Genomic DNA, 89,098 nt, shown 5'->3' on the forward strand with positions numbered 1-89,098 from the left:
GCGAAATCCTTGGTCTTGAACATGGTCTATTCCTCGTTCGGCGCCGGCAATCGCTGCTGTTGGCCTGCTTCCGTGATCGGGATATTCTGTGACTGCATTCTGGGAACGTCTCCGCCCTCGACCTTCTCCAGATTCTCCAGAGCGCGGACTTCGTTGATGGTCATCGCGCCGATCTGCGTCATGGTCTGGTAGAACGCCGCCCTGCCGGCACTGTCGCCACGAAGGAGACCTTCAAGGTTGAACTCGATCGTCAGGCCGGCGGCGCGGTCCTCGGCGCGAAGAAGCTGTTTCTCCAGCGCCTGCTCAATGCGCTTCAGGCGGCGGCGGAGCGTGAACTTCTGGAAACCGAGCGTCTGCTGCTCCAGGCCAGTGCCCCAGCTCGTCGTCTTTTCCGTGTGGCCAATCATGAACGGCGGGACACCGAAGAACCGGCAGATGTCCTCGACGGAGAACCCGCGGGACTCCAGCATCTGGGCGTCTTCAGGGTTGATCGAGATTGCCTTTATCTCTGCTCCGCCCTCAGCGATGAAGGGGCGCCCGGCATTCACGGCCCCGACGTACTTCTCGGCCAGCTTCGTCTCTGCGACTTGCCGCTGCTCTGGTGTCAGCCATTTGTCAAACGAGATCTGCACGGATGGGCGCATACCGTTGCGGAATGTGCTGCCCGCCGCCTTCTCGATCGCTCGGGCGTTCCCAAACGTGTTGCGGGCGTAGTGCAGCGTGGACATGCCGCCGAGTGGATTTCCGCCAAATCCGCGGATATGCAGCATCGTGGCGTCCGTCTCGACGTAGGACTTGCCCTCGTCCGTCCAGCGGTATTCGATCGTGCCGTTCTGCAGGCGGCGAACCGAAACAAGATTGGGCGCGACGGGATGCAGGCCGGTGACTTCCTTGCCCGTGCGCTCGATCCGGGCATAGGCGTTGCCCCAAAGTTCAAGCGAGGCGCTGACGAACTCCCAGAAATCGACCGCCGTCTGGTCATAGTTCGGGCTGTCGTGCAGCACCCGATACAGCCGGTGATCGCGTGCGACCGTCCGGCGTCCTTGCGGGTCCGTGCGATAGACCATCAGCGGCAGGCTGGCGATCGTGCCGGCGAGCAGGTTCGTGCAAGCCCACACAGCCGACAGGGAGAGCGCCGTGTCGTCGGAGACAATCTCCCCGGCATCGCCCCGCACGGCGTCCGGATACCAGCCGTCAGGCTCGCGAACCGTCAGCCGGCGCACGATGGCGCTCTTGATCTTGGCTACAACGCTCACGCCGCACCTGCCAGGCTCTTGAAGTAGTCGTCCATGCCGCCACCTTGCGCCTCGGGATTCTGGAACATCAGCATCGCTGCGTTGAAGGTCGCCATCAGGGGGTCGATCTTCGACGCGCCCGCCGCCTGCTTTGTCACGATGTAGTTCGAGCCGCGTAGCTCCGTCTTTGCATTCCCGACCGCCCAGGCCATCAGCGGCTGACCGCAGTGGATCATGGTGAGGTCCTTCAGCTTGCGCGGCAGCGTCGTGATCGCGGACTGAAGTTTCCAGCCCTGCCCGACTGCCTGCAAGAGCTCGCCTTCCATGCCGCGCTCAGCGAGAATGTCGAGCAGGGTCGCGACGCCGTACGCATCGAGGCCGATTCCAGCCCGGGCCGGCAGCAATCCCAGCGAGAAAAGCTGCTCGCATCGATCCGCAATCTCGGTCACGTCCTGGTCCGTCTCACTGCAGACGATGAGGTCACCATCTCGCTCGAAGTCACGAAGGCGCGGGGCGATTTCCTTGCGACGCTCGAAGACGTCCTCGTGCGCCCAGGCGCGCGCCCAGTGCCACCAGTTTCGCGTTTCGCGGTGGCGGCCGATCACGGCCATCGCCATCAGGTCGTCGAGGCCGCCGCCATCGATCCCGACCACGCAGACGTCGCACTCCTCGAGGATGCGTTCGAACGTGATCGACTCGCCGGCCGCCGCTTCCCAATAGAGCGCTCCAGGCCAGCGATCGGCATGCAGCCCAAGACCAATCTCCACGTTGAAGTGCTGCGAGGCGATAAGCGCGAGCTTCTCCGGCCCCTCACGCTCGGCGGTCGCTATCTCGCCCGCCAGGTAATCCGCATTCACCGACCGGTTCAGGTTCGGGTTAACCAGTCCCCACGTCTCGCGCCGCATCCACCCGCCGTCGACGGCATCTTCGGTCGGCAGCTCGTAGAGAACGGCCAGCATGGGGAAACTGAACAGCCCGTCGCGGACATCCCTCGCCTTCTGCAGCTCGGCCTTGAAGACGCCTGACGGAGGCGTTTTCGACTGCGTGGTGATCTGCAGCAGGAAGCCATCCGGTCGGGCCGCGAGTGATCCGCGGATCTCGACGAAGATGTCTGCGGCCTTCGCCATCGTCGAAAAGACGTGTGTCTCGTCGATCAGGATGTAGGTCGCCTTCGATCCGGTAATGACGTCCGCAGCGGCGGCCTTGATGATGATCGTCGCCAGGGTGTTGAAGTGCGTGATCGTCTTCAGGTGATCCCTGATGTGGAAGAGCTTCGACAGCTCCTCGTCCAGCCGGATGATCCCCGCCGCCTGCTTGAAGGAGATGTTGGCGATCTCCTTGGTCGGCGCAATGAGCAGCAGCTCCGCCTCCGGCCGCTCATTCAGGATCGCGGCGGTAACGATGATGGCAGCGGCGATCGACGACTTGCCGTTCTTCTTCGGGACCAGCAGGAAGAATTCCCGCAGCGCCCGCCGCTTTGTCTCCGGATCGTAGGATCCAAAGATGACCCTGACGAAATCGATGACCCAGTCGCCGCAGACTTCCCCGTAGGTGGGGTTGCCGACGATGTCCGGCACTCGCAGGCGCTTGAAGATCCTGACGGCCTTATCGGCAACGGCGTCGAAAAGGGGAAGCTCCGGGACCAGGCTCGACCCGCTGCGGATCCTCTCCTTCCAGTCCGGAACCGCCGTCGACCAGGCCGACGCCGGCACCCATGCCGTATCCATCAGTGGGTCACTCCGGGCAGCAGGTCATTGCCCCATTCGCTCCCCTTGCCGGCGGTCGCGGCCGCCTTTTTCGCGGCATCCTTCTTACCGAGCTTTTCCTGCTTCTCGGGTGCAGGTGCCTGATGGCCCTGGCGAAGCCTCGCCTCGATCAGCATCGTGTCGGAGCGCTCGATCATCTTGCCCAGTTCCTTCAGTGCGGCGACGTTGCCTGCGTTCGCCTGCTCCATGGCGATCTCGAAGCGGCGTCCGTCGAGCCGGTCGCGCATGGCATCGCGATCCTTCAGCTCGGCTCTAAAATACCTCTTTACCGTCGCGGCAGAGCGGCCGATCGCGTTGCCGATCCGCTCGTTGGTCCACCCAAGCGCCAGCAACAGCTTGACTTTATTGCGATCTTTTTCGTTCGGTTCGTAGGGCGGGCGTCCGCGCTTCCCCTTCCACTCCGGGATAGGGTGGCCGAACAGGTCGAAATCATCGCTCATCCGAAAAAAATCCGTACGTGAGGGGGGCGCGGGTGCGGAAGGAAGGGACCTTCCAGACTTTCGACCCGCCCCCCCTGCGGGTCACCGCCTCGCGATTGAGCCCTGATCGGCCAGCACCTTGGCGATCAATGCATCAACGTCGCCTTGCCAGCCGTTTTCGATCTGCTGCTTCACCCGATCGTGGATGATCTTCGCGAGGGTCTGCACGTTGTTGATGTCCCAGAAGAAACGCTCATCACCGTTGTGTTTGATGATGTGGTCAGCAACCGGGCTGTTCCAATCGGGATACTTTCCGATGCAGAGGACGCCTGACATTCGGCAGGTGTAGCTGTCACGCCTCCAGACCTCCCGACGAAGCTTGCGCCATCGTTCGGTGTAGTACCAACCGTGCCATGGCACATTGGTATCTCGCTCCCGAAGCCTCGCCTTCTCATCACCAGGCGCTCTGCCTATGCGTGGAGCAAGCGTGCCGATCCTCGGCTGCAGCGTCTTGAGGCGTCCCATACCCCTTGATGCAACGAAGGCGCCCCGAAGGACGCCTCATCATTCATCTGGTCATAGCTTGCGCACTGGCCCTGAATCGGTGGCTCGCTCGTGAGCCTGTCAGGGTCGGGGCCGGGGGAGAACATCAACTCCGCTTGGAGGCATCAGACGCCCCGGTCATCCCTGCCGATGGAATCGCCACCGGCTGGATGGAATCGTTAGGAGCATGCCTCGACAGAGTCAATATCAAGCTCCAGTGCCGTCATGCGCCCGAACATCTCGGCTTCCGCCATCACCTTCCAGCGATCCCCGATCACCCGCCGTATAGTGGCTTGGAAGTCGGAGAATGGCCCGGAACGGATGACCACACGCTGCCCTTCCCGCACAGGGAGAACACGATCATCATCCTGATCACGCTTGCTTTTCCGCGATCCAAGCATCAGCGCATCCATCAGCCTATCCGGCATTAGGAAAGGTCTGCCGTCGCGTCCCATCAGCCCCTTCAGGCGCGATGCAGACAGCAATCCAACGAAGGCTTCATTGTCGGGAACGACCCTCACGAAGAGGTATCCCTTAAAGTATGGGCGATAGATATCCACAGCCTTGAGGCTCCGGCGTGGTCTGATCCTGAACTTCTCCAACGGACACCAGACGCTGATTCCCTGCTCACGCAGTTCGTCGTGTACCGCCTGCTCACTGCCAGACTTGCAAGTTGCCACCACCCATCGAGCCAGCCGGTCGAAGCCCGGACGATCATCGCGAGCCATGGAGATCAGACGAGAGCGCGAACTGATCTCCTTGCGCGCCCGATCCTGCTCAGCGTAAGCGCGCCGCCGCTCACTTTCTTGAAGCTCGGCTTCCGTCATGGGACGATATCCGAGCCTCTGTCCGTCCATCGTCCTATGCTGCATCATTCTCGTCCCTTCCCTCGATAAGCTTCCGCTGGAACCGCCTCAGTGCCTCGCGCACCGCCTCGTCCGGATCGTTGAGCTCCTCCGGCAGAGCGGGGAACTGCACCCAGTCCAGACCATGCGGTTCCGGCAGCCATGGCCAGCATCGTTCATGGTGCAGACGCTTCCAGGCATCCCAGATCGGTCCGCCCACCTGCACCTTGTCGAAGCCCTGCGCGATCTCGACGATATGAGCCGGTACGGTCACCCGCTTGCGGGCATTCGCGGCCTCGTGCAGCCTCACGGCCTCAGGCCAACCCGCCTTCTCGCGCTTGTCGCGCCAGATCAGGTCTTCCTTCTCGGGCTTCGCGTCGATGATGCTCTGCTCCAGAGGTGTGAGGCGAAGAGGAACCGGAGACTGAGAGAGCGCCGCAAGACGCAATGCGCTCCATGGCCGTGAATAGGCGGTATAGGTTTCGGCGACAGCAGCTGGACCAGCCGGAATATCCCCAAGCCTCTCCCATGCCCTTTCGCCCAAATAGGTCGCAGCAGCCTTGGAGAACTTGCGCCCGCTGGCCTTCGCCGCGGCGAGGTAATCTGGTGTCCGTTCCTCGCAGGCCTTCCTCTGCTCCGGCGTCAGGTCCAGCCAGGCGCGGCGCGTCGGGGCTTCCGCATCCACGGCATAGGTGGGCCATTGGCTCCACCACTTGCGGAACCGTCGCTCCAGCGCCTTGGGATTATCTTCCCCTTCCCCATCTTCGCGCTCGCGCTCTCTCTCTTCCCGTTCAGCAGGAGGAGTTAAACGAGAGGTATTTAACATAGGTGCCGATCCTGGACCGGCAGGGGGTGCCGACTCTGGACCGGCAGGGGGTGCCGGTATACCGGCAGGGGGTACGTCGTTATCGGCCTCTGCAGTAGGATCAAATTCCTCGCCTTCCGCCTCGTCCCATGCATGGAATGCATCGCTTGAAACCTCGCGATCGTAGATCACGCGATACCAGTGCGCACTGTCACGCCCGTTGGCGGAAACCACCTCGCGCCGCTCCACGGCGCCGATCTCGACCAGCCGCGTCACGGAAGCCTGCACGGTAGAACGAGCGCATCCAAGCTCCTCGGCAAGCTTCACCTGGCTGCGGCGGCACCAGCCGTGCTGCCGGCTGGCATTGCGCCCCAGCATACACAGCACCTGCAGGTCCTTGCCCTTCAGGTCTGGATGGGTGACCACCCATCCGGGAATGATGGAAAGTCTGGCCTCGTTGCTCATGCCGCCACCGCCTGCACCGCCAGGTGCCCGCAATTGGCCGCGACCAGCGCCGCATAGGGCTGCGGAGAAACCGAGTTGCCCACGCAGGAGACCTGCACCGACTTCGGAAACGCCACCCACCGCGGCTCGCCACCGCCCTCAGGCTCCACCCATGCACCGTCGATCACATAGTCCGGCGGGAAGCCTTGCGCGTTGTAAAGCTCCCGCGGCGTCAGCATGCGCATGCCGATATCGACGATGACGAAGGTCTCGCCGTTGATGCCGAGCGTCACGATCTCCCGCTCGTCCCAGAAGCCATGCGACCGCAGGAAATCCGCTACCTGCCGAGCCCGCGCCATCTGGTCGGGCGTGAACGGCGGGACCTCGACCGACGCCTCCACATGGCCGAAGCGGTCGGCGACAGTCACGGTGTGGCAGGGCTCATCATGTCGCGAGCCGTCACCCGTCCCGTAGTATTTCTGCATGTAAGGAGCGACGAGAGCCGACTTGCCGCCACCACCCGCCGTTGCGGTGTGGCTTGGCTCCTCGACCCCATGTCCGACGCTCTCGCCGAACTGCCGCGAAATGAAGGCGCTGATCACGCCCTGCTGCGCACCGGATGCGGTGACGGTCGAGATCGGCTCGTCGGCGGATCGGCCGGGATTGACGCCACCGTCGCGGCGGCTGTCGTTGTTGTGCTGCGCCACGAAGGCGACGGCAGCAGCATGTTTCACTCCGCCCGCGACCACAGTGCCCAGCGGCTTGTTCGGGTCCAGCGCGCGCGGCTCCTGCCCCTTACGCTCGCCATAGCCTGTCTGCACCAGTGTCGGGATGATGACCGAGTTCTGGTCCTTGCTGCTAGCGGTAATCGTGTGGTGCGGCTGCTCGACGCTGCGCACCGCCCCGCCTTGCTGCGCATGGGTGAGGACGGGTGCCACGACAGAGAGGCCAGCCCCGCCAGCCGTGATCGTATGCGTCGGCTCGTCCGCTCCATTGAACGGCTTCCCCGAGTTGCGCATGGTCATCAGGTGCGGCGCGATGATGCCGAGGGGGGCAGCGCCACCCGGTTTCTTGATGTAGCTGTTCGCGGTGATGGTCGGCGCTGGCTCGCGAGGATCCGAACCGGTTGCCCCGGTGTTGAATCGTGTTAGCGACGGTGAGACGACCGCCTTCTCGCCTCGATGCGCCGCAGTGATGGTGTTGAACGGTTCGGCAAGGTCCTCGCACCGCGCCCCATGGGTAAGGTTGACCAGGAACGGCCGCTCCGCATCCAACACGTAGCGCTTCATGCCGCGCGCCACCCGAGCCATCGTATTGTCCGCCAGCGGACGGACGGACCTCAGGCCGTGCTTTTCCATGATCTCTTCGCTCGTGTCGAAGATGGACGGGCAAGGCAGCGACCAGTCGATCACTTCCGAAGCCGTCCGCCAGGGAAGTCTGCGTCCTGCGATCACGTCCGGATCGTTCGGCGCGCCATGCGTCGGCTCCGGCCATACGATCGGCAGGCCGTCGAACCGGATCACCATGAACAGCCGCTTGCGGATCGTCGGTGCGCCGTAGTCGCATGCCCGCAGTTCGCGATAGGCGATCTTGCCGCCCAGCCGGCGCAGCTGCTTGCACCACTTCTGGAAGGTCTCCCCCTTGCGCGCCGGGTCGGGCATCAGACCCTTTTCTGTCTCGATGAGAGGCCCATAGTCCTTGAATTCCTCGACGTTCTCCATAGTGATGACGTCGATCCGCCCGCCGCTCTTCTGGATCCGCTCCACCCAGCCGGGAATGATCCAGGCGAGGTCGCGGATGTTGCGCTCCACCGGCTTTCCGCCCTTCGCCTTGCTGAAGTGCTTGCAGTCCGGCGAGAAGTGCATCAGCCCGATATGCCGTCCCGCCAGATGGTCGAGCGGATCGACCTTCCAGACGTTTTCAGAAAGATGAACAGTGTCAGGATGATTGGCCGCATGCAGCGCCAGTGCCGCCGGGTTGTGGTTGATGGCGATGTCTGGCGAGCGGCCGAGCGCCATCTCGATCCCGGTCGAGGCACCGCCGCCCCCGGCAAAGCTGTCGACGATCATGGGAGGCGCGCCGCCGAACCGCTCCAGCAGGCTTGCCGTACTTGTCGCTCCGAAGAGCGTGGCCTGGTGCATGTTCATGGGCTATTCCCCCTCGCCACGGCAGGCGTCCATCATCGCCCCGCGCGCTGCTTCTTCGGTTAGTTTGACAGTCTGCGTATGCCGCCCGTCAGCGAGCCGCCGTGCATTGATCCTGGCGACGAGCGCCGACAGGTAGACTTCCGCCTCCGGGAAGCCGTCCCGCTTCAGGAGAGCGCGGATCTTCAGGTGCTCCCGCAGGATCACCCCTTCCGGCACGGTGCAGAGCCATTCGGCCCGCTGGCGCCGGGTAACTGCATCGCGCAGTTCTTCGGTGATGGGCAGGAGCTTCGACGTCATGGCCGCGCCCTCCCCTCGCGTTTCACGGTGGTTCTGGTGAAACAGACTGTTTCCGCTGGCTTTTCCGGCGGCAGGTAAAAGCGCTCCACGGGCACGTCGAGCCACTGGCAGAGCGCGATCACCTTGCCGACGCTCACCATCTGGCCACCCATGGCGCGGGAGAAATCAGAAAGCGTCACGCCGATCTCGTCGGCAATGTCGCGCATGCCGCGCGGGTCAACCGCCCGCTTGCCCCTCAGCGCACGTGCGAAGGCGCGAAGGTCATAGTCGGCATAGGAGGGGTTGGAGCCGTTCTGCAGCCCTGTCACCGCACCACCTCCTGCCCGCCGGTCCCGACAAGCACGATCCCGAACCGCGCCGGGTCGGCATCCAATGCCTTCCACAGCCGCACCCGCGCCGATGTCTCGATCCCACGGCCGGAAAGCACCAGGTCCAGCTGCTCTGTCGTGATGCCTGCCCGCTTGATGATCCGCTCCCGTTCCGCCGCGCAGGCGGCGTCGAAGCTCATCCCCGCCCGCCTCGTGCTCTTGCGCTCGTCGGGGAACACCGTGCGATAGCCAGCCATCGAGATCCGGGCATGCACGAAGCCGCGCAGCATCTTGGGTGAGAAGTCGGGCATCATGCCGCCACCGCCTTCCCGGCCCGCCAGGCGGCAACCGCTTCGGCGGCATTGGCGGTTGCCGTCAGGCTGATGCCCTCGCCTGTCGGCATCCACAGGCCATCATCGCCCTGAGCAATCAGTCCGTTCGCCGCCAAGGCATCGATCAGCGCCACAGCCACGCTGTCGCGCACGCCGATCCCGCGTCTCAGAATGCCGCTGTCGAAGGGTTGCATGTTCTTCAGCCAGAGAATGGCGCGGCTGATCTCCTCATTGACACGCTGCTCCACCGTCTTGCGCGGCGTCTCGCGAGCAAACTCGTCAGGTGCGGCCAAGAAACCGACTGGCTTGACATGACCGCCCGCACCGGGCGCCAGCGATGCAGCATTCTCGAATGCCTTCCAGTCCACGCGGATCAGCTGCGTCACGCCATTGCCGTAGCTGCCGTCCTCGTTACGCTCCCAGATGAACCAGGCCGTGTTCATCTGGCTGGAGGCCTTGTTGCCGTCCCAGCCGTCGCGGTGCATCATCGGCAGGCGCCGGGTGAAGACGTAGACGCGGGAGGGTGGGCACTCGTCCATCACGAAGCAGCGGTCCCGGTCCTCGAACCCGCACATGAAGTTGAGGTTCAGCAGCAGCGCCATCTTGCGCGGCTTGTGCTCGCGAAGCGCATGCGCCGCATAGGCGTTGGCCAGGCCATAGGGCGGATTTGTCACGATATCCCAGCCGCCGCCCTCTGCGATCGAGCGCAGGAAGTCACCGACGCCCTGGCACTCGCCGTGCTTCGTCGTGATGCCGCGATCGACGAGGTCGGAGATCGTGACCTCGTAGCCGGCATCCTCAAGAGGCCGCAGGATCGCCCCCTTGCCCACGCTCGGCTCCAGCACGTTAAGCCCGAAGCTCTCCAGCGCCAGAAGCGTCCGCATCGCCTCGATCGGCGTCTCGTAGAGATCGTCTCCGCGCTCGTCCTTCGTCGCGGTCTTCGTGCCGACGGCATGCCCCGCGGCCTTCTTCAGCGCCGCCCGGCTTGGCTCCAGCCCTTCCGAAAGCCGCGCCTCGACGATCCGCTCGACAAACTCAGGCTCGGCCCGCACGGCGTTGCGCAGCTTGCGCGCCTCGTGCAGCCGCCGCTTGTCGACACCGACATCCTCCAAAGTGAAATGGTCCTCACTTTGGACCTTTTCCGGACGCCCTCTCGAAAGTTCACCCTTCGCCTGCGCCTCGTCCACGGCGTCCGCCATGGCCACGTAGCACATGCTCTCGATCTTCAAGGCGTCCGCCTGCATGCGCCGCGCCTTGTCGATCAGGTCGCGCGAAGCCTTCACCCGTTCGGCAGAACCGGCCGCAGCCTTCGCATGGTCATAGGCGACAGCGGAAAGCTTCAGCGCCCGTTCCACGTCGCCTGCATCCAGCAGCGCCCGTGCGCGCTCGACGACCGCGACTAGGTCGGCAACATCCTTCTGCAACGCCGGCAGCTTGCCCGCCTTGGCGTCCTTGCCGAGCTGCTGGATGGCGCCAATGGTCGTGTCGAAGCTCTGACCGCCGGCGGAAATGGTGACGCGGATGTCCTCGCTCATTGCCATTCCCCCGCAACCGGCTTCTCGCCCTCTTCGATCAGCCGGCAGACTTCCGCCTCGGAAAGCTCCAGCCGCGCTGCGATGCTGTGGGTGGAAAGCTGCTCGACATGCCAAAGCTCAAGAACCCGCGCGAAGCGGGCCTGTTTGACGAGCAAGGGGCGATGGCATTCCTCGTGCAGCCTCATCATCCCGCCGCCCTCCTGTAATCCCGCCAGGCGTCGAGGATCCGCGACACCGTCGCCTCCGGCACGCCGAGCCCCATGGCGATCGACGCCGTGTCCCAGTCGCCCCGATTCCAGAGCAGGAAGGTCGCGCCCACGATCGCGTCCAGGTCCCTGTCGGTGATCGGCATGCTCTTTTCGCGGGCGCAGACGGCGGCAAAGCCTATGTCGAACACCTGCCCCGCCCAGAGAGACGTCGCGCAGCCCCGTTCCCGCGCCTGCCGGTCAAGCGTCAGCTTCGCCTTTTCCGGCACGTTGACGGTGATGCCGATCATCTTCTGGTGCGCGGCCATCAGTGCGACCTCCGCCCAGCACCGCGCTTGCGCAGCGAGGAAAGTGCGGCCCGAAGACCTTGCACCGCCTGCTCGTCGTCAAGGCCGGCATCGATGCATGTCGCGGCGCAGGTCGCTGTCGAAACGCCAACCGCTTCCCCCGGCTGTTTCGGGAGAAGCGCAAGGATCGCGTCGACGGATTGCTGGCCGGCCTTCGAATTCTTGTCAGCCATTGTCGAGACCCGACATCATGGCATCGAGGCGCGCCAGGTATTGCTTGGCGGCGACGATCCTGTTGCGGATCGCCAGCTTCTCACCGGCGTCAATGTGCCCGTCCTCGATCGCCAGCGCGACCTCCCGCACAACGTCGTCAAGAACACCATCGAGCCGGAGAATGGCCGAAGCGGTCACCGCGCCAAAGCTGGACACTCTCTCGTCGTTGACGACCCGCGTCATGGCGGTGAGCATGAAGGGATGGTCGGTCCGCCGGTCCAGCTCGGCCGCAAGGTCCAGACGGATCACGTTCTGGCTCCACTCCTCCCCGGTCGAGGCATACTTCGTCAGGGTGGAGGAGCGGACACCCAGCGCGTCAGCCGCGCGGCAAACCCCGCCCATGGCCTCGTAGGATGCGGCGGTAGCGGCCTTGATGATGCCTATTGTTTCAAATGATGAACGCACGAAAGCACCCCTGAGTCTGGTCAAGGAAAAATCGGTGTGAAAGGATTCCGTGAAGGCCGCGCGATAGCCGCCTATTGCTGCCTCGTCACATCACGGAGGCCCGCATGACTGGAACGCAAAGAAGAGCCCGCCGGAGCCGAGAGGTCCGCCGCTCCGGCGGTAGTCGGCGCGAGACGATGAAGGTGTCTCACGCGGGGGAACTGCCGACCGGGACGGTACGCACGACCGAACCCGCCCCGGTCGAGAGCCTGACAGCCAACGGGAGGAGGAGGAGTGGCTGGCAAGGCACGGCTGTCCGGGAGGAGGTTGAACAGCCGATTGAAATGGAAAATGGAGGCGCATCATTCGGCTGCCTCCGGGAGCTCTTCATACAGGTCAGGCCGGAGGATCTGGCGCGGAATGCCTGTGAGGCGCGAGACCTCGACAACCCGTTCGGCAGGAACGCGATCCCATTGAGCCAGGGCACCGCGAGTGACACCGAGATCGCGAGCGAGAGCCGCAAGCGACTTCACCTTATCTCTGACGGCATCCATTCCGGTCTTGGTCTCAGCGTTCAAAACGGCACCCGTTCGTTGGGGATGAACCGCTATGTACAGTTTAACTAAACCTGCGTCAAGCCAGACTAGCCACGACCTGTGGTCGAGCGACAGTTATAATCTACCTATGGAACTACGAGAGCGAATATTCCGAGCCAGAGAAGACGCGAATCTTACCCAAGAGCAGCTCGCCGCTGCGACCGGCAAGACGCGAGGCGCAGTCTCCCAATGGGAGGCTGGCGATGTTCGGCCACGTCATTCCACCCTGGTCGCCATTGCCAAGGCAACAGGAAAAGATCTACGCTGGCTCGAAAGCGGGCTCGCGCCCGATGTAGTAGGCATGCGCGTAATCGGAGAAGTCGCTGCAGGCCTGTGGAAGGAGGGCAGCGTGGAGTTCAAACCGTACGGTCAGCCGGTCGCTCCTCACCCTGATTACCCGGCGCAGATGCAGCGGCTCTATAAAGTCTCTGGTAATTCCGTGAACAAGGTCGTTGCTGACGGCGAATACATACACTGCGTGAGCGTGATCGACGGCGGGATATCTCCGATCCATGGAGACCTGGTCGTGGTGCGCCGAAGTGAACACGGCCTCTCCGAGTATACCGCCAAACGCCTGATCATCGAAGGCAAGAAGATGATCTTGCGGCCAGAGAGCCACGACGAGCAGTGGCAGACGGATATTGAAATCAACGGCGACGAAGAGACTGCGATCGTAATCACTGACGTAGTCATTGCCAAATGGTCCCCGCTTAAGCGCGGCCTTTAGCCGAAAATATCCCGCGAATCACCGACCGCTTTTAGATCGCACCACCTGCGACCGATCGTCGTCGTCGTCAGATCGCAGATGCGCTGTATAGTTCAGCTAAACTTTTTCTACCTGCACCCATTGCCGTTGTGTTAGTTTAACTGTACATTCCTCCTCGTCCGGTCATCCCCGTGACCGAACGCCCCCGCCCCCAAGGCCCGATGCGATCCGCAACCTGTCGCATCGGGCCGAGGCCGGCCAACCGGATGAGGAACGACAATGCGCTTCGAGAACCACAACGCCTACCACCTTTGCCGCAACCGCCGGGAGCGGGTCGCCTGCGTCGGCGAAGCCATGCGCCGCCTTGGAGAAGGCTGCACCGCTGATGACCTGAAGATCAGCCTCGGAATCAACCAGGCACAGCTTGAAGACGTTGCCGACGACGCCCGCGCCTACGCGGTTGCCGCCAGCACGGTCCAAACCCGCGCCACCGTGCCGGCCAACCGCGCGGCTGCTTGATCCGCTTCGGTGTCCGCATCCCATGCTCACCAAATCGCTTGAAACTCTGACAGACGCGGATCTGGACGCCGAGCGCGCCTACTGGTCTGGCGAGATCGCCAGCCGCAGCCGCTGGGGCGACGATATCGACATTGCCCGCGACGCCCGGGATGCAGTGGAGCGCGAGCAGCGCCGCCGCCGCATCCAGGCCGCGCGCGTCGGTCATCTGCATGTCCGTCCCATCGTCGTCGACGATCCGGGGGTCAGACCCGCCGTTCATTCGGCACCCGTCATCGCCGGCACGGCCAAGGCGCGCAACGAGCACCGCCCCGCCCGCTTCGGGTTGACAGCCGCTCTCTGCTTCATTCTGGTCTGCCTCGCCTTCTCTGCCGCCCTCGCCGGTCAGCGCCTGCTGGAGATCGAAAGCCGCTTCGCCGCCATGGAGCGCGTGTGATGACGGCAGCCATGAACGCCCGCGAGAAATTCACCGCCGACCTCGCTGCGGTGAACGTCGCCCTGCCGCTGCGCTACGACGAGAGCAACGACACGATCTTCGACGCGGCCGGCAAGCGCGTGTGCACCATCGACGTCAACCGCGAGCGCCCGGACATCGAGGTCCACAAGATCGCCATGTGGATCACCCTCGCCGTCAACACCTGCGGCGGCTTCAAGCTGGAGAAGTCGCAATGAGCGCCGATGTCATCGCGTTCCCACGCCGCGCCCCGCAGCAGCCGACCCTCGGCCAGCTTCTGCAGCGCCGCAACGATCCGTCCCTCTCCCATTACGAGCGCGAGCAGCTCGCCGTGGTGATCGATATGCACCGCGCCGCCGGCCACTTCCTCACCCTGCCGGCAGATCCGGACAGGCGCGAAACCGGCATCACCGCAGGCAGCGAAGCACTGGAAGGCGCGCTCTTCCACGCGCTCAGCCTCAAGGGCTGCCTTAACGGAGACCTTGAACTGCGTCGCCTGCTGGCCGCGCGGCTCCAGGAGCGAGAAACGCTGGAGAGGAACAGCCGATGAGTGCCCTCGTCGACAGTGACGTCCCGAAGATCCGCCAGATGCTCTCCAGCCATATGCTGGTGACGGAGATCGCGCAGTCGCTCGAAGTGTCCGTGAACGTGCTGGCTGCCTTCATGCGCCGGCGCAACATCAGCGTGGCCGCAGACGGCAACGTGCCGCCGCCCGACCTGACGAGGCCAGACCGCACCGTCGTCTGGTCCAGGCGCATCGATCCGGTCTCCGGCTCCCCGCGCATCGTCAAGGTCTCCCTGCCCGCCATCACGGCGCATCGTCGGTCGCTCTCCGAACAGTGGAGGATCACCCCATGACCACCCGCCAGCCGACACCAGGCGTGCATGAGAATTTCGCAAGCGAGATCTCGTCGTCGCCAGATCCTCAGTCGCAGAAATGGTGCCCATGGAATGGCGGAGATATGCCGGTGCCGCAGGGCACTGCGGTGGAAGTCATCCTGAGATATGGGAAGCAGGTGGTTGAACAGGCGGGAGGCGGCTATGCCACGCGCTGGTCTCATGATGGCCCCATGGGCGGTCATGACGACATCGTCTTCTATCGCCTCTACATCCCATCGCCCCAGTCACATGTGCTTCCCCCTGTCGTAACTGGACAGATGGAGATTCAGCCGGACGTGGCGGCAGCCGATCTAGGGGCAAACGCCGAACCAGACGACGACGATGCTTGCCCGGTTTGTGGTGGCAGTGGCCGCGTCGGGCCGTTCTTCCCGAGTGGCCGATCAACCGTCTGCGGCAACTGCTCCGACCAAGCTGCCCAAGCAATGATTCGTACAGGGGGCGTGCAATGAGCTTAGTCCAACAACGAAAGGAACTCGTCAGACAGGTCTCTTCGGCAGATCTCTACGGTCTCCATCCGCTTAACATCAACCGGCCACCAAACCACCGCACCCGTGGCGCCGCACATGCCGCGCGGCACGATGTAGGATCCATCGTTCGCGTAAGGTCGCGGGTCTCTCTCGCCACCGACCACGTCGAGAATAATTTCTGGACTACCGGATCGCACAGCCTGAATTTCCGCCTTGGCGATTGCCATCCGCACAAGCCCGAAACGGTGCTTAAGGGCGTTCAGCTTAAGATTTGTCTCACCGCGTGCTCTCGACTGCTGAGCCGAGGCTCGTATCACTTCATAGCATCGCAAAACCCATGTCTCGGCCATTGCGACCAGGATGTCACCCGACATACCGTCTGCATCACTCACCGCCTGACTTTGAATCTGCTCAAGCTGTTCCCGCTCAAGAAGCCTCAGCAAGAGATCTATCCGACTAGTGGACGCGAGCGCGAGTGTGTGGGCGACACCCCACCTACTTCCGACCCGGTGCATCAGGTTGATCCAGCGGCGGTGAAGGTCTGGGTGCTCGGCCATACCTTTGTAAAAAGCAATTTGCAGGTGCTCCGTCGCGCGCATCGGCATCTCCTTTTTCTGCACTGCACATCTAAAGCCGAAATCCCTGGGAACGGCCACCCCGCACCCGAGCCGAAAGCGGAGGGGATCGAGTGACGCTCATCCGCCACGAAGGCCAGCTGCAGGTCACCTGCGATGCTTGCCCCCTCACCTATCGCCGGACCTATGCGGAGGAGGATCTGAAAATCCTCGTCGAGGACATCAAGGCGGAAGGCTGGAAGATCGAGCGCCAGGGCGCCGAGTGGCGCCACACCTGCTCCGACTGCGCGAAGTGGGGAGCACGGAGGCTGATATGAACCTTACCGAGGCCAGGGCCCTGTATCCGGAAGCACGCGAGCTCGCCGGCCTCGTCAGCGACGAATGGGCCGAATCCTACAACATCACCGAAAGGCGCGCCGAGGTCTGCATCCGTGACGGATTGACCGGCGAGATCGTGCCGATCGCGCAGCTGCTGCCCGAATGCAGTTTTGACGACCGCCGGCTGATGTTCGCCGCGCCGCGGCTGCTGCGCGCCCTGCTACTTCTCCTGGAGGCGGCTTTTGACGAGATCCGCAAGCTGAAGCCGAAGGAAGAGCAGAAGGATTTTGCGGCCGAGGTTTCGATGAAGTGCAAAGACGATCGCGCCTTCGCCAGATATCTCGAGGAGCGTCATGAACTTCAGGACGCATCCAACAGCGAGCGCATCAAGACGCGCGTCCGCTCCATTCTCGCCGTCCAGTCGCTCGCTGAACTCAATTCCGATCCGCAAGCCGCAGAGCGCTGGAAGGCGCTGCGCAGCGACTTCAAGACATGGCTGAGGATGAGCCGATGACCAGCCCCGCCCTGGTAAGAGCCGCGGACCTGAAACGCATGGCGGATGTTGCCAAGGCGAAGAACGTCACCGTCTGGATCGAGATCAACGGGCGAAGGATCGGCGTGTCGCCAGAATTGCCGCCGATTGACACCGGAGCCAAGGCGAATCAGAAGTATGAGGACTTCGACCTCTGATGAGCGATATGCCGCGCAAACCCTACCTCTCTCGCGAGAAGACCCGCCACGACAAGTATGTCTGGTATTTCAAGCGCAATGGGAAGCGCATCCGGCTGCCAGAGCCCTACGGCAGTGACGCCTTCAACGAAGCCTATGAGAAGGCTCTATCAGGCCATAGCGGCATAATCGAAAAGGAAAAGTCCAGAAGCGGTTCGCTGAAATGGCTCATAAACCAGTATAAGCGCAGCGCCGCCTTCGCCGATCTGGCCGCAGCGACCCGCCGCGCGCGAGATAACATCCTGAAGCAGGTCATCTCTGACCCCAAGAATGCCGATGGACCATTCGCCGCGGTAACGAAGGCGACCATCAAGCGGGGTATGGACAAGCGTGCGGCGACACCACATGCCGCGAACAACTTCCTGAAGACGATGAGCCACCTGTTCAAGTGGGCCGTTGAGGCGGAACACGTCGAGGTCAATCCGTGCCTCGGCGTCTCGAAGCTCAATGCGAAATCGGACGGCTTCCACACATGGAGCGTCGACCAGGTCGAGCGTTATCGCGACTTCCACAAGCTCGGAACGAAACCGCGCCTGGCGATCGACATCCTGCTCTTCCTCGGCCTCAGGCGCTCTGACGCTGTCGTCGTGGGTCGTCAGCACATGAAGGACGGGATGATCTCTCTGCGAACGCAAAAGACCGGCCAGTGGGTCTATCTGCCGGTCTTCAAGCACCTGCAGGAATCAATCGACGCAACGCCGACAGGCGATCTGGCCTTCCTGACGACCGAGAAGGGCAAGCCGTTCAGTTCGGGTGCCTCGTTCGGGAACTGGTTCGCGAAGCAGTGCAGAGCGGCCGGACTTCCGGATGAGTGCCGCGCCCATGGCCTTCGCAAGGCCGGCGCCACGATCGCGGCCGACGAGGGCGCTACCGCTCACGAGCTCATGGCGATGTTCGGCTGGTCGCGGCTTTCGATGGCAGAGATCTACACGAAGGAAGCAGACAAAAAGCGCCTCGCGAGGAGCGCATCAGAACGTCTGTCGAACAGAATGTAAGTCGCACCCTCAACCCTGAGCAGTCGCACCTTCAACAGAAACAACAGGTTAGGTATAGTTTTGGCGACCCCTACAGGACTCGAACCTGCGACCTACTGCTTAGAAGGCAGTTGCTCTATCCAGTTGAGCTAAGGGGCCGGCTGCGCCGGCGGACGGCTCAGTGCGTCCAGGGCTGGATGCGGTTATAGCGGAAATTGTCGGTATAGGAGACGATCTGGCGCGCCACTTCCTTCGGCGGAATGACGCGGTACTGGATGCCTTCCCGCTTTGCATAGGCTTCCGCCTGTTCCTGGCTCTCGAAGGTCAGCCGCACCTGCTGGCGCATGTCCGACGAGGAGGTGTAGCCCAGGATCGGATCAATCCGCCGAGGCGCTTCCTGGTCGAATTCCAGGACCCAGAGGTGGGTCTTGGCCGTTCCCGACTGCATGGCGGTCTTTGAAGGGCGATAGATCTTGGCGGACATTCCGACGATGCTCCCTGAATGCCGGACTGCTGGCTTCATCCGGCCGTGGTCGGAGTGGAGAGATTCGAACTCCCGACCCTCTGGTCCCAAACCAGATGCGCTACCAGACTGCGCTACACTCCGTTTCCACGTTGCCCAGCGGATTACACGCTTCGATGCTGGGCCGCAACAGCAAATTCCAACGAAAAACCGAAGCGGGTGTTCCCGCTCACTTGCGCCCGTCGATCCGCTTGCTCATCACCCGGTCGCCCACGTCGATCCCGAGCGCGGCAGCGCGTCCGCCGTTCAGTTCCAGCACGTAATTCACCGGCCCGCGCGAATCGATGATCGCCTCGGAGAACGGAACCGCCTTGCGGTGGATATGGGAAATGGTGCCGTCACGCTGGATGAACAGCATGTCGAGTGGCAGCGGCGTGTTGCGCATCCACATGGAGACCGGCCGCGTCTCGCCGAAATCGAACAGCATGCCGTGGTCCTGGGGCATGCTTTCCCGGTGCATCAGCCCCTGCGACCGCTGCTCGGTGGTGAGCGCCAGCTCGACGTCGAAACGGTGCACCTTGCCGGACCGCGTCTGGATCAGCAGGTCTTCCCGTTCGAAGGTCGTCTGCGCCATCGCCTGGCCGAGGAAAAGCAGAACAAGCGCCGCGAGGGCGCTTGCGATCAATCCTCCCGACCGGCGGCCCATCAGTGGGCCCGGCCTATCGGATTGGGATTGTCCGGATGGATTTCGGCGGCCATCAGCCCCTTGTCTCCCGGTCCGTAGCGGACGAGGACGACCTGGCCCGGCCGCAATTCCGTCAGCCCGAAGCGGCGAAGCGTCTCCATGTGGACGAAGATGTCCTCCGTCCCCTCCCCGCGGGTGAGGAAACCGAAGCCCTTGGTGCGGTTGAACCACTTGACCAGCGCCCGCTCGAGCCCGCTTGTCGCCGTGACCTGCACATGGGTGCGCACCGGCGGCATCTGGTGCGGGTGCACCGCCGTCGACTGGTCCATGGAAAGGATGCGGAAGGCCTGGTAGCCGCGTTCGCGCTTGTGAATGAGCGCGACGATTCGGGTGCCCTCGAGGATCGTCTGATAGCCGTCGCGCCGCAGACAGGTGACGTGCAGCAGCACGTCCTGCATACCGTTGTCAGGCACGATGAATCCGAAGCCCTTGGCCACGTCGAACCACTTGACGACACCTGTGATCTCGATCAGGTCGACAGCCTCGCCGGCGAGGTCCTCGATCCCGGCCATGTCCTTCGCTGACATTCGGTCTGCCATCTGTGTCGGCCCCTCGATTACGCGCTACAGCCCCGGTAGACTGATTCTGGAGGTGAGATTAACATCCCGTTAACCCTCCAGCGCAAGTCCCCGCCTAGGAATTATCTGGCCCATTCCTATCTCAGCAGGCTTGTCCGTAGCTGACGCGCGGGATCATAAGAACCGACACACACAAAGCGGAGAATATTGCCCATGCGCTACCTTCACACCATGGTTCGGATCAGGGACCTCGAGGCCTCGATGCGATTCTATACCGATCTCCTCGGCCTGCAGGAGGTCCGACGCATAGAGAACGAGAAGGGCCGTTTCACCCTGATCTTCCTGGCGGCGCCGGAAGACGCCGAGGCGGCCCGCGCGACAAAGGCGCCCTGCCTCGAACTCACCTATAACTGGGATGCGGAGGACTATGCGGGAGGCCGCAATTTCGGGCACCTCGCCTACGAGGTCGACGACATTCATGCCTTCTGCCGCAGGATGATGGAGAACGGCGTCACCATCAACCGCCCGCCTCGCGACGGCTACATGGCATTTATCCGCTCGCCGGACGGCATCTCGATCGAGATCCTCCAGAAGGGCGAGCCGCTGCCGCCGACGGATCCCTGGGCATCGATGGAGAATACCGGCTCCTGGTAAGCCAGGGCCAAGACTTGCTCCCGGGTTGTCACCGGGAGCAGGCTGTCGGGGAATGATTCGAGCAGGAAGTGGACGGGCAATGCGGGGAATATCCACGGTACGGCGCAGGTGCGGGCCGCTGCTTTTCGCGGCACTCGTCATACCGCTTGCCCTTTCCGGCTGCACCACGGGAGGAAAGGCCGGAGAAACGGGCGAAGCCGAGACGGGGGCAGCCGCACAGTCGGACGAGCGCAGCGCGAAGGCCGGCGACACCTCGTCGGGCTACACCGATCCCGCCCTCGTATCCGCATCCTCCTCCGGCTACGGATCGGACGGAATGAACGCCGACGGTGCCCCGGGCATGACGGGATCCGACCCCTATCAGGCCGATACCCTGGCGCCGGGCGTCGTCACCCAGCCGACCGGGATTCGCGCCGGCAGCAACAGCATCTTTTCCGGTGGCGCGCCCGCCGCCGCCCCGCCCTCACCGGGCGCAGCACCCGCTGTTTATCCGGCCGGCCGCATCGATGCCCGTAGCGGCAGCGTCTTCAGCGCGCCGGCGCCCGCACCTGCCGGGACCTGCGGGACCGACGTTGACGGCTATCCGCTAAGTTGCTGATGTCACAAGGATATCGCGGGCATTCCGGACGGATCCAACGCCTGTCATATTTTTTGCGCGGAAGCGAAATTCGCGCTTGCGAGATGAAAATCACCCCTCTATAAGGTCGCTCACCGCACGCGCCCTTCGTCTATCGGTTAGGACGCCAGATTTTCATTCTGGAAAGAGGGGTTCGACTCCCCTAGGGCGTGCCACTTCTCCCTGTTCCCCCCCTTTCCCCGCATTGAAACCGCCCGTCGCGGCACCCGATATTGCGCCGCGTCTGGCTCGTCTCTTTTTTGCTGTTTTCCCTGCGAAATTCAAAATTGATGCTTGCGGCCTCCGGGGTCGCTGACTATAAGGGCGCCACACCGCGCACGCGCCCTTCGTCTATCGGTTAGGACGCCAGATTTTCATTCTGGAAAGAGGGGTTCGACTCCCCTAGGGCGTGCCACTTCACCTTCATAAATCGAGTCAGTTCGCCGGCGCAGCGTCCAGGATTCGCAGCTGAATCCGCCTGTTGCCCTGCCAGTGGTCGCCGCTGAGGCAGCCCGCTACATGAAGCTGGTTTCCGCGGGAATTCAAGAGAAGCTGGCCGAGCGGGGTATCGGCGGCACGGAACGCGATCGCGTCCAGGCAGGTGCCGTCGGCCGCCTGCAACTGGACCTTCACGTGAGCCGTCCCCACCAGCCGCGCATCCCTCACCCGATGGGCCGGCATGGCGAAGACCGGCTGAGGGTGGCCGGAACCGTAGGGTCCCGCCTTTTCGAGCTGGTCCAGCATGTCGAGCGTCGCCCCGGAGGCCGACAGCGCGCCATCGATCTTCAGCACGTGATTGGCGACGAGCGAGGGTACGGTCACCTGTGCCCGCTCCTCGAAGAAGGCACGCAGCCGTCCGAGATTCTGGCGTTCGACGGTCAGTCCTGCGGCCATGGCATGACCGCCGCCCTTCACGAGCAGTCCGTCGTCCACCGCCGCGCGCACCATGCGCCCGAGGTCGAATCCGTTGATCGAGCGGCCGGAGCCGGTGCCCTTGCCGGATGGGTCGAAGGCGATCGCGAAGGCCGGCCTCCGGAACTTCTCCTTCAGCCGAGCGGCGAGCAGGCCGACAATGCCGGGATGCCAGTTTTCCCGGGCGGTCACCAGCACCGTCGCCGCCTCCCCGTCTCCGTATTCGGCGATGACCTCCGCCTCGGCCTCCGCGAGCATCGCCGCCTCCATGGCCTGCCGCTCGCGGTTGAGCTCGTCGAGTCGCCCGGCGATTTCTTCCGCGGCGGCCGCGTCGTCGAGGGTCAGCAGCCGGCTGCCGAGGCCCGCGTCGCTGATGCGCCCGCCGGCATTGATGCGCGGACCCACCAGGAACCCGAGATGATAGGGCGTGACCGGCCCGCCGAGCCCGGCCTTGCGCAGCAGAGCCGCGAGCCCGGCATTGTTCATGTGACGGGCCGCCATCAGCCCCTTCACCACGAATGCGCGGTTGAGGCCCTTGAGCGGCACGACATCGCAAACCGTTGCGAGCGCGACGAGATCCAGCCAGGCAAGCAGGTCCAGCCCCGCCGAACCGGGGTTCCCCCGTTCCCGAAGCAACCGCGCGGTCGCCACCAGCACCATGAAGACCACGCCGGCGGCGCAGAGATGCCCCTGCCCGGAAAGGTCATCCTCGCGGTTGGGGTTCACCAGCGCCAGGCAATGGGGAAGTTCGTGGCCAAGCTGGTGGTGGTCGATCACCACGACGTCGCAGTCCTTCTCGCGCGCCGCGTCGAGCGCCTCGTGGCTCGTCGATCCACAGTCGACGGTGACGATCAGCTGGGCGCCGTTTTCGATCAGCTGGCGGATCGCCGCCGGATTGGGCCCGTAGCCCTCGAAGATCCGGTCCGGGATATAGATCTCCGCAGGAACCCCAAAATGCGCGAGAAACCGGTAGAGGAGCGCCGAAGAGGCCGCGCCGTCGACGTCGTAGTCGCCGAAGATCGCGACCTTCTCGCGACGCTCTATCGCCAGCGCGATCCGCTGTGCGGCCTTCTCGCAGTCCGTGAGCCTGTAGGGCTCGGGCATCAGCGAGCGGATGGTCGGATCGAGAAAGGCCGGCGCCTCGTCGACGCCGACACCCCGGCCGGCGAGCACGCGCGCGACGATATCGGCAATGCCGTGAACCTGTGCGATCGCCAGCGCCCGGTTCTCCGCTGCCTGATCGAGCCGAGAGACCCATCGCTGCCCGCAGGCCGAGCGCTCGACACCGAGGAAGGCCCTCGGCACCGGATCGACCGGCGTGTCGTTGGAGATCGTGATCGGAAGATGCTTGGCTGTCATTCCAGACCTAATAGCCGATCGGAACTTCGGACGGAATCACTTAAATCCCGCTCCCCGCGACCGCTGCTCCAAGAGCACGGGCCTTTACCAGATTGCGGCGAGCGCCGTCAGGGTCGCAGCCGGAGGAACCAGCAGCACGAGCAGGACTGTCCAGTTCCGGCTTGCTTCGCGGTCCTCGTAGATTGCGTCATTGGCGTGGGCATGCACCCGTCTCGGGATGCCTCTCCCCGCCAGTGCGGCATGCGCACCATCGCAGGCCAGCCGAAACGGCGCCCTGCCGGACATTTTCCAGACCACTCCGACGCCCTCCCCGCGCAAGGTGATTTTCAGGCAGCCTAACGCGATTCCGCACCACTGCGCCAGCAGATTCCATCGCAAGCCACAGGTTCGTCGCGTCGCGCTCTCAGAACGCCTTCGGGCGCTCGATGCGGATGACCTGCGGTTCGCCCACGAGGTAGTCTTCCGCCTTGATCGCGGCGACGGCATTGCGCACCGATTCCTCCGTCGTCGCATGGGTGACGAGGATGATGGTCTTGGCGTCCGACACCGGCGCCATGGCACTTGCCCGCTGCACGATCGATTCCAGCGAGATGCTGTTCTCCGCCATCCGGGTGGCGACGCTGGCGAAGACGCCGGTCCTGTCGGCCACCGTGAGCCGGATGAAATATCCGCCCTCGTGACTGCGCATGCGGGCCCGCCGGTAAGGCTCGAGAGCGTCGGCGGGTGTGCCGAGCACGGGGACCCGCTGCTCGCCCGGGCGGCTCTTGGCGATGTCTGCGATGTCGCCGAGGACTGCGGACGCAGTCGCGTCTCCGCCGGCGCCGGGCCCGACCATCAGCAGTTCGCCAAGGATGTCGGACTCGATCGCGACCGCATTGGTCACCCCGTCCACCTGGGCGATGACGGAATCGCGCGGCACCATGGTCGGATGCACCCGCTGCTCGATCCCGGACTCCGTCTGCTGGGCCACACCCAGGAGCTTGATGCGATAGCCGAGATCGGCGGCCGCCTCGATGTCCTCGATGGAGATGTTGCTGATGCCTTCCAGATAGATCTCGTCGGCGGCGATCCGCGTGCCGAAGGCAAGCGTCGTCAGGATGGCGAGCTTGTGGGCGGTATCGTTGCCTTCGATGTCGAAGGTCGGATCGGCCTCCGCATAGCCGAGGCGCTGGGCTTCCCGCAGGCAATCCTCGAAGGCGAGCCCTTCCTTCTCCATCCGGGTCAGGATGTAGTTGCAGGTCCCGTTCATGATGCCGTAGACGCGCGAGATGCGGTTGCCGGTCAGGCTTTCCCGCAGCGCCTTGATGACCGGGATGCCACCCGCCACGGCCGCCTCGAAATTGAGGAGGACGCCCTTCTTCTCCGCAAGCGCCGCGAGTTCGACGCCATGGCGGGCAAGAAGCGCCTTGTTGGCCGTCACGACGTGAAGACCGCGTTCCAGCGCTGCCCGGACCGCCTGTTCGGCGGCACCCTCGGCGCCACCCACCAGTTCGACGAGCACGTCGATGTCAGCGCGGGCCGCCATCTCAGCCGGCGTATCGAACCACGCGGTGCCGGAGAGGTCGACGCCGCGGTCCCTTCCCCGGTCTCTGGCGCTGACCGCCGTAATCTCGATGGCACGGCCGCACGTCACCGACAGTTCGCTTGCGCGCTCCCTGATGATCCTCGCCAGCGAGGCGCCAACCGTACCGAGACCCGCAATGCCGACTTTCAGGGCATCTGCCATGCTTGTTATCCTAGATTTGCGAGGGGGGGTCGGCGGCCCGCGGGAGCCGCCTGAACTTCCGGGCGTGACCGCCCGTCAGCGGCGGGCGTTGAGCGAGATCACGTTGTGCATGGTCTCGTCAGCGCTCGACAGGAACTTCTTGATGTTCCGTGCGGCCTGGCGGATGCGATGCTCGTTCTCGACGAGTGCCAGTCGAACGTAGTCATCCCCCATCTCGCCGAAGCCGACGCCCGGCGCGACCGCCACGTCGGCCTTTTCAACCAGGAGCTTGGAAAATTCCAGCGAACCGAGATGTCGGAACTTCTCGGGGATCTTGGCCCAGGCGAACATCGTCGCTGCCGGCGGGGGAACCTCGAACCCTGCCTTGCCGAAGCTCTCCACCATCACGTCGCGGCGACGCTTGTAGACAGAGCGGACTTCCGCGATGTCGGATCCGTCGCCGTTCAGCGCATGGGTCGCGGCAACCTGGATCGGCGTGAAGGCGCCGTAGTCGAGGTAGGATTTCACGCGGGTCAGCGCCGAGATCAGTCGCTCGTTGCCGACCGCAAAGCCCATGCGCCAGCCCGGCATGGAGAAGGTCTTCGACATCGAGGTGAACTCGACGGCGACATCCATCGCGCCGGGAACCTCGAGGACCGACGGCGGCGGATTGTTGTCGTCGAAGTAGATTTCCGAATAGGCGAGGTCGGAAAGCACGATGATGTCGTGCTTTCGCGCGAAATCGATCACGTCCTTGTAGAAGTCGAGCGATGCCACATGCGCCGTCGGGTTCGACGGGTAGTTGATGATCAGCGCCAGCGGCTTCGGGATGGAGTGGCGGACCGCACGCTCCAGCGGCGGAAAGAAGCTTTCGTCCGGCTCGACCGACATCGACCGGATCACGCCGCCCGCCATCAGGAAGCCGAAGGCATGGATGGGATAGGTCGGGTTGGGGCAGAGGATGACATCGCCCGGCGCGGTGATCGCCTGCGCCATGTTGGCGAAGCCTTCCTTCGAACCCAGCGTCGCGACGACCTGCGTCTCGGGGTTGAGCTTCACGCCGAAGCGACGGGCGTAGTAGGCCGCCTGCGCCCGGCGCAGGCCCGGAATGCCCTTTGACGACGAATAGCGGTGGGTGCGCGGGTCCTGAACGACCTCGCACAGCTTGTCGACGATGTTCTTCGGGGTCGGAAGGTCGGGGTTGCCCATGCCGAGGTCGATGATATCGGCCCCCGCCGCTCGCGCGCTTGCCTTCAAACGGTTGACCTGTTCGAACACGTAGGGCGGCAATCTGCGAACTTTATGGAACTCTTCCATGACCTTCCTCGTGAAAGCAGGCGCCGTCGACGGACGGCGCCGGGATTTGCCTTGCGGCAATGTGCTGATTTGCTGCCAAACCGGCCCGAACGCAAGCGCTAATTGGCGATCGCCGCCTCGGCGTCGCGCGCATGTTCCGCCGCCAGGCGACGCAGTTCCGCAAGGCGGCGCTGGTACTCGGCCTCGGTAACGGTTCCGTTGGCACGGGCCGTTGCGAGCGCGGAGAGCTGCGCTTCCGATCCCGCCGCCTCCTCGTCGCCGATCTGCACGTTTGCCGCCCTCAGCGTCTGGCCGAACGTCGGATAGGTGCCGCTGTCGCGCTTGACGATCGGTCCCTGCGGCGGTGGCGGCGCGTTGACGACCACGGTCGCGGCGGGAGCAGTGTTCGGTATCCCGTCATCGAGCGCGAAGCTGTTGCATCCCGCGGCGAGAATCGGCAGTGCGCCGATCACCAGCAAGCGCGGCACGCCTGCCGCCCGAAACCTGTTCTTTTCCATCTCTTCCGCCTTACCGGGCCGGTTTTGCCGTAACGCATTTTGCCGTGGCTCGCTGGCACTTGTATTCGTTTTGAGGCACAATGTACAAAAGAAATCAAATAGCAAGATCGGGCCTTCGGAGGAGCAGTTGGACAAGAAGTGGGAGGGAGAGGAAGCCGGCCCCGGCCAGTTTTCCGCATTCGACCCGAAGTCCGTCGAACCCTATGTGGTCAAGGATCCCCACGCGCTCGCCGTCAACCTCGCCCGGGCCCTCGAACACCTCGGACGGGCCGCTGGTGCGTGGCTCACGTCCCATGACAAGGCCGAGGTCCAGGACCATTCCGCCGATCCCGTGACCGAGCTCGTCCGGACGCTCTCGGACGTCGTCCGGTACTGGATGTCCGACCCCAAGCGGACGCTGGAGGCGCAGACCCTCCTCCTCTCCAGCTACATGGAGATCTGGACGCGAACCATCTCGCAGATGGCCGGACAGCCGGTTGCACCGCCCGAGACACCGTCCGGTGACAAGCGCTTCGCCGACGAGGACTGGACCAGGAACCCGTTCTTCGCCTTCCTCCGGCAGGTCTATCAGGTGACCGCCTCCTTCGCCGAAAAGCTGGTCCTGGAAGCGGAAGGCCTCGACGACCACACGCGGATGAAGGCGATTTTCTACGCCCGCCAGCTGACGGCGGCGCTCTCGCCCGCCAATTTCGCCCTCACCAATCCCGAGGTCTACCGCCACACGGTCGCGACGAGCGGCGCGAACCTCGTCGACGGCATGCGGATGCTGGCGGAGGACGTGGCGGCCGGCGGTGGCCAGCTGCGCCTTCGCCACACCGATCACAGCCAGTTCCAGGTCGGCGAGAACCTCGCCATGACGCCCGGGAAGGTGATCGCCCAGAGCGAACTCTGCGAGGTGATCCAGTACGACGCGTCCACCGAAACCGTTCTCAAGCGGCCGCTTTTGATCGTGCCGCCATGGATCAACAAGTTCTACATCCTCGACCTGACGCCGCAGAAGAGCTTCATCAAATGGTGCGTCGACCAGGGCCATACCGTCTTCGTCATCTCCTGGGTCAATCCCGACGAGCGACATGCCCGAAAGGACTGGGAGGCCTATATTGGCGAAGGCGTGGAATTCGCGCTCGATGCCGTCGAGAAGGCGACCGGCGAGCGGCAGGTGAATGCCATCGGCTATTGCGTCGGCGGCACGCTGCTGGCGGCGACGCTTGCTCTCCATGCGCAGAAGAAGGACCGCCGCATCGCCTCCGCCACCTTCCTCACCACCCAGGTGGACTTCACCCTCGCAGGCGACCTGAAGGTCTTCGTCGACGAGGAGCAACTGGGGTCGCTCGAAAAGCAGATGGAGAAGTCGGGCTACCTGGAGGGGTCGCGCATGGCGAACGCCTTCAACATGCTGCGCGCCTCGGAGCTGATCTGGCCCTATGTCGTCAGCAACTACCTGATGGGCAAGGAGCCGCTCCCCTTCGACCTTCTCTATTGGAACGCCGATTCGACCCGGATGGCCGCCGCAAACCACGCCTACTATCTGCGCAACTGCTATCTGGAGAATACGCTGAGCCGGGGCGAGATGAAGCTTGGCGGACGGGTGATCTCGCTCAAGGACGTCAAGGTGCCGGTCTACAACCTCGCCACTCGCGAAGACCACATCGCCCCGCCCCGTTCGGTGTTCAGGGGCTCGGCGCTTTTCGGGGGACCGGTGGAATTCGTCCTCAGCGGCTCCGGGCACATCGCGGGCGTCGTCAATCCTCCCGCCAAGCAGAAATACCAGTACTGGACGAACGGCAAGCCGCAGGGCCAGTTCGAGGACTGGGTCGCGAAGGCCAGGGAGACCACGGGATCCTGGTGGCCGCACTGGCATGCGTGGATCGAAAAGCGCAGCAAGGACCGCGTCGATGCGCGCGCTCCCGGCGGAACGGCACTCAATGCGATTGCCGATGCGCCGGGCACCTACGTCCTCGAACGCGTCTGACCGATATCCGATGATCTTCGATCCCCCGCTGGTCCGCGCGACCCTGGTGCAGCGCTACAAGCGTTTCCTGTTCGACGCCGTGCTGGAGGACGGAACGCCGATTACCGGATCATGCCCGAACACGGGCTCCATGCGCGGCCTGACGACACCGGGCTCGACCATATGGATGTCGCTGCATGACAGCCCGACCCGCAAGCACCGGCACATGTTCGAGATGGTGGAGGCCGACGGGACGCTTGTCGGCGTCAACGCCGCGCTGGCGAACCGGATCGCAGAGGAAGCGCTGGTCGCAGGCCTCGTGCCTGCCCTCGCCGGCTATCGGAGCCTTCGTCGCGAGCAGCGCTACGGCGCAAGATCGCGCATCGATTTCCTCCTCGGTGAACCCGGCCGCCCCGATTGCTATATAGAGGTGAAGAACGTGCACTTCATGCGGCAGCGGGGCCTCGCGGAATTTCCGGATACCGTGACGACGCGCGGCGCGAGGCATCTGGAGGAACTCGGCGACATGGTCGAGGCAGGTCACCGGGCGGTGATGCTCTATGTCGTGCAGAGACAGGATTGTGATCACCTGAGGCTTTGCAGCGATCTCGATCCGCGATATGCCGCAGCCTTTCGGCGGGCCGCCGCGCGCGGCGTCGAGGCTTACGTGCTGCGATGCCGGGTCACACCTGCGGAAATCGTCGCCACGGACCTGATCGGCATGGACGAAGCCTGCCTGCCTGCATTATGAACGTAGAGATTATGAGAGCAACCGGATGGTGAACTATATCGATGCGGTCGACGCCCCCCTGAAGAACACGGGCGCGATCCGGCTTTATGGCGCGGACGATTTCGCCGGCATGCACAAGGCCGGCCTCCTGACGGCCCGCTGCCTGGACGAGCTTGCGGCCATCGTCAAGCCGGGCGTCACGACGAGCGCCATCGATCGTTTCGTGTTCGAATTCGGCATGGATCACGGCGCCCTGCCCGCGACGCTGAACTATCGCGGCTACAAGTATTCCGTATGCACCTCCATCAACCACGTCGTCTGCCACGGCATGCCCGATGACAAGCCGCTGAAGGAAGGCGACATCGTCAATATCGACGTCACCTATGTCCTCGATGGCTGGCACGGCGATTCGAGCCGTATGTATCCGGTCGGGCAGATCAAGCGCGCTGCCGAACGGCTTCTCGAGGTTACCTACGAATGCCTGATGCGCGGCATCGAGGTGGTGCGCCCGGGAGTCCGTACGGGGGCGATCGGTCAGGCCATCCAGACCTATGCCGAAGCGGAGCGCTGCTCGGTGGTCCGCGATTTCTGCGGCCACGGCGTCGGGCGGCTTTTCCACGACACGCCGAACATCCTGCACTATGGCCGCGCCGACGAAGGACCGGAACTGCGCGAAGGCATGATCTTCACCATCGAGCCGATGATCAATCTCGGCAAGCCGCATGTGAAGGTTCTGTCGGACGGCTGGACCGCGGTGACCCGCGATCGCTCCCTCTCGGCACAGTACGAGCACGCCGTCGGCGTCACCGCGACCGGCTGCGAGATCTTCACCCTCTCCCCCGCAGGTCTCGACCGACCGGGCCTGCCGCCGCTCAAGAGGTAGCGCATGACGAACCGCCCCTCCCCTCCACATGACGGCGAAGTGCCAGCCATGGACGAGGAGGCGGACGAGCGCGGTTTCTTCGCCGAACAGGCTCCGAAGGCAGCGGCCCTGAAGAAGAGCGGCCTCCTGCCCCGGGATGAAAAGCAGGCGCATTATCACGGCCATCGCGACCGCCTTCGCGCCCGTTACCGCGAGCACGGCGACGCAGCCCTCGCCGATTACGAGATCCTCGAGCTGCTGCTCTTCCGGCTCATTCCACGCCGCGACACCAAGCCGATCGCCAAGGCGCTGATCGAACGCTTCGGCAACCTTGCGGGAGTGTTCGGTGCACCCGCCTTCCTCCTTCAGGAAGTGAGCGGCGTCGGCGAGACTGTCGCACACGACCTGAAGCTCGTGGCGACCGCCGCCCATCGGATGCTGAAGAGCGAACTGCGGGGCAAGCAGGTGCTCTCCTCCTGGTCCTCGGTCATCGACTATTGCCACGCGGCCATGGCCTACGAGGCGCGCGAGCAGTTCCGCATCCTCTTCCTCGACAAGCGCAATGCCCTCATCGCCGACGAGGTGCAGGGGCGCGGCACGGTCGACCATACGCCGGTCTATCCGCGCGAGGTGGTGCGCCGGGCCCTGGAACTGTCGGCCACGGCGATCATCCTCGTCCACAACCACCCGAGCGGCGACCCGACGCCTTCCCGCGCCGACATCGACATGACGAAGACCATCGTCGATACCGCAAGGCCGCTCGGCATTACCGTCCACGACCACATCATTATCGGCAAGGAAGGCCATGCGAGCCTGCGCGGACTGCGGCTGATCTGATCGGCCTCGCCGGTCGCGGCGAACATAAAATCGCCGTTCAATCAAACCGTAAGACAAACTTGCTACACAGCGCTCGGCGCATGCCGCTCGGCAAGATCAATCGGAGCAATCCATGACCCATTACGACCTCATCGTCGTCGGCAGCGGACCGGCCGGACGCCGCGCCGCGATCCAGGCGGCCAAGCTGGACAAGAGCGTGCTCGTCATCGAGCGCGGCCGGCGCGTCGGAGGCGTTTCCGTCCATACCGGCACCATCCCTTCGAAGACGCTGCGGGAGACGGCGCTCAACCTCACCGGCTGGCGCGAACGCGGCTTCTACGGCCAGTCCTACCGGGTCAAGCAGGACATCGGCGCATCCGACCTGCGTCGTCGCCTCCTCATCACGCTTGACCACGAAGTCCAGGTCCTGGAGCACCAGTTCGCCCGCAACCGCGTCCAGCAGATGCATGGCGTCGCCCGCTTCATCGATCCCCATACGCTCGAAGTCACGCGCGAGGACTGCGAGACGCAACGGGTGTCCGCGTCGGCGATCCTTCTGGCGGTCGGCACGAAACCCTATCGTCCCTCCCATATTCCCTTCGACGGCAAGGCCATCCTGGACAGCGACGAGCTCCTCGACATCGAAACTGTGCCGCGTTCGCTGGTCGTCATCGGCGCGGGCGTCATCGGCATCGAATACGCCTCGATCTTCAGCGCCCTCGATACGCAGGTCTCGGTCGTCGAACCGCGCTCGACCATGCTCGAGTTCATCGACCGCGAGATCGTCGAGGACTTCACCTACCAGCTCCGCGACCGCAACATGAAGCTGATCTTCGGCCAGACGGCGGAGAAGGTGGAACGGGAACCTGGCGGCAAGTGTCGCGTCGAACTGAACAACGGCCGGGCCCTCAACGCCGACATGGTGCTCTTCGCCGCCGGACGCGTCGGCGCCACCGGCGACCTCAACCTGGAAGCCTGCGGACTGGAGGCCGACAGCCGCGGACGCCTCAAGGTCGATCCGGAAACCTTCCAGACCGCCGTCCCGCACATCTACGCCGCCGGCGACATCGTCGGCTTCCCGAGCCTTGCCTCCACCTCGATGGAACAGGGCCGCATCGCGGCCCGCCACGCGGTCGGCGCGCCGGCGAGCGAACCGCCGCAATATTTCCCCTACGGCATATACGCCGTACCGGAGATCTCCACCTGCGGGCTTACCGAGGAAGAGGTCATCGCCCGCAAGATCCCCTACGAAACCGGGGTGGCGCATTTCCGCGAGACCTCGCGCGGCCACATCATGGGCCTGCAGACCGGCCTCCTGAAGATGATCTTCTCGCGCAAGACGCGCCGCCTGCTCGGCGTCCACATCATCGGCGAAGGTGCGACCGAACTCGTGCATATCGGCCAGGCGGTGCTGAACCTGAAAGGCACCGTCGACTACTTCGTCGAGAATACGTTCAACTACCCGACGCTTGCGGAAGCCTACAAGATCGCCGGCCTCGACGCCTGGAACCGCATGGACCAGGGCCCGCGCGAGGCACCGGTCGCCACCGCGCAGTCGCTCGACACATACCGCCAGTCATGAACCCCCAGTCATGAAAAAAGCCGCGTCGGGGTGACGCGGCTTTCGAAATTGAAGGCAGGGCCCGCGTCGCGGGCTCTTCCATTAACGCGAATAGAATTCGACGACCAGGTTCGGTTCCATGATGACCGGGTACGGTACATCCGAGAGGCTCGGAACGCGGACGAAGGTGGCGACCATCTTGTTGTGGTCGGCATCGATGTAGTCCGGAACGTCGCGCTCTGCGAGCTGGACCGATTCCAGAACCGTAACCAGCTGCTTCGACTTCTGGCGCACTTCGATCACGTCGCCGGGCTTGCAGCGGTACGAACCGATGTTGACGCGAACGCCGTTGACGGCAACATGGCCGTGGTTGACGAACTGGCGTGCAGCGAAGATCGTCGGAACGAACTTTGCGCGGTAGACGATCGCGTCGAGACGCGACTCGAGCAGGCCGATCAGGTTTTCACCGGTATCGCCCTTGCGACGGTTGGCTTCGTCGTAGATGGCGCGGAACTGCTTCTCGCGGACATCGCCGTAGTAGCCCTTCAGCTTCTGCTTGGCGCGCAGCTGCACGCCGAAGTCGGAAAGCTTGCCCTTGCGGCGCTGGCCGTGCTGGCCCGGGCCATATTCGCGACGGTTGACCGGGGACTTCGGACGACCCCAGATGTTTTCGCCCATACGGCGATCGATTTTGTACTTGGACGACGCGCGCTTGCTCATCGTATTTCCTTCTTAACAGGTTGCACCGGTTTGTTGCCAAAGCGGATCAAGGAAACACGCCCTCCTCTGAACTCCGATTTAGGAGCCCTGACAGGTTTCTCACGAAAGCGTCCGGAGAACACCACGGGACATGTCAAATGAAACACCGGGCGTTGCCACCCGGTGCTGGCGGGTCTTTAGGAGGAAGTTGCGGGATTGTCAACAGCAAGGGCCGAAAGATGGGCCCACGGAGGCATGAAGATCACCGTCCGGCAGGCCACCGCCGAAAGAGTGGCCGCCCCTATTCCGCCGCGTGCCTCGCGAGCGGCTCCTCGTCCGGTGCGTCGGGAGCGCCGGGGCAGGTCTGCACGTCGAGATCGGGGAAGGCCACGATGCGTTTCCCGCCGAAGTCGGTATGGACCACGATCAGCCCCTGCTCCTCGAAATAGCCGAGCAGGCGGCGGGCCCGGCGGGCCGAATGGGTGCCGTAGGCCTTGGCGATGCGCAGGTCCGACGGGCACGGTTCGGCAAGGAGCGCCGCCTTGGCGAGCATCAGGAAAACCGCCTGCAGGTCGTCGGAGACGCGGGCGGAGAGTTCCAGTGCCGTGCGCCATCCGTCGGTTTCGGCCGTTTCCTTGTCGACCCCTGCCCGCGAGATCGCCACGCGTCGGCGGAACTCGCTCATGCCCATGGGCGGTCCTGGCAGCCGGCGCATCCGCGCCCGGACGAGGAAATCCTGGTAGAGAACCGAATCGGTCCGGTAGGCCGCCTGCGGATCGTCGATGATTTCGGAAAGCACGGCATTCAGCCGCTCCTCCCGCTCCTCCGGCGAGAGTTCCGGCTGGGCGGGCCGGCCGGCGTCCTGCGGCATGGGCCCGGCTGCCGGCGTCGAGCGCGAAAGCTCCGCCAGGATGTCCGTGGTCGGCCGTGGCGCGGGCGGCGTGCGCCGGACGATCGGGCGGGTGAATTCTTCCGGGTCCGGCGTGAAGATCAGGTCCTCGACGTCCTCCGGCGCATCGGGGAGCGGCATCAGCTTCGGGCTCGAGGATCGCGCCGAGGTCTCGACCGGACCGATCACGATCGGCAGCGGACGGCGGGAGAGCGCCGGACCGAGCGCGACGAAATTGCCGCGCTTGAGGTCGCGGAACATCTCCGCCTGGCGGCGGTCCATGCCGAGGAGATCGGCGGCGCGTGCCATGTCGATGTCGAGGAAGGTGCGCCCCATCAGGAAGTTGGAGGCTTCCGCGGCGACGTTCTTTGCAAGCTTGGCGAGGCGCTGCGTGGCGATGACGCCCGCCAGCCCGCGCTTTCGGCCGCGGCACATCAGGTTGGTCATCGCCCCGAGCGACATCTTCCGGGCCTCTTCCGAGACGTCTCCGCCGACCGAGGGCGCGAACATCTGGGCTTCGTCGACCACGACCAGGACCGGATACCAGTATTCGCGATCGGCATCGAAAAGGCCGTTCAGGAAGGTTCCGGCGGCCCGCATCTGCTCCTCGATATCGAGCCCTTCCAGGGTCAGGACGCAGGATACTCGGTGCTGGCGAATGCGCGTCGCGATGCCGATGAGTTCGGCCTCGGTGCGGTCGCCGTCGACGACGATATGCCCGTACTTGTCGCCCAGGGTGACGAAATCGCCTTCGGGATCGATGATGACCTGCTGGACCCAGGGCGCCGACTGTTCCAGCAGCCGACGCAGAAGGTGCGACTTGCCGGAACCGGAATTGCCCTGCACGAGCAGACGCGTCGCCAGAAGCTCCTCGATATCGAGCTTGGCCGGAGCGCCCCCGGACACGGTCCCCATATCGATGCCGACCTGCAATGCACTGACCTCGTATGCTTGAGTCTCTGGAATTTGGCGCCTTGGAGCGCGAGGATGAACTGACTATCACGCCCGCGCCGGATTTTCGCGGGCCTCGGTGACTTTTTTCACAGGCGATTGCGCCTCAGGCGGCCACGGCCCTCTTCCAGCCGAGCGTGAGGAGGCCGGCACCAATCATCAGCGTACCACCGGTGCGGTTGACGATCTGCTGGACGCGGGCCTTGCGGATGGTGCTGCGGGCCATCGACGCGAGAAGCGCATAGAGCGTCGCATTCAGCGTTGCGAGCACCAGGAACGTCGTCTCGAAGACCGCCATCTGCGCAAGGAGCGGCTGCGAAAGGTCGAGGAACTGCGGCAGGAAGGCGACGAAGAACATGATGCTCTTCGGGTTGAGGGCGGTCACCGCGTAGGTGTGGAGGAAGATCCGGAACGGCCTTTCCGCGGGCTCCTCGTCTTCCCCGCCCGCCATCCGGCTCGATGCCGGCGCCCGCCACAGCTTGATGCCGAGATAGATGAGATAGGCCGCGCCGACCCATTTCAGCACCGTGAACAGCGCGGCGGATGTAGCAAGCAGGGCGCCGAGCCCGAGCATCGAGGCGGTCATCGCCGTGAAATCCCCGAGCGCAACGCCCGCCACGGTGGCCGACGCCACCTTCCGGCCGTGTCCGAGCGCATAGGAAATCACCAGGAGGATCGTCGGTCCCGGAATGGCGAGCAGGACCGCGGAGGCGGCGACGAAGGCGAGCCAGGTTTCGATCGACATGGCGATTCCTTTGGGTGATTCCTTTCAACGACGTGTGGCAGCAAGCCACCGATCCGGCCCGTTGGCAAGGAGGCTGCCGCGGTCCTCAGGCCCGCAGTCCGAACCCGTGCATCAGCCGCCGGATCGCCGGGTCGGGATTGCCGGAACTGAAGACGGCTATATCGGGGTCGGAGGGGATCGTGTCCTGGAACCGGCGCTCCGCGGGCAACAGCGACAGCGCCCGCCGCGCAATCGCCTCGGCAGGGTCGATCCAGTCGACCGGCCAGGGTGCGGTCTTGCGCATCCGGTTCACGAGGAAGGGAAAGTGGGTGCAGGCCAGCACGACGACATCGGTCCGGCGACCGTCCTGCTCGATGAAACAGGGGGCGATCTCATCGCGCACCGCCGCCTCATCCACGAAACCTTCGCGCACATAGGCTTCCGCAAGTCCCGCGAGCTTCTCGCTCCCGACGAGGCGCACATGCACCTTCGAGGCCCATTCGCCGATCAGGTCCCGCGTATACTGGCGCTTCACCGTCCCCGGCGTCGCCAGCACGGAAATCAGGCCGGACCGGGTCCGCTCGGCGGCCGGCTTTATGGCGGGCACTGTGCCCACGAATGGCGTCTTCGGAAAAGCCGCCCGCAGATCGCCCAGCACGAGGGTGGAGGCGGTATTGCAGGCGATGACCGCGATCTCCGGGTCGTATTTCTTGATAAGGTCACCGAACAGGCTGACGATGCGCTCGCGAAGCCCCGCTTCGTCCCAATTGCCGTAGGGAAAGCCCGCATCGTCGGCGACGTAGACGAAGCGACGCTCCGGCATCAGCACGCGCGCCTCGCGCAGGACCGTGAGGCCGCCGGCACCCGAATCGAACATCAGGACGGGTCTCACGTCAGGCGTCTTCATTCTCCGGCGCCTCCCCGACGCGCCCCGTCTTCTTCGGCCACCGCCGCGGGAAGCGGTCGAGGGACGAGATCACGCCGCGAAACACGCTGATTTCCTGTTCCGAGAACCCGCGGCGTGAAATGACGGCGCGGAGATTGTCGATCATCTTCGGCTTTTTCGCCGGCGGATGGAAATAGCCGCGGGCATCCAGCGCCTCTTCCAGGTGCTCGAACAGGCCCAGCACCTGTTCCTTCGTGGAAGGTCGCTGCTCGACCGGCTGGAAAGGCGTCGCCGCCACGTCGTCGAGCCCGGTCTTCATCCACTCGTAGGACATCAGAAGTACCGCCTGGGCGATGTTCAGCGAGGCGAAGGCCGGATTGACGGGAAAGGTGACGATCTCGTCCGCCAGCGCAACTTCCTCGTTGGTGAGGCCCCAGCGCTCGCGACCGAAGAGGACGCCCGTCTTCTCCCCCGAGCGGAACTTCTCGCGCAGGGTCGTGGCCGCGACCACCGGCGAACGGACCGGCTTGAAGCCGTAGCGTTCCCGGGCGGTGGTGGCGTAGACGAAGTTGAGGTCCTCGATCGCCGCTTCCAGCGTGTCGAAGACCCGTGTCGCGTCGATCACGTGATCCGCCTTGGAGGCGGCCGACCGTGCCTTCTCGTTCGGCCAGCCGTCGCGCGGGTTGACGAGGCGCAGTTCCGCCAGGCCGAAATTGGCCATGGCGCGCGCCACCATGCCGATGTTCTCGCCAAGCTGCGGCTCGACCAGGATGATGGCCGGACCTTCGGCAATGAGTTGGCGCTCGCTGTTCGTTCCTGACATTCTTCAATCCCGATCCTTCGGGCGCCGCAATAGCGGCCCCTGCCCTGATCGGCAAGACCTCTCGCGCGAACTCAACGCTCGGCAAGCGCCAGCCTGGCGCCCATGGCGACGAAGGCGGCCGCGAAGGTGCGACGCATCCAGGTCACCACCGAGGGTCGCGATATGACGTGGCGGCGCATCGCCGCGGAGCACAGGCCGTAGCCTGCGAACACGACGAAGGTTAGCCCCATGAACGCCCCGCTCAACAGCAGCATCGTCGGCAGCGGGCTCGCCTCGTGAGGGCCGACGAACTGGGGCAGGAAGGCGACGAAGAAGATCGAGAGCTTGGGATTGAGGATATTGAGGAGGATTCCGTCGACGATCGTCTGGCGCACGGTACGCGGCGCGCGATCCTCGTCCACGCTGAGCGTCCCCCGGTCCATGATCGTCCGCCATGCCATGTAGAGCAGGTAGGCGACGCCGAGATAGCGGATGATCTCGAAGGCGAGCGCGCTGGCGTGAAGCAGTGCCGCAAGCCCGGTCACGGCGGCGGCGATATGCGGCAGGATCCCCAGCGTGCAGGCAAATGCCGCGACCAGGCTTGCGCCGGCGCCGCGGGATAGCCCGGCCGCCAACGTGTAGAGGACCCCGGTCCCGGGCGAAACGATGATGACGAGCGACGTAAGGAGGAATTCGATGCTCATGCGCGTTCCCCATCGTATATGCGGCCCGGTTTACGGACGCGGCTGGTTCTGGTCGCATTCCGGCTTGTCGAGGACATCCAGCCTCGAAAGGCTTCCGCTCAGCACGAAGTCGCCGTAGTCCATGGTGAGGTCGCGGGTGATGCCGTTATCGTAGAGCTTGAACGCCATGGTATAGACGGGGGTCGTATCTCCCGATGCGCCGTCGCTGAAATAGGCGATCGAGACCGGCCAGTAGGCGACGTCGGCGAACTCGCCCGCGCGCGCGGCGTCCGGATCGCCCGTCTCCGGCTGCTGCTTGGGCCCGATCACCGTATTGGTGATCATGCTCTGGTCGCCGTTCTCCGACCCGTCGAAGATCCGGGTTTCGAAGAACCGGTTGCCCTCGCGCGCATTGCGGATGACCTCCAGCATGTGTTCGGTCGGAAAGACGCTGGCCGTGAGCTCGACTTCCTTGGGATCGGGCAGTTCTATCGCCACCTTCACCTTCGCGTCCGCCTCGGTCGCGGCCCCGCTCACTTCCTTTTCCAGCTGCTCGTCCGTGAACGACTTCGTCTCAAAGCGGAACTCGCCCTTCTCGGTATCTTCGAAGGTCGTCGTCTGCTGGTCGGTGAGGCGGGTATCCTCGCCGGTATTGATACGGGTGACGAAACGGAAATTGGTGGTGAAGCCGGTGCAGACGGAGCCGGTGAACTCGTAGACCATCCGCCCGTTCAGGCCCTCGATGCCGGAACGGTCCGACGCGTCCTTGAGCTTCAGGTCATAGACGGCCCGATGCGGCAGGAGCCCCGCGGCTCCCTCGACGCCGGCGAGTGCCGGCACGGGCGCACCCGCGGCAAGTCCAGCTGCGAAGATCGCCGCACGTCCCAGATAGCTCATTCAATATCTCCTGTCGGACTCACAACGAGTGTTATATGAACGCCATCCAGCAAGGTTATTGCCTTGAATGCCGGATTTTCGAGACGTTTACAACAGAACTGGAGCAGCCCGTGTCCGAAGCCATAGAAAGCCGCCTCAAGGAGAAGGGAATCATCCTTCCGGAAGCGGCCGCCCCAGCAGCCAACTACGTCCCCTTCACCATCAGCGGCAACATGCTTTATCTCTCCGGACAGTTGCCGGTGGAAAACGGCAAAGTTGCGGTCACCGGCCTCGTCGGCCGCGACGTCGATGTCGCGACTGCGCAGCGGGCCGCCGAACTCTGCGCCATCAACATCCTCGCCCAGGCGAAGGCGGCGCTCGGCGGCGATCTCGGACGCATCAGGCGCATCCTCAAGCTGAACGGCTTCGTCGCCTCCATGCCGGATTTCACCGAGCAGCACCTGGTGATCAACGGCGCGTCGAACCTGATCGCCGAAGTCTTGGGCGAACCCGGCAGGCACGCCCGTGCCGCCGTCGGCATGGCGGCGCTGCCGCTCAACGCCTCCGTGGAAATCGACGCCATCATCGAGATCGAAGCATGACCGACGCCGCATGGATCAGGGACGTGCCCGTCGCCCACCGCGGCTATCACGACATGAACCGGGACGTGTGGGAAAACACGCTCACCGCCTTCTCCCGCGCCGCCGAGGCCGGTTTTGCGATCGAGTGCGATCTGCAACTGGCCGCCGACAGCGTGCCGGTCGTCTTTCACGATCACGATCTTGAGCGGCTGTGCGGCATCAAGGGCGATGTCCGCGAGCGCACGTCCGGCGAACTCGGTCTGCTGGCCGTCGGAGGAACGGCCGACAGGATCCCGACCCTCTCAAAGATGCTGAAGCTCGTGGCGGGCCGGGTGCCCCTGGTCATCGAGATCAAGGGTCGCGCCGGCGAGGACGACGGCTTCGCCGAGGCTGTGCTGGAGGCCCTGGAAGGCTATCAGGGCAAGGTCGCGCTGATGAGCTTCGACCACCATATCCTCAGGGACCTCAAGGAGGCGGGCGCGCCCTACCCCCTCGGCCTGACGGCGGAAGGCGTGAACCCGGAGGATCTCGCCCGCCACGAAGAGGCCATGCGTCTCGGCCTGGATTTCATCTCCTATTTCCATGGCCACCTGCCCAACAGCTTCGTCACCGCGCAGCGACAGGCAGGCCTTCCGGTAATTACCTGGACCGTCAGGGATGAAAACGCACGCGTCCATACCTATACTCAAGCGGACCAGATGACGTTCGAGGGCTTCGACCCACGGGAGACCGCCTCCGCATAGGATGACAGAACCGCTCTCCATCCGCATCGAGAAAAGCTTTCCGGCTATCCCGCCGGAGGCCTGGTCGCGGCTTTCGGGAGCGTCGAAGTCCGGTCCCGGCGTCTACAATCCTTTCCTCTCGCACGCCTACCTCTCGGCCATGGAGGATTCCGGTTCGGCCACCGCCAGGACCGGCTGGCTCGGGCACCATGTCCTGCTCGAGGACGCGGCAGGAACGCTGCTCGGCGCCATCCCCGGCTACCTCAAGAGCCACAGCCAGGGGGAATATGTCTTCGATCATGGCTGGGCCGACGCCTTCGAGCGTGCCGGCGGGCGCTATTACCCGAAGATCCAGTGCAGCATCCCCTTCACCCCGGCGAGCGGACCTCGCCTGCTTGTCGCCGACGGACAGGATCCCGGGGCGGTCCGCGCGACGCTTGCGGCGGGTCTCCAGCAGGTGACACGCCAGCTCGGCGTCTCCTCGGCCCACGTCACCTTCCTTCCGGAAGACGAACTGCCCTTCTTCGAGGAGGCGGGCTACCTGCATCGCACGGACCAGCAGTTCCATTTCATCAACGAAGGCTATGCCAGCCACGACGCCTTCCTCGACACGCTTGCCTCGCGCAAGCGCAAGGCACTGAAGAAGGAACGGCGGGCGGCGGTGGAGAACGGCATCACCATCGACTGGCTGACGGGCAGCGACCTCACCGAGGATATCTGGGACCAGTTCTTCGCCTTCTACATGGATACCGGCAGCCGCAAATGGGGTCGCCCCTACCTCACCCGCCGCTTCTACTTGCTGATCGGCGAGCGCATGGCCGACGACATCCTGCTCGTCATGGCGAAGCGCTCCGGCCGCTATGTCGCAGGCGCCATCAACTTCATCGGCGGCGACGCGCTCTACGGCCGCCACTGGGGCTGCATCGAGGATCACCCCTTCCTGCATTTCGAACTCTGCTATCATCAGGCGATCGATTTCGCCCTTTCCCGCGGGCTGAAGCGGGTAGAGGCCGGGGCGCAGGGCGAGCACAAGCTCGCGCGCGGCTATCTTCCCGTTACGACCCATTCGGCGCACTATATCGCCCATCCGGGGCTGAGGCGCGCCGTTGCCGATTACCTCGAGCGGGAGCGCCTGAACGTGGCGCATGCCGGCGAATACCTGGAAGCCCACAGCCCCTTCCGCAAGGGCGAACGACAGCAACGAGAACCGAGAGACGAAGGAGAGGAATGCCAATGAACGGCCCGGCCTATGACGACGACAACATCTTCGCCAGAATCCTGCGCGGTGATATCCCGTGCCACAAGGTCTACGAGGACGACGATACCCTCGCCTTCATGGACGTGATGCCCCAGGCGCCCGGCCACCTTCTGGTCGTGCCGAAAGCACCCTCCCGCAACCTTCTCGATGCCGACCCGGCGGTGCTCGCCAGGACCATTCCGGTGGTGCAGAAACTCGCGCGCGCCGCCAGGCAGGCGTTCGATGCCGACGGCATCACCATTGCCCAGTTCAATGAGGCGGCGTCCGGACAGACCGTCTTCCACCTGCATTTTCATGTCATCCCGCGCCGCGAAGGCGAGCCGTTGAAGCCCCATTCGGGAAAGATGGAAGACGGGGGAATCCTCAAGGCCCATGCCGAGAAGGTCAGGGCCGCCCTCTAGACATGTCCGCGGACCGGAAAGGGAGGCACCGGCGCCTCCCTTTCTTTATTGCCCCGAACCGTCAGGCCGGGCTCCCATAAGCGTTGCGATCCGGGAACGGCCAGCCCGACAGGAGATCCATGTCCGGCCGGAAAACCTCGATCTTCAGGGGATGGCAGGCGGCGACATCGCTTGAATGCGAACTGCCGCAATCGCCGCCCGGGCAGGCGGAGAGCGCGCCGAGCAGGTCGATCTCGGCGAAGAATTCCAGGTAGTCGCCCGGTCTCACCGGGCTCGCCTTCATGAAATACTGGTGCGTATCCTTCGTGAAGCCGGTGCACATGAAGACGTTGAGGACGTCGTGGACATGCGGCTCGGCCTCGCCGAAGAACATCCCCCGTGCCGACGATAGCCCGGCAGAGGTTGGAATGGCAGCAATTGTGGTAGTCGTCACCGCTCAGCAGCCGGTTCGTATAGGGATCGCAGCGCGTGCCGATGACGTCGTGCACGCCGGCCCCGTCCTCGTCCCAGCCATACCAGCCGAGCGTGTCGTGGGTGATCGTCGCCATCGGCCGCAGCGACGGCAACGTGCTCCACAGCCGGTCGCCGACCGACACATGCGTCGCATGCAGCGCTCTCGTCTTGCCACTAAAGAACCTCTCGGCGAGGTCGTTGGCGTTCCACAGGTTGAGATCGCCGACCTGCGGTCCCTCCACGCTGACGATCCGGAAGAAATGACCTCTCGGCACCGTGAAGGCTCTCCCGTCACGCGGCGGCACGATCACCTCGTCGATCTTCTCTAACGTTCCCCTCGCCCGTTCCAGCCGCTCCATGTCGGGGGAAACGAGCGTCCCGTTCGGATAGACGACGACGGGCTTCCTCGACCGACGCGCGGCCGCATCTACGGGTTCCGGTGAAAGGGCTCTTCTGTCTGTCATGGGAAAATGCCGGTTGGGTGAGGTATGCCGCGGATGGGGAGGCTCGGTAGCGCTAGAAGCCGAGCCAGTAAAGCCCGAGCCCGAGGAGCACGGTTGAGGTGACGACCGCGACGCCGATGCGCTGTCCCGCAAGCAGGAATGCGGCAAAGCCGACCCCCGCCGCGCCGAGACGCAGCCAGAGCGGCGCTTCGGCAAGCGTGCCCGTCGGAAAGACGATGAGCTTGGCGGTCACCGCCATGACCAGCGCGGTGGCGACCGCGCGCACCCAGTGCAGCGCCTCGGAATCCTCGTCCAACCGGTTCCCAGCCAATACGCCGAGCCAGCGCCAGATATCGGTCGCGAGCCAGCCGGCGACCGCGATCACCACGAAGGGCCACCATTCACTGCCCATGCTGCTTCTCCACCTGCACGCTGCCTTTTCGCCCCCGGATCCAGAAACGGTCGATGAGATAGGCGAGCGTCCCACCGCCTATTCCCGCATAGAGCACGTCGAACCCCGGTGACACCAGCGCCAGCAAGGGGCCGGAGACAACGCCGATCACGAAGGCGATCCTCACCACCGCATGCCGCGCCGTCGCCCAGATCGAGGCGAGGAAATAGACCGGCGTCAGCATGAACAGCGCACCGGAAATGACCGGCGGGAAACCTTCCACGATCCCGTAGCAGACGGCGACAATCAGGGTGTTGGTCAGCGTCAGCGTGATCCCGAAGCCGGCGAAGAAGGTCGCGCGGTATTCCCGCGGCACGTCCCGCAGCCGCTCGGTCGCGAAGACCCAGGCGGTGATGGCGACGAAGTGCGAGAGCAAGAGAAGCAACCAGGTCGGCGTCCGCGCGGTCCGCATCTCCGGAATGAGCGACGCCACCATCGGCATCATCCGGATCGACGAGAGCGTCACGGCGACGAAGCAGGCGGCGATATGGGCTCCGCTCGCCATCATCCCCACCAGGATCATCTTGGCCGGCAGGGCCCAGATGGAGAGCGTCATGAAGATCGCCTCGGCGCGGGTGATGCCCGATTCGAAGGCGAAGGCGCTGAACCCGACGAACGATGTCATCAGGATGATTGCCGGCAGCGAAGTGATGCCCCGCATCCCGGCCAGGAACCAGAAGGAAGCGGACTGCGTATCACTGCTTGGCGACATGAGGAAACCGGAGGCAAGGCGGACTGGCCGCAGGAAAAGGCAATGCCGGGCTTACACCCGGCATTGCTGTTCTGGTAGGTCGGTTACTTCGACTTCGGTACGCGCGGCACCATGCTGCTGCCCTTGCGCGGGGTAGCGGGCGGCGCCGCGTCGGAGGTCGTCGCGACCGCCTCGGCCATCGGGCGACCCTTGTCGCCGCCGTCCTTGCCGGAAGTCTTCTTGGCCTTGCGGGGCTTCCTCGGTTTTGCGCCCGCCTCGTCCAGGGACCCTTCGACCTCGGCTTCGGGCTTGGGCTTCACCGGGGCGGCCTCCGGGACGCATTCCAGCACGAGGCCGTCCTTGCCGTCCTCCTGCTTGCCCACGGAAACATGGACGACACCGCCCTTGCGCAGCTTGCCGAACAGGATCTCGTTGGCGAGCGGCTTCTTGATATGCTCCTGGATGACCCGCGCCAGTGGCCGGGCCCCCATCCGCTCGTCATAGCCCTTGTCCGCAAGCCAGGCGATGGCGTCCGGCTGCAGGTCGAAGGTCACGTTGCGTTCGGAAAGCTGCGTCTCCAGCTGCATGACGAACTTCTGGACGACCTGGTGGATGACCTCCGTCGGCAGCGGCGCAAACGGGATCGTCGCGTCGAGCCGGTTGCGGAACTCCGGCGTGAACAGGCGGTTCAGCGCCTCCTCGTCCTCGCCGGTGCGCCTGGACGAACCGAAGCCGATCGCCGCCTTCGCCATTTCCGATGCGCCCGCATTGGTCGTCATGATCAGGATGACGTTGCGGAAGTCGATCTTCTTGCCGTTGTGATCGGTCAGCGACCCGTGGTCCATGACCTGCAACAGGATGTTGAAGATGTCCGGATGCGCCTTCTCGATCTCGTCGAGCAGGACGACGGAATGCGGATGCTGGTCGACGCTGTCGGTAAGCAGGCCGCCCTGGTCGAAGCCGACATAGCCGGGAGGTGCGCCAAGCAGACGCGAGACCGTGTGCCGCTCCATGTATTCCGACATGTCGAAGCGCAGCAGTTCCACGCCGAGCGACGCGGCCAGCTGCTTGGCGACTTCGGTCTTGCCGACACCCGTCGGGCCGGAGAAGACATAGCAGCCGATCGGCTTGTTCGGCTCGCGCAGGCCGGCACGTGCGAGCTTGATGGCGGTCGCAAGTGCCTCGATTGCCTTGTCCTGGCCGTAGACGACCGAACGGAGTTCCTTTTCGAGGTTGGCGAGAACCATCTCGTCGTCCTTCGAAACGGTCTTCGGCGGAATCCGGGCCATGGTGGCGATGGTCGCCTCGATTTCCTTCTCCGTGATCAGCTTGCGCCGCTTGGAGGCGGGCAGAAGCATCTGTGCCGCACCCGTCTCGTCGATCACGTCGATCGCCTTGTCCGGCAGCTTGCGGTCCGAGATGTAGCGGGCCGACAGTTCCACGGCGGACTTGATGGCCTCGTTCGTGTAGCGGAGCTTGTGGTACTCCTCGAAATAGGGCTTCAGCCCCTTCATGATCTCGATCGCATCGTCGACCGAAGGCTCGTTGACGTCGATCTTCTGGAACCGGCGGACAAGCGCCCGGTCCTTCTCGAAGAACTGCCGGTATTCCTTGTAGGTCGTCGAGCCGATGCAGCGGATCGCGCCGGAGGAGAGCGCCGGCTTCAGGAGGTTGGATGCATCCATCGCGCCGCCCGACGTCGCACCCGCACCGATGACGGTGTGGATCTCGTCGATGAAGAGCACCGCGCCCGGATATTCCTCGAGCTCCTTCACCACCTGCTTCAGCCGCTCCTCGAAATCGCCGCGATAGCGGGTACCGGCGAGTAGCGTGCCCATGTCGAGCGAGAAGATCGTCGCGTCCGCGAGCGCCTCGGGCACCTTGCCCTCGACGATCCGCTTGGCGAGGCCCTCGGCGATCGCCGTCTTGCCGACGCCGGGATCGCCCACGTAGAGCGGGTTGTTCTTCGACCGGCGGCAGAGCACCTGGATGGTCCGGTTGACTTCGGAATGGCGACCGATCAACGGATCGATGCGGCCGTCCCTGGCCTTCTCGTTGAGGTTGACGCAATAGGCCTTCAGCGCCTCTGCCGGCTTCTTGCCGGTACCGTCGTCCTGCTCGCGGGAGGGCTTGGCATCCGCATCGCTTTCCTCGGCGCCGCGGGGCGGACGCACCGTGGAGGACCCGGGTCGCTTGCCGATGCCGTGGGAGATGTAGTTGACGGCATCATAGCGGGTCATCTCCTGCTCCTGCAGGAAGAAGGCCGCATGGCTCTCGCGCTCGGCGAAGATCGCCACGAGCACATTGGCGCCCGTGACCTCTTCTCGCCCGGAGGACTGGACATGGATCACCGCGCGCTGGATCACGCGCTGGAAGCCGGAGGTCGGCTTTGAATCCTCGTCGTAACCGGTGACGAGGTTGGCAAGCTCGTTGTCGACATAGTCGGTCACGGTCTTGCGCAGGGCATCGAGGTTGACGTTACAAGCACCCATGACCGCTGCTGCATCGGCATCGTCGATCAATGCCAGAAGCAGGTGCTCGAGCGTGGCATATTCATGATGCCGCTCGTTCGCGTAGGTCAGTGCCTGGTGTAGCGCCTTTTCAAGACTAGGCGAAAAAGTTGGCACGTGGGCTCCTCACTTCTTTTCCATCACGCACTGGAGCGGGTGCTGGTGCTGGCGGGCAAAGTCCATGACCTGGCTCACCTTCGTCTCCGCAACCTCGTACGTAAAGATCCCGCATTCCCCCACGCCATGGTTATGAACGTGGAGCATGATCCGCGTGGCTGCTTCGCGATCCTTCTGGAAGAAGCGCTCCAGAATGTGGATGACGAACTCCATCGGCGTGTAGTCATCATTAAGCAGCAGTACGCGGTACAGATTTGGTTTCTTCGTTTTCGGCTTCGTGCGGGTGATGACGGACGTGCCGCGATTAGCGTTGTCTCCGTCGCCGCTTTTTTCGTTTTGCATCAAGATCGGCCGTGCGATCATCTTCATTCATTCCCCAGGCATCCGACGAACGCGGTCGGCTCGAACGGCGGGCATCACATCGGTACTAACTTAGTTCATTGGGCCGGAATTTTAAGCCCCCCTCGCCGTCGCGCAATCACTATTCCGTCCGGCAACCGCTTCATCTGCCTATTCTTGCGAAGCTTGAATCGAAAGGCCGGCGACAGTTGCGCCGCCGGCCTCCGAAATCCTGTCCGATCCGGCTGGGGTCAGGCGGCATCCGCCGCAACGACCGCGGTCGAAAGAGCGGCCGTTGGCTGCGGCTGGGACTTGTAGGCGGACTTGGCAAGCTGGGAGTAGAGCTCACCGAGCTTGGTCGCCTCGGCGACGAAGCTGTCGTAGGACGACCTCACGTAACCGGCCTGGATCTGGTAGGCTTCTTCCATGCCGCGCGCCGACATCAGCGCTTCCATGAACGCATTCATGTCATCGTAGGACCGGCGGGAATATTCGCTCGCCTCGGTCGCGATGACCTGAAAGCTCCTCACCATGCCGGAATAGCTCTTCAGCATCTCCTCCATGGTCTCCATGCTCTTCTTGCTGGCATTGTCGAAATTGAACATAGCGGTGCCCCTGGTTCATTCGCACCTGCTCATAGAATGGCGGGCGGATCGATGAGTCAAGGGACTATTGTGCAGCGCACAAAGTATACCGTTCCGGCGATCGGCCTAGAGGTCGACGTCGAGGATTGCCATGGAGAAGTTGTAGGAGCGGTCGCCGTCTTCATCGTCCACGTAGACGACCCCGAGGAACTCATCGCCGAGATAGACTTCGGCGGAATCGTCTTTCCTCGGCCGAGCCTTCACGACCATCTGCGGATTGAACATCCGCTTGAAATAGCCGTCGAGCTTCTTGATTTCGTCAGGTTTCACGATGTCTTCTCCGTACGCGGTTCGGTTCGCCGCGCTTTTGCCATGCCATCAAGGGCAAAGTAAAGGCAGGCGCCGGCTCGCCGCCGCTTTTCCCCGGCCCAGCCGGCGGCAGCGCGCCTTCGTCCGCTCAATCTTCGGCCGCTCAATCTTCGGAGGTCAGCAACTGGTCCATCAGCCGCGCGGGCTCGGAGCAGCCGGCCTCGCCGACCACCTTCGCGGGAACGCCGGCAACCGTCTTGTTGGAGGGAACCGACTTGAGCACCACGGACCCGGCGGCAACGCGCGAGCATGAACCGATATCGATGTTGCCGAGGATCTTTGCCCCCGCGCCGATCAGCACGCCGTTGCCGATCTTCGGGTGCCTGTCGGCGCCCTCCTTGCCGGTTCCGCCGAGGGTGACGCCGTGCAGGATCGAGACATTGTCGCCGATGACGGCCGTCTCTCCCACCACGAGCCCCGTCGCGTGGTCGAGGAAGATGCCCCTGCCGATCCGCGCTGCCGGGTTGATGTCGGTCTGGAAGACGCTGGAGGCCCGGCTCTGGAGATAGAGCGCGAAGTCGCGGCGCCCGCGGTCGAGCAGCCAGTGCGCCAGCCGATGGGTCTGGATCGCGTGGAAGCCCTTGAAATAGAGCACCGGCTCGAGGAACCGCAGGCAGGCGGGATCGCGGTCGTAGACGGCCTGGATGTCTACCCTGAGGACGCTGCCCCATTCGGGCCAGTCGGCCAGCATCTCCGCAAAGGTCTGGCGCAGGAGTACCGCCTGCATGTCCGCATGGTCGAGACGCTCGCAGATCCGGTGGATGACGCAGTCCTCGAGCGAGGCATGATTGAGGACCGTCGAGTACAGGAAAGCGGCGAGGAGCGGATCCCGGTCCGCGGCAGCCTTCGCCTCCTGGCGCATCGTGTCCCAGATCGGGTCCACCGTCGCGACAGGTTCGTTGGGACGGATCTCGGTTCTTGCGGCCATGGCCGTCTCCTCGTTTCTCTAGCCGTCGATTATATAGAAAGAACTTTACAGGAAGACCAACGGTGGCGAAATCGCATTTCGTTGATGCCTGGGTTCAATCACGGTGAATGTCGATCAGAACTGGGAATAGAAATCCAGCACCGCCTTCTTGAAGACCCTGTCACCGACCGCCAGCATGTGGTCGCGACCGGGGATGTCGAGCGCCGTCGCGTTCGGCATCAGCGCCGCGAGCTTCTGTGGCGATCCGGCGATGTCGTCCTTTGTCCCGACGCCGATCAGCGTTGGAGCATCTATCCGCCCCATGTCGGCTTCGGCCACGAGATCGCGGGAGCCTCGAATGCAGGCCGCCAACGCCTCGCGATCGCTCCTCGTCTGCTCCGCGAAGGCACGGAACATCCTGCCGCGTTCGTGTTCGACGTCGTTGAGAGACGGCGCCAGCAGCGCGTCGGCGATCGGGTCCCAGTCGCCCACCCCGTCCGTCATCCCGCTGCCGAGCCCGCCGAGCACCAGGGACCGGACGCGGTCCGGATGGGCGAGCGCCAGGAACACCGAAATCCTCGCGCCCATCGAATAGCCAATAACGTGGGCTTCCGGTATGCGCAGGTGGTCGAGGAGCGACGCCGCGTCCTCGGCCATCACCCATGGACGATAGGCTTCCGGGTCGCGGGGCTTGCCGCTGAGCCCATGCCCGCGGTTATCCATCGCGACCACGCGGTAGCCCGCGTCGCCCAAGGCCTTCACCCAGCCCGGATGAACCCAGTTGACCAGGGCGCTGGAGGCAAACCCGTGGATCAGGAGAACCGGATCCCCCGCCGGGTCTCCCTCGTCGAGGTAATAGAGATCGAGGCCGTCGTGACGGAAGGAGGAGAAGGACGGAGCATTGAGGTTCATGAAATAGCCTTGGTCATAACCGGACGCATGATCCGCATGTATTCCGACCGGCCCCCGGTTTCTAGCCTCCCGCGGCCCTTTTCCCTCTACACATTCGCAGGCCGGGACTATATGGTCCGCCGCCATCGACAAGCATTCGGAGACGACCATGGCCGGGCACAACATTCCCCATTTCCAGAACGACGGCGGACATCGCGTGATCGAGATCGGCGTCAAGGAATTCATGTGCACCGGCGCGTCCGTGCCCTTCGATCACCCGCACATCTACATCGACATGGGCGATGACAGCGAGAAGGTCTGTTCCTATTGCTCCACTCTTTATCGGTACAACCCGGCGCTGAAGCCCGAGCAGACCAATCCTCCGGGCTGCGTCTTCCACGTCAACGCCGCCTGACGCGAAGACGCTGATCCATGGCTGTCGAGAAGGTCGCAGTCGTCGGGGCCGGCGTGGCGGGACTGACCGCTGCGCTTTCCTTCGCGCGACGCGGCATCGCATGCGACATTTTCGAAGAGACGAAAGAACTGCGGGAGGTCGGCGCCGGCCTGCAGATTTCGCCCAACGCCTCGCGTATCCTCCATGAACTCGGCGTCCTTCCGGCCCTTGAGGCCGTCTGGGCCGAACCCGAAAGGATCGCGCTCGCTTCGGGCACGTCGCGCCGCGACCTTGCCCATGTTCCGGTGGGCGAGTTCGCCCGCAAGCGCTGGGGCGCCCCCTATGGGGTCCTCCACCGGGCGACGCTCCAGCAGGTCCTCCTTTCGGCGGTTGAGGCCGATCCGCTCTGCAGCCTTCACCTGGGCTCCCCGCAGCGGGGCGACATCGCCGCGAGCATTACGGCCGCCACCGGCAAGTCCTACCCTCTCGTCGTCGGTGCGGACGGCGTCTGGTCGAGGGTCCGCGAGCAGGTGCCGGGAGCGCCGGTCGCACGCTTTTCTGGGAATGTCGCCTGGCGCTTCACCGTGCCGGACGACGATGTCCCCGACTGGCTCCCCCGCGACCAGGTCACGGCCTTCCTCGGCCCGGCGGCGCATCTCGTCGCCTACCCGCTGAAGGATACCGGCGGGATAAACCTCGTGGCGATCGCCTCCGGCATATCCTCCGCAAGCGTCTGGGACGCGAAGGCAAGCGACAGCCAGCACCGCATGCTGATGGCGCAACTTCGCGGCTGGGATGCGCTTCTCCTTCGCATGCTGGCCTCCGCCGGACGCCCGACGTTCTGGCCGCTCTACCAGGTATCGGCCGGCCGCTGGCAAAACGGCGGCGACATGGTCCTCATCGGCGACGCCGCCCACGCGATGATGCCCTTCGCTGCCCAGGGTGCTGCCATGGCCATCGAGGATGCCTTCGCGCTTTCGGCGCGGGTGTCCGGCACGGCGCCGCTTGCGACGGCGCTCGCGACCTTCGAGGCGGAGCGCGGGGCGAGGGTCGCGCGGGTCCGCGCCCGAGGCGAGTTCAACCGCTTCGCCTACCACGCCCGCGGCCCCATCCGCATCGGGCGGGACCTTGTCCTCGCCTTGAAGCCGCCGCGCTCGCTGGCGGCGGAGATGGACTGGCTCTACGGCTACCGGACGCCCTGACTCAGACGGCCGCCGCGGCAGCGAAGCCTGCCTCCAGGTCCTTCTTCAGGTCGGCAACCTCCTCGAGGCCGATCTGCAGCCGGATCACCGGGCCGTCCGTCGGCGCCTTCCGGATCGTGCGGTCCGAGAGGTTGACCGGCACCGCGAGGCTCTCGTAGCCGCCCCACGAATAGCCGAGCCCGAAGAGCTGCAGCGTGTCGAGCATGGCATGCGCCTTTGCGCTGAACCGGCCCGCGGCGTCCACCTTGAGCACGAAGGAAAACACGCCGCTCGCGCCCTTGAAGTCGCGCTTCCAGATCTCGTGGCCCGGAAAGCTCGGCAAGGCCGGATGCAGAACCCTTGCGACGTCGTCCCGGCCTTCAAGCCAACGGGCGATCTCAAGCGCGCTCTTCTGGTGATGCTCGAGCCGCAGGCCCATCGTCCGCAAGCCGCGCAGGATCTGGTAGGAGTCGTCCGGCGAGCCGCATATCCCCATCGTGATCGCGGCATCCTTCAGCTGTGGCCAATATTTGGCGTTGGCCGACACCGATCCCATGATGATGTCCGAGTGCCCCGAGGGATATTTCGTCGTGGCGTGGATCGAAACGTCGACGCCGAAATCGAGGGGGCGGAAATAGAGGGGCGTCGCCCAGGTATTGTCCATGGTGACCACGCATCCATGGCGATGGGCGGCCTCCGAGATCGCGCGGATGTCCTGCATCTCCATCGTGTTGGAACCCGGGGCCTCCGTATGGACCAGCCTGGTATTCGGCCGGATCAGGGTCTCGATCCCCGCTCCGATCTCCGGGTCGTAATACTCGATCTCCACCCCCAGCCGCTTCAGCATCGTGTTGCAGAAGAGCCGGCAGGGCGCATAGACCGAATCAACGATGAGCGCGTGGTCGCCGGCGGAGAGGAACGCCAGGAACGGCACCGATATCGCCGCCAGCCCCGACGGAACGAGGATGGTCCCGGCCGAACCTTCCAGCTCGTCGAGCGCCTCGCAGAGCGCGTCCGTGGTCGGCGTACCCCTGGTTGCATAGGTGTATTTCTGTGCTCTCGTCTCCATCGTCCGGCAATCCGGGAAGAGCACGGTCGAGGCGTGGACGACCGGCGGATTGATGAAGCCGTGGTAGCTGGCGGGGTCGTGTCCGGCATGGACAAGGCGCGTGTTGACGCCGGCGTCGGCGGACAAGGAAGACCTGTTTTTCATGTTGGAAGAGGCTCTCTGCTGGAATGCGGCACGATGTTGCCGCCTGCCGGAAAACCGGTCAAGTCCGACCCGGCCGTTGCAAGTTCAATCGCACAACAGGGGTCGCCCCGCCAATGCTTTCGGCATGAAACGCACAAGTATTGGCACCGCCGGTTTGAAAATAGGCACGTTAAGGGTGATCGACTCTTTTCGGACACAATTTGAATGTCGCAGGCTTGACCATGCCGATGTTTTACGACTGTGATAGCGCTCCCGTATCCGGGAGGGTAACGGGGCGTTGTGTTGTGATCGACTAGCGAGCTGCAGCGTAACGAGATCAGAAAAACCAAAAGATAAAGGTTGGGAAAATGAAAAAGACGCTACTGTCGGCCACGATTGGCGCAGCAGTTTTGGGCGCCGCCTCGGCCGCATCGGCTGCCACTCTTGACGATGTCAAGGCGAAGGGGTTCCTGCAATGCGTGGTGAACACCGGTCTCGCAGGCTTTGCCGCACCGGATGCGTCGGGGAACTGGACTGGCCTGGATGTTGACTACTGCCGCGCCGTTGCCGCCGCGATCTTCAATGACCCGTCGAAGGTGAAGTTCACCCCGACGACGGCCCAGACACGCTTCACCGCACTGCAGTCCGGGGAAGGCGATGTCCTTTTCCGCAACACGACCTGGACGATCAGCCGCGACACCGCGCTCGGCTTCAACTTCCGCGTTGTGAACTACTATGACGGCCAGGGCTTCATGGTCCCCAAGGCCCTCAACGTGAAGTCCGCGCTCGAACTCTCCGGCGCAGCCGTCTGCGTACAGTCGGGCACGACGACCGAACTGAACCTCGCCGACTACTTCAAGGGCAACGGCCTCGACTATAACCCGGTGGTCTACGAGAAGCTCGAGGAAGTCAACGCGGCCTACGATTCGGGCCGTTGCGACGTCTACACGACGGACCAGTCCGGCCTGTATTCGCTGCGTCTTTCGCTCTCCAGCCCCGACGATCACGTGATCCTGCCGGAAATCATCTCCAAGGAGCCGCTCGGTCCGGCCGTCCGCCAAGGTGACGACCAGTGGTTCGACATCGTCAGCTGGACGCACTATGCCCTCGTGCAGGCCGAGGAATTCGGCATCACGCAGGCCAATGTCGACGAGATGAAGAACTCCGAAAACCCCGACATCAAGCGCTTCCTCGGCGTCGAGGCAGACACCAAGATCGGCACCGACCTTGGCCTGACGAACGACTGGGCGTACAACATCATCAAGCATGTCGGAAACTACAGCGAAGTCTTCGAACGCAACATCGGCGCCAACACCCCGCTCAAGATCGAGCGCGGCCTGAACGCGCTGTGGACCAAGGGCGGCCTGCAGTACGCACCGCCGGTTCGCTGATCAGCTCGCATCCGGGAGCGAGGCGGTCCGCCGCCTCGCTCCCAACCGACTGACGAAAAACAAACTGACAAACAACAAAAAGACCGCAAAGGTCATCAAGGGGATTTGGCAAGCATGACCGATCATGCCATCGCGCCGCCTGTCGGCCGATCGTTGACCAGCTACATCTATGACCCGAAATTCCGCGGAATAGTCTTCCAGGCGATAGCGCTGATCGTCATCGTCACCATCGGCTGGTGGATCTTCGGCAACACGACCGAAAACCTCCGCCGCGCCAACACGGCCTCCGGGTACCAGTTCCTGAATGGCCGCGCCGGTTTCGACATCGGCCAGTCGCTGATCGCCTATACCAGCGATTCCACCTATGGGCGGGCGATCCTCGTCGGTTTCCTGAACACCCTCGTGGTCGCGTTCTTCGGCATCATCACCGCCACGATCATCGGATTCGTCATCGGCCTCGGCCGCCTGTCGCGAAACTGGCTGATCGCCAAGCTCTGCACCGTCTACGTCGAGGTGTTCCGCAACGTTCCGGTCCTGCTGGTGATCTTCTTCTGGTACAAGGGCGTTCTCGGCGCCCTGCCCCAGGTTCGAGATTCGCTCGAACTGCCGTTCAGCATGTTTCTCAACAACCGCGGACTGGCCATCCCCAAGCCGGTCTGGGGCGACGGTGCGGTGCTGATCCCGCTTGCACTCGGTGTGGCGATCGTCGCCTCCTTCGTGATTGCCCGCTGGGCCAAGGCACGCCAGATCGCGACCGGGCAGCCGTTCCACACCGTGTGGACGTCGATCGCCCTCATCGTCGGCCTGCCGCTTCTCGCCTTCCTCGTCGCCGGCTCGCCGCTGACCTTCGACTATCCTGTCGCCGGCCGCTTCAACCTGACGGGCGGCGCGGTCGTCGCGCCGGAATTCGTGGCGCTCTATCTTGCACTCTCCTTCTACACTGCATCCTTTATCGCCGAGATCATTCGCGCCGGCATCCAGGGCGTCGCGAAGGGCCAGACGGAAGCCGCATCGGCACTGGGACTGCACGCCTCGACCACTACGCGCCTCGTCGTCATGCCGCAGGCCTTGCGCATCATCATCCCGCCGCTGACCAGCCAGTACCTCAACCTGACGAAGAACTCCTCGCTCGGTGTCGCCATCGGCTTCCCGGAACTCGTCTCGACGGGGGGAACGACGATGAACCAGACCGGACAGGCAGTGGAAGTGGTCTCCATCTGGCTGATCGTCTACCTGAGCATCAGCATCCTGACCTCGATTTTCATGAACTGGTTCAACGCCAGAATGGCCCTGGTGGAGAGGTAAGCCGATGAGCACGAATTCCACCGGCTTCGTCCGCACCGAGCTTCTTCCGCCAAAACCGGCTCCCTCGGGAACCACGAACATCTTCGGATGGATGCGGGCAAACCTCTTCGCGACGCCGAAGGACACCATCCTCACCATAATCGCGGTCGCCCTCCTCCTCTGGACGGTGCCGGACATGCTGAACTGGCTGTTCTTCGACGCCGTCTGGTCCGGCCAGAACCGCGAGGCCTGCCTGACGATGGCGCAGGGCGGCGTGCAGCCCGACAACTGGGCCGGTGCATGCTGGGCCTTCGTCGGCGAACGCTTCGAGCAGTTCATGTTCGGCCGTTACCCGCTCGACGAGCGCTGGCGCCCGATGCTCGTGGCGCTTCTCTTCGTTGCGCTGCTCGTCCCGATCCTCATGCCGCGCATGCCCTACAAGGGGCTCAACGCACTGGCGCTGTTCGTCGCCTTTCCGGTGGTCGCCTTCTTCCTTCTGCACGGCGGCGTCTTCGGGCTCCAGGAAGTCGAGACCCCGCTCTGGGGCGGCCTCATGGTGACGCTGATCCTCTCCTTCGTCGGGATCGCCGTGTCGCTGCCGGTGGGCATCCTGCTGGCACTTGGACGCAGGTCCAACCTGCCGGTGATCCGGATGTTCTGCGTCATGTTCATCGAGCTGATCCGCGGCGTGCCGCTGATCACCGTCCTGTTCATGGCGAACGTCATGCTGCCGCTCTTCCTGCCGACCGGCTGGACGATCGACAACTTCCTGCGGGCGCTCGTGGGCGTTGCCCTGTTCGCCTCGGCCTACATGGCCGAAGTGGTGCGCGGTGGCCTGCAGGCCATTCCCAAGGGCCAGTACGAAGGTGCCGCCTCGCTGGGCCTCAGCTACTGGCAGACAACCCGGCTAATCATCATGCCGCAGGCGCTCAAGCTGGTGATCCCGGGCATCGTCAACACCTTCATCGGCCTCTTCAAGGATACCTCGCTGGTCTCGATCATCGGCATGTTCGACCTTCTCGGCATCGTCCGGCTGAACTTCACCGACACCACGTGGATAACCCCGGTCACGCCGATCACCGGCCTGATCTTTGCGGGCTTCATATTCTGGCTGTTCTGCTTCGGCATGTCGCGCTATTCCGCCTTCATGGAGCGCCACCTCGACACCGGCCACAAGCGATAAGAAAAGGGGAAAACAATGGCTGACGCCCAACCCAAGAAGCTCACCGTCTCCGCGACCGACATCGCGATCGACATCATCGGCATGAACAAGTGGTACGGCGACTTTCACGTGCTGCGCGACATCAACCTGCGCGTCATGACCGGCGAGCGCATCGTCGTGGCCGGACCCTCGGGCTCGGGCAAGTCGACGATGATCCGCTGCATCAACCGCCTGGAAGAGCACCAGTCGGGCCGCATCATCGTCGATGGCATCGAGCTCACCAACGACCTGAAGAAGATCGACGAGGTCCGCCGCGAAGTCGGCATGGTCTTCCAGCACTTCAACCTCTTCCCGCACCTGACGATCCTGGAGAACTGCACGCTGGCGCCGATCTGGGTCCGCAAGATGCCGAAGAAGAAAGCCGAGGAAATCGCCATGCACTACCTGGAGCGGGTGAAGATCCCCGAGCAGGCGAACAAGTATCCCGGCCAGCTCTCCGGCGGCCAGCAGCAGCGCGTCGCCATCGCCCGCTCGCTCTGCATGAACCCGAAAATCATGCTCTTCGACGAGCCGACCTCGGCGCTCGACCCGGAAATGATCAAGGAAGTCCTCGACACGATGGTAAGCCTCGCCGAGGAAGGCATGACGATGATCTGCGTCACCCACGAAATGGGCTTCGCCCGCCAGGTCGCCAACCGCGTCATCTTCATGGACCAGGGCCAGATCGTCGAGCAGAACGCCCCCGCGGAATTCTTCGACAATCCGCAGCACGAGCGCACCAAGCTCTTCCTGAGCCAGATCCTGCACTAGCGTTTGCGTTCACCCACCAGACGAGCAAAGGCCGCGCAGGCAAGCCAGCGCGGCCTTTGCTTTTTGGGCTGGCACAGGAGTCAGCCATGACAGCAGTTATCGGTCGGACTTGCGTCTCCCAAGAGCCAGCGGACCAGATCGACCACGATCTCAAACGTCGAAATCTTTCGTCACGACATCGAGTTTGCTTGCATAAAGGCCGTTCAGCCTTCCACGTTCTAGGAAGAAACTATGACGTCAGGGGCGGTGAGCCGACTGATCGGCCTCTTCGGAGCTGCGCTGGCTTGACGCCGCAGGACACACCACCACGGAACATAGATTTTTCGACAGCACCTGGGAAGCCCTGCGAGCCCCCCTGGTATCCGCGTGGTACATGGAGTCCAGCATCTCGTCCTCGGGAATCAGGTACTCAGTCTGACGACCTAGAACATTTATACCCGTTGCTTCGAACAGATGCACATAGCTTTGAAAATATTCCGCATATTCTGGCGTCCGATATTGAGGACGATCAGTGGTCGGCGGCCATGTATAGAAAACAGTAACATCATTTGCTTGCGCCCAGGCCACGAAATCCTGGAATGAATCAGCGAGCTGAAGGCTCTGCGGTGCAGCCGCGGTAATGGGCGGGGTCTCTCGGACGACGTCTAGCATGTAGGGCAGCTTGTTCTCAGGACTGTTTGCACTCTCGTCCCCGTAATCCGTCACGGTTTCTGAGCGGTACAAGGGTGAGGTCCACGGCAGGAGCTTAGCAGGCGTGTCGCGCAAGAATTGAGCAGGTGAGTAGCCGAAGATAAGGTCGGCTAGGTAAGGTAATGGCGCATCAAGCAGGAAGTAAGGGTCCGTCGTCGCTACGAGCCGCGTCAGCACGATGGACGGGGGGGCAGTCGCCAAAAGCTGATGCTCGAGCGCAAGCAGGGCAGTATCCCCTGCCTTTAAAGAGCGCTTGGCACGAGTGAGGATATAGTCAGCTCCCAGACCTGCATGTGTACCCAGATTTACGACATTAAACCCGGTCAGTTTCGAAGCTACTTCCGCCGAGTAAGAATAGTGCGTCGATGACCCACCTATTAGCAAATGCTTGGGCGAGGACAGAGACGCCGCGACCCGCTCCTTCTTCGCGTATATCTCCCCTATCCAATTGGTTTCTCGAGACTTTGGAGCCAGTGCCAACACCCCGAACCACACAATGATGCAGCCCACGAAAATCCCTGCTCCGAATACGATCGCCTTAAATCTCATGTCAGAACCTAAAGTATAGAAATTCTGACGGGACCGCACTGAATATGCCGAACATCGACAAGCAAAGAAGCCCGCCGGTCAATGCGGTGCGCCCCCATCCCGCGCGGTAGCGTGGACCAGAGGCCAAGTCGTCCCTCAGTCTGAAGATTTCAGCCGTATTCGGCAGAAACCAGATCATGATAAACGCACCCCCGCCGAAAATCAGGAAGACGAAGAGGTCCTCAATCGTGACTCCTCTGTCTCCAAAGAACCAAAGCCCAGGATCCAATCCAAGCGCGAACGCCAAGGGATAAGGCACGGAAATGTCCTGAGGACGCATCATCGCCGAGATGACATTGACCGCCCCCTGAAGGCTTTCAGCCCTGAACAGGACCCATCCGAGGACCACGACGAGGAAAGTAAGTGTGCCATTGACAAGCCAGAGCCGCTCGTTGAGACGGGAAAAACGGCAGGACACCATGCCGCGCCAGATATGGTTGATGACCAACATCGTCCCGTGCAACGTTCCCCAAAGGACAAACGTCCAGGCAGCACCATGCCAAAGGCCGCCCAATATCATGACCGTTAGCAGATTGGCGTAGCGCCGGACCGGACCGGTCCTCCCACCTCCCAACGGAATGTACAGATAGTCTCTAAGGAAGCTGGATAAGGTGATGTGCCACCGGCGCCAGAACTCTATTATAGAGGTCGACTTGTATGGAGAAAAGAAGTTCACGGGCAGCGCAATACCGAACATCAAACCGAGTCCAATCGCCATATCGGAATAACCAGAAAAATCAAAGTATAGCTGCGCAGTGTAACCGAGTGCAGCCACCCACCCCTCCAGGAACTCAAGAGGTTGCGTCTCCGCCTTTAGGAAGAGCGGATTGATCACCTCGGCAATCGGGTCGGCAATCGCCAGCTTCTTGGCCATTCCCATGGCAAACACGGGAAGACCTGCCGCGATCGTACTCCCATCCACTCGAAATCGGGTTTCAAACTGTTGAATAATATCCCGGTAGTGGAGTAACGGCCCAGCAATCAGATGCGGGAAAAACACGACTGAAAGAAGATATTCCCGGAATGGCGTGCGACCCATCTTCGCGTGGTAGGTATCAACCAGAAACGCTATTTGTTGGAATGTGTAGAAGGAGATCGCCAGCGGGGGTATGATATGTCCCAAGTTCGAGTGGTCACCCAGCATTGCCAGGAAATTGTCTACAAAGAAGTTTCGATATTTAAAATAACCCAGCACAAGGAGGTTGAGGACGACGCCCAGAGCCAAGAATCGGCGCCTGGGCGTGACATCTCTCCGTGCAGCAATTTGATGCGCTAGAGTGTAGTTAACCCCGATTGAAAGCGACAGGACCGCAAGTCCCCAAGCCTTCCACCATCCGTAAAAGAAAAGAGATGCGATTATGAGCACAACGACGCCAGCATCTCTTCCCTTGCACCTTAATGCAAACATCGTCGCCAGCAACACAAACGGCAAAAAGACGAAGATGAATTCAGAACTTACAAACAGCATTCGCGTCGCTCTATAAGGATCTTTTAGTATACAAGTAACTCATGAAATGCACGAGCAAATCAAGACGCTCCGGCACCATGCGATAGCGAAAACACCAGAGGCTCCACGTTTCCAACGTCGATCGCCCTCACGACCGAAGAAATGTTGCGGCCCCACTGCTAGCCCGCAGCTTCGGATAGGCCATCCCCCACCCCTCCGCAATATGCGTTGCGCCAATTCCCAAGCACAGGATATACCGAATCCGCCTGCCGTACCGCGCTCCGGCGTATCAACGAACTCACTGCGTCGACCTAGATAGCTGAACGAGAAAAAATGGTGACAATGACACGCGATATCAAAATCCTGGTTGCCTTGGCAGCCCTCGTGGCACTGTTCACAATGGCCAATCTCGGTCTCACGCTGAGAACCGGTGCGCTGGCGATGGCATCGATATATGATGACTGCACCTATCTTCTTGACGGCTACCGACGATTGGCGCTCGAAGGTGTCGATAGCGTTCTGGGCGGTTTGATTTCCTTCTATCAAACCCCACCGCACGCTCCATTCTCGACGGCCATGGCGATGGTTGGGTACTACCTGTCCGGTGGATCAGACATCGGGCCTTACGCTCTCAATGCCGTAATCCTGTACCTATACGCATATTCGATTTTTAGCATTGCCAGGAGCAGACTGGCCATATCCCCAGCGTTGCTGTGGACGGCGGCCCTGATGTTCCTGCCGGCGGCGGGAACGATCATTACCGAGTTCCGACCCGACGCAACGGCCGCATTGCTGTTTGGATCGTCTGCCTACCTTCTGATTTTCTTCCCTTATGAACGAGGGACCCGCGTTAGTGCATGTGCGTTGGGACTGATCGCTGGGATCGCCATCACAATCAAACCCTCGGCGATCATTATAGTTGTTCCGATGCTAGGTGGCGCGTTCCTGCTTGGTATGCTGAAGAATCTGAGCCGACCAAGCTTCACCAACGCCTTCATTGCTTTGATTTCCGGGCTGGCCGTACTCGTACCATTCGCGTTGATATGGGGATCCCACATCGTCGATTACCTCACACAGGTATTCATCACAAATGCCGATATATGGGTCACGTCTGGCGGAACGTTTTTCCATTGGACCTACAATTCTGTCGGCGCTGCGGGCAGCCTCGCGCTGAGCTGGTTCTTCTTCCTCGGCGCCGCATTGATCGCTGCTGACGTCCTTTCCTTTCGACGGGAGAAGGCAGGGGGCAACTATGAAGCTATCGCCTACTATGGTTGGGTAGCCATCATCTATGCAGGGATCGCGGCGAACCCACAAAAGTCCCCATTTCAGGGCAACTTCTTCTACTTCCCCTTTGTCATTGCCATGACGATCGCATTTAGCCGGGTCTGCGCGCGGTTCGGATTTGGCTGGAAGCAGGCCTTATCCATTTTTGTCGTCGTGTCATTTGTTTCTACACCTGCCATGACTTACCAGGACGCTCGCTTGCGCCCCGGATCCCTTGCCGCGCTTGATCAGATCTCGGCGGAAATAAACCGGTTGAAGTGTGGCCACCCGGTCGTGGTGTCGACGATCGGCCCATACCCCCTTCCGCCCGAAACCATTGCCCTACACATGCTGAAGCAAGGCACGGAAATTTCGCCTACCCCGCTATTTTTTGCCAGGGACCTGCAGGTCGCGCTGGCCCAGGTGCAATCGTCCGACATTGTCATCTTTCCCAACTCCCGTGGAAGAACGGAGGCAGAGGAACAGCGGCTACCAGGCATTTTCCTCTATGACGAGATCGTCTCTGTCCTGGAAAGCGACGCGCGGTGGACGCGGGTTGCCATAGAGGGAACCGACCCCTCGTTCATTTTCCGCAACAATGAACGATGCCAGGTGAACAGCTAAATGAATGCCGGCCGGTCAGCACCTGCACGAACCCGCGTGCTGACGGTTTGGCCCCTCACCCCATCTCGGCTGCCGCCGTGGGGGTCCAAGATGCCCGACAGATGACTAATCGGGCGCACTGACGCAGTGTCGCGATGAACGCGCATCTCCAAAGTCTTCCTCAAAACCAATTCGCCACCCTCCAAGCTTCCGTCGCCCGTCCGGCGCGATGCGGCACTTTGGGCTGAGGCGACTGCGCAATCCTCTGCGCAGCAGCAAGAGATCGGCCACTAAGGCTATGTTGGCGATCCGGCATGGGTCTGTCCGCCAGAGTGGAGAGTGGCGTGCTGCCCGAATACGCTTCGGGTAATGGGCAGGGTCAGAGCGAATATAAGACTGGGCGCCGGCGTGGCTTCCCATTGCCATCGCAACCCTGACGGCTCAAAGCAGAATGCAGGCCGTAAGGTGAACATGCGACCCTGAGTAGAGCGGCACGCGGCGCGCGGATTTTATCCGCTGCATGAGTTACGGTAGCCGATCCGGTGTTCTCCATGTCACACGGATATCGTTACCAGCGCCCCAGGTGACCGTAAATATTATCTAAGTGCTTGAAAATGGTGGGTGATGTAGGGCTCGAACCTACGACCCGCTGATTAAGAGTCAGCTGCTCTACCAACTGAGCTAATCACCCGAACTCCGACCGCCGCAACCCGTGCGCCGCCGGTGTGTGAGGGCGTATAAAGGGGAACGATTTGCTTGTCCAGCACCGAACGCAAAATAATTTCGGACATCACGAATGATCTCGAAAACGGCGGGCCTCAGAGCTCTAGCGTCCCCCTTGCCAGCCGCACGGCCTCGCCGCCGATGCGGGCGCGGGTAATGCGGCCTTCCTTCACGTCGATATGCAGGTGGATATAGGAGGGCCGGCCCATCTGGACGCCCTGCTCCACCAGCAGCGGATGGTGGCCGTCCGGCAGCGCATCGAAATGATGGACAGCGCCGGCCAGCGCGGCAACGGCGGAGCCGGTCGCCGGATCCTCTGATATCCCCATGTCCGGGGAGAACATGCGGGCATGGAACTTCGCCTGGTGATGGGTCCCGCCGCGGCAATAGACGTAGGCCGCCGCCAGCCCACCCTCCGCGAAGGGCGCCACCTTCTCCCAGAGGCCCGGATCGAAATCGAGGCTGTCGACCTCGGCCCGGCCATGGACGGGGATCATGATGAACGGCACCCCGGCGCTCCACATCGAGGCGCGGTGATTCTCGAAGCCGATCGCCCCCGGCTGCAGGCTGAGCGCATCGGCGATCCCCTCGATATCGAGGGGAAGGTCCACCCTCGCCGGGGTTTTCGGCAGGTCGAATTCCGCAAAGCTCGCCTGGTCTTCCCGAAGCCGGACGGCGCAGCGCACCGGCCCCACCTTTTCCTCCAGCACGCAGACGATATCGAGATCGCCCTCCCCGCCCCGCTGCAGCTCCGCCAGCGCCACGGCGGTGCCGACGGTCGGGTGCCCCGCGAAAGGAAGTTCGCGCGCCGGCGTGAATATCCTCAGGCTCGCCGCATGGGCGCCGTTGGCTGGCCGCCGCACGAAGACGGTCTCCGACAGGTTCATCTCGCGGGCGACAGCCTGCATCGTCTCGTCGTCGAGATCGTCGCCGTCGAAGATGATCGCCAGGGGGTTACCCGTGAGGACCTGATCCGTGAACACGTCGTAAATCCCGTAGCGGCGCGCCATCTTCGATCCCTGTGCAGTCATATGGATCGCAACCTGCCCGACGCGACGCTTTGACGCAACCCGCAATAAACGCCGTGGTTGAGGCTTGCGGAAACGCTAGAGGCTGAGTTCCATCACCACCGGGCAATGGTCGGATGCCTTGGGGCGGTCCCAGCCGGTGCGCGGGAACCGCTCGACCTCTTGGCCTGGCGGAAACGGCGTCCGGTAGGGCTGCCCGCCGCGAACGATCTCCGGGACGATGGTCGCGTTGCGCGCCGCGAGCGCCGGCGACAGCCAGATGTAGTCGAGCTGGCACAGATGCTGCTCCTGCGGGCCGCGGGCGTGATAGAGCGTCCAGCGGTCCAGTTCCGGCCGTCGCTCCACGGGGTTGACCGCAAAGCCGTCCGCCGAGAAGACGTCGAGCGCGCTCGTCGCCTCGCGGACATGGTCGAACCTGTAGCCCAGGCGCCGATTTCCCGACACGACGACCTTCTCCTGGTAATCGTTCATGTCGCCGCAGATCGCGAAATTTTTCGTCGCCGTATGGCCGGCGCCGAAGCGGTTCTCGATGAGCCTGCGGACGGCGGCCGTCTCCGCCGAACGCACGGCCATCGTATTGATCCGCCCGTCGCCCGGCTCGCGAGAATTGCCCATGGACTTGAAGTGCACGACGTAGAGCGTCAGCGGGCGCCCGCCGATCCTCAGATCGAGCTCCAGGCAGTCCCGCTTGAAGATCTTGTCGCCTGGCTTCGCGCCCTCCCCCAGGGCCTCGCTGTAGAGATCGAGGTCGGCATAGGTGAGCATGGCATTGCTGCGGATGTCGACCATCTCGATCGGCTGCCCGTGGCGCGTCTTCTCGCGCATCAGGACCGCCACGTCTATTCCGCGGCTGTCATTGCCCTCGACAAGGTATTTCTGCATGTAGCCGTGCCCGACCATCCGGAACAGATAGCCGTATTCGAAGGCGTGCAGTGCCGGCATATTATCGACCTCCTGCAGGCAGAGGATGTCGGCGTCGGCATCCGCTATGGCGAGCGCGGAAAGCTGCCGCGTGTCGTCGGTGGCGGCGACGACGCGCGCCTGCTCCATCTGCTCGTAGGCGTCCTTGCTCCCGACGTCATAGAGCCGCATGACGCGATCGCGCCGCAAGTGATTGCGAAACCCGGAAAAATCGAAGCGGGTGATGAGGTTTTCGATATTGAAGGTGGCGAGGCGGACGGTCATTCCCAGTTCCCGGATGAGCGCCTGTTATGCCCGCTGGGGCCCGGCCTTACAACTGCCGGCCGGGCTGCCAGCAGAATGCACCGAGGCATGCCTCAGGCGGCCGGTGTGCTGGCGTGGATGGCGAAAGGCGCCGCGTGCACGGGCGCCTTTCGCTCGGATGCGGGTCAGGCCGCTTCGGCGACAGCAGTGCTGATCAGGCGGCCGAGGCGCTGGATGCCCTCCTCGATCATCTCCTCGCTTGCGCAGGAGAAGGAGAGCCGCAGCGTGTTGTTGTTCGAGCCGTCCGCGTAGAAGGCCTTGCCGGGCACGAAGGCGACCTTCTCCGTCTGGATCGAGCGGGCCAGAAGTTCGGCGCCGTCCATGCCCTCCGGCAGTCGGACCCAGACGAACATGCCGCCCTCGGGCTTCGTCCAGGTGGCGCCCGCGGGCATGTATCTCTCGAGTGCCGAGAGCATCGCGTCGCGGCGTGCGCTGTAGGCCTTCTTGATCTTCGCCACCTGCTCCGGGAAGATCCGCTCGGCCACGTGGGCGATGGCGATCTGGTTGATGGTCGAGGAATGCAGGTCGGCCGCCTGCTTCATCAGCACCAGCTTGCGGATGACCGGCATGGCCGCGACCACGTAGCCGACGCGCAGGCCGGGCGCGAGCGTCTTGGAAAAGCTGCCGCTGTAGATCGTCCGCGTGTTCTCGATGCCGCCGTTGCGGGCAATGTCGAGCGCCAGGATCGGCGGAACCGGCTCGCCGTCGAAGCGCAGGTTCTGGTAGGCGGCGTCCTCGATGATCGCGACATTGAGTTCGTCCGCCAGTTCCAGCAGCTTTTCGCGGCCGGCGCGGTCCACCGTCTCGCCTGTCGGATTGGCGAAATCGGCGGAAAGATAGGCGAACTTCACCGCCCCGCCGGCCTTCGCTGCGGCCTCGCGATAGCCGTCCGGCGTCCGGTTGCCGTTCAGCGACAGCTGGTCATAGGTCGGCTCGTAGGCGTTGAAGGCCTGCAGCGCGCCGAGATAGGTCGGCCATGTGACCAGCGCGGTATCCTTCGGCGACAGGAAGAGCTTGCCGAGATAATCCAGCGCCTGTTGCGAGCCGGAGGTGATGAAGACGTTGTCGACGCCGCAGGGAATGCCGATCTTCGCCATCTCGCCCACCAGCCATTCACGCAGCGGCTTGTAGCCTTCGCTGACGGAATACTGCAGCGCGGCGTTGACCTGCGGCCCGGAGAAGATGTCCGCATAGGCCTTGCTGAACGCCTCGTCGGGAAACAGTTTCGGGTCCGGAATACCGCCGGCGAACGAGATGATGTCGGGCTGTTCGAGGAGTTTCAGCAATTCGCGGATTTCGGAAGCGCGCATGCGGCTGGAGCGCGTGGCGAAGATATGTTCCCAATCAAGCACCGGATGTTTCCTCATATTTCAATTTTGTTGCCGTCATCTTTACCGAAGTTTCGATAGGTAAGCAATACTGACCTATCGAGCGGACCCGGTGCGCAACTACCCTTTGCTGCTCCTCTCGCTCAACCGATATCGCCGCGGCAAGAGTATGGCGAGGGCTGCTTCATCCGGTAATTTTCAGCTTATCATCGCAGGGTGCGAGACTGCGAGGGGTATCACCCAATCGAGTGTCGTCGCCGTTTGCAGGTGGCGATGGGCGCAGCCCTCCCCTCGGCTCGGCATCCGATGGCACTCGCGCCATGTCGCCAGGGAGGCCGCATCCTGAAGCTGCCGCGCGTCGCCTGGACAAGGTTCGAGGCGGACACCTGCCCGCCTCGAACGGAAGCTTTTAGTTGACCGACTTGTCGACCAGCTTGTTCTTGCCGATCCAGGGCATCATGCCACGCAGCTTGGCGCCGACTTCCTCGATCTGGTGGCTGTCGTTCATGCGGCGGATGCCCTTGAAGCGGGCCATGCCGGAGCGGTATTCCTGCATCCACTCGGAGGTGAACTTGCCGGTCTGGATGTCCTTCAGGACCCGCTTCATCTCCGCCTTGGTCTCTTCGGTGATGATGCGCGGACCCGTTACGTACTCGCCCCACTCGGCCGTGTTGGAGATCGAGTAGTTCATGTTGGCGATGCCGCCTTCGTAGATCAGGTCGACGATCAGCTTCACTTCGTGCAGGCACTCGAAATAGGCCATTTCCGGAGCGTAGCCGGCTTCAACCAGCGTTTCGAAACCGGCGCGGATCAGTTCCACGAGGCCGCCGCAAAGCACGACCTGCTCGCCGAAGAGGTCGGTTTCGCACTCTTCCTTGAAGTTGGTCTCGATGATGCCCGAACGGCCGCCACCGACGCCGCAGGCGTAGGAGAGAGCGAGGTCGAGCGCATTGCCGGACGCGTTCTGGTGAACGGCAACGAGGCAGGGGACGCCGCCGCCCTTCTGGTATTCGCCGCGAACGGTGTGGCCGGGGCCCTTCGGCGCGATCATCACGACATCGACGGATGCCTTGGGCTCGATCAGGCCGAAATGGACGTTGAGGCCGTGCGCGAAGGCAATCGCCGCGCCGTCACGGATGTTCGGAGCGATCTCCGCCTTGTAGATGTCGGCCTGCAGTTCGTCGGGCGTGGCCATCATCATCAGGTCGGCCCAGCCGGCGGCTTCGGCAACCGTCATGACCTTGAAGCCGTCGGATTCCGCCTTCTTGGCGGTGGGCGAACCGGCCTTCAGCGCGATCGCGACATTCTGGGCGCCGGAGTCCTTCAGGTTCAGCGCATGCGCGCGACCCTGGGAGCCGTAGCCGATAATGGCGACCTTCTTGGATTTGATCAGGTTGAGATCGGCATCGCGATCGTAATAGACGCGCATCGTTGTATTCCTTCCCTATGCGTGCAGGTTGTTGCTGGTCTTCATCGTCCCGAAGAGAAGCGCAACGCCTCCCCCGTTTCCTGGTGCGCGCCGTGAAGCGTCAGGAAGGCATCGACCGCCCTCCGCGCCTGGCGTGCGTTGTCCTTGAGCCCCGGTTCGCCGAGCAGCATGCGCACATGCAGGTCGGATACGACCAGGCCGTAAAGCGTATGATAGGCGGCGTCCGCGTCATCGAAGCGAAGGAGGCCGGCCCGCTTGCCCGCATCCATGAGAGCGATGGCGCGACGGTCGATCTGGCGCCGGCCGTGCTCCAGCAGAAGCCGCCCGAGCTTCGAGCCGTCCCGTCCCGATTGCCCGACGGCAAGCCGGTTGAGGGCAAGCGAGACGTCTCCGGAGAGAACGTCGAGCAGGTCCCGCCCGAAGGTTTCGAGATGCTCGCGAAGGTTCTCCGCCGTCAGCCTTTCCTTGCTGCGCTCGAACGTCCGCACCTTGCTCGCCTGGTAGGCGATCATCGCGGCCAGCAGGCCGTCGCGGTCGCCGAACCACTTGTAGAGGCTTTCCTTGGAGCAGTTGGCCGCCCTGGCCAGTCCGGACGTCGTCAGAGCCTTGTCGCCACCCTCCACCAGCAGGCGCAAGGCCTGTTCCAGAACCTCGTTCTGGCGGGGAGTAAATTCCTGCATTCGGCCGGCGTCGGCAATCACGTCAGTCGCTCCAAAATATGGTACCGTACGGTACGGTTCTTCGAACAAGTAGACGAAACGGCGCTCACCCGTCAAGCGGATTTCTCGCATCGGCCACGAAAGGCTCACCGGATCTGGGGGCTGCAGATCTACTCCGCGTAGCCGACGGGCAGGCTTTCGCCGCTCTTCAGGACTTCCATGGAAATGAAGGCGGAGACATCGAACAATTCGATGCGCTTGACGAGCCGGCGATAGACCACGTCGTAATGCTCCACCCGGGGCAGCACGATCTTCAGGATATAGTCATAGCTGCCGGTCAGCCGATGCGCCTCGACGATCTCGCCGATATCCCGGATGGCCCCGCGAAAACTCTCGATCCAGTCGTCGGAGTGATGCGCCGTCTTGATCAGCGCGAAGACGGTCGTCGGCACGCCGATGCGCTCGCGGTCGAGCAGTACGGTCCTGCCGCGGATATAGCCCGCCTCCTCCAGCCGCTGGATGCGCCGGGAGCAGGCAGACGGCGACAGCGCCACCCGCTCGGCGATCTCCGCCACCGGCAAGGCTGAATTCCCCTGCAGGATGTCGAGAATCTTGCGGTCACGGTCGTCCAGCATGGCACGCCTCCAGTTTTCCGGCGCAACATGCGCGAAATGGCGAAATCGCGCAACGGGGATGCGCGAAGAACTGGGATCGCCTGGAAAGTTGCATGCATTTACGATGCGAGACGCATCATTCTTGTCGAGGCAATAAGGGGAAATAAAAATGAAAAGCATCGGTCTCATCGGCGGTATGAGCTTCGAGAGCACCGCCGTCTATTACCGCCTCATCAACGAAATGGTTCGAGGCCGCTTCGGCGGCCTCGTATCCGCCGACATCCTGATGCATTCGGTGAACTTCGCCGAAATCGTCGCGATGCAGAAGTCGGGCCGGTGGGATCTCGCGGCGCAGGCGCTGGCCGACAGCGCCCGGCGGCTCGAGGCAGCCGGCGCCGATTGCGTCCTGATCTGCACCAACACCATGCACCTCGTTGCCGATGAGGTGTCGGGTGCGCTCGCGGTCCCGCTCATCCATATCATCGACGAGACCGCCGCCGCGCTGGAGGCCCGGGGCATGAAGCGCCCGCTCCTGCTTGCAACCCGCTACACGATGGAACACGGCTTCTACGCCCGGCGCATGCACGACCACGGGATCGAGGTGATGGTGCCCGACAGCACCGGACGTAACCGCATTCACGAGATCATCTTCGACGACCTCTGCGCCGGCAGGGTGCGCGGGGAATCGCGCCTCGAGGCGCTTGCGATGATCGACGCGGCAAGAAAGGCCGGCGCAGACAGCGTCATCCTCGGCTGCACCGAAATCTGCCTCCTGCTCGATCCCGATGACCTTCCCCTGCCCGGCATCGATTCGACGACGATCCACGCCCGCGCCGCCGTGGAGTTCGCGATCGGCAGTTCCGCTGCGGCCCAGGCGGCGGAATAGATCAGACGGGCTGCCCGCAGGCACGGCGGAAGCGTCGCACCGTTTCCGCCATTCCGTATTCCAGCGCATCCGCCGTTAGCCCGTGGCCGATCGAAACCTCGGCCAGATAGGGAATCCGCTTCACGAGCGCGGGAAGGTTCGCAACGGTCAGGTCGTGCCCGGCATTGACGTCGAGCCCTTCGGCACGCGCCGCATCCGCGGTCCGCCCCAGCACTTCGATGATTTCCGCCGCACGCTCCGGATGGTCGTAGCAGCCGCCGTAGGGCCCGGTATAGAGCTCGATCCGGTCGGCGCCGGTGGCCTTCGCGAGCCGCACGGCCTCCGCGTCGCCGTCCCCGTTCGCAAACAGCGAAACGCGCATGCCCTTCGCCTTCAGCCGCGCGACGATCGGTTTCAGCATCTCGCCCTGCGCCCGGAAGTCGAAGCCGTGGTCGGAGGTCGCCTGGGTCGGATCGTCGGGTACCAGCGTCACCTGCTCCGGCTCCGTCCGCTCGCAGAGCGCCAGGAAGTCCTCGCTCGGATAGCCCTCGACGTTGAACTCCGCCTGCGGGAACTCGTCGTCGATCAGCGCCCGGATCACCGGCAGGTCGGAAAAGCGGATATGCCGCTGGTCCGGCCGCGGATGCACCGTCAGACCGCTCGCACCGGCCGCAAGCGCGATGCGCCCGAGATGCTCGAGGTCGGGCCACGGCAGGTCGCGGCGGTTGCGCAGCATGGCGATGGCGTTGATGTTGACGGAGAGCTTGGTTGGCATGGATCGGCTTCCGGTAGAGATAAGGTTCCCGCGGGTTTAAGCCAGCCGCCGCCCGAATGCCAACGAGTTTCGCGCATCCACCCATCTTCGATTTTGATGAACGTCGTGGGGTTCGCGGCGATTTCGCAGGAACGAGAGCCGCCCGCCCCTCATTTGACGATGGTGACCGTCTCGGCCGCCCGTGTGATGGCGGTATAGAGCCAGCGTTCACGCGTGTCGCGAAACGCCCAGCTTTCATCGAACAGCACCACATTGTTCCACTGCGAACCCTGCGCCTTGTGGACAGTCAGCGCATAGCCGTAGTCGAACTCGTCATAGCGCTTGCGCGTAGACCAGGGGATTTCCTCTTCGCTCTCGAAGGCCGCCTTGAGCAGCTTGATCTTCGCCGCGCCCCGATCCATGTCGTCGTCTTCCGGGCGGATCATCAGGTTGATGCCCGGCTTGACGGTCTCGCGCGACGAACTCATGACCTGCCAGAGCGAGCCGTTGAGCAGGCCCTTCACCTGATCGTTCCTGAGGCAGACGAGCTTGTCGCCCGATTGTGGATAGCCGGTGGCGAAGCCCTTCAGTTCGCGCAGACGCTGATTGTAGCGCTTGCGCGTCTTGTTCGTGCCCACCAGCACCTGGTCGGCCTCCAGCACCAGCGCCTGGTTCACCTCGTTTCGCGAGATCACCTGCGCCGTGCCGTAGTCGCCGTACATGATCTCCTTGCCCTCGCGGACATTCATCGCGAGCTGGATGATCGGATTGTCCCGGGCCTGCCGGTAGATGTCGGTCAGGAGGTAGTCCGGCTGCTGTTCGGTGAAGAAACCGCCGCCGGAAACCGGCGGAAGCTGGCCGGGATCTCCGAGGACGAGGATCGGCGTCCCGAAGCTCAGGAGGTCGCGGCCGAGTTGCTCGTCGACCATCGAACATTCGTCGATGACGATGAGCGCCGCCTTGGCGACCGGGCTCTGGCGGTTGATGGAGAACATCGGCGAGATGGACGTCTTTCCCGTCTCCTCGTCCGCCACTTCCTCCTCGCCCCGCGGGCGATAGATCAGCGAATGGATCGTCTTGGCGTTCTTGGCGCCGCGCGAGCGCAGCACCTGCGCCGCCTTGCCGGTGAAGGCGGCAAACAGCACGTCGCCGTCAACATGCTCGGCGAAGTGCTTCGCCAGCGTCGTCTTGCCGGTACCGGCATAGCCGAAAAGCCTAAACACCGGCTGGCGCCCGTCCTTGAGCCAGCGTGAAACGGCCGCCAGGGCCTCGTCCTGTTGCGGGGCAAATTGCATGGCTGCGACATGGCAGGATTCTGGACCCTATCGCAACAGAAAAAGAACGAAAGAGGATCGAATCGCGCCGTCGATCAGCGCAGCATGGGCCAGAGGCTGATGACCAGCAGGACCGCCATGGTGATGTTGAACCATTTGAGGCGCACGGGCACGGACAGCCATTCCCGCAGGGCCGAGCCGAAGCCCGCCCATGTCGAGACGCTCGGAAGGTTGACGAGGGCGAACGCCACCCCGACCAGCAGGACGGTGGGTACGTAGGCGGCCGGATTGGTATAGGTGGCCATGGCCGTCACCGCCATCACCCACGCCTTCGGATTGACCCACTGGAAGACGGCCGCGCCGAGGAACGTCATCGGCCGCGCCGACGCCTTCCCTTCCGTCAGGCTGCGAGAGGTCCCGATCTTCCAGGCGATCCAGACGAGATAGGCCCCGCCGGCGAATTTCAGGATCGTGTAGAGGAGCGGCATGCTCTGCATCACCGCCCCCAGCCCGAGCCCGACGCCGATGAGAAGCGAGAGGAACCCGGCGCCGATCCCCAGCATGTGCGGGATGGTGCGGTGGAAACCGAAGTTCACGCCGGACGCGAACAACATCATGTTGTTGGGGCCGGGCGTGATCGACGTCGTGAAGGCAAACAGGATCAGGGCCAGAAAGGTTTCCAGCGACATGGTTTCTCCGGGCGCCAATGGGCTGCTTGATTGGGACGGGACACCTCGTTCGCCGGGTGCCCGCGGCCGAATCCTTAGGCGCAAATCCGGGCCGCTTCAAGCGCTCTTGGCAGGCAAAGGGTACGCCTTATCTTGCATCGTAAGCATAGGAGCACCCCGCATGAACGATGACGCCCTCCCCACCGTTACCCTCCTGAACGGCGTCGTCGTGCCGGCGCTCGGTCTTGGAACCTGGCATATGGGAGAGGACCCCCGCCGGGCGGGCCAGGAAGTCGAAGCCCTGCGCCACGGGCTCGACGAAGGCCTGACGCTGATCGACACGGCCGAAATGTATGCCGAGGGCGGCGCCGAGGAAATCGTCGGAGAGGCCATCGCCGGGCGCCGGGACGAGGTCTTCCTCGTCAGCAAGGTCTATCCGTGGAACGCGAGCCGGGAGGGAACGATCGCCGCATGCGAACGCAGCCTCGCCCGCATGCGGACCGACCGGCTCGACCTCTACCTGCTTCACTGGCGCGGCGAACATCCGCTCGCGGAAACGGTGGAGGCCTTCGAGACCCTTCGGGAGGCGGGAAAGATCGGCACCTGGGGCGTCTCCAATTTCGACCTCGCCGACATGGAGGAACTGATGGAGGTTCCGGGCGGGGGCAATTGCGTCGCCAATCAGGTCCTCTACAACCTGTCGCGGCGGGGCGTGGAATACGATCTCCTGCCCTGGTGCCGGCATCGCGGGATCGCCGTCATGGCCTATTCGCCGATCGAGCAGGGAAGCCTCGCCCGCAACGAGACGCTCATTCACATCGCCAAGGCCTACCAGGCGACGCCGGCGCAGGTGGCGCTTGCCTTCCTGCTGGAGCGGGACGGCGTCATCGCCATCCCGAAGTCTTCGCATCCGCAAAGGGTGACCGAGAACCGCGAGGCGGCCGACCTCGATCTCACCGACGAGGATCTGGACGCGCTGGACGCGGCCTTCCCGCCCCCGACCCGGCCGGCACCGCTGGAGATGATCTGATCACATACCCTGGGGGCCGCGGTTCATCGCGGCAATGCCCGTGCGGCAGATCTCGATCAGGCCGAGCGGCTTCAGGATCGCCACGAACTGGTCGATCTTCGAAGACTTGCCGGTGATCTCCAGCACGAAGTGCTCCACCGTCGCGTCCACCACCTTGGCCTGGAAGGCATCGGCGAGGCGCAGCGTTTCCGCACGATGCTCGCCGGAGCCCACCACCTTGATCAGGGCCACCTCGCGCTCGATCGGTCGTTCCTGACCGAGATCCTTGGCGCGGACGGTAAGGTCCACCACCCGGTGGACCGGGACGATCCGCTCCAGCTGCGCCTTGATCTGCTCCAGCACGCTCGGCGTGCCGCGGGTGACGATGGTGATGCGCGACAGATGCGCCTCGTGCTCCGTCTCCGAGACGGTCAGGCTCTCGATGTTATAGCCGCGGCCGGAAAACAGGCCGATGACGCGGGCGAGCACGCCCGGTTCGTTGTTGACGAGTACCGAGAGCGTATGGTTCTCGACCTTCGCGGTCTCCGGGGCGATGAAGTATGCGGAGCCGGTGGCTTGTTGATGGGCATTCATGATCTTGCGTCCGTTATTTCAGAGATAACTTTAACACGAGCAACTCAAACGAGCTGCCGGCCCTTGGCATCGATGGCGGTGGCGACGGCCTCGTCTGTCGCCTCGTCGGGAAGCAGCATCTCGTTATGCGCCTTCCCGGACGGGATCATCGGGAAGCAGTTGGCGAGATTGGCGACGCGGCAGTCGAAGATCACCGGCTTCTTCACCGCGATCATCTCCTCTATCTTACCGTCCAGTTCCTTCGGATCGTCGCAATACATGCCGACCGCGCCATAGGCCTCGGCCAGCTTCACGAAGTCCGGCATCGCTTCCGTATAGGAGTTCGACAGCCGGTTGCCATGCAGGAGCTGCTGCCACTGGCGGACCATGCCCATGTACTGGTTGTTGAGGATGAAGATCTTGACCGGCAGATTGTACTGGATGGCGCAGGACATTTCCTGGATGCACATCTGGATCGACGCGTCGCCGGCAATGTCGATGACCAGCGCGTCCGGATGCGCGACCTGGACGCCGATCGCCGCCGGCAGGCCGTAGCCCATCGTCCCCAGTCCGCCAGAGGTCATCCACCGGTTGGGCTCCTCGAAGCCGAAGAACTGCGCCGCCCACATCTGGTGCTGGCCGACCTCCGTCGTGACGAAGGTCTTGCGGCCCTTCGACTGTTCGTAGAGCCGTTCGATCGCGTATTGCGGCATGATCACGTCGTTGGAGGGCTTGTAGGCGAAGGACTTGCGGGCCCGCCAGCGCTGGATGCTCTCCCGCCACTCCTGCGTCTGGCTCTTCTCGGGCTTCTTCGGCAAGGCCCGCCACAGCCGGACGATGTCCTCCAGCACCGTCGCGACATCGCCGAGGATCGGGATATCGACGCGGACGTTCTTGTTGATCGACGAGGGATCGATATCGATGTGGATCTTCCGCGAGTTCGGCGAGAAGGCGTTGATCCGCCCGGTAATGCGGTCGTCGAAGCGCGCGCCGATACAGACCATGACGTCGCAGTCATGCATCGCCATGTTCGCCTCGTAGGAGCCGTGCATGCCGAGCATGCCGAGCCAGTTCTTGCCGGAAGCAGGATAGGCGCCGAGCCCCATCAGGGTCGAGGTGATCGGAAAATCGGTCAGTTCGACCAGTTCGCGCAGCAGCCGCGACGCTTCCGGGCCGGAATTGACCACGCCGCCGCCCGTATAGAGGACGGGCCGCTTCGCGGTCGCCATGAGTTCGACCGCCGCCTGGATCGCCTTCATGTCCCCCTGCAGCTTCGGGGCATAGCTCTTGTTGACGGGCGCCTGGCCGGGAGGCGTATAGGTGCCGGTGGCGAACTGGATGTCCTTCGGAACGTCGACGACGACCGGGCCCGGACGGCCGGTCTGGGCGATGCGGAACGCCTCGTGGATGATGCCGGCCAGTTCATTGACGTCCTTGACCAGCCAGTTGTGCTTCGTGCAGGGGCGCGTGATGCCGACGGTGTCACACTCCTGGAAGGCGTCCGAACCTATGAGCGTCGTCGGGACCTGTCCGGAAATGCAGACCAGCGGGACGGAATCCATCAGCGCGTCCTGCAGCGGCGTCACGGCATTGGTGGCGCCCGGACCGGAGGTGACGAGCATGACGCCGACCTTGCCGGTGGAGCGGGCATAGCCTTCGGCGGCATGGCCTGCGCCCTGTTCGTGGCGGACGAGGATGTGCTGGATGTCGTCCTGCTGGAAGATCTCGTCGTAGATCGGCAGGACCGCGCCGCCCGGATAGCCGAAGATGTGCTCTACACCGTTGTCCTTCAGCGCCCTCAGAACGATCTCCGCCCCGGTCATCTGGTTGTTGCTGTCCGTCATTGTCTGATCCATCCGCTGCTTGTCTGCTGTTCCGTGGTCGAGGCATAAAAAAAGGCCCCTTGAGGAGCCTGTCTTTCCGCGCATGGGTGGCTAACGCCGGATGGTTACACCATCCTGCCCATGCGCGTTCCCACCACGATAAGTGCCGTCGAAATCTTCATGGGCGCAAGTGTTAGACAGATTATTGCCCTGCGTCAACGCGATACGGTGAAAAATTACGCGACTCCCGCAGGGCGGATACTCGCCCCAACCCCCTACACCACTTGTTAAATCGCCCCGGTTATACTGGGGCCGGTGTGCAGCCATGGGGGCATTCGACCGCTCCCGTTTGACGACAGGGGCTTCGTTTTGCGGAATAACGACTTGCACCGTTCCATCTCGGCTGGCGAACAGGATCGGCGCGACATCAGCCTCGCCGGCAACCGCATGCTGGGTCGCGTCGTCGCCTGCAACGGCTCACGAGCGACAATCGCCGCCGTGGCGGAACAGGGCGAGACCGCCCTGACCGAGCTCTGGTCCGTCGGACGCCTCATCTCCATCGACGTCGGCGACAACCGGGTCGTGGCCCTCGCCTACGCGATGAGCACCGACGAGAAGAGCTGGGGCGAGCACGACGACAACAGCTTCCAGATCGAGGCAGAGCTTCTCGGAGAGGTCCGGGTCGGGTCTGACGGCAGCGAGGAGTTTTCAGGCGGCATCTCGCGCTATCCCTATCTCGGCGCGATCGCCCATCGCATCCGCTCCGCCGACCTGCTGCGCATCTACGACGCCGGCATGAACGACAGCTGCGTCATCGGCAAGCTGACCCAGGACGAGAGCATCGATGCGGCGATCCACATACCGTCCATGCTGTCGAAGCATTTTGCCATCGTCGGCTCCACCGGCGTCGGCAAGTCCACGGCCGTTTCGCTCCTCCTCCATAAGGCAATCGAGACCGACCCCAAGCTGCGGATCCTGATTCTTGATCCGCACAACGAGTTCGCGGCGGCGTTTCCCGGCCACGCGGTCGTCATCGATCCGGAAACGCTCGACCTGCCGTTCTGGCTGATGAAGCTCGAGGAATTTGCCGAGGTGCTTTACCGCGGCCGCCACCCGGTCGCCGAGGAACTGGACATCCTGCGCGACGTCATCCCGGAAGCGAAGCGCGCCTTCCGCGGCGGCGATACCGGCCTGATGCGCCGCACCACCGAGAAAAGCTCGATCACCGCGGACACGCCCGTACCCTATCGCATGGCCGACCTGCTGGCGCTGATCGACGAACGCATCGGCCGCCTGGAAGGCCGCGGCGAGAAGCCCATCCTGCGCCATCTCAAGATGCGCATCATGTCGGCGATCAACGATCCCCGCTATCACTTCATGTTCTCCAACAACACGATCCAGGACACGATCATGGAGACGATCGCCCACATCTTCCGGATTCCGGGGGGTGACAGGCCGATCTGCACGTTCCAGCTCGCGGGCATTCCCTCCGAAGTGGTCAACTCGATCGCCTCGATCTTGTGCCGCATGGCCTTCGAACTGGCGCTCTGGAGCAATGGCGCGATTCACATGCTGGTGGTCTGCGAGGAAGCGCACCGCTATGTCCCGGCCGATCCCGAGCGGGGCTTCTTCCCGACCCGCCAGGCGATTGCCCGGATCGCCAAGGAAGGCCGCAAGTACGGCGTATCGCTCGGCGTCATCACCCAGCGCCCGGGGGAACTCGATCAGACCATCCTGTCCCAGTGCTCTACCCTTTTCGCGATGCGTCTAGCGAACGATCGCGACCAGGAGATCATCCGCTCCGCCATCCCGAACTCCTCCATCTCGACGCTGAGCTTCCTCTCCTCGCTCGGCAATGGCGAGGCGATCGCGTTCGGCGAGGCGATCGCCGTACCGATGCGCCTGCAGTTCGCCCGCGTCGAAAGAAAATACCTGCCGAAGGCGAACGGCGTTGCCGAAAAGACCACCGAGGAAACCCCCGATACCGTCGACCTGCGGAGCGTCGTCGCCAGGATGCGTTCGGTAACCGCACCCGAACTGGGGCCCTACCGGCCGGCCTCCGATCGAGGTGAGGATGCGATGCTGCAAGGCGCCGACGAAGCCTATGATCGCGAAACCGGTCAGGATGCCCACCGGTATCCGGGCCACGATCCGGCCATGGGCGAGATGGAACTGGACCGCTGGGCGCGCAGCGTCGCGGCACCCGCTGAGGCGAACATGCCGTCGCCGGAGCACGAGGTCAGGGCGCAGCCCTATCACCCCGACATGCTGCCCGGCGCCGGCCGTCCGATCGCCACGCCGGCTCCGCAGACGCCCTCCTGGCCTTCCCATCGTCCGGCCACGACCGACGGCGAGCCCGGCCTGCGGTCCTCCCAGCTTCCTCGCCGCGAAGGTTCGCTGCGGGAAACCCTCCTCAAGAGGCCGCTCGGCGGCCCCTATGACAGCAGGGACTGAGGCTCGGAGGGATCGATCCTCCTCCAGCTCTCGTCCATCTGGTTGCGGAACCACGTCATCTGCCGTTTGGCATACTGGCGCGTAAGCGCCGAGCCGCGTTCGATCACCGCCTCGGGCGTCATCCGTTCGTCGAGCATCGCGGCGATCTGCGCGACGCCGATCGCCTTCATGGCCGGCACGTCCGCGGCGGGATGAAGCGCAAGCAGGGCCCTCACCTCCTCCACCGCGCCATCATCCAGCATGTGCTCGAAGCGCCGGTTGATCCGCGCATGCAGGGTCGCACGGTCGGGAAGCGCGACGATCTTCAGCGCCCTTTCCGGATCGACGACGACGGGCCCGGGCTTTCCCTGGAAGTCGAGGATGGAGCGGCCGGTCTCCTGCAGCACCTCGAGCGCGCGCACGATCCGCTGCCCGTCAGTCCGTTCGAGTGTGTCCGCCGCAGCGCGGTCGAGCCTGGCGAGTTCCGCGTGAAGCCGCTCCGCCCCCTCCTCCTTCAGCCTCCGGCGCAGCCCGGAGCGGATCTCCTCCTGGATTGCAGGCATGTCGGACAGGCCGCCCGTCAGCGCCTTGAAGTAGAGGCCGGTACCGCCCACGAAGATCGGCATCCGGCCGTCCTCGCGCAGTTGCGGCAGAAGCGCCGCCGCGTCGCGCAGCCATTCGCCCGTCGAGTGGGAGCGCGTGGCCGGGACATATCCGTAGAGGCGGTGCGGAATGCCGGCCATTTCCTCTTCGGAGGGGCGCGCGGTCAGCACGCGCAGCGTGTCGTAGACCTGCATGCTGTCGGCATTGACGACCACGCCTCCCGTTTCCGCCGCAAGGCGCAGCGCAAGCGCCGACTTGCCGCTCGCGGTCGGCCCCGTTATCAGGATGGCGTCGTAATTTCTTGCAAGGTCCTTCATATGGCTTCCGTTGCCACGCTCATTGCCCATCCGTCAAATCCCGTCCTGTCTTCCTCCCTCGGCGAGACGGCGGCAGGGGCCGTGAACGCCGCCGGGCTGTACTGGCTGGCGGACGGAATCGCCTGCGATATCGCACTGCGCGACGGCGCCGACCTTCCGGCCGCCGAGGCAGGCCTTCGTGAGACGATCGACGGACTGCCGGTCGACCTGGTGATCCAGCCGGCGGAGACGCGGCGCAAGAAATTCCTGATCGCGGACATGGATTCCACCATGATCGGCCAGGAATGCATCGACGAACTCGCCGATGTCGTCGGCCTCAAGGACAAGGTCGCGGCAATCACCGCCCGCGCCATGAACGGCGAGATTGCCTTCGAACCTGCCCTTCGCGAGCGGGTCGCCCTCCTCAAGGGCCTGCCCCTCTCGGTCGTGGATGACGTGATCGCCAGGCGCATCACGCTGACCTCCGGAGGACCGGAACTCATCGCCACCATGAAAGCGAACGGCTTCCATACAGCCCTGGTCTCGGGCGGATTTACCGTCTTCACCAACCCGATCGCTGACCGTCTCGGCTTCCACGAGAACCGCGCCAACCTGCTTCTGGCGGAAGACGGCATCCTCACCGGCAAGGTGGCCGAGCCCATTCTCGGCAAGCAGGCCAAAGTCGACGCCGTCGTCGAGATTTCCGCCCGCCTCGGGATCTCCACCGACGACGTCATCGCCGTTGGCGACGGGGCGAACGACCTCGGCATGCTGAAACTGGCGGGCTCGGGCGTGGCGCTCCATGCCAAGCCGAGCGTGGCCGCCGAAGCCGGGATGCGCATCGACCACGGCGACCTGACCGCCCTCCTCTATATCCAGGGTTATCGCAAATCGGACTTCGCCACCCCATGACCCTGGTCGAACCGCCGCTGGTCATCCTGGAAACGCCGCGCCTTCGGGTCCGCAGCTGGGTCGAGGGCGACCGCGACCTGTTCCGCGAAATCAACGCCGACTCGAAGGTGATGGAGTTCTTCCCCTTCCGCCGCAGCCACGCCGAATCGGACGCGCTTCTCGACAAGCTCAACGGTTTGATCCGCGATACCGGCCTCGGGTTCTATGCGCTGGAACTGAAGGCCTCCGGCGAGCCCGCCGGCTTTTGCGGCCTCTCCCACCCCAACATGCCCGGCATCTTCCCGGAAGAGACGGTGGAGATCGGCTGGCGGCTTGCGACCCGATTCTGGGGCAACGGCTACGTGACGGAAGCCGCGGGCGCGCTCCTCGATTTCGCGTTCCGGGAGAAGGAGATCCCGGCCGTGGTCGCCTTCGCCGTGGAAAGCAACCACCGGTCCACGGCGGTGATGAGGCGGATCGGGATGCGCCCGTGGCCGCAGATGGATTTCGACCATCCCCGCGTGCCGGATACGCATCCCCACCTCAAGCGGCATGTCGTCTATGCGGCCGCGGCCGAGACCTACGGGCGCTGACTATTCCAGCGGCACCGCCACGAAGCGCAGCGCGCCGGTCGGGTCGGCGATCATCAGGTGGACGTTGCGCCGCCCTTCCGCCTTCAGCGCATCGATCCTCTCCCTGACCGCGGTCGGGTTGTCGACGAAATCCTGCGCCACCTCGACGATCACGTCCCCGGGCTTGAGGCCCTTCCCGGCCGCAGCCGATCCGCCCTCGACCTCCGTGATCACGACGCCCTCGATGCTGTCGTCGATGCTGAATTCAGCGCGCCGCTCGTCGTCGAGGGGCGCAATGGTCATGCCGAGCGCGATCGCAGGGCCGCTCTGGACCTCTCCGTTCTGCTCCTCGCCCTGGTCGCCGTCGGGCATCGGTTCCTGCCCCTCGGGCGCGGCGCCCTCCTCGACCTGTTCGTCGGCAGGGCTGTCCTCGAGCCTGCCGAGCGTCACCTGGACGGTCTGTTCCTTGCCGTCGCGCAGGACCGTCACGTCGACGGCCTTGCCGACGGGACTTTCCGCCACCGCGCGCGGTAGGTCGCGCATCTCCCGGACCGGCACTCCGTCGAAGGCGAGGATGACATCGCCAGCGCGGATCTCGCCGTTATCGACCGGGCCGCCCGCGACCACGCCCGAAACCAGCGCGCCGCGGGCGCTGTCCAGTCCGAGGCTTTCGGCGATCTCGTCGGTGACCGGCTGGATACGCACGCCGAGCCAGCCGCGCCGCGTCTCGCCGAACTCGATCAGCTGGTTGACGATGTTCTGGGCAAGCTCCGTCGGAACGGCGAAGCCGATGCCGATCGAGCCTCCGGACGGCGAGATGATCGCCGTATTGATCCCGATGACCTCGCCCTTCATGTTGAAGAGCGGCCCGCCGGAATTGCCCTTGTTGATCGCCGCGTCGGTCTGGATGAAATTGTCATAGGGGCCGGCGTTAATGTTGCGGCCCCGCGCCGAGATGATCCCCACGGTGACCGAGCCGCCGAGCCCGAACGGATTGCCGATGGCCATCACCCAGTCGCCGATGCGCATCTGTCGCGAATCGCCGAAGCGGACCGCCTTGAGCGGCGCCGGCGGGTCCACCTTCAGCACGGAAAGATCGGTCTTGGGATCGGTCCCGACCAGCGTCGCCTTCAGCTTCCTGCCGTCGGGAAACACGACCTCGATGTCGTCGGCATCCTCGATCACGTGGTTGTTGGTGACCACGAAGCCGGAAGGGTCGATGACGAAGCCGGAGCCGAGGGAATTGACCTTCTGGCTTCCGCCCTGGCTCCCGTCACCGTCGAAGAACTCGTCAAAGAATTCCTCGAAGGGCGAGCCGTCGGGCGTCTGCGGCGTCTGGGGGCCTGCGCCCTCGCCGCCGACGCTTTGCGAGGTGGAAATGTTCACCACGGCGTCGAGCAACCCCTCGGCGAGGTCGGCGACCGAGGCCGGGCCGGTGCCGATCGCGGGGCCCGTCGACGGCGCGGCGGTCACGGTCGGGGCCGCGGTCGGTGGTGCCGGGAGCATGGCGTCCGGTCCAAGCTGATCGCCCCCGGCCTGCGGCGCTTCCTCTACCGTCGGCGGAGCGGCCTGCGATGGCGTCTCCATGTCGGGAGAGACCGGCGGATCGGCCGGCGGGTTGCCTGTCTGCGCCTGCGCTCCCGCCGCCATGGCGACAATCGCAATCGCTGCCACGGAGCGTTTCAACGACAATAGAACCGATTGAGCCATCGGGCCCCCCTTGTATCGAATGTCATGGCTCAGGCTCCCGCCCGGACCGTCCCGCTGACTTTCGCCGCAAGATAGGGCGGATTGAAGACCGAGCAAATCGCCTTTTTTCGTCAGGCACTAAGCCCGATTGACGACGTCCGAGACGAAAAGAGGCGGCCGGAGCCGCCTCTTCGTTCAACCGCCGTTCGCGGGTGCCGCATTGGCACCTGGAGCGGCACCGGGAGCGGCCCCTGGAGTGGCAGGGGGTGCTGCCGATGCCGGGGCCTGGGCCCCGTCTGCTTCCGGCCGGGAGTTGTTGAGGTACTTGAAGAACTCCGAATTCGGCGACAGGACCATGGTCGTGCCCTGGTCGGCGATGGAGGCGACATAGGCCCGCATCGACCGGTAGAAATCGAAGAAGCCCGGGTCGCGCCCGAAGGCTTCGCCGAAGATCTTCGTGCGCTCGGCATCGCCTTCGCCTCGGATGATTTCGGCGTCGCGCTGGGCGGCGGAGACGATCTCCACCACCTGGCGGTCGGCGATCGCCCGGCGGGTCTGGCCCTGCTCGTTACCGCGTGCACGGATCAGTTCGGCTTCGGCAAGACGCTCGGCCTTCATGCGCTCGAAGGTCTGTTGCGAGACTTCCTGCGTAAGGTCGGTGCGGCGGATACGGACGTCGCGGACCGCAAGGCCCAGCGATTCGGCCGCGTCGCGCAGCTGTGCATTGACCTCCTGCATCATCTGCGAACGTTCGTCCGACAGGGCCGCATCGAAGTTGCGCAGACCGTAGACCCGGCGAAGTGCCGCGTCGAGACGCGTGCGAAGACGGGCTTCCGCAGCTTCCCGGTCGCCGGATACCGTCTCGCGGAACCGGCGCGGATCGCTGATCTGGTAGACCACGAACGCGTCGACCTCGTAGAAGGCACCGCCGCGGACCTGGACGCGGATGTCGTCGAGATCGAAGCGGAGCGCCCGGTCCTCGACATACTGGACGCGATCGGCATCCATGAACCCGAAGGGCAGCTTGAAGTAGAGGCCCGGCTCGGTCTTGACGTCCTGGATCTCACCGAAGCGGACGACGATCGCCTGCTCCCGCTCGTTCACCACGAAGACGGAGGAGTAGATGAGGAAGAGGACGATCGCGAGACCGACCAGGATAGCTGGGAGACGATTGGAGTTCATCGGTTGCCCCCCTGCTGGTTGCCGCGCATCAGTTCGTTGAGGGGCAGGTAGGGAACCACATCCTGCCCTTCATCCATGATGATCTTGTTGGAGTTCTTCAGGACCGTCTCCATGGTCTCGAGGAAGATGCGCTGGCGGGTCACTTCGGGCGCCGTGGCATATTCGTCATAGATCGAGACGAAGCGCTGGGCCTCACCCTGTGCCTCGTTGACGACGCGATCCTTGTAGGCTGCCGCCTCTTCGCGGATCTGCGCTGCCTGGCCTCGGGCCTGGCCGAGCTTCTGGTTGGCGTACTGGTTGGCTTCTTCGACGAAGCGGTCCTCGTCCTGCTCGGCGCGCTGCACTTCTTCGAAGGCGTCCGCAACCTCGCGCGGCGGAGCCGCATCCTCGATCGGCACGGCATTGATGGAAATGCCGGAGCCGTAGGTGTCCATCGTGCCCTGGATGATCGACCGAACCTCGGTGGAGATGTCCTCACGATTGTCGCGGAAGATGTCCTGCGCCGGACGACGGCCGACCACTTCGCGCATGGCGCTCTCGGCCACCTGCTGCAGGGTCGCCGAAGGGCTTTCCAGGTTGAACAGATAGGCCTTGGGATCGCTAACGGTGTAGAGCACCGAGAACTGCACGTTGACGATGTTCTGGTCGCCGGAGAGCATCAGGCCGGCAGACGACTGGGCGCTGCCTGCAGCGCCGATATTCTGCTGCTGCTCGGTGACCTTGACGATCTCGACCGTCTCGAAGGGCCAGAAATGGAAATGCAGGCCGGGCATGGAGATTTCTTCCTTCGGCTTGCCGAAGCGAAGTTCCACGCCGCGCTCGTCCGGCTGAACCGTGTAGACGGACTGGATCGCCAGGAATGCGATGATGGCGAGGATGACGATGACCGCCGCACCGCCGTTGAAACCGCCGGGAAGAACTCCCCGCAGCCGATCCTGACTTTTCCGGATCAGGTCCTCCAGGTCGGGCGGGCCGCCGCTTCCGCCGCCGCCCCGCGGACGGTTCGAACCACCGCCGCCCCATGGGCCTTGATTATTTCCGCCGCCGCCGCCCCATGGGCCGCCGCCGCCATTCTGATTGCTCCAGGGCATTAAAACCTCTTCTATAGCCGCTTCCACACACGCGGAAGCGGAGCTCCCTCGTCCAGTCCCCGTTATAGGGAGGCCTGGCGGCGCTTTCAACGATGGCTCAGTCACTTCGGGGTAATTGGTAACGAAATGTTTCAGTTTGCCGCGGCGCGGCGGCGATAGACAGTAAAACGCGTCGGAAAATCGTCCTTCTCGCCCGCGGGAACGAGGGTTTCCTCGACCTTTTCGAAGACGGCGGGATCGATGGCCGGGAAGAACGTGTCACCGTCCGCGATGGTCGTCTCTATATGCGTGACGTAGAGCACGTCGGCACGGTCCATGACCTGCCGGTAGATCTCGCCGCCGCCGATCACGCAGACTTCCCCGGCACCCGTGTCGGAGGCAATCTTCTGCGCGACCTGGATCGCCTCGTCCAGCGACCTGGCCGTCCGGACGCCTTCGACCTCCAGCCCGCCATTGCGGGTCACGACGATGTGCGGGCGGCCCGGCAGGGGCTTGCCTCCGAAGGATTCCAGCGTCTTGCGTCCAAGCACCATCGGCTTGCCCATGGTCAGCGCCTTGAACCGCCTGAGGTCGGTCGAGAGCCTCCACGGCATGCCGCCGGCCCGGCCGATGACGCCATTCTGGGCAACGGCGACGACGATGGAGACGGGAACGGTCATACCGCGATCGGCGCCTTGATGCTCGGATCGGCCACGTAGTTCTCCAACGTGAAGTCCTCGTAGCGGAAGGCGAAGAGATCGGTCACGGCCGGGTTGATGCGCATGGCCGGCAGGGCCTTCGGGCTTCGCGTCAGTTGCAGCTTCGCCTGCTCGAAATGGTCCGCATAGAGATGCGCGTCACCCATCGTGTGGACGAAATCGCCGGGCTTCAGCCCAGTCACCTGCGCCATCATCATGGTCAGCAGCGCGTAGGAGGCGATGTTGAAGGGAACGCCGAGGAAGATGTCAGCGGAGCGCTGATAGAGCTGGCAGGAAAGCCGCCCGTCGGCGACGTAGAACTGGAACAGGCAATGACAGGGCGGCAGCGCCATCTCGTCCACCAGCGCCGGGTTCCAGGCCGAAACGATGTGGCGGCGCGAATTGGGATTGGTCCTGATCGATTCGATGACGTTGGCGATCTGGTCGATATGCCGGCCGTCAGGCGCCGGCCAGGAGCGCCACTGCGCCCCGTAGACCGGGCCGAGATCGCCGTTCTCGTCCGCCCACTCGTCCCAGATGCTGACGCCGTTTTCCTTCAGGTAGGCGATATTGGTATCGCCGCGCAGGAACCAGAGCAGTTCGTGGATGATCGACCGAAGGTGCAGCTTCTTCGTCGTCAGGACGGGAAACCCCTCCTCGAGGTCGAAGCGCATCTGGTAGCCGAAGACCGAGCGCGTCCCCGTGCCGGTCCGGTCGCCGCGGTCGGTGCCGTTGTCGAGCACGTGCTGGAGGAGGTCGAGATACTGCTTCATGGTCTCTCTGCGAGTCGGATTGCGGATCGCCATCGTACAGTCCGCTTCGTCGCGAACCAAGCACCGGCGGGCCTTCGCTCGGGTCTATCCCCGGAAGTTGACGTCTTCAACTCAAGTCGGCGGCCGCGAACCGCCCTAATCTGGTCCCGCCCCCTTTTCAGCGCGCCCTCAAGCGCCTATATCTCCCTTGCCGGGCTTCGGTCCGGCTATGGCGATAAACGGTCGATGGAATAAGCCTATTGGACCCGGGGGCGTTATATGAGAGACGCCCAGAACTTAGTCGACATAATCGATGAGGTTCCGTGATCAGGCTGAAGCTGCGCGTTCCCATATAACGCTGTAGCTGCTTCAGCCTGATGGTTCACTGGTATTTCGGATCTGGCCTCGCGATTAGGCTGAAGCTGCGCGTCCCATATAACGCTGTAGCTGCTTCAGCCTGATGGTTCACTGGCATCTCGGGTCTGGCCTACCAAATTGCGCTGGTACCACAGTCCAGCGCTCCCCAGCCATGTCCAGAGGGGGTACCTAAGGACACTCTCCTCCATTGCAGCCGTAGTGAGGAGATGAACTCTGTTCGATCACGCCGCAGGTTCGTGATTTGCCCATACCCAGCAGCGCTAAGATCGTTGAGCCGATCAGCACGCTCCGACTGCAGGCCTCCGCAGTTCTTCAGAGCAAGATATTTCCAGAAATAGGGCTTCAGAGAAACATCCTCGCAACCGTCATGAGCCTCACAAGCCCCGCCTATACTCCGCACGCACTATGTCATAAAGCATCAAATAACGATTAGCCTGATTCAGAAAAAAAACATCACGAAGCATTGCTTGCCGTCATCACCAAAGCACTCGATTCTCAAGTAATGCTTAGACTTTGGCAAATAAAAAGTGGTCCTTGTTTGGATTTCTCCTGTATAAAGGCAGAAGGTTTCGCGCAATTTATTCCACATTAAAATAGCTTTGGTAAGTTTGAAGAGCATAAATCGACAGCGAGCGCCAAGTAGACGTTGCGGGACTCGAGTATGAAATGATTTTTCTTATTTTCTGATGCTCCGTTTTTATTGCTGCCCTACGGTTTACCTTCTGGCGATTTCTTGAAATTATTGCCTCCGGACAACCGGAGAGGCGCAGCATTGAGAAAGATCTCCCGCTAAGGGACGCCGCATTAGATGTCGCCACGCGACCACAAGAGGTAACCTGGCGCATGGGACAGAGATCCTGTTCGTCATTGTAGATAACAAATTGTATCTAGATGTACCGGATTGCTGTTCGCAGGTGCGACCCCTTTATGGTGTTCGCTCCCAACGCTGGAGCCAGGGATGGATCACCCTTACACCGAACAGCCCTCCCCTCCCCTCGACAAGCTACATAATTTCCAGCTGCCTGACGTCAGTTGAGGTTTCTTCTACCCACGCACCGGGGGCACGTCATGGCTAGCATTAATTGGGTTCACCCCGCTTGTCGATCGCCATTCCTGAAAAAAATCCGACACATTCCATATCTTCTTGGTGATGATGGTGAGTACCTCGACGGGCCGAACCTGTACCTTCAGGAACGCTGTAGCGGCCGTCTCCGCCTCAAGAGAGGGAATGAAAACCAAGTTGCTACCTTCTATCTCAGCAGCAACTCGATCACCGCGATAGCGTATCGGATGGCGAACTTCATGACGTGGCTCGAGACGGTCGCCTGCCATCCAACCGAGGGCCGCGTACATTGGACACAGGTAGCCGAATGGCACATCAAAGATCTGTACCGAGATCAGATGATTCTGGGATACTGGACTCAGGAATACTGGGCTACAGGCAAATTGTTTAGCTTGAATTTTTCGAGCACTATCCGGCCGCGTCTAGTGGAGGCGATGGCTTGCTGTACGTGGATGTGCGAGCAAGGGCTCATTTGCTGGCCGAAGCCGGAGCCTTCTATAGATGAGTGTCATCATGCATATCTTGATGCTAAGAACGCCCTAGAACAGGCACTACCAGCTCACCCACATGATACTCCGGAGGAGACGGAGGATCTACGGTACCCTCGCCGCCAGGACCCTTCAAATTGGGCACCTCTGACGCCGGTGGAGCTAAGCGCTATATTAAGACATATGCCGGATACGGCTAGAAAGCTCGCGGCTAAAACTTATCTTGCGTCTGGGATGCGTCTCGACGAATTGCTCAGCAACATGCTGGTGCCGGGGACAGTCCACTTGAGGTCCGAGGATGAGCAGAAGCTCGCGAGACCCCGGTTCCCCCGTAAGCCTTACGTTTTGCGTTACGACCCCAAGGACGATTCGATGATCGGAGTGCTGCCTGACGAAGAGGCGGCCTTCTCCCCAGATCAGATGCTTCCGTACCGGATCATGGGGAAAGGCAAGAAGATACGTCGCGTTTATCTCCCCAGTTGGCTGTGCAGGGATCTGTGGCGATACTACGTGACGGAGCGACCGAGGGTGAAAACCTCTAGCCAATCGCACATGCTGCTAAATAGCCGCGGCGATAGACTGAGGAGTTGGAGCGTTAGCCATTCGACTGCAAAGTCCAGAAAAGCAGCTGAGACGGAACTCGGATCTAAGATCGCAATCACTACACACGTCCTAAGGCATACTTACGCCTGCCTATTTCTCGAGTCATTCATCTCGAGCCGAGCAAAGGAGGACGGCTTAGATCAAGCAAACCTGTCTCAACACCTCATTGAGAGATACGGTGCGGAAGCTACAGTGATACTTCAGGAGTTACTTGGCCACGCCCTGATTAAAGATACAAACCGATACCTCAGGCAGCTGAGTATGGGAAGAGTCGGGTTGCGGTATCTGCATCTATTTCACTCTGAGCTCAAGTGTCAATCGGCGCGGAATATTGACCCCTTATCGGCGTCCAATATTGACCCCTCCTACAGACGATCAGCGCTTGGCCTGCCCGGCGCTGGCCGGGG

General features: G+C 63.3%; 96 protein-coding genes, 5 tRNA genes and 1 pseudogene (1 of these 102 only partly in view). 37 read left to right on the top strand and 65 right to left on the bottom strand.

Annotated features, from left to right (window positions below):
• The 17 genes from ACWGPT_RS06830 to ACWGPT_RS06910 all read right to left on the bottom strand — a co-directional run.
• A protein-coding gene (locus ACWGPT_RS06830) for an HK97 family phage prohead protease (protein WP_452604847.1) crosses the window boundary here: on the bottom strand, window positions 1-23 show its 5' portion. The gene continues 652 nt to the left of window position 1, outside the view; the window shows 23 of its 675 coding nt (coding positions 1-23); it begins with the start codon at window positions 21-23; the stop codon falls past the left edge of the window.
• Between the two features lie 3 nt (window positions 24-26).
• On the bottom strand, window positions 27-1,256 hold the full coding sequence (locus ACWGPT_RS06835) for a phage portal protein (protein WP_452604848.1): 1,230 nt from the start codon (window positions 1,254-1,256) through the stop codon (window positions 27-29).
• Window positions 1,253-2,962 carry a terminase large subunit gene (locus ACWGPT_RS06840; RefSeq protein WP_452604849.1) on the bottom strand — a complete coding sequence of 570 codons (1,710 nt, stop codon included), beginning with the start codon at window positions 2,960-2,962 and terminating at the stop codon, window positions 1,253-1,255. Before ACWGPT_RS06840 ends, ACWGPT_RS06835 begins: the two co-directional genes overlap by 4 nt.
• A complete protein-coding gene (locus ACWGPT_RS06845; protein WP_452604850.1) occupies window positions 2,962-3,441 on the bottom strand; it encodes an AraC family transcriptional regulator in 480 nt (159 codons plus the stop codon). The genes ACWGPT_RS06840 and ACWGPT_RS06845 overlap by 1 nt, the downstream gene beginning before the upstream one ends.
• Before the next feature lie 81 nt (window positions 3,442-3,522).
• Window positions 3,523-3,945 carry an HNH endonuclease gene (locus tag ACWGPT_RS06850; protein ID WP_452604851.1) on the bottom strand — a complete coding sequence of 141 codons (423 nt, stop codon included), beginning with the start codon at window positions 3,943-3,945 and terminating at the stop codon, window positions 3,523-3,525.
• 197 nt (window positions 3,946-4,142) lie between these two features.
• Window positions 4,143-4,790 carry a transcription termination/antitermination protein NusG gene (gene nusG / locus ACWGPT_RS06855; protein ID WP_452604852.1) on the bottom strand — a complete coding sequence of 216 codons (648 nt, stop codon included), beginning with the start codon at window positions 4,788-4,790 and terminating at the stop codon, window positions 4,143-4,145.
• A 34-nt stretch (window positions 4,791-4,824) separates the two neighbouring features.
• Window positions 4,825-6,078, bottom strand: a complete 1,254-nt coding sequence (locus ACWGPT_RS06860; RefSeq protein WP_452604853.1) for a hypothetical protein — start codon at window positions 6,076-6,078, stop codon at window positions 4,825-4,827.
• A complete protein-coding gene (locus ACWGPT_RS06865; RefSeq protein WP_452604944.1) occupies window positions 6,075-8,198 on the bottom strand; it encodes a DNA cytosine methyltransferase in 2,124 nt (707 codons plus the stop codon). The genes ACWGPT_RS06860 and ACWGPT_RS06865 overlap by 4 nt, the downstream gene beginning before the upstream one ends.
• Before the next feature lie 9 nt (window positions 8,199-8,207).
• Window positions 8,208-8,501, bottom strand: a complete 294-nt coding sequence (locus ACWGPT_RS06870) for a hypothetical protein (RefSeq protein ID WP_452604854.1) — start codon at window positions 8,499-8,501, stop codon at window positions 8,208-8,210.
• Window positions 8,498-8,809, bottom strand: coding sequence for a hypothetical protein (locus ACWGPT_RS06875; protein ID WP_452604855.1), 312 nt, complete (start codon window positions 8,807-8,809; stop codon window positions 8,498-8,500). Before ACWGPT_RS06875 ends, ACWGPT_RS06870 begins: the two co-directional genes overlap by 4 nt.
• Window positions 8,806-9,123 (bottom strand): hypothetical protein, encoded by a 318-nt coding sequence (locus tag ACWGPT_RS06880; RefSeq protein ID WP_452604856.1) that lies wholly within the window; start codon window positions 9,121-9,123, stop codon window positions 8,806-8,808. Before ACWGPT_RS06880 ends, ACWGPT_RS06875 begins: the two co-directional genes overlap by 4 nt.
• The gene (locus ACWGPT_RS06885; RefSeq protein ID WP_452604857.1) at window positions 9,120-10,676 is read right to left on the bottom strand and encodes a hypothetical protein; all 1,557 of its coding nucleotides are present in this window, start codon (window positions 10,674-10,676) and stop codon (window positions 9,120-9,122) included. Before ACWGPT_RS06885 ends, ACWGPT_RS06880 begins: the two co-directional genes overlap by 4 nt.
• Window positions 10,673-10,864 carry a hypothetical protein gene (locus ACWGPT_RS06890; RefSeq protein ID WP_452604858.1) on the bottom strand — a complete coding sequence of 64 codons (192 nt, stop codon included), beginning with the start codon at window positions 10,862-10,864 and terminating at the stop codon, window positions 10,673-10,675. Before ACWGPT_RS06890 ends, ACWGPT_RS06885 begins: the two co-directional genes overlap by 4 nt.
• Window positions 10,861-11,190 carry a hypothetical protein gene (locus ACWGPT_RS06895; RefSeq protein ID WP_452604859.1) on the bottom strand — a complete coding sequence of 110 codons (330 nt, stop codon included), beginning with the start codon at window positions 11,188-11,190 and terminating at the stop codon, window positions 10,861-10,863. Before ACWGPT_RS06895 ends, ACWGPT_RS06890 begins: the two co-directional genes overlap by 4 nt.
• Complete coding sequence (locus ACWGPT_RS06900; RefSeq protein WP_452604860.1) at window positions 11,190-11,402, bottom strand: hypothetical protein; 213 nt, start codon at window positions 11,400-11,402, stop codon at window positions 11,190-11,192. The genes ACWGPT_RS06895 and ACWGPT_RS06900 overlap by 1 nt, the downstream gene beginning before the upstream one ends.
• Entirely contained in the window at window positions 11,395-11,784 is a 390-nt protein-coding gene (locus tag ACWGPT_RS06905) for a hypothetical protein (RefSeq protein ID WP_452604945.1), read from the bottom strand. Before ACWGPT_RS06905 ends, ACWGPT_RS06900 begins: the two co-directional genes overlap by 8 nt.
• A 404-nt stretch (window positions 11,785-12,188) precedes the next feature.
• Entirely contained in the window at window positions 12,189-12,380 is a 192-nt protein-coding gene (locus tag ACWGPT_RS06910) for a YdaS family helix-turn-helix protein (RefSeq protein WP_452604861.1), read from the bottom strand.
• 130 nt (window positions 12,381-12,510) lie between these two features.
• Between ACWGPT_RS06910 and ACWGPT_RS06915 the strand changes: the two genes are divergently transcribed.
• The 7 genes from ACWGPT_RS06915 (at window position 12,511) to ACWGPT_RS06945 (ending at window position 15,447) form a co-directional block, all read left to right on the top strand.
• Window positions 12,511-13,149, top strand: coding sequence for a helix-turn-helix domain-containing protein (locus ACWGPT_RS06915; protein WP_452604862.1), 639 nt, complete (start codon window positions 12,511-12,513; stop codon window positions 13,147-13,149).
• Window positions 13,150-13,407: 258 nt separating this feature from the next.
• Window positions 13,408-13,647, top strand: coding sequence for a hypothetical protein (locus ACWGPT_RS06920; RefSeq protein ID WP_452604863.1), 240 nt, complete (start codon window positions 13,408-13,410; stop codon window positions 13,645-13,647).
• Between the two features lie 22 nt (window positions 13,648-13,669).
• Window positions 13,670-14,080, top strand: a complete 411-nt coding sequence (locus ACWGPT_RS06925) for a hypothetical protein (RefSeq protein WP_452604864.1) — start codon at window positions 13,670-13,672, stop codon at window positions 14,078-14,080.
• Window positions 14,080-14,316: a hypothetical protein gene (locus tag ACWGPT_RS06930; RefSeq protein WP_452604865.1), complete on the top strand. Its 237-nt coding sequence runs from the start codon at window positions 14,080-14,082 to the stop codon at window positions 14,314-14,316. Before ACWGPT_RS06925 ends, ACWGPT_RS06930 begins: the two co-directional genes overlap by 1 nt.
• Window positions 14,313-14,648, top strand: a complete 336-nt coding sequence (locus ACWGPT_RS06935; RefSeq protein WP_452604866.1) for a hypothetical protein — start codon at window positions 14,313-14,315, stop codon at window positions 14,646-14,648. The genes ACWGPT_RS06930 and ACWGPT_RS06935 overlap by 4 nt, the downstream gene beginning before the upstream one ends.
• Complete coding sequence (locus ACWGPT_RS06940) at window positions 14,645-14,956, top strand: hypothetical protein (protein ID WP_452604867.1); 312 nt, start codon at window positions 14,645-14,647, stop codon at window positions 14,954-14,956. Before ACWGPT_RS06935 ends, ACWGPT_RS06940 begins: the two co-directional genes overlap by 4 nt.
• Window positions 14,953-15,447 carry a hypothetical protein gene (locus ACWGPT_RS06945; protein WP_452604868.1) on the top strand — a complete coding sequence of 165 codons (495 nt, stop codon included), beginning with the start codon at window positions 14,953-14,955 and terminating at the stop codon, window positions 15,445-15,447. The genes ACWGPT_RS06940 and ACWGPT_RS06945 overlap by 4 nt, the downstream gene beginning before the upstream one ends.
• A gap of 2 nt (window positions 15,448-15,449) precedes the next feature.
• On the opposite strand, the gene ACWGPT_RS06950 is transcribed toward ACWGPT_RS06945, so the two are convergent.
• On the bottom strand, window positions 15,450-16,064 hold the full coding sequence (locus ACWGPT_RS06950) for a hypothetical protein (RefSeq protein ID WP_452604869.1): 615 nt from the start codon (window positions 16,062-16,064) through the stop codon (window positions 15,450-15,452).
• A gap of 89 nt (window positions 16,065-16,153) precedes the next feature.
• Between ACWGPT_RS06950 and ACWGPT_RS06955 the strand changes: the two genes are divergently transcribed.
• From ACWGPT_RS06955 to ACWGPT_RS06970, 4 genes are read left to right on the top strand one after another with little or no spacing between them, the layout of a single operon-like run.
• The gene (locus ACWGPT_RS06955; protein WP_452604870.1) at window positions 16,154-16,357 is read left to right on the top strand and encodes a hypothetical protein; all 204 of its coding nucleotides are present in this window, start codon (window positions 16,154-16,156) and stop codon (window positions 16,355-16,357) included.
• A complete protein-coding gene (locus ACWGPT_RS06960) occupies window positions 16,354-16,872 on the top strand; it encodes a hypothetical protein (protein WP_452604871.1) in 519 nt (172 codons plus the stop codon). Before ACWGPT_RS06955 ends, ACWGPT_RS06960 begins: the two co-directional genes overlap by 4 nt.
• Entirely contained in the window at window positions 16,869-17,048 is a 180-nt protein-coding gene (locus ACWGPT_RS06965; protein ID WP_142587819.1) for a hypothetical protein, read from the top strand. The genes ACWGPT_RS06960 and ACWGPT_RS06965 overlap by 4 nt, the downstream gene beginning before the upstream one ends.
• On the top strand, window positions 17,048-18,082 hold the full coding sequence (locus ACWGPT_RS06970) for a tyrosine-type recombinase/integrase (protein ID WP_452604872.1): 1,035 nt from the start codon (window positions 17,048-17,050) through the stop codon (window positions 18,080-18,082). The genes ACWGPT_RS06965 and ACWGPT_RS06970 overlap by 1 nt, the downstream gene beginning before the upstream one ends.
• 61 nt (window positions 18,083-18,143) lie before the next feature.
• On the opposite strand, the gene ACWGPT_RS06975 is transcribed toward ACWGPT_RS06970, so the two are convergent.
• The 5 genes from ACWGPT_RS06975 to ACWGPT_RS06995 form a co-directional block, all read right to left on the bottom strand.
• Window positions 18,144-18,220: transfer RNA gene (locus ACWGPT_RS06975), tRNA-Arg, on the bottom strand.
• Window positions 18,221-18,239: 19 nt separating this feature from the next.
• The gene (locus tag ACWGPT_RS06980) at window positions 18,240-18,545 is read right to left on the bottom strand and encodes an ETC complex I subunit (protein WP_452604873.1); all 306 of its coding nucleotides are present in this window, start codon (window positions 18,543-18,545) and stop codon (window positions 18,240-18,242) included.
• 46 nt (window positions 18,546-18,591) lie between these two features.
• Window positions 18,592-18,668 (bottom strand) — tRNA-Pro (locus ACWGPT_RS06985).
• Window positions 18,669-18,753: 85 nt separating this feature from the next.
• Complete coding sequence (locus ACWGPT_RS06990) at window positions 18,754-19,158, bottom strand: DUF192 domain-containing protein (RefSeq protein ID WP_452604946.1); 405 nt, start codon at window positions 19,156-19,158, stop codon at window positions 18,754-18,756.
• Window positions 19,159-19,229: 71 nt separating this feature from the next.
• Entirely contained in the window at window positions 19,230-19,808 is a 579-nt protein-coding gene (locus ACWGPT_RS06995; protein WP_052638598.1) for a cold-shock protein, read from the bottom strand.
• 192 nt (window positions 19,809-20,000) lie between these two features.
• Here ACWGPT_RS06995 and ACWGPT_RS07000 point away from each other — a divergent pair, with 192 nt between their 5' ends.
• From ACWGPT_RS07000 to ACWGPT_RS07015, 4 genes are all read left to right on the top strand, one after another.
• Window positions 20,001-20,441 (top strand): VOC family protein, encoded by a 441-nt coding sequence (locus tag ACWGPT_RS07000; protein WP_452604874.1) that lies wholly within the window; start codon window positions 20,001-20,003, stop codon window positions 20,439-20,441.
• A 79-nt stretch (window positions 20,442-20,520) separates the two neighbouring features.
• Window positions 20,521-21,039: a hypothetical protein gene (locus tag ACWGPT_RS07005; RefSeq protein ID WP_452604875.1), complete on the top strand. Its 519-nt coding sequence runs from the start codon at window positions 20,521-20,523 to the stop codon at window positions 21,037-21,039.
• Window positions 21,040-21,158: 119 nt separating this feature from the next.
• Window positions 21,159-21,233, top strand: a tRNA-Glu gene (locus ACWGPT_RS07010).
• A 164-nt stretch (window positions 21,234-21,397) separates the two neighbouring features.
• A tRNA-Glu gene (locus ACWGPT_RS07015) sits at window positions 21,398-21,472 on the top strand.
• A gap of 20 nt (window positions 21,473-21,492) precedes the next feature.
• Here ACWGPT_RS07015 and recJ read toward each other — a convergent pair.
• From recJ to ACWGPT_RS07040, 5 genes are all read right to left on the bottom strand, one after another.
• Window positions 21,493-23,328 carry a single-stranded-DNA-specific exonuclease RecJ gene (gene recJ, locus ACWGPT_RS07020; RefSeq protein WP_452604876.1) on the bottom strand — a complete coding sequence of 612 codons (1,836 nt, stop codon included), beginning with the start codon at window positions 23,326-23,328 and terminating at the stop codon, window positions 21,493-21,495.
• A gap of 84 nt (window positions 23,329-23,412) precedes the next feature.
• Window positions 23,413-23,625, bottom strand: a complete 213-nt coding sequence (locus ACWGPT_RS07025) for a hypothetical protein (protein ID WP_452604877.1) — start codon at window positions 23,623-23,625, stop codon at window positions 23,413-23,415.
• 106 nt (window positions 23,626-23,731) lie between these two features.
• The gene (locus ACWGPT_RS07030) at window positions 23,732-25,054 is read right to left on the bottom strand and encodes a homoserine dehydrogenase (protein ID WP_452604878.1); all 1,323 of its coding nucleotides are present in this window, start codon (window positions 25,052-25,054) and stop codon (window positions 23,732-23,734) included.
• Between the two features lie 75 nt (window positions 25,055-25,129).
• On the bottom strand, window positions 25,130-26,350 hold the full coding sequence (locus ACWGPT_RS07035) for an LL-diaminopimelate aminotransferase (protein WP_452604879.1): 1,221 nt from the start codon (window positions 26,348-26,350) through the stop codon (window positions 25,130-25,132).
• Window positions 26,351-26,448: 98 nt separating this feature from the next.
• Complete coding sequence (locus tag ACWGPT_RS07040) at window positions 26,449-26,847, bottom strand: SHOCT domain-containing protein (RefSeq protein WP_452604880.1); 399 nt, start codon at window positions 26,845-26,847, stop codon at window positions 26,449-26,451.
• A gap of 127 nt (window positions 26,848-26,974) precedes the next feature.
• On the opposite strand from ACWGPT_RS07040, the gene ACWGPT_RS07045 reads away from it, so the two are divergent.
• From ACWGPT_RS07045 to sthA, 5 genes are all read left to right on the top strand, one after another.
• Window positions 26,975-28,819 carry a PHA/PHB synthase family protein gene (locus tag ACWGPT_RS07045; protein WP_452604881.1) on the top strand — a complete coding sequence of 615 codons (1,845 nt, stop codon included), beginning with the start codon at window positions 26,975-26,977 and terminating at the stop codon, window positions 28,817-28,819.
• Between the two features lie 10 nt (window positions 28,820-28,829).
• Window positions 28,830-29,549, top strand: coding sequence for a DNA/RNA nuclease SfsA (gene sfsA, locus ACWGPT_RS07050; RefSeq protein WP_452604882.1), 720 nt, complete (start codon window positions 28,830-28,832; stop codon window positions 29,547-29,549).
• A 25-nt stretch (window positions 29,550-29,574) separates the two neighbouring features.
• Entirely contained in the window at window positions 29,575-30,411 is an 837-nt protein-coding gene (gene map, locus ACWGPT_RS07055) for a type I methionyl aminopeptidase (RefSeq protein WP_452604883.1), read from the top strand.
• 3 nt (window positions 30,412-30,414) lie between these two features.
• Window positions 30,415-31,227, top strand: a complete 813-nt coding sequence (gene radC, locus ACWGPT_RS07060; protein WP_452604884.1) for a RadC family protein — start codon at window positions 30,415-30,417, stop codon at window positions 31,225-31,227.
• A 112-nt stretch (window positions 31,228-31,339) separates the two neighbouring features.
• Window positions 31,340-32,788, top strand: coding sequence for a Si-specific NAD(P)(+) transhydrogenase (gene sthA, locus ACWGPT_RS07065; RefSeq protein WP_452604885.1), 1,449 nt, complete (start codon window positions 31,340-31,342; stop codon window positions 32,786-32,788).
• An 81-nt stretch (window positions 32,789-32,869) separates the two neighbouring features.
• Here the strand turns inward: sthA and rpsD are convergent, their stop codons facing one another.
• From rpsD to ACWGPT_RS07100, 7 genes are all read right to left on the bottom strand, one after another.
• Window positions 32,870-33,487 (bottom strand): 30S ribosomal protein S4, encoded by a 618-nt coding sequence (rpsD, locus tag ACWGPT_RS07070; protein WP_452604886.1) that lies wholly within the window; start codon window positions 33,485-33,487, stop codon window positions 32,870-32,872.
• A gap of 280 nt (window positions 33,488-33,767) precedes the next feature.
• Window positions 33,768-35,288, bottom strand: coding sequence for a helicase HerA domain-containing protein (locus ACWGPT_RS07075; protein ID WP_452604887.1), 1,521 nt, complete (start codon window positions 35,286-35,288; stop codon window positions 33,768-33,770).
• Window positions 35,289-35,412: 124 nt separating this feature from the next.
• A complete protein-coding gene (locus ACWGPT_RS07080) occupies window positions 35,413-36,051 on the bottom strand; it encodes a LysE family translocator (RefSeq protein WP_452604888.1) in 639 nt (212 codons plus the stop codon).
• 85 nt (window positions 36,052-36,136) lie between these two features.
• Window positions 36,137-36,937 (bottom strand): glutamate racemase, encoded by an 801-nt coding sequence (gene murI / locus ACWGPT_RS07085; protein WP_452604889.1) that lies wholly within the window; start codon window positions 36,935-36,937, stop codon window positions 36,137-36,139.
• A complete protein-coding gene (locus tag ACWGPT_RS07090) occupies window positions 36,924-37,739 on the bottom strand; it encodes an RNA methyltransferase (RefSeq protein ID WP_452604890.1) in 816 nt (271 codons plus the stop codon). Before ACWGPT_RS07090 ends, murI begins: the two co-directional genes overlap by 14 nt.
• Before the next feature lie 71 nt (window positions 37,740-37,810).
• Window positions 37,811-38,422 (bottom strand): LysE family translocator, encoded by a 612-nt coding sequence (locus ACWGPT_RS07095; protein WP_452604891.1) that lies wholly within the window; start codon window positions 38,420-38,422, stop codon window positions 37,811-37,813.
• Between the two features lie 30 nt (window positions 38,423-38,452).
• Window positions 38,453-39,298, bottom strand: a complete 846-nt coding sequence (locus tag ACWGPT_RS07100) for a cell envelope integrity EipB family protein (RefSeq protein WP_452604892.1) — start codon at window positions 39,296-39,298, stop codon at window positions 38,453-38,455.
• 110 nt (window positions 39,299-39,408) lie between these two features.
• On the opposite strand from ACWGPT_RS07100, the gene ACWGPT_RS07105 reads away from it, so the two are divergent.
• The 4 genes from ACWGPT_RS07105 to ACWGPT_RS07120 are packed head-to-tail and all read left to right on the top strand — an operon-like array spanning window position 39,409 to window position 42,239.
• Window positions 39,409-39,879 carry a RidA family protein gene (locus ACWGPT_RS07105; RefSeq protein WP_452604893.1) on the top strand — a complete coding sequence of 157 codons (471 nt, stop codon included), beginning with the start codon at window positions 39,409-39,411 and terminating at the stop codon, window positions 39,877-39,879.
• A complete protein-coding gene (locus tag ACWGPT_RS07110; protein WP_452604894.1) occupies window positions 39,876-40,601 on the top strand; it encodes a glycerophosphodiester phosphodiesterase in 726 nt (241 codons plus the stop codon). Before ACWGPT_RS07105 ends, ACWGPT_RS07110 begins: the two co-directional genes overlap by 4 nt.
• 1 nt (window position 40,602) lies before the next feature.
• Window positions 40,603-41,817, top strand: a complete 1,215-nt coding sequence (locus ACWGPT_RS07115) for a GNAT family N-acetyltransferase (RefSeq protein ID WP_452604895.1) — start codon at window positions 40,603-40,605, stop codon at window positions 41,815-41,817.
• Entirely contained in the window at window positions 41,814-42,239 is a 426-nt protein-coding gene (locus ACWGPT_RS07120) for an HIT family protein (protein WP_452604947.1), read from the top strand. Before ACWGPT_RS07115 ends, ACWGPT_RS07120 begins: the two co-directional genes overlap by 4 nt.
• 61 nt (window positions 42,240-42,300) lie before the next feature.
• Here the strand turns inward: ACWGPT_RS07120 and ACWGPT_RS07125 are convergent.
• The 9 genes and pseudogenes from ACWGPT_RS07125 to ACWGPT_RS07165 form a co-directional block, all read right to left on the bottom strand.
• Window positions 42,301-43,156: pseudogene (locus ACWGPT_RS07125) on the bottom strand (urea carboxylase-associated family protein).
• A gap of 52 nt (window positions 43,157-43,208) precedes the next feature.
• The gene (locus ACWGPT_RS07130; RefSeq protein ID WP_452604896.1) at window positions 43,209-43,547 is read right to left on the bottom strand and encodes an AzlD domain-containing protein; all 339 of its coding nucleotides are present in this window, start codon (window positions 43,545-43,547) and stop codon (window positions 43,209-43,211) included.
• Window positions 43,537-44,298, bottom strand: a complete 762-nt coding sequence (locus ACWGPT_RS07135; protein ID WP_452604897.1) for an AzlC family ABC transporter permease — start codon at window positions 44,296-44,298, stop codon at window positions 43,537-43,539. The genes ACWGPT_RS07130 and ACWGPT_RS07135 overlap by 11 nt, the downstream gene beginning before the upstream one ends.
• A gap of 83 nt (window positions 44,299-44,381) precedes the next feature.
• Window positions 44,382-46,904 (bottom strand): ATP-dependent Clp protease ATP-binding subunit ClpA, encoded by a 2,523-nt coding sequence (clpA, locus tag ACWGPT_RS07140; RefSeq protein ID WP_452604898.1) that lies wholly within the window; start codon window positions 46,902-46,904, stop codon window positions 44,382-44,384.
• Window positions 46,905-46,913: 9 nt separating this feature from the next.
• On the bottom strand, window positions 46,914-47,267 hold the full coding sequence (gene clpS, locus ACWGPT_RS07145; protein WP_452604948.1) for an ATP-dependent Clp protease adapter ClpS: 354 nt from the start codon (window positions 47,265-47,267) through the stop codon (window positions 46,914-46,916).
• A gap of 227 nt (window positions 47,268-47,494) precedes the next feature.
• Window positions 47,495-47,848 carry a phasin family protein gene (locus ACWGPT_RS07150; protein ID WP_452604899.1) on the bottom strand — a complete coding sequence of 118 codons (354 nt, stop codon included), beginning with the start codon at window positions 47,846-47,848 and terminating at the stop codon, window positions 47,495-47,497.
• Between the two features lie 105 nt (window positions 47,849-47,953).
• Complete coding sequence (locus ACWGPT_RS07155) at window positions 47,954-48,157, bottom strand: DUF3126 family protein (RefSeq protein ID WP_452604900.1); 204 nt, start codon at window positions 48,155-48,157, stop codon at window positions 47,954-47,956.
• A gap of 142 nt (window positions 48,158-48,299) precedes the next feature.
• A complete protein-coding gene (gene cysE, locus ACWGPT_RS07160; protein WP_452604901.1) occupies window positions 48,300-49,124 on the bottom strand; it encodes a serine O-acetyltransferase in 825 nt (274 codons plus the stop codon).
• 114 nt (window positions 49,125-49,238) lie between these two features.
• Complete coding sequence (locus ACWGPT_RS07165; protein WP_452604902.1) at window positions 49,239-50,015, bottom strand: alpha/beta fold hydrolase; 777 nt, start codon at window positions 50,013-50,015, stop codon at window positions 49,239-49,241.
• A 148-nt stretch (window positions 50,016-50,163) separates the two neighbouring features.
• Between ACWGPT_RS07165 and ACWGPT_RS07170 the strand changes: the two genes are divergently transcribed.
• Window positions 50,164-50,409: a zinc-finger domain-containing protein gene (locus ACWGPT_RS07170; RefSeq protein ID WP_452604903.1), complete on the top strand. Its 246-nt coding sequence runs from the start codon at window positions 50,164-50,166 to the stop codon at window positions 50,407-50,409.
• 17 nt (window positions 50,410-50,426) lie between these two features.
• Window positions 50,427-51,590, top strand: a complete 1,164-nt coding sequence (locus ACWGPT_RS07175; RefSeq protein ID WP_452604904.1) for an FAD-dependent monooxygenase — start codon at window positions 50,427-50,429, stop codon at window positions 51,588-51,590.
• A gap of 1 nt (window position 51,591) precedes the next feature.
• On the opposite strand, the gene ACWGPT_RS07180 is transcribed toward ACWGPT_RS07175, so the two are convergent.
• Window positions 51,592-52,782, bottom strand: coding sequence for a cystathionine beta-lyase (locus ACWGPT_RS07180; RefSeq protein WP_452604905.1), 1,191 nt, complete (start codon window positions 52,780-52,782; stop codon window positions 51,592-51,594).
• A gap of 347 nt (window positions 52,783-53,129) precedes the next feature.
• On the opposite strand from ACWGPT_RS07180, the gene ACWGPT_RS07185 reads away from it, so the two are divergent.
• From ACWGPT_RS07185 to ACWGPT_RS07200, 4 genes are all read left to right on the top strand, one after another.
• Window positions 53,130-54,152, top strand: coding sequence for an amino acid ABC transporter substrate-binding protein (locus ACWGPT_RS07185; protein WP_452604906.1), 1,023 nt, complete (start codon window positions 53,130-53,132; stop codon window positions 54,150-54,152).
• Window positions 54,153-54,266: 114 nt separating this feature from the next.
• Entirely contained in the window at window positions 54,267-55,457 is a 1,191-nt protein-coding gene (locus ACWGPT_RS07190) for an amino acid ABC transporter permease (protein WP_452604907.1), read from the top strand.
• A gap of 4 nt (window positions 55,458-55,461) precedes the next feature.
• Window positions 55,462-56,619: an amino acid ABC transporter permease gene (locus ACWGPT_RS07195; RefSeq protein WP_452604908.1), complete on the top strand. Its 1,158-nt coding sequence runs from the start codon at window positions 55,462-55,464 to the stop codon at window positions 56,617-56,619.
• A gap of 15 nt (window positions 56,620-56,634) precedes the next feature.
• The gene (locus tag ACWGPT_RS07200) at window positions 56,635-57,408 is read left to right on the top strand and encodes an amino acid ABC transporter ATP-binding protein (protein ID WP_452604909.1); all 774 of its coding nucleotides are present in this window, start codon (window positions 56,635-56,637) and stop codon (window positions 57,406-57,408) included.
• A gap of 237 nt (window positions 57,409-57,645) precedes the next feature.
• Here ACWGPT_RS07200 and ACWGPT_RS07205 read toward each other — a convergent pair whose 3' ends face one another.
• Together ACWGPT_RS07205 and ACWGPT_RS07210 are read right to left on the bottom strand one after the other, a co-directional pair.
• Window positions 57,646-58,647 carry a hypothetical protein gene (locus ACWGPT_RS07205; RefSeq protein WP_452604910.1) on the bottom strand — a complete coding sequence of 334 codons (1,002 nt, stop codon included), beginning with the start codon at window positions 58,645-58,647 and terminating at the stop codon, window positions 57,646-57,648.
• Window position 58,648: 1 nt separating this feature from the next.
• Window positions 58,649-60,154 carry an MBOAT family O-acyltransferase gene (locus ACWGPT_RS07210; RefSeq protein WP_452604911.1) on the bottom strand — a complete coding sequence of 502 codons (1,506 nt, stop codon included), beginning with the start codon at window positions 60,152-60,154 and terminating at the stop codon, window positions 58,649-58,651.
• Between the two features lie 312 nt (window positions 60,155-60,466).
• Here ACWGPT_RS07210 and ACWGPT_RS07215 point away from each other — a divergent pair, with 312 nt between their 5' ends.
• Window positions 60,467-62,023, top strand: coding sequence for an ArnT family glycosyltransferase (locus ACWGPT_RS07215; protein WP_452604912.1), 1,557 nt, complete (start codon window positions 60,467-60,469; stop codon window positions 62,021-62,023).
• A gap of 594 nt (window positions 62,024-62,617) precedes the next feature.
• On the opposite strand, the gene ACWGPT_RS07220 is transcribed toward ACWGPT_RS07215, so the two are convergent.
• The 7 genes from ACWGPT_RS07220 to ACWGPT_RS07250 form a co-directional block, all read right to left on the bottom strand.
• Window positions 62,618-62,693: transfer RNA gene (locus ACWGPT_RS07220), tRNA-Lys, on the bottom strand.
• Window positions 62,694-62,820: 127 nt separating this feature from the next.
• Complete coding sequence (locus ACWGPT_RS07225; RefSeq protein ID WP_452604949.1) at window positions 62,821-63,735, bottom strand: PhzF family phenazine biosynthesis protein; 915 nt, start codon at window positions 63,733-63,735, stop codon at window positions 62,821-62,823.
• Between the two features lie 96 nt (window positions 63,736-63,831).
• Complete coding sequence (locus ACWGPT_RS07230) at window positions 63,832-64,938, bottom strand: endonuclease/exonuclease/phosphatase family protein (protein WP_452604913.1); 1,107 nt, start codon at window positions 64,936-64,938, stop codon at window positions 63,832-63,834.
• A 164-nt stretch (window positions 64,939-65,102) separates the two neighbouring features.
• Window positions 65,103-66,329 (bottom strand): aminotransferase-like domain-containing protein, encoded by a 1,227-nt coding sequence (locus ACWGPT_RS07235; RefSeq protein WP_452604914.1) that lies wholly within the window; start codon window positions 66,327-66,329, stop codon window positions 65,103-65,105.
• A gap of 385 nt (window positions 66,330-66,714) precedes the next feature.
• The gene (ilvC, locus tag ACWGPT_RS07240; protein WP_452604915.1) at window positions 66,715-67,734 is read right to left on the bottom strand and encodes a ketol-acid reductoisomerase; all 1,020 of its coding nucleotides are present in this window, start codon (window positions 67,732-67,734) and stop codon (window positions 66,715-66,717) included.
• A gap of 41 nt (window positions 67,735-67,775) precedes the next feature.
• Window positions 67,776-68,414 (bottom strand): TetR/AcrR family transcriptional regulator C-terminal domain-containing protein, encoded by a 639-nt coding sequence (locus ACWGPT_RS07245; RefSeq protein WP_452604950.1) that lies wholly within the window; start codon window positions 68,412-68,414, stop codon window positions 67,776-67,778.
• Between the two features lie 149 nt (window positions 68,415-68,563).
• Window positions 68,564-69,028 (bottom strand): Lrp/AsnC family transcriptional regulator, encoded by a 465-nt coding sequence (locus tag ACWGPT_RS07250; protein ID WP_452604916.1) that lies wholly within the window; start codon window positions 69,026-69,028, stop codon window positions 68,564-68,566.
• A 148-nt stretch (window positions 69,029-69,176) separates the two neighbouring features.
• Between ACWGPT_RS07250 and ACWGPT_RS07255 the strand changes: the two genes are divergently transcribed.
• Window positions 69,177-69,893 (top strand): aspartate/glutamate racemase family protein, encoded by a 717-nt coding sequence (locus ACWGPT_RS07255; RefSeq protein ID WP_452604917.1) that lies wholly within the window; start codon window positions 69,177-69,179, stop codon window positions 69,891-69,893.
• 1 nt (window position 69,894) lies between these two features.
• On the opposite strand, the gene ACWGPT_RS07260 is transcribed toward ACWGPT_RS07255, so the two are convergent.
• The 3 genes from ACWGPT_RS07260 to ACWGPT_RS07270 form a co-directional block, all read right to left on the bottom strand.
• Window positions 69,895-70,647: a pyridoxine 5'-phosphate synthase gene (locus tag ACWGPT_RS07260; RefSeq protein ID WP_452604918.1), complete on the bottom strand. Its 753-nt coding sequence runs from the start codon at window positions 70,645-70,647 to the stop codon at window positions 69,895-69,897.
• Window positions 70,648-70,796: 149 nt separating this feature from the next.
• Entirely contained in the window at window positions 70,797-71,921 is a 1,125-nt protein-coding gene (locus ACWGPT_RS07265; protein ID WP_452604919.1) for an ATP-dependent DNA helicase, read from the bottom strand.
• A gap of 74 nt (window positions 71,922-71,995) precedes the next feature.
• Window positions 71,996-72,589 (bottom strand): LysE family translocator, encoded by a 594-nt coding sequence (locus ACWGPT_RS07270; protein ID WP_452604920.1) that lies wholly within the window; start codon window positions 72,587-72,589, stop codon window positions 71,996-71,998.
• A 160-nt stretch (window positions 72,590-72,749) separates the two neighbouring features.
• Between ACWGPT_RS07270 and ACWGPT_RS07275 the strand changes: the two genes are divergently transcribed.
• Window positions 72,750-73,598 (top strand): aldo/keto reductase, encoded by an 849-nt coding sequence (locus ACWGPT_RS07275; protein ID WP_452604921.1) that lies wholly within the window; start codon window positions 72,750-72,752, stop codon window positions 73,596-73,598.
• On the opposite strand, the gene ilvN is transcribed toward ACWGPT_RS07275, so the two are convergent.
• Complete coding sequence (gene ilvN / locus ACWGPT_RS07280; protein ID WP_452604922.1) at window positions 73,599-74,171, bottom strand: acetolactate synthase small subunit; 573 nt, start codon at window positions 74,169-74,171, stop codon at window positions 73,599-73,601.
• Between the two features lie 44 nt (window positions 74,172-74,215).
• Window positions 74,216-75,994 (bottom strand): acetolactate synthase 3 large subunit, encoded by a 1,779-nt coding sequence (locus tag ACWGPT_RS07285; RefSeq protein ID WP_452604923.1) that lies wholly within the window; start codon window positions 75,992-75,994, stop codon window positions 74,216-74,218.
• Window positions 75,995-76,342: 348 nt separating this feature from the next.
• Here ACWGPT_RS07285 and ACWGPT_RS07290 point away from each other — a divergent pair, with 348 nt between their 5' ends.
• The gene (locus ACWGPT_RS07290; protein ID WP_452604924.1) at window positions 76,343-78,427 is read left to right on the top strand and encodes an ATP-binding protein; all 2,085 of its coding nucleotides are present in this window, start codon (window positions 76,343-76,345) and stop codon (window positions 78,425-78,427) included.
• Here the strand turns inward: ACWGPT_RS07290 and miaA are convergent.
• Window positions 78,409-79,326 (bottom strand): tRNA (adenosine(37)-N6)-dimethylallyltransferase MiaA, encoded by a 918-nt coding sequence (gene miaA / locus ACWGPT_RS07295; protein WP_452604925.1) that lies wholly within the window; start codon window positions 79,324-79,326, stop codon window positions 78,409-78,411. The genes ACWGPT_RS07290 and miaA overlap by 19 nt on opposite strands.
• Between miaA and serB the strand changes: the two genes are divergently transcribed.
• Together serB and ACWGPT_RS07305 are read left to right on the top strand one after the other, a co-directional pair.
• A complete protein-coding gene (gene serB, locus ACWGPT_RS07300) occupies window positions 79,327-80,217 on the top strand; it encodes a phosphoserine phosphatase SerB (RefSeq protein WP_452604926.1) in 891 nt (296 codons plus the stop codon). It abuts the gene before it with no gap.
• Between the two features lie 17 nt (window positions 80,218-80,234).
• Entirely contained in the window at window positions 80,235-80,789 is a 555-nt protein-coding gene (locus ACWGPT_RS07305; RefSeq protein WP_452604951.1) for a GNAT family N-acetyltransferase, read from the top strand.
• Here ACWGPT_RS07305 and ACWGPT_RS07310 read toward each other — a convergent pair whose 3' ends face one another.
• From ACWGPT_RS07310 to ACWGPT_RS07330, 5 genes are all read right to left on the bottom strand, one after another.
• On the bottom strand, window positions 80,790-82,478 hold the full coding sequence (locus tag ACWGPT_RS07310) for a Do family serine endopeptidase (protein WP_452604927.1): 1,689 nt from the start codon (window positions 82,476-82,478) through the stop codon (window positions 80,790-80,792).
• Between the two features lie 174 nt (window positions 82,479-82,652).
• Window positions 82,653-83,639, bottom strand: a complete 987-nt coding sequence (hflC, locus tag ACWGPT_RS07315) for a protease modulator HflC (protein ID WP_452604928.1) — start codon at window positions 83,637-83,639, stop codon at window positions 82,653-82,655.
• Window positions 83,636-84,730 (bottom strand): FtsH protease activity modulator HflK, encoded by a 1,095-nt coding sequence (hflK, locus tag ACWGPT_RS07320; RefSeq protein ID WP_452604929.1) that lies wholly within the window; start codon window positions 84,728-84,730, stop codon window positions 83,636-83,638. The genes hflC and hflK overlap by 4 nt, the downstream gene beginning before the upstream one ends.
• A 131-nt stretch (window positions 84,731-84,861) precedes the next feature.
• Window positions 84,862-85,389: a dihydrofolate reductase gene (locus tag ACWGPT_RS07325; RefSeq protein ID WP_452604930.1), complete on the bottom strand. Its 528-nt coding sequence runs from the start codon at window positions 85,387-85,389 to the stop codon at window positions 84,862-84,864.
• Window positions 85,386-86,180, bottom strand: a complete 795-nt coding sequence (locus ACWGPT_RS07330; protein WP_452604931.1) for a thymidylate synthase — start codon at window positions 86,178-86,180, stop codon at window positions 85,386-85,388. Before ACWGPT_RS07330 ends, ACWGPT_RS07325 begins: the two co-directional genes overlap by 4 nt.
• Window positions 86,181-87,605: 1,425 nt before the next feature.
• On the opposite strand from ACWGPT_RS07330, the gene ACWGPT_RS07335 reads away from it, so the two are divergent.
• Window positions 87,606-89,098, top strand: a 1,493-nt coding sequence (locus ACWGPT_RS07335; RefSeq protein ID WP_452604932.1) for a hypothetical protein, incomplete at its 3' end; no start/stop codon positions are given.

This window comes from Pseudorhizobium sp. NPDC055634 (genome assembly GCF_053618655.1).

Excerpts from the sequence above, each read along its gene's own strand:
- murI (WP_452604889.1), bottom strand. The coding sequence starts at position 36,937 with ATGAAGACGCCTGACGTGAGACCCGTCCTGATGTTCGATTCGGGTGCC.
- ACWGPT_RS07080 (WP_452604888.1), bottom strand. The coding sequence starts at position 36,051 with ATGTCGATCGAAACCTGGCTCGCCTTCGTCGCCGCCTCCGCGGTCCTG.
- ACWGPT_RS07095 (WP_452604891.1), bottom strand. The coding sequence starts at position 38,422 with ATGAGCATCGAATTCCTCCTTACGTCGCTCGTCATCATCGTTTCGCCC.
- ACWGPT_RS07210 (WP_452604911.1), bottom strand. The coding sequence starts at position 60,154 with ATGCTGTTTGTAAGTTCTGAATTCATCTTCGTCTTTTTGCCGTTTGTG.
- nusG (WP_452604852.1), bottom strand. The coding sequence starts at position 4,790 with ATGACGGAAGCCGAGCTTCAAGAAAGTGAGCGGCGGCGCGCTTACGCT.
- recJ (WP_452604876.1), bottom strand. The coding sequence starts at position 23,328 with ATGACAGCCAAGCATCTTCCGATCACGATCTCCAACGACACGCCGGTC.
- ACWGPT_RS07000 (WP_452604874.1), top strand. The coding sequence starts at position 20,001 with ATGCGCTACCTTCACACCATGGTTCGGATCAGGGACCTCGAGGCCTCG.
- ACWGPT_RS07230 (WP_452604913.1), bottom strand. The coding sequence starts at position 64,938 with ATGACCGTCCGCCTCGCCACCTTCAATATCGAAAACCTCATCACCCGC.
- ACWGPT_RS07165 (WP_452604902.1), bottom strand. The coding sequence starts at position 50,015 with ATGAACCTCAATGCTCCGTCCTTCTCCTCCTTCCGTCACGACGGCCTC.
- hflK (WP_452604929.1), bottom strand. The coding sequence starts at position 84,730 with ATGCCCTGGAGCAATCAGAATGGCGGCGGCGGCCCATGGGGCGGCGGC.
- ACWGPT_RS07205 (WP_452604910.1), bottom strand. The coding sequence starts at position 58,647 with ATGAGATTTAAGGCGATCGTATTCGGAGCAGGGATTTTCGTGGGCTGC.
- ACWGPT_RS07270 (WP_452604920.1), bottom strand. The coding sequence starts at position 72,589 with ATGTCGCTGGAAACCTTTCTGGCCCTGATCCTGTTTGCCTTCACGACG.
- sfsA (WP_452604882.1), top strand. The coding sequence starts at position 28,830 with ATGATCTTCGATCCCCCGCTGGTCCGCGCGACCCTGGTGCAGCGCTAC.
- ACWGPT_RS06970 (WP_452604872.1), top strand. The coding sequence starts at position 17,048 with ATGAGCGATATGCCGCGCAAACCCTACCTCTCTCGCGAGAAGACCCGC.
- ACWGPT_RS07175 (WP_452604904.1), top strand. The coding sequence starts at position 50,427 with ATGGCTGTCGAGAAGGTCGCAGTCGTCGGGGCCGGCGTGGCGGGACTG.
- ACWGPT_RS06945 (WP_452604868.1), top strand. The coding sequence starts at position 14,953 with ATGACCACCCGCCAGCCGACACCAGGCGTGCATGAGAATTTCGCAAGC.
- ACWGPT_RS06850 (WP_452604851.1), bottom strand. The coding sequence starts at position 3,945 with ATGGGACGCCTCAAGACGCTGCAGCCGAGGATCGGCACGCTTGCTCCA.
- ACWGPT_RS06865 (WP_452604944.1), bottom strand. The coding sequence starts at position 8,198 with ATGCACCAGGCCACGCTCTTCGGAGCGACAAGTACGGCAAGCCTGCTG.
- ACWGPT_RS07150 (WP_452604899.1), bottom strand. The coding sequence starts at position 47,848 with ATGTTCAATTTCGACAATGCCAGCAAGAAGAGCATGGAGACCATGGAG.
- ACWGPT_RS07190 (WP_452604907.1), top strand. The coding sequence starts at position 54,267 with ATGACCGATCATGCCATCGCGCCGCCTGTCGGCCGATCGTTGACCAGC.
- ACWGPT_RS06910 (WP_452604861.1), bottom strand. The coding sequence starts at position 12,380 with ATGGATGCCGTCAGAGATAAGGTGAAGTCGCTTGCGGCTCTCGCTCGC.
- ACWGPT_RS07250 (WP_452604916.1), bottom strand. The coding sequence starts at position 69,028 with ATGCTGGACGACCGTGACCGCAAGATTCTCGACATCCTGCAGGGGAAT.
- ACWGPT_RS07030 (WP_452604878.1), bottom strand. The coding sequence starts at position 25,054 with ATGGCAGATGCCCTGAAAGTCGGCATTGCGGGTCTCGGTACGGTTGGC.
- hflC (WP_452604928.1), bottom strand. The coding sequence starts at position 83,639 with ATGAACTCCAATCGTCTCCCAGCTATCCTGGTCGGTCTCGCGATCGTC.
- ACWGPT_RS07170 (WP_452604903.1), top strand. The coding sequence starts at position 50,164 with ATGGCCGGGCACAACATTCCCCATTTCCAGAACGACGGCGGACATCGC.
- radC (WP_452604884.1), top strand. The coding sequence starts at position 30,415 with ATGACGAACCGCCCCTCCCCTCCACATGACGGCGAAGTGCCAGCCATG.
- ilvC (WP_452604915.1), bottom strand. The coding sequence starts at position 67,734 with ATGCGCGTCTATTACGATCGCGATGCCGATCTCAACCTGATCAAATCC.
- ACWGPT_RS07265 (WP_452604919.1), bottom strand. The coding sequence starts at position 71,921 with ATGCAATTTGCCCCGCAACAGGACGAGGCCCTGGCGGCCGTTTCACGC.
- ACWGPT_RS07255 (WP_452604917.1), top strand. The coding sequence starts at position 69,177 with ATGAAAAGCATCGGTCTCATCGGCGGTATGAGCTTCGAGAGCACCGCC.
- ACWGPT_RS06950 (WP_452604869.1), bottom strand. The coding sequence starts at position 16,064 with ATGCGCGCGACGGAGCACCTGCAAATTGCTTTTTACAAAGGTATGGCC.
- sthA (WP_452604885.1), top strand. The coding sequence starts at position 31,340 with ATGACCCATTACGACCTCATCGTCGTCGGCAGCGGACCGGCCGGACGC.
- rpsD (WP_452604886.1), bottom strand. The coding sequence starts at position 33,487 with ATGAGCAAGCGCGCGTCGTCCAAGTACAAAATCGATCGCCGTATGGGC.
- ACWGPT_RS06895 (WP_452604859.1), bottom strand. The coding sequence starts at position 11,190 with ATGGCCGCGCACCAGAAGATGATCGGCATCACCGTCAACGTGCCGGAA.
- ACWGPT_RS07260 (WP_452604918.1), bottom strand. The coding sequence starts at position 70,647 with ATGCCAACCAAGCTCTCCGTCAACATCAACGCCATCGCCATGCTGCGC.
- ACWGPT_RS06980 (WP_452604873.1), bottom strand. The coding sequence starts at position 18,545 with ATGTCCGCCAAGATCTATCGCCCTTCAAAGACCGCCATGCAGTCGGGA.
- ACWGPT_RS07245 (WP_452604950.1), bottom strand. The coding sequence starts at position 68,414 with ATGCAGGAATTTACTCCCCGCCAGAACGAGGTTCTGGAACAGGCCTTG.
- ACWGPT_RS07325 (WP_452604930.1), bottom strand. The coding sequence starts at position 85,389 with ATGACCGTTCCCGTCTCCATCGTCGTCGCCGTTGCCCAGAATGGCGTC.
- ACWGPT_RS06990 (WP_452604946.1), bottom strand. The coding sequence starts at position 19,158 with ATGGCGCAGACGACCTTCGAACGGGAAGACCTGCTGATCCAGACGCGG.
- ACWGPT_RS07035 (WP_452604879.1), bottom strand. The coding sequence starts at position 26,350 with ATGGAAGAGTTCCATAAAGTTCGCAGATTGCCGCCCTACGTGTTCGAA.
- serB (WP_452604926.1), top strand. The coding sequence starts at position 79,327 with ATGGCTTCCGTTGCCACGCTCATTGCCCATCCGTCAAATCCCGTCCTG.
- ACWGPT_RS07225 (WP_452604949.1), bottom strand. The coding sequence starts at position 63,735 with ATGGCGCGCCGCTACGGGATTTACGACGTGTTCACGGATCAGGTCCTC.
- ACWGPT_RS07115 (WP_452604895.1), top strand. The coding sequence starts at position 40,603 with ATGACAGAACCGCTCTCCATCCGCATCGAGAAAAGCTTTCCGGCTATC.
- clpS (WP_452604948.1), bottom strand. The coding sequence starts at position 47,267 with ATGATCGCACGGCCGATCTTGATGCAAAACGAAAAAAGCGGCGACGGA.
- ACWGPT_RS06940 (WP_452604867.1), top strand. The coding sequence starts at position 14,645 with ATGAGTGCCCTCGTCGACAGTGACGTCCCGAAGATCCGCCAGATGCTC.
- ACWGPT_RS07275 (WP_452604921.1), top strand. The coding sequence starts at position 72,750 with ATGAACGATGACGCCCTCCCCACCGTTACCCTCCTGAACGGCGTCGTC.
- ACWGPT_RS07120 (WP_452604947.1), top strand. The coding sequence starts at position 41,814 with ATGAACGGCCCGGCCTATGACGACGACAACATCTTCGCCAGAATCCTG.
- ACWGPT_RS07330 (WP_452604931.1), bottom strand. The coding sequence starts at position 86,180 with ATGAAGCAGTATCTCGACCTCCTCCAGCACGTGCTCGACAACGGCACC.
- ACWGPT_RS06845 (WP_452604850.1), bottom strand. The coding sequence starts at position 3,441 with ATGAGCGATGATTTCGACCTGTTCGGCCACCCTATCCCGGAGTGGAAG.
- ACWGPT_RS06870 (WP_452604854.1), bottom strand. The coding sequence starts at position 8,501 with ATGACGTCGAAGCTCCTGCCCATCACCGAAGAACTGCGCGATGCAGTT.
- ACWGPT_RS07185 (WP_452604906.1), top strand. The coding sequence starts at position 53,130 with ATGAAAAAGACGCTACTGTCGGCCACGATTGGCGCAGCAGTTTTGGGC.
- ACWGPT_RS06935 (WP_452604866.1), top strand. The coding sequence starts at position 14,313 with ATGAGCGCCGATGTCATCGCGTTCCCACGCCGCGCCCCGCAGCAGCCG.
- map (WP_452604883.1), top strand. The coding sequence starts at position 29,575 with ATGGTGAACTATATCGATGCGGTCGACGCCCCCCTGAAGAACACGGGC.
- ACWGPT_RS06905 (WP_452604945.1), bottom strand. The coding sequence starts at position 11,784 with ATGGGCGGGGTTTGCCGCGCGGCTGACGCGCTGGGTGTCCGCTCCTCC.
- ACWGPT_RS06995 (WP_052638598.1), bottom strand. The coding sequence starts at position 19,808 with ATGGCAGACCGAATGTCAGCGAAGGACATGGCCGGGATCGAGGACCTC.
- ACWGPT_RS06925 (WP_452604864.1), top strand. The coding sequence starts at position 13,670 with ATGCTCACCAAATCGCTTGAAACTCTGACAGACGCGGATCTGGACGCC.
- ilvN (WP_452604922.1), bottom strand. The coding sequence starts at position 74,171 with ATGAATGCCCATCAACAAGCCACCGGCTCCGCATACTTCATCGCCCCG.
- miaA (WP_452604925.1), bottom strand. The coding sequence starts at position 79,326 with ATGAAGGACCTTGCAAGAAATTACGACGCCATCCTGATAACGGGGCCG.
- ACWGPT_RS06885 (WP_452604857.1), bottom strand. The coding sequence starts at position 10,676 with ATGAGCGAGGACATCCGCGTCACCATTTCCGCCGGCGGTCAGAGCTTC.
- ACWGPT_RS06860 (WP_452604853.1), bottom strand. The coding sequence starts at position 6,078 with ATGAGCAACGAGGCCAGACTTTCCATCATTCCCGGATGGGTGGTCACC.
- ACWGPT_RS07100 (WP_452604892.1), bottom strand. The coding sequence starts at position 39,298 with ATGAGCTATCTGGGACGTGCGGCGATCTTCGCAGCTGGACTTGCCGCG.
- ACWGPT_RS07200 (WP_452604909.1), top strand. The coding sequence starts at position 56,635 with ATGGCTGACGCCCAACCCAAGAAGCTCACCGTCTCCGCGACCGACATC.
- ACWGPT_RS07180 (WP_452604905.1), bottom strand. The coding sequence starts at position 52,782 with ATGAAAAACAGGTCTTCCTTGTCCGCCGACGCCGGCGTCAACACGCGC.
- ACWGPT_RS07135 (WP_452604897.1), bottom strand. The coding sequence starts at position 44,298 with ATGTCGCCAAGCAGTGATACGCAGTCCGCTTCCTTCTGGTTCCTGGCC.
- ACWGPT_RS07130 (WP_452604896.1), bottom strand. The coding sequence starts at position 43,547 with ATGGGCAGTGAATGGTGGCCCTTCGTGGTGATCGCGGTCGCCGGCTGG.
- ACWGPT_RS07110 (WP_452604894.1), top strand. The coding sequence starts at position 39,876 with ATGACCGACGCCGCATGGATCAGGGACGTGCCCGTCGCCCACCGCGGC.
- ACWGPT_RS06880 (WP_452604856.1), bottom strand. The coding sequence starts at position 9,123 with ATGATGCCCGACTTCTCACCCAAGATGCTGCGCGGCTTCGTGCATGCC.
- ACWGPT_RS07090 (WP_452604890.1), bottom strand. The coding sequence starts at position 37,739 with ATGTCAGGAACGAACAGCGAGCGCCAACTCATTGCCGAAGGTCCGGCC.
- ACWGPT_RS07285 (WP_452604923.1), bottom strand. The coding sequence starts at position 75,994 with ATGACGGACAGCAACAACCAGATGACCGGGGCGGAGATCGTTCTGAGG.
- cysE (WP_452604901.1), bottom strand. The coding sequence starts at position 49,124 with ATGGCCGCAAGAACCGAGATCCGTCCCAACGAACCTGTCGCGACGGTG.
- ACWGPT_RS06920 (WP_452604863.1), top strand. The coding sequence starts at position 13,408 with ATGCGCTTCGAGAACCACAACGCCTACCACCTTTGCCGCAACCGCCGG.
- ACWGPT_RS07310 (WP_452604927.1), bottom strand. The coding sequence starts at position 82,478 with ATGGCTCAATCGGTTCTATTGTCGTTGAAACGCTCCGTGGCAGCGATT.
- ACWGPT_RS06960 (WP_452604871.1), top strand. The coding sequence starts at position 16,354 with ATGAACCTTACCGAGGCCAGGGCCCTGTATCCGGAAGCACGCGAGCTC.
- ACWGPT_RS07040 (WP_452604880.1), bottom strand. The coding sequence starts at position 26,847 with ATGGAAAAGAACAGGTTTCGGGCGGCAGGCGTGCCGCGCTTGCTGGTG.
- ACWGPT_RS06915 (WP_452604862.1), top strand. The coding sequence starts at position 12,511 with ATGGAACTACGAGAGCGAATATTCCGAGCCAGAGAAGACGCGAATCTT.
- ACWGPT_RS07195 (WP_452604908.1), top strand. The coding sequence starts at position 55,462 with ATGAGCACGAATTCCACCGGCTTCGTCCGCACCGAGCTTCTTCCGCCA.
- ACWGPT_RS07215 (WP_452604912.1), top strand. The coding sequence starts at position 60,467 with ATGGTGACAATGACACGCGATATCAAAATCCTGGTTGCCTTGGCAGCC.
- ACWGPT_RS06930 (WP_452604865.1), top strand. The coding sequence starts at position 14,080 with ATGACGGCAGCCATGAACGCCCGCGAGAAATTCACCGCCGACCTCGCT.
- ACWGPT_RS06900 (WP_452604860.1), bottom strand. The coding sequence starts at position 11,402 with ATGGCTGACAAGAATTCGAAGGCCGGCCAGCAATCCGTCGACGCGATC.
- ACWGPT_RS07005 (WP_452604875.1), top strand. The coding sequence starts at position 20,521 with ATGCGGGGAATATCCACGGTACGGCGCAGGTGCGGGCCGCTGCTTTTC.
- ACWGPT_RS06965 (WP_142587819.1), top strand. The coding sequence starts at position 16,869 with ATGACCAGCCCCGCCCTGGTAAGAGCCGCGGACCTGAAACGCATGGCG.
- ACWGPT_RS06840 (WP_452604849.1), bottom strand. The coding sequence starts at position 2,962 with ATGGATACGGCATGGGTGCCGGCGTCGGCCTGGTCGACGGCGGTTCCG.
- ACWGPT_RS06890 (WP_452604858.1), bottom strand. The coding sequence starts at position 10,864 with ATGATGAGGCTGCACGAGGAATGCCATCGCCCCTTGCTCGTCAAACAG.